Genomic DNA, 108,479 nt, shown 5'->3' with positions numbered 1-108,479 from the left:
GCCAACGTGGTGCCGGGTGGCGTCGTCCAGGGCGAGGTGCGGATCCAGGGCGGGTCCGTGGACCAGGACATCGAGGGGCTGTCGGTCGGTCTGCAGGCGCGGGTCGAGGTCGAGGGCGCGGACCAGGAGACCAAGCAGGACATCGAGTTCACGAAGCTGCGCCTCGGCGGTGCCTTCCAGCTACAGGCGAACGCCGTGCACGCGGTGCCGTTCGGGCTCGAGATCCCGTGGGAGACGCCGGTCACGACGATCGACGGACAGCCGCTGCGCGGGATGAACATCGGGGTGACGACCGAGCTGGAGATCGCGCGGGCCGTGGACTCCGGTGACCTCGACCCGGTCAACGTGCACCCGCTGCCGTCGCAGCAGGCGCTCCTGGACGCCTTCATCGGGCTCGGCTTCCGCTTCAAGAGTGCGGACATGGAGCGCGGGCACATCCGGGGGACGCGGCAGAAGCTGCCCTTCTACCAGGAGATCGAGTTCTTCCCGCCGCAGCAGTACCGCGGGCTCAACCAGGTCGAGCTGAGCTTCGTGGCGGACGACCGCGAGATGGACGTCGTCCTGGAGATGGACAAGAAGCCGGGGCTCTTCAGCGAGAGCAGTGACACGTTCCGGTCGTTCGTCGTGGGGCACAACGACTTCCAGGGGACGGACTGGTCGGCGTATCTGCACCAGTGGCTGTCCGAGGTCGGCAGCAAGCGCAACTGGTTCTGACCCCTGTGCACCGGCCGGTGGCGGCGCCGCCCGCTGCCGGCCGGGCGGGGCATAGGCTCGGCACCGAGAGTTTTCGCCGATCAGGAGGTGCCGACGTGACCGACCTCAAGAGGCCGCCGCTTCCCCATGACTTCCATCCGCAGGTGCCGTCGTTCACGGTGGTGAGCGAGGACTTCGAGCCGGGTGCAGTACTCAAGGACGCTCAGGTCTACGCGGCCGGGAACACCTCGCCGCAGCTGCGGTGGGAGGGCTTCCCGGCCGAGACGAAGAGTTTCGCCGTGACGTGCTTCGACCCGGACGCCCCGACGGGCAGTGGTTTCTGGCACTGGACCGTGTTCGACATCCCGGTTTCGGTGACCGAGCTGCCGGCCGGCGCGGGCAGCGGCAAGTTCGAGGGGCTGCCCGCCGGTGCGGTGCAGGTGCGCAACGACTACGGGACGAAGGACTTCGGGGGCGCCGCGCCGCCGCCCGGTGACCCGGCCCACCGTTACGTCTTCACCGTGTACGCGGTGGATCAGGAGAAGCTGGGTCCCGACTCGGACGCCTCGCCGGCCGTCGTCGGGTTCAACCTGCGCTTCCACACGCTGGCGCGCGCGCAGGTCCTCGCGGAGTACGCGGCTTCCGCGGATAGCTAGCGTTCATCGGCTGTTTGCCCGTCCCCGGTCATGGAAGTGATCGGGGGCGGGCATTTTTATTGCGTTGTCCATCTCGGCGCGCCCGGCCAGAGTTGATCCAAGCCCGCCACGGGGGTGGGCCGGGGACGTACGGGAGGTGGGCGAGATGCGGGACACGCTGGTACTGAACGCCAGCTTCGAGCCGTTGTCGACGGTGACGCTCAACCGGGCCGTCGTGCTGGTGCTGCAGGACAAGGCCGTCGTCGAGCAGGCCCACCCCGGACTCCGTGTGCGTGCGGCCGCCGTGGACATACCGGTGCCGCAGGTGATCAGGCTCTGCAGGTACGTACGGGTGCCCTTCCGAAGACAGGCTCCGTGGTCGAGGCGGGGTGTGCTGGTGCGTGACCAGCACCGGTGCGCGTACTGCGGGCGGCGGGCGACGACCGTGGACCACGTGGTGCCGCGGTCGCGCGGTGGTGCGGACTCCTGGCTGAATACGGTCGCCTCGTGCGCGGAGGACAACCATCGCAAGGCGGACCGGACTCCGGAGCAGGCGGGGATGCCGCTGCTGCGGGAGCCGTTCGAGCCCACGCCGGCCGACGCGATGCTGCTGACGCTCGGCCAGTCCGAGCGGGACGCTCTGCCGGCCTGGCTGGCGCGTACGGCGGCGTAGCGCGAGACGCGGCGCGCGCGGAAAAGCCCGCCTCCGGGGCGGGCTTCTTCGTGTGCGGGGCGGGTCAGACAGGTCAGTCGATCGGAGGCTGTTCGCGGCGCTCGGCGCCCGCGGGGGCCGAGCCGCCGCCCATCGGGCCGAAGTTGCCCATGGCGCCGGAGAGTCCCTTGAGTGCGTCGCCGATCTCGCTGGGCACGATCCAGAGCTTGTTGGCGTCGCCCTCGGCGATCTTCGGGAGCATCTGGAGGTACTGGTAGGCGAGGAGCTTCTGGTCGGCGTCGCCGGCGTGGATGGACTCGAAGACCGTACGGATGGCCTGGGCCTCGCCCTCTGCGCGCAGGGCGGCGGCCTTGGCCTCACCTTCGGCGCGCAGGATCGCGGACTGTTTCTCGCCCTCGGCGGTGAGGATCTGGGACTGACGGATACCTTCGGCGGTGAGGATCGCGGCGCGCTTGTCGCGGTCGGCGCGCATCTGCTTCTCCATCGAGTCCTGGATGGAGGTGGGCGGCTCGATCGCCTTGAGCTCGACGCGGTTGACGCGGATGCCCCACTTGCCGGTGGCCTCGTCGAGGACGCCGCGCAGGGCCGCGTTGATCTCCTCGCGGGAGGTCAGAGTCCGCTCCAGGTCCATGCCGCCGATGATGTTGCGCAGGGTGGTGACCGTGAGCTGCTCGATGGCCTGGATGTAGCTGGCGACCTCGTAGGTCGCGGCGCGGGCGTCGGTCACCTGGTAGTAGATGACGGTGTCGATGTTCACGACCAGGTTGTCCTGGGTGATCACCGGCTGGGGCGGGAAGGGTACGACCTGTTCACGCAGGTCGATCCGGTTGCGGATCGAGTCGATGAACGGGACGACGATGTTCAGGCCCGCGTTCAGTGTGCGGGTGTAGCGGCCGAAGCGTTCGACGATTGCCGCGCTCGCCTGCGGGATGACTTGAATGGTCTTGATCAGGGCTATGAAGACCAGCACCACCAGAATGATCAGGACGATGATGATCGCTGACATCGCGTCTCCCGTGCCCTTCGTGCCGTCGTCGTTCCGGCGGGTCCCGCCGGAAGATCTTGAGGATCTTGCTGGTCGAGTCTGTCAGAACGGGCCCTGCGGCGTAGGGAGTTCAAGCCACCTCCCCGATCACGTCACCATGATCACACGACGATCGCGGTGGCTCCTTCGATGTCGACGACGTCGACGTGACGGCCCGGCTCGTAGCTCTCGGACTCGTCGAGTGAGCGGGCGGACCAGATCTCTCCGGCCAGCTTGATACGGCCGCCACTGCCGTCGACGCGTTCGACGACGACGGCCTGTTTGCCCTTGAGGGCCTCGATTCCGGTGGCGAGCACGGGTCGTTGGGCGCTGTGGCGGGCCGCGATGGGCCGTACGACGGTGATGAGCGCGACCGAGACGGCGGCGAAGACAAGGACCTGCATCACCATCCCGCCGCCGAGGCCGGCGGTCACGGCGCCCGCGACGGCACCGGCGGAGAGCATGCCGAATTCGGGCATCGCGGTGATGACGAGAGGGATTCCGAGCGCGGCCGCCCCGATCAGCCACCACACCCATGCGTCGATGTCTGCCACATGGTCATGGTAGGACCGGGGTTCCCTCCGGCGACAGGGTGCCGTGGGAGCGGCCCGCGCCGGGTCAGCCCAGCGGGAGGCCCTGCGCGCTCCAGCGCTCGCCGCGCTGCTCGACGACGAGCGGGAGGCCGAAGCAGAGGGAGAGGTTGCGGGAGGTCAGCTCCAGCTCCAGGGGGCCCGCGGCGAGGACCTTGCCCTGGCGGATCATGAGGACGTGGGTGAAGCCGGGGGCGATCTCCTCGACATGGTGCGTGACCATGATCATCGAGGGGGCGATCGGGTCGCGGGCGAGGCGGCCGAGACGGCGTACGAGGTCCTCGCGGCCGCCGAGGTCGAGGCCGGCGGCGGGCTCGTCGAGGAGGAGGAGCTCGGGGTCGGTCATGAGGGCGCGGGCGATGAGGGTGCGCTTGCGCTCGCCCTCGGAGAGCGTGCCGAACTTGCGGTCCACGTACTCGGTCATGCCGAGGCGGTCGAGGAAGGCGCGGGCGCGCTGCTCGTCGATGTCCTCGTAGTCCTCGTGCCAGCCGGCGGTCATGCCGTACGCGGCGGTGAGGACGGTCTGCAGGACGGTCTGGCGCTTGGGGAGCTTCTCGGCGAGCGCGATGCCGGCGACGCCGATGCGCGGGCGCAGCTCGAAGACATCGGTGCCGGGCTTGCCGAGGGTCTCGCCGAGGACGGTGGCGGTGCCCTTGCTGGGGAAGAGGTAGCTGGAGGCGACGTTCAGGAGGGTCGTCTTGCCGGCGCCGTTCGGGCCGAGGATGACCCAGCGCTCACCTTCCTTGACCGACCAGGAGACCTGGTCCACCAGAGCCCGGCCCTCGCGGACCACGGATACGTCCACCAGCTCCAGTACATCGCTCATGAGCGCGTTGTCTCCCATTGCAGTCTCGGCAGTCGCGTGCGTCTTGTGGACGCATCCCCCAAGGGAAAACCTACGCCACCGGTCGACCGGTCCAATCCATCGGCCGGTCTTTAGGGTGGAGCCCATGCTTTCGGAACCACGCTCAGGTCGGCTGGCCTCATGGGGAAATGCCCTTTTGGCCGGGTTTGTTGCTCCCGATGACGCCGCGCTCGCCATAGTCGGCGAGGACGCGGTGCACCGGGTGGAGGGGCTGCCCGGCGAGTCGGCGCCGGTGGGGCTGACGCTCGCCCTGGGGCGGCTGCGCACGCTGGGGGCGACCGGGCTGCGGGTGGCGCTGCCCGCGCCGGGCCACCCGCTGGGCCTGAGCGGTCCTCCCGAGTTCAACGCGCGCGCCCTCGACGCGGAGGAGGCCGTCGTGTGCCAGGGGGCCGCGCTCGGGCTCGTGCCCGAGGTGTACGAGGCCGGGCCCGCCGGCGACGTCCATGTGGACGTCCTGTGGCACTGCCTTCCCGTGCGGGAGGCGCCCCCTGCGGACGTGCCCTCCCTCGGTGAGGCCGAGCGGGAGCTGGCGGAGGCGCTGCGGGACGCAACGGCCGTACTGTCGCGGCTCGACGTCGCCGGGTCGGGGCCTGTGGCCGAGGCGGCGGTGGACGCGTACCGCGCGCGGGCCGAGCGGGGGCGCGAGGTTCTCGCGCCGGGTTATCCGCCGCGCGCGGTAAGGGTGCTGGAGCTGGCGCAGCGCGTCGGGCTGCTGATCTCGGTGGCGTACGAGAGCGGGCACGGCGGGGCCGTGAGTGCCTCGGAGATGGTGGCGCGGTCGGAGGCGCTGCGGCCGGTGGAGCGGACGGCCCGGCGGGCGCAGGTCGCGGCGTACAACGCGTTCGTGGAGGAGCGGGAGCGCGGGGGGCGATGAGGCGGGGGCATATGGGCGTTGGGGGCGCGACTGCGCCGCGGCGCAGTCGCTCGGGAGTGGCGTAACACGTAGGAAGGGCCCCGCGGATCCGTGTCCGTGGGGCCCTTCCTGGGGGTGTGTCAGTAGTTCGCGGAGGCGTTGCCGAACGTCGGGTTCAGCAGGCCGATCACGTTGACACTGTTGCCCGTGGCGTTGACCGGAACATGGACCGGGACCTGCACCAGGTTGCCCGAGCCCACACCCGGGGAATGGGCTGCCAGGCCCTCGGCGCCCGCGTTCGCGGAAGCGGCTCCGGCGGAAGCACCCGCGGCGATACCGGCGACGGCGACGGCCAGGGCGGCCTTCTTGGCGATGTTCATGAGATGTATTCCTCCAGCTATGGCGATTCGACCCCAGTCACGGGGGCGCACGCTGTGCAACGGGTAGGCCGGGCGGATGACACGGGCGGGGGCGGCGTCGTGCCCGTTCGGATCAACTGGTCCGCGGCCGGGCCTGAAACGGGACCGGCCCCCGGGGATACCGGGGGCCGGTGGTCACTGGTGGACCTGAGGCGTACGTCAGTGGTTGACGCCGAAATTGCCGAAGGCCGGGTTGAGCACACCGATGACGTTCACGGTGTTGCCGACGACGTTGACCGGGACGTGGACCGGGGCCTGGATCACGTTGCCCGAGACGACGCCGGGCGAGTGCACGGCCTGGCCGTCCGCGTGCGCGTCGGTGGCGGAGGCCATACCGGCACCGGCGGCGACGAGCCCACCGGCGACCATCGATACGGCCGCGACCCTCTTCAGCTTCTTCACTTCTTGACCCTCCTAGGCGATCACTGCGACGAACCGCCGCAGCACGCACTGGAGAACGCCAGGGCCTCGCGCAGGATGCGCCATCTGGGGGACATACACACGACAGTATGAATCTCAGCCCGGAACGGAACCATCCGAATTGCCGTCCACATTGCCGTCCCCCTCGCCCGGCACGACGAAGCCGCATGCCGTCCCGCAGCCGCGGGACCGTTCAGCCGGCCGCCCCATGGCGTACGGCCCACAGAGCGGCCTGGGTGCGGTCCGCCAGGTCGAGCTTCATCAGGATGTTGGACACATGCGTCTTGACCGTCTTCTCGGAGAGGACGAGGGCGCGGGCGATCTCCCGGTTCGACCGGCCGTCCGCGATCAGGCCGAGCACCTCGCGCTCCCGCTCGGTCAGGGAATTGCCTCTCCCCTGCCCGCCGTTGGTCTCCTCCTGCGAGAGCAGGGCGCCGGCCACCTCCGGCTGGAGCAGCACATGGCCCGCGTGCACCGAGCGGATGGCGCCGGCCAGGGCGTCCGGGTCGACGTCCTTGTAGACGTACCCGGCGGCGCCCGCGCGCAGGGCGGGGACCACGGTGCGCTGTTCGGTGAAGCTCGTGACGATGAGCACGCGCGCGGGGTTGGCCAGCTCACGCAGCTTGCGCAGGGCCTCGACGCCGTCCATGACGGGCATCTTGACGTCCATCAGGACGACGTCCGGCCGCAGCTCCTCGGTACGGGCGACGCCCTCGGCGCCGTCCGACGCCTCCCCCACTACCTCGATGTCGTCCTGGACCTCAAGGAACGTGCGCAGCCCTCGGCGGACGACCTGGTGGTCGTCGACCAGCAGCACCCGGATCCTGTTGTCAGCCACCGGGGACCTCCATCTCGATCGTGGTGCCCTTGCCGGGCTCCGATTCCACCGTCAGACGGCCGCCGACGCCACTGGACCGGTCACGCATCGAGACCAGGCCGAGGTGGCGTCCCGCATGCCGGACGGCCTTGGGTTCGAAACCGCCGCCGTCATCGCTGACGCGCAGGACGGCTCCGGGGCCTCGCTTGTCGAGCGTCACGCCGACGTGCTCGGCGCCCGAGTGGCGCAGCGCGTTGTGCAGCGCCTCCTGGGCGACGCGGAGCATGGCCTCCTCCTGGGCGGCTGGCAGGGCGCGGATGCCGCCGCAGTCGAAGGTGACGCGGGCCGAGTGGGCGCGGTCGAGTACCTGGATCTGCGTGCGCAGCGTGGCGATCAGGCCGTCCTCGTCGAGCGCCGCGGGGCGCAACTCGACCACGGCGGCGCGCAGTTCGTCGGCGGCTTCGGCGGCCAGCTCCGCCACGTGCTGCAACTCGCCCTTGGCGCGGGACGGGTCGCGGTCGACGAGGGCCGCGGCGGCCTGGGCGGTCAGGCGCAGGGAGAAGAGCTTCTGGCTAACGGCGTCGTGCAGTTCGTGGGCGAGGCGCGAGCGCTCCTCGGCGATGGTGAGCTCGCGGCTGCGCTCGTACAGGCGGGCGTTCGTCAGGGCGATGGCCGCGTGCTGGGCGAGGATCGTCAGCAGCTCCTCGTCCTCCATCGTGAAGCCGCAACCTCCTTGCGGCTTGGGGCACTTCTTGTTGGCGAGGAAGAGGGCGCCGATGACCTCGTCCCCGTCACGGATGGGCAGGCCGAGGAAGTCGGACATCTCGGGGTGCGCGGACGGCCAGCCCTCGAAGCGCGGGTCCTTGCGCACGTCGCCGAGGCGCTCGGTCTTCGCCTCGCGCAGCATCGCGGCGAGGATGCCGTGCTGGCGCGGGAGCGGGCCGATGGCCTTCCACTGCGCGTCGCTGACGCCGTCGACGACGAACTGCGCGAAGCCTCCGTGGTCGTCCGGCACTCCGAGGGCCGCGTACTCGGCGTCGAGCAGCTCGCGGGCGGACGCGACGATCGTCTTGAGGACGTCGCGCACCTCGAGGTGTCTGCTCATGGCCAGCAGCGCGGAGCTCACCGCGGAGAGGCCTGATCGTGGGCCGTGACTCATGACCTCAAGGTACCGGCGGGGTGTGACAACGCGTATCGGGCCTGTGGCGGCCGCCTTCTGGTCCGGTGGACGTAGGGCGAAGGGCCCCGGTGAGGTGCGGCCCGCGGACGAGGCGCCCGGGGCGGGTCGGTTCCTACGTTGGAGGCAGATCGAAGCACGTACGGCACAAGGGCGGCCCGACGGGCCCGAGGGGACGGATGTCATGCCGGTGGCGATCATCACGGGGGCTTCGAAGGGGCTCGGTCGCGCGCTCGCCGTGGCTCTCGCGCGGCGCGGCTGGGATCTGGTGCTCGACGCCAGGTCCGGGGCGGTGCTGCGGGAGGCCGCGGACGAGGCGGGGAAGTACGGGACGCGGGTGGAGGCGCTGTCCGGGGATGTCACGGACGTGGCGCACCGCGCGGAGCTGGTGGCGGCGGCGCGCGGTCTCGGGGGGCTCGATCTGCTGGTGAACAACGCGAGCGCGCTGGGGGCCGAGCCGCTGGTGCGCCTTGACGCGCTGCCGATGGAGGGGCTGCGGCGGGCGCTGGAGGTCAATGTCGTGGCTGCGCTCGGGCTGGTGCAGGAGGCGCTGCCGCTGCTGCAGGAGTCGGCCGGGGGCGCGGTCGTCTCGGTGAGCTCGGACGCGTCGGCGGAGGCGTACGAGACCTGGGGCGGCTACGGCGCTTCGAAGGCCGCGCTCGACCAGCTGTCCGCGGTCCTCGCGGTGGAGGAGCCGGGGCTGCGGGTGTGGGCGGTGGATCCGGGCGACATGCGCACGGATCTCTACCGGGCGGCGGCGCCGCTCGACGACGACTCGGACCGGCCGCTGCCGGAGACGGTGGTGCCGGCGTTCCTGCGGCTGCTCGACGAGCGGCCGGACAGCGGGCGGTATGCCGCCCCCTCTCTTCTTCTGGAGGCACGGTGACGGTCGCGGTGCGGGTACCGGAGGAGTTGTCGGCCCGGGTGCCGGCGGAGCAGCGTGGGCCCGGCCTGGACAGGGACGCGGTGCGGCTGCTCGTCTCGCGCGGCACGGACGTCACGCACCGGGACTTCGCACAGCTGTCGGGAGAGCTGCGGGCCGGGGATCTGCTCGTGGTCAATACGTCGCCGACGCTGGCCGCCGCGGTCGACGGGCAGATCGGGCACGCGCGCGTGGTGGTGCATTTCTCCACGCGTGGCGATGACGGACGCTGGGCCGTCGAGTTGCGGGACCCGGACGGACGTGGCACCACGCGCCCGCGTGCGGGCGGTCCGGAGGGGACGGTGGCGGTACTCCCCGAGGGCGTGCGCCTCGTATGGGAGGAGCCGCTGGCGGGCGGTGGGGCGCGGTTGTGGTGGGTGCGGGTCACAGGGGACGTGCCCACGCTGCTGCGGCGGCACGGCAGGCCCATCCGCTACTCCTATACGGAGCGCGATCAGCCGCTCTCCGTCTATCAGACGGTGTTCGCGCTGCCGTACGCGGACGGGGCGGGCAGTGCGGAGATGCCGAGTGCGGCACGTCCGTTCACTGCGCGGCTGGTGGCGGAGCTGGTCAGCAGGGGTGTGCAGTTCGCGCCCATCATGCTGCACACGGGGGTGGCGTCAGCGGAGTCGCACGAGCCGCCGTATCCGGAGCGGTTCGAGGTGCCGGAGGCGTCGGCGCGGCTGATCAACGCGGCGAGGGCCGGCGGCGGGCGGGTGGTGGCGGTCGGTACGACGGCCGTGCGGGCCGTGGAGTCGGCCGCGGGGCGGGACGGGGTGGTGCGGGCGGCCGCGGGCTGGACGGACCTCGTGGTGACGCCCGAGCGGGGTGTGCGGGTGGTGGACGGCCTCCTCACCGGGCTGCACGAGCCGGAGGCGTCGCACCTGCTGATGCTGGAGGCCATAGCAGGAGCCGAGGCAATTACCCGTACATATGCGGAAGCATTGGGACATTTTTACCTGTGGCATGAGTTCGGGGACGTCCACCTGATACTTCCCGACGAATCCGGTCACACGGCGCGTTGCAGTGGCAACGCTTGGTGAGGTTGTTACGTGCCCGATGTGAGCCCGCACATAGGGCGCACATCACGTACGAAGGCGGCTAGGAATTAGCTGTGGGCGGTGGTACCGGGGCGGGAGGGGCGAAATGGACCACCCCGGGGGGCCTGATCCACTACCCGGCTTCGTACTTCACACCTTTGCCACGGAATTTTGCGGCCGCTAACAATGGCTCTCGTTGCTCGACAGCGTGGGCCTGTACCCACAGCGTTCATGACCGAAACATGAGCGGTCCCGCTTTGGACCGGCGAGCGACTTCCCCGATTCGAAGAGGTCCTCCATGTCCAAGCTCAGCTTCTACGGTCATAGTCCCCTGACGAAGACCCACAAGTACTCGATCGCCGGTATCGCCACGCTCGGCGCCGCTGCCCTCGCGTTCACGCTGGTGCCGGGCAACTCCACCGCGGAGGCCGAGACGATTTCGGCTGCTCCGGTCGCCTTCGAGGTGGCCGCCGGCAAGCCCCAGATCAAGGACGTGCACGCCAGCGTCACGAACCAGATGGCCACCGCCGACCAGCAGGTCAAGAACGCGGCCGCCAAGCTGAAGGCCACGCAGGTCGCCGCGACGAAGAAGGCCGCCGACGCGGCCGCGGCGAAGGCGAAGGTCGACGCAGCTGCAAAGGCCAAGGTCGAGAAGGACCGCCAGGTCAAGGAGGCCACCAGCCGCGCCGCCGCCCGCAAGCCGGTCTACGCGAACAACCTGGACGGCTGGATCCGCGAGTCCCTGGCCATCATGAAGGCCAAGGGCATTCCGGGCTCCTACGAGGGCCTGCACCGCAACATCATCCGCGAGTCGTCCGGCAACCCGCAGGCGATCAACAACTGGGACATCAACGCGATCAACGGCATCCCGTCGAAGGGTCTGCTGCAGGTCATCCCGCCGACCTTCAACGCGTACCACGTCCCCGGTACCTCGTGGAACATCTACAACCCGGTCGCCAACATCACCGCCGCCGCGAACTACGCCGCGGACAAGTACGGCTCGATGGACAACGTGAACAGCGCTTACTAAGACTCTCCCTGGACCTCAGAGTCTTCGTGAACGCCGAAGGGCGGCACCCCGTGCGGGGTGCCGCCCTTCATCCGTGCGCGGGTCACGCTACTTGCGCATGACCTCGGGCTCGTGGCGGCGCAGCAGGCGCGCGACCGCGAAGCCGCAGAGGACACCGAGGGCAATCAGGATCGCGAGGTTGATGCCCCACTGGCTCACCGAGTGCTCCCACAGCGGGTCCAGGTCGTTCGGGTGCGCCTGGTCCCACGGCGGCATGAGGTGCGCGAGGTCGAGCGTCGAACCGGCGCCGGCGATGGCCCAGCGCGACGGCATCAGCCAGGCGAACTGCTCCAGGCCCGGCGAGCCGTACACCTGGAACAGGATGCCGGTGAAGACGACCTGGACGATCGCGAACATGACCAGGAGCGGCATCGTCTTCTCGGCGGTCTTCACCAGCGAGGAGATGACCAGGCCGAACATCATCGACGTGAAGCCGAGCGCGATGATCACGATGCACAGCTCGACGGCCGGCGGCATCATCAGGCCCTCGGCCGGCAGGTCGCGCGGGACGAAGCCGATGGCGCAGATGATCACGCCCTGGATGGCCGTGACGACGCCGAGAACGATCACCTTGGACATCAGGTACGCCGAGCGGGACAGGCCGGTGGCCCGCTCCCGTTCGTAGATGACGCGTTCCTTGATCAGCTCACGTACGGAGTTGGCCGCGCCCGAGAAACACATGCCGACCGCGAGGATCAGCATGATCGTGCCGGCGTCGCCGTTGAACCGGGACGGCGGCTTGGGCGGGGCCAGGCCGAAGTCGGCCGGGATCACCGTGCTGACGACTCCGAGGACCGCCGGCAGGATCACCATCAGGCCCAGGAAGCCCTTGTCGGACGCGATCACCGACGTGTAGCGGCGGATCAGGGTCCACAGCTGCGAGCCCCAGCCCTGCGGCTTGGGCGGCTTCATCGCCTGCGGCGGCGGCATGTGTACGGACTGTGCGGCGACGGCGTCGATGTCCGCGGCGTACATCTGGTAGTGCTGCGAGCCCTTCCAGCGGCCCGCCCAGTCGTAGTCGCGGTAGTTCTCGAAGGCGGAGAAGACATCGGCCCAGGTGCTGTAGCCGAAGAAGTTCAGGGCCTCCTCGGGCGGACCGAAGTACGCCACCGAACCGCCCGGCGCCATCACCAGGAGCTTGTCGCAGATCGCCAGCTCGGCGACCGAGTGGGTGACGACGAGTACCGTGCGGCCGTCGTCGGCGAGGCCGCGCAGGAGCTGCATGACGTCGCGGTCCATGCCCGGGTCGAGGCCGGAGGTCGGCTCGTCCAGGAAGATCAGCGACGGCTTGGTGAGCAGCTCCAGGGCGACGGAGACGCGCTTGCGCTGGCCACCGGAGAGGGAGGTGACCTTCTTCTCCTTGTGGATGTCCAGCTTGAGCTCGCGCAGCACCTCGTCGATGCGCTGCTCGCGCTCCTGCTCGCTGGTGTCCGAGGGGAAGCGCAGCTTGGCCGCGTACTTGAGGGCCTTCTTGACGGTCAGTTCCTTGTGCAGGATGTCGTCCTGCGGGACCAGACCGATGCGCTGACGCAGCTCGGCGAACTGCTTGTACAGGTTCCGGTTGTCGTAGAGCACGTCGCCCTTGTTGGCGGGCCGGTAGCCGGTGAGCGCCTTGAGCAGCGTGGACTTGCCGGAGCCCGAGGGGCCGATGACCGCGATGAGCGACTTCTCCGGGACCCCGAAGGAGACGTCCTTGAGGATGTCCTTGCCGCCGTCGACCGTCACCGTCAGATGGCGGGCGGAGAAGGAGACCTCACCGGTGTCGACGAACTCCTCGAGACGGTCGCCGACGAGGCGGAACGTCGAGTGGCCGACGCCGACGATGTCGTTCGGGCCGAGCAGCGCGGAGCCGCCCTTGGCGATCGGCATACCGTTGACGTACGTGCCGTTGTGCGAACCGAGGTCACGGATCTCGTAGCGGCCGTCGGGCGTCGCGTGGAACTCGGCGTGCAGGCGCGAGACCTGGAGGTCGGAGACCACCAGCTCGTTCTCGAGCGCACGGCCGATCCGCATCACGCGGCCGAGGGCCAGCTGGTGGAACGTGGTGGGGCTGCGGTCGCCGTACACCGGCGGAGCCCCCGCGACACCGCCGGGCCCCTGCTGGTGCGGGATGTTCTGCGCCTGCTGCGGCTGCTGCCAGCCCTGCTGGACGGGTACCTGCTGCTGCGGCGGGGCGTTGTGCGCCCAGCCGGGGTCACCCCCCTGCGGCGCGGCGTGCGGCTGCTGCGCCGGCGCCTGCTGCGGGTGGGCCTGCTGCTGGGCCGCGGGCACGGCGGCGCCGGAGGCGCTGCCCGAGAGGTTGACCCGCGGACCGTCCGTCGCGTTGCCGAGGTGCAGCGTCGAGCCCGGGCCGATCTCCATCTGATGGATCCGCTGACCCTGCACGAACGTGCCGTTGGTGGAGCCGTGGTCCTCGATGACCCAACTGCGGCCGCCCCAGCTGATGGTGGCGTGACGCCAGGACACCCTGGCATCGTCGATCGCGACGTCCCCCTGCGGATCACGTCCGAGGGTGTATGGCCTGGACGGGTCGAGCGTCCAGGTCCTTCCATTCAATTCCAGTACGAGTTCCGGCACTCCATGCCCCACTGAGTTGTCCCCCGAGCTAGCCCCCATCTTGGGGAGTCTAGGGATGTCGAACATCGTGGGGAACTATTTCAGGCGGAGCCCCCTGACCGAAAGTCGGGCCTTGAGGCGGGCCTTGTGAAGACTGTCTACGCGCCTGTACGCCCGCCCCGTTGACGAGGCAGAAACAGCCCCGGAGAGTGGTAAGCGCCCACAAGTGCCTACGGATCATGCGCGAATGGGACATCCGATACATCGCCGTACGGATCGGGGGCCCTGATGGAGACCGTTGTCCGGGGGAGCGGGCGCGAGGGCGTGCGCTGGAGCGACGTACTGCTCTCCGCGGTCGCCTCCGTGAGCTGGGCGTTCATCGGGATGGCGGCGGTCGCCGCGGCCGGCCTTCATCTGCTCGGTGCGGATTCCGCGGGTTCGCTCGGCCCGATGACGGCCGCGGTAGTGGCCCTTGGGGTGGGTGGGAAAGTCACGCCGTCGGGAGACGTCTCAGCCTTCGGACTGGACGGCGCGCAGGCCCACACGGCGATCGATATCGCGCCGCTCGGTGTGGGCCTCGCGGGCGCTCTGCTGCTCAGCTGGTTCTTCCTGCGTTCCTTACGTGGGGCGGGAGTTGAGGTCACGCCGGCCGAACTCGCGGCACGCGCTGGGTCCGTGGTCGCGCTGTTTCTGGCGATGCTCGCAGGGCTTGCCTGGGCGGGTCACGACCTCATCACGATTGACGGCGGGAAGCTCGGGCTCGACCGGATATCGGACGGGGATCTGCCGGGCGGCATCAAGGACAAGCTGCCGGGTGGCCTCGACCTCGGAGGGCTCCTGCCGGATCACATCGGCGGCCTCGTGGACGCGAAGGCGACCGTCGGGTTCACCGTCGAGACCGGGTCCTCGCTGCTGGGCGGCGCCGCGTGGGTCATCGGCGTCCTGCTGATCGCACTGCTCGCCTCGCGCCGGACGCCGCTCCCGCGCGCCCTCGACGCGCTGCACCGGGTGGTCCGTCCCGCCGCTTCGTCGCTGGTCACGGTGTTACTGGTAGCGGTTGCCGCGGGGCTCGCGGCGGCGGCGTACGCGATGATCGGCGACGACCATCCGCGGCGGATCGCGGGCGCCGCGCTGCTCGGGGCGCCCAACGGGGTGTGGCTCGGCATCCCCCTCGGCCTCTTCGTCCCGTGGGACGGCAAGGCCACGGGCGCCCTCGCGCAGGCACTTCCCCACCCGCTCGACGAGCTGCAGCGGATGCACGCGAACGAGCCGGTGACGCTGGGCCGCCTTGCCGAACTGGACGGCAGAATATGGCTGTTGGCCTTCGCGACCGTTCTGATGACGGTGCTCGCGGGCGTGCTGACCGCCGTACGGACACCTGCGGTGACCGGCGGGCCGGGGTCGCGGCCGATGGGCGCCGTCGGCTTCGCCGGGAGGTGCGCGCTGCGGCTCGGGGTCGTCACGGCGCTCGGCCTGCCGCTGCTCGTGCGGCTGACGGACGTGTCGGCGGACGCCTCGCTGTCCGTACTCGGCTTCGACGCGTTCGGGGCCGGCATCGAGCTGCACGGACATCTCGGCATGGCGCTGCTGCTCGGAGCCGTTTGGGGAGCGGGGGCGGGAGCGGTGGGGGCGCTGCTCGCTCACGGGGCGGGCGCGGCGGGCCGGCGGGCGGCTCCTGCTGCGCTGGGCGGGGGCGGCGTGGAACCGGAGGAGCGATGGGAACGGGGCGAACGGGGGGACGGCGTGGTCCGGTCCGTCGGGCCCGTCCCGCCCCAGGAGGCTGGGCCGTATCGGCCGAGCACTCCGTACCGGGCGTCGCCGGACGGGACGAACCCGTATCTGAGGCCGCCGGACGAACGGGTGGGCGATCGGACGAGCGATCGGTCGAGGAATAGGTCGGGGAATGGGTCGAGCGATCGATCGCGGGATCGGTCGGGCAATCGGCAGGATGATCCGCCGGACGATTTGTACGGGGCGCCGACGATGGTGGGGCCGGTCAGGCCACCGGTGCCGTCGCGTCCGCGGGGGCGGCCTGGGTCGGGTTCCGGGTCCGGGTCCGGGTCCGGGTCCGGGTCCGGGTCCGGCAAGGGCGGATGGCCCGTGCCGCCACCGCCTCCTCCCCCACCGCCACTGCCGCACCCGCCGTCACCGTCGTCGCCGGACGAGGAGGGCCCGCCGCCACCCCGGAGGGGCCCGCGCGGTTGAGCCGAGTACGGGCGGCGGACGGCGAACCGGCCGGTCGGAGTGGGCGCCGCACCTGTCCGCCACACGGACCACCCCCGCGCGCCGCGACGTGGGCCGGATAACGTGGGACCACCATGAGTGCTTCGCAGCCCCGCCACCCCGCTGATGTCCCGGTCGCAGTTCCGGACGACGTCCCGACGCTCCTCGTCAAGATATTCGGCAAGGACCGCCCCGGCATCACCGCCGGGCTCTTCGACACCCTCGCCGCCTACTCCGTCGATGTCGTCGACATCGAGCAGGTCGTCACCCGCGGCCGCATTGTCCTGTGCGCCCTGGTGACGGAGCCGCCCCCCGGTCTCGAGGGCGACCTGCGGGCCACCGTCCACAGCTGGGCGGAGTCCATGCGGATGCAGGCCGAGATCATCTCGGGCATCGGCGACAACCGTCCGCGCGGTCACGGCCGCTCGCTCGTCACAGTGCTCGGACACCCGCTGACCGCGGAGACGACGGCCGCCATCGCCGCCAGGATCACCGGCACCGGCGGCAACATCGACCGTATCTTCCGGCTCGCGAAGTACCCCGTGACCGCAGTCGAGTTCGCCGTCTCCGGCACCGAGACCGAGCCCCTGCGCACCGCACTCGCGACGGAGTCGGCGGCGCTCGGCGTCGATGTCGCCGTCGTCGCGGCCGGGCTGCACCGGCGCGCCCAGCGCCTCGTCGTGATGGACGTCGACTCGACGCTCATTCAGGACGAGGTCATCGAGCTCTTCGCGGCGCACGCCGGCTGCGAGGACAAGGTCGCCGAGGTCACCGCGGCGGCGATGCGGGGCGAGCTGGACTTCGAGCAGTCGCTGCACGCGCGGGTCGCGCTGCTCGCCGGGCTCGACGCGTCGGTCGTCGACAAGGTCCGCGCAGAGGTGCGGCTCACGCCCGGCGCGCGGACCCTGATCCGCACGCTGAAGCGGCTCGGCTATCAAGTGGGCGTCGTCTCGGGCGGGTTCACCCAGGTCACGGACGATCTGCAGGACCGGCTCGGGCTCGACTTCGCCCAGGCCAACACCCTGGAGATCGTCGACGGAAAGCTGACCGGCCGGGTCACCGGCGAGATCGTGGACCGCGCGGGCAAGGCGCGTCTGCTGCGCCGGTTCGCCGCGGAGGCCGGGGTGCCGCTCGCGCAGACCGTGGCGATCGGCGACGGCGCCAACGATCTGGACATGCTGAACGCGGCGGGCCTCGGTGTCGCCTTCAACGCGAAGCCCGTGGTCCGCGAGGCCGCGCACACCGCGGTGAACGTGCCGTTCCTCGACACCGTCCTCTACCTCCTCGGCATCACCCGTGAAGAGGTCGAGGCCGCGGACGCCCACGACGACTGACTCCGGTCGGCGCGGACGATCACTGATGCGGCGGGCCCCGGTACCCATGCGGTACCGGGGCCCGCCGGCGTATCAGGGTCCGGCCGTCGGCCGACGGGTCACTCGGACGGTGCCCAGTAGTCGATGAGGGTGGCGGTGCCCGGCTCGAGGGACTTCCAGGGGCCGGTGAAGGACAGGACCGCGAAGGCGGAGGTCGGGAAGCCGCGCCGGGCCATCCGCTCCCCCGCGTCGCCCTCGACCTGCCCGGAGAGGATGTCGGCGAGCCCCTTGATCCCGGGGTTGTGGCCGACCAGCACCGCGCTCCGCACGTCGTCCGGGGTCTCGTTCAGCACGGCGATGAGCTCACCGGGCGAGGCCTCGTAGAGCCGCTCCTCGTACACCGTCCTGGGCCGGTGAGGCAGCTCGTGGACGGCGAGCTTCCACGTCTCGCGGGTCCTCGCGGAGGTCGAGCAGAGGGCCAGGTCGAGGTCGATACCGGAGTCGGCGAGCTTGCGGCCGGCGACGGGGGCGTCCTTTCGGCCCCTCTCGGCAAGCGGCCTCTCGTGGTCGGAGACCTGGGGCCAGTCCGCCTTCGCATGCCGGAAAAGGACAATCCTGCGGGGTTCTGCGACGCTCATGGGTCCCAGCTTCGCACGAAACCGGCCACGGGGCGCAAGGAGTTGAAGCGCTCGACCGGCACGGGTGACGCGCCTTGCGTGCCGCTCACGGGGCAGTGTGCAGCACCGCCTGCTGGATGCGGTCGAGGAGCTGGCCGACTGCCGGGTCGCCAGTGGCGGCGTGCGCGTCGGCCGGGTTGAGTATCAGGAGCAGGAGCACGGCGAAGGTGATCGCAGGCAGGGCGATCGCCCACCACGGGAGCCTGATGTCGACGCCGCCCGCTGGGGCCGGGTGGGGCCGGGTGTGCGTAGGGGCCGACATGACGCCTCCGGGGTCATCGAGATGCTCGGTGCCGTGGTCCGCGGTGCTCGCGGTCACATCTCGAATTTACGGAAGGCCGGGCCCTCAACCCATCCGGTGATCCACCCAGTTGACCCTGACACTGACCCCCTAGGGGTTGGTGGTGCTAGCCCCACCAAACCCCGGCCGCGACCGGGCCGGGGACCGCTGTCACGGTGCCGCGAGGGCGTCTATGCCATCGACGGCGTCTACGCCATCGATGGCGTAGATGGTCACGGTGAGGCGATCGAGGCGATGACCGCGATGATCACGGTGATGGCCAGCATCGAGCCGAGCACGATGAGTAGCTTCTTCTGGCCGTTCTGGGGGTTCGGGTCGAGCACAGGCGACATGCGGTCAGTCTCGCACCCTTTGCCCCGGCTCCGGGAGCCGGGGTGGGCACGGGCGGAGGTCAGGCCGCGTCGGCCGGAGCGGCCTCGTCCTCGACCGTACGGTTGCGTCCCGCGATGACGCCCACCACGATCTGCGGCACCATCAGGGCCGCCATGAGCGCGATCGGGACGCCCCAGCCGCCGCTGTGCTGGTAGAGCACGCCGACGAGCAGCGGTCCGGGGATGGAGATCAGATAACCGGTGCTCTGGGCGAAGGCGGAGAGCTTGGCGACGCCCGTGCCGGTCCGCGCCCGCATGCCGACCATCGTCAGGGCGAGCGGGAAGGCGCAGTTGGAGATGCCGAGGAGGATGGCCCACGCCCAGGCGCCACCGGACGGGGCGAGGTAGAGGCCCGCGTAACCGGCGAGTCCGCACACGCCGAGGGCGATCACGATGGGGCCCTGGCTGGGCAGGCGGGTGGCGAGGCGCGGGATGACGAAGGCGAGCGGTACGCCCATCGCCATGGTGACGGCGAGCAGCACGCCCGCGGTGCCCGCGGAGACTCCGGCGTCACGGAAGATCTGCGCCATCCAGCCCATGGTGATGTAGGCGGCAGTGGCCTGGAGGCCGAAGAAGACGGCGAGCGCCCAGGCGGTGCGGCTGCGGGTGATGCGCAGGCCGTCGTCCTGCTGCGAGGTGCCGGCGGTGGTGCCGCCCTCGGCTCCCCGTTCGCGTACGAGCGGGACCCACGGGACGACGGCGGCCACGGCGAGAGCGGCCCAGACGGCGAGTCCGGTCTTCCAGTTGCCGCCGAGCGCGTCCGTCATGGGCACGGTCACGGCCGCCGCGAGGGAGGTGCCGAGCGCGAGGGCCATCGAGTAGAGGCCGGTCATGGAGCCCACGCGGTCGGGGAACCAGCGCTTGACGATCACCGGCATGAGGACGTTGCTGACCGCGATGCCCATGAGGGCGAGGCCGCTGGCGACGAGGAAGCCGACGGTGCTGCCGGTGAACGGGCGGATCACCAGACCGGCGGCGATCGCGGCCATGCCGGCGCACACCACGGCGCCGGGGCCGAAGCGGCGGGCGAGCCGGGGCGCCATCACTCCGAAGATCGCGAAACAGAGCGGGGGTACGGAGGTGAGGAGGCCGGCGACGCTGCCGCTCATGCCGAGCCCGTCGCGCACCTCTTCGAGGAGGGCACCGAGGCTGGTGATGGCGGGGCGCAGGTTCAGGGCCGCGAGGACGATGCCCACGATCATCAGGCGCACGGCCCACGCGCGCGTGGGGGCTGTTTTCGCTTCGGGTGCGCTCTCGGTCCGTATCGGGGTCTGTGTCATCGTCGGGGTTTCCTCACTGGCCATGACCCCATCTTAGAATCATGGGATGATTGGGTGTCCAATCGGATTGCGTCACACTTGGCGTGGCCACCTTGCCCGCGCCCGTTTCTGCCCGCCCCGGTTCGCCCGGACATCGCACCAAGGACCGTCATGCCGCTGACCTCCCCCAGGCGCTCGGCTCTTTCCGAGCAGGTCATCGCCGAGCTGCGCGCCCAGATCTCGTCGGGCGAGTGGCCGGTGGGCTCCCGCATCCCGACCGAGCCCGAGCTGGTCGAGCAGCTCGGCGTCGCGCGCAACACGGTGCGCGAGGCCGTGCGCGCGCTCGCCCACAACGGCCTGCTCGACATCCGGCAGGGGTCGGGCACCTACGTCGTCGCGACCAGCGAGCTGGCGGGCGTGATGCAGCGCAGGTTCGCCGACGCCGACCCCCGGCACATTGCCGAGCTGCGCTCGACCCTGGAGTCCAGCGCCGCGAGCCTCGCCGCGCAGCGCCGTACGGAACGCGACCTCAAGCAGCTCGACGCGCTGATGGTGCGCCGCGAGGACGCCTGGGCGTCGGGCGACGCGGAGGCGTTCGTGGCGGCCGACGCGACCTTCCACCTGGCGGTCGTGGCCGCGTCGCACAACGACGTCATGACGGCGATGTACGCGGACCTCGGTGAGGTCCTGCGGGACGTCCTGCGCGTGGACGTGGGCGAGGAGCTGACGCCCGAGAACCACATGGACCACACGGGCCTGCTCGACGCGATCCGGGTCGGCGACGCGGAGGCCGCCGCGGCGGAGGCGGCGCGCTACCCGTTCCTGTGCCGGCCCGGCCCGTCCGCCACTCGATAGGCCCCGGCCCGGCGTCTGGCCGGCGGCCGGCCTTTGGCTAGCGGTCGATCTTTGGCTAGCGGTCGACCTTGGCGTGACTGATCCAGGCCGAGCGGACCTCTTTCCAGCACCGGCCGGTGAGCCGCACGGTCTCGGCGGCCTCGGCCGGGACCTGCCCGCCGTCGCTGTCTATGTCCCACCAGCGGTCGCACTCGACGTGGAGGCTGACCGCGTCGGTCGCCGGATACGGGTTGTGGCAGTACGCCGTCACGTCCGAACCGGTGACGGTCACCCGGCAGTCCGCTCCGAAGGGCTCTGTCCTGCGGTCGTCCCCGGCGTCGGCCACGCGCGCGTGGGGCGCGGTCCGGGTGGGGTGGGAAGCGGCGTCGTACGGCACCGCGAAGAGGAGTACGAGAGCTGCGAGTACCGGGGCACCGCGCTGGAACAGGCGCACAAGGGGGACCTCCTCGGCCGTACGGGTGAGGGGGAACGAACGCCTTCTCAGCCTGCGTGCTCACCCGGCGCGCCCGCCCGGCCGGTGGGCCATACGGGTGACGCCCCGCTCCCCGCGCGGTGCGGGAAACGGGGCGTCGGCCACGTACGGGTGATCAGGCGCCGATCGCGTGCAGACCGCCGTCGACGTGGATGATCTCGCCGGTGGTCTTCGGGAACCAGTCGCTCAGGAGGGCGACGATGCCCTTGCCGGCCGGCTCCGGGTCCTTGAGGTCCCACTCCAGGGGGGAGCGGTTGTCCCACACGGCGGCCAGGTCGCTGAAGCCCGGGATGGACTTGGCGGCCATCGAGGCGAGCGGGCCCGCGGAGATGAGGTTGCAGCGAATGTTCTGCTTGCCCAGGTCGCGCGCCACGTAGCGGCTGGTGGCCTCGAGGGCGGCCTTGGCCGGGCCCATCCAGTCGTACTGCGGCCAGGCGTACTGGGCGTCGAAGGTGAGGCCGACGACCGAGCCGCCGTTCTGCATCAGCGGCAGGCAGGCCATGGTCAGCGACTTCAGGGAGAAGGCGGAGACGTGCATGGCCGTGGCGACCGACTCGAACGGGGTGTTGAGGAAGTTGCCGCCGAGGGCGTCCTGCGGCGCGAAGCCGATGGAGTGCACGACGCCGTCGAGGCCGCCGAGCTCCTCGCCGACGACCTCGGCGAGGCGGCCGAGGTGCTCGTCGTTGGTGACGTCGAGCTCGATGACCTTGGTGGGCTTGGGGAGCTTCTTGGCGATGCGCTCGGTCAGCGTGGGCCGCGGGAACGCGGTGAGGATGATCTCCGCACCCTGCTCCTGGGCCAGCTTCGCGGCGTGGAAGGCGATGGAGGACTCCATCAGCACACCGGTGATCAGGACGCGCTTGCCCTCGAGAATTCCGCTCATGGTGATCAGTGACCCATGCCCAATCCGCCGTCGACGGGAATGACGGCTCCAGTGATGTACGAGGCGTCGTCCGAGGCGAGGAACCGCACCGTCGCGGCGATCTCCTCGGGCTGCGCGTAGCGGCCGAGGGGCACCTGCTTCACGATGCCCTCGCGCTGCTCGTCGGTGAGCGCCTTGGTCATGTCGGTGTCGACGAAACCGGGCGCCACGACGTTGAAAGTGAGGTTGCGCGACCCGAGCTCACGGGCGAGGGAGCGCGCAAAACCGACCAGACCCGCCTTCGACGCGGCGTAGTTCGCCTGTCCCGCGGAGCCGAGCAGGCCGACCACGGAGGAGATGAGTACGACGCGGCCCTTCTTGGCGCGCAGCATGCCGCGGTTGGCACGCTTCACGACCCGGAAGGTGCCGGTGAGGTTGGTGTCGAGGACCGACGTGAAGTCGTCCTCGGACATGCGCATGAGGAGCTGGTCCTTGGTGACGCCGGCGTTGGCCACGAGGACCTCGACGGGGCCGTGCTTCTCCTCGATCTCCTTGTAGGCCTGCTCCACCTGCTCGCTGTCGGTGATGTCGCACTTGACGGCGAGGAAGCCGGCCTTCTCCAGCTCGGCCGCGTCGCCCGAGCGGTATGTGATCGCGACCTTGTCGCCGGCGTCGGCGAACGCACGGGCGATGGCGAGGCCGATGCCCCGGTTTCCTCCGGTGACGAGAACCGAGCGGCTCAACGGATCACCCTTTCGATAGCGGTCTGGTACCTCGAAAACCTATCGGTACCGCCCTGGATACGGAGAATCGACCACCGACAGTGGCGCCGGACCGTCGCTGTCGGGTCCCTACAGAAAAGTGTGGCCGCGGGGCCCGCCGACGCGACATGATCGGGGCTGACCGGTGCCCGCACCCGGGAGCGGCCGGTGCCCGAGGCTTTTGACAGCGCTGGCGACAGCACCTCCGACAGCAGGGAGAACATCCGTGCCCCATTCGATCGATGAAGCCTTCACGGCGCTGCCGCTGCGGGCCCTCGCCGATGCCGCGCTGGCCCGTGCGCGGGCTCTCGGCGCCGACCACGCGGACTTCCGCCTGGAGCGGGTGCGCAGCGCGGAGCGGCGGCTGCGGGACGCGCGGCCCGCGGGCTCGTCGGACACCACGGACCTCGGGTACGCGGTGCGCGTCGTGCACGGGGGCACATGGGGCTTCGCATCGGGCGTGGATCTGACGATGGACGCGGCCGCGAAGGTGGCGTCGCAGGCCGTCGCGATGGCGAAGCTGTCGGCGCAGGTGATCAAGGCAGCGGGGTCGGACGAGAGGGTGGAGCTGGCCCCCGAGCCGGTGCACGAGGACCGGACGTGGGTGTCCTCGTACGAGATCGATCCGTTCTCGGTGCCGGACGAGGAGAAGGCCGGGCTGCTCGCCGACTGGAGTGGGCGGCTGCTGGGTGCGAACGGCGTCGACCATGTGGACGCCTCGCTGCTCACCGTGCACGAGAACAAGTTCTACGCCGACACGGCGGGGACGGTGACGACGCAGCAGCGGGTGCGGCTGCATCCGCAGCTGACGGCGGTCGCCGTGGACGGTTCGAGCGGCGAGTTCGATTCGATGCGGACGCTTGCGCCGCCGGTGGGCCGGGGCTGGGAGTACCTCACCGGGACCGGCTGGGACTGGGACCGCGAGCTGGCCGAGATCCCGGAGCTGCTTGCCGAGAAGATGCGGGCGCCCAGCGTCGAGGCGGGCCTGTACGACCTCGTGGTCAACCCGTCCAACCTGTGGCTGACCATCCACGAGTCGATCGGCCACGCGACGGAGCTGGACCGGGCGCTCGGCTACGAGGCGGCGTACGCGGGCACGTCCTTCGCCACGTTCGACCAGCTCGGCAAGCTCAGGTACGGCTCCGAGATCATGAACGTGACGGGTGACCGCACCGCCGAGCACGGCCTCGCGACCATCGGGTACGACGACGAGGGCGTGGCCGGGCAGTCCTGGGACCTGGTCAGGGACGGGACGCTCGTCGGCTATCAGCTGGACCGCCGCATCGCGAAGCTGACGGGCTTCGACCGGTCGAACGGCTGCGCGTACGCGGACTCTCCCAGCCATGTGCCCGTCCAGCGCATGGCGAACGTGTCGCTCCAGCCGGACCCGGGCGGCCTGTCGACCGAGGACCTGATCGGGGGCGTCGACCGCGGGATCTACGTCGTCGGCGACCGTTCCTGGTCGATCGACATGCAGCGCTACAACTTCCAGTTCACGGGGCAGCGGTTCTACCGCATCGAGAACGGCCGGCTCGCGGGGCAGCTGCGCGATGTCGCCTACCAGGCCACGACCACCGACTTCTGGGGTTCGATGGCTGCGGTCGGCGGCCCGCAGACGTACGTACTGGGCGGCGCGTTCAACTGCGGAAAGGCCCAGCCGGGCCAGGTCGCGGCGGTGTCGCACGGCTGCCCGTCCGCCCTCTTCAAGGGCGTGAACATTCTGAACACCACGCAGGAGGCCGGGCGATGAGTTCTATGAGTCCCCGTACGAACAAGCCGCACGAGATCGTCGAGCGTGCCCTCGAACTGTCCACGGCCGACGGCTGCGTGGTCATCGCCGACGAGCAGTCCACCGCCAATCTGCGCTGGGCGGGCAACGCGCTCACGACGAACGGGGTCACGCGCGGGCGCACCCTCACGGTCATCGCGACCGTCGACGGCAAGGAGGGCACGGCCTCCGGGGTCGTCTCCCGGTCGGCCGTGACCACGGACGACCTCGAACCGCTGGTGCGGGCCGCCGAGGCCGCCGCCCGGGGCGCGGCGCCCGCCGAGGACGCCGGGCCGCTGGTCTCCGGAGTGCCGCACTCCCCCGACTTCACGGACGCGCCCGCCGAGACCTCGTCGGCCGTCTTCGCGGACTTCGCCCCGGCCCTGGGCGAGTCGTTCGCCCGCGCCCACGCGGGAGGCCGCGAGCTGTACGGCTTCGCCAACCACGAGCTCGTCTCCAGCTATCTCGGTACGTCGACGGGCCTGCGCCTGCGGCACGACCAGCCGAACGGGACGCTGGAGGTGAACGCCAAGTCCCCGGACCGGACGCGCTCGGCCTGGGCGGGGCGCTCGACGCGCGACTTCAAGGACGTCGACCCGGGCGCGCTCGACGCCGAGCTGGCGCAGCGCCTCGACTGGGCGCGCCGCCGCATCGAGCTGCCCGCGGGCCGTTACGAGACGCTGCTGCCGCCGACCGCGGTCGCCGACCTGCTGATCTACCAGCTGTGGTCGTCCGCGGCCCGGGACGCCGCCGAGGGCCGGACCGTCTTCAGCAGGCCGGGCGGCGGCACGCGCGTCGGCGAGCGGCTGACCGAGCTCCCGCTGACGCTGCGCAGCGACCCGAACGAGCCGGGCCTGGAGTCGGCGCCGTTCGTCCTCGCGCACGCCTCGGGCGACAGCGCCTCCGTGTTCGACAACGGGCTGCCGCTGACGGCGACGGACTGGGTGCGCGAGGGCGAGCTGGCCCATCTGACGACAACCCGGCACAGCGCGGGCCTCACCGGTCTCCCGGTGGCGCCGGCGATCGACAACCTGATCCTGGACGGGGGCGAGGACCGTTCCCTGGACGAGATGGTCGCGGCCACCGGGCGCGGGCTGCTCCTGACCTGCCTCTGGTACATCCGCGAGGTCGATCCGGCGACGCTGCTGCTGACCGGTCTGACCCGGGACGGGGTGTACCTCGTGGAGGACGGCGAGGTCGTGGGCGAGGTGAACAACTTCCGGTTCAACGAGTCGCCCGTCGACCTGCTGGGGCGCGCGGTGGAGGCCGGGCGGACGGAAAAGACGCTGCCCAGGGAGTGGAGCGACTGGTTCACTAGGGCTGCGATGCCGGCCCTGCGGGTGCCGGACTTCAACATGAGCTCGGTCAGCCAGGGCGTATGACCCCGTAACCTGGTCGGGCAGCATCCAAGTCATCCAAGGAGATACGAGAACCGTGACGGACATCGTCGACGAACTTCAGTGGCGCGGCCTGCTGGCCCTGTCCACTGACGAGGACGCATTGCGCAAGGCGTTCGCGGACGGTCCCATCACGTTCTATTGCGGGTTCGACCCGACCGCGCCGAGTCTCCACCTCGGCAACCTGGTCCAGATCCTCACCATGCGCCGCATCCAACTCGCGGGGAACCTCCCGCTGGGCCTGGTCGGCGGGGCCACCGGCCTGATCGGCGACCCGAAGCCGAACGCCGAGCGGACGCTGAACGCCCCGGAGACGGTGGCGCTGTGGGTCGAGCGGCTGCGCGGGCAGATCGAGCGGTTCCTCGACTTCGAGGGCCCGTACGCCGCCCGCATGGTCAACAACCTGGACTGGACCTCGGGTCTGTCGGCGATCGACTTCCTGCGGGACATCGGCAAGTACTTCCGGGTCAACAAGATGATCGCCAAGGAGGCCGTCTCCCGACGGCTCAATTCCGACGCGGGCATCAGCTACACCGAGTTCAGCTACCAGATCCTCCAGGGCATGGACTTCATGCAGCTGAACCGTCGGTACGGCTGCACGCTGCAGACCGGCGGCAGCGACCAGTGGGGAAACCTCACCGCGGGCACCGACCTGATCCACCGGGTCGAGCCGGAGGCGTCGGTGCACGCGCTGGCCACCCCGTTGATCACCAAGGCGGACGGCACCAAGTTCGGCAAGACGGAGTCCGGCACGGTCTGGCTCGACGCCGAGCTGACCACCCCGTACGCCTTCTACCAGTTCTGGCTGAACGCCGACGACCGCGATGTGTCCAAGTTCCTGCGGATCTTCAGCTTCAAGTCCCGTGAGGAGATCGAGGACCTGGAGCGGCAGACCGAGGAGCGGCCGCAGGCGCGGACCGCTCAGCGGGCCCTGGCCGAGGAGCTGACGACGCTGGTGCACGGCGCCGACCAGTGCGCCGCCGTCATCGCCGCGTCCAAGGCGCTGTTCGGGCAGGGTGACCTGGGCGAGCTGGACGAGGCGACCCTCGAGGCCGCCCTGTCCGAGCTGCCGCACGCGAAGGTCGACGCGCTCGGCCCGGTCGTGGACCTGCTCGCCGAGGTCGGTCTCGTGGCGAGCAAGTCGGCCGCGCGGCGCACCGTGAAGGAGGGCGGCGCGTACGTGAACAACGTGAAGGTCGCTGCCGAGGACGCAGTGCCGGCCACGGACGAGCTGCTGCACGGGCGCTGGCTCGTGCTGCGCCGCGGCAAGAAGAACCTGGCGGCGATCGAGGTCGTCAGCGCCTGAGCGCACAGCTTCTGAACACGCTCTGAGACAGCCGGAAGGGCGGTCACGCACCTGGTGCGTGACCGCCCTTCCGGCTGTCTCGGAGCCGGCTGTCTCGGAGCCGGCTGTCTCGGAGCCGGCTGTCTCAGACGCGCTGTTTGTCGCGCCGCAGGGCCACCCAGGCCATGTCTCCCAGCCACACGATGAGCACGGCTCCGGCCAGTTGGAGCAGGTGGCGGGTCCAGTCGATGCCCTTGGTGTCGTTGACGCCGATCCAGGTGGCGACCGAGTTGCCCAGCACGCTGCCGATGATTCCGAAGATCACGGTCAGCCACAGAGGGATCTGCTGCTTGCCCGGCAGGATCGCCTTCGCGATCAGTCCGAGCACCAGACCCACGATGATCGCCCACAACCAGCTCATGTCGTCGCCTCCTCTGTGGCGCGCTGTGCGCATCTGCGCCCAGTCTCGGCTTATCCGCCATACAGCGCATGTCGGGCGCACCCGTACGCGCTACGGCGCAGCGAGTACGCACAGGCCGGGCCCGCCCCGGTCTCGAACGCGGAGGAAGCCGGGCGTACCGTGGAGACAGTCCGGACCGGGGAGAGTCCGGCATGGCAGGCAGGCGGTGGAATGCGATGCGGAAGCAGAGCAGCGGCGAGGTCTTCCGGATCACCGGGGCGAGGCAGAGTCTCGCCGACGACGTCCGCGGCAGGCAGCGCCGCTATGTCATCTCGATGTCGGTCCGCACCCTCGCCGTGATCCTCGGCGTGGCCCTGTGGGACGTCGAACGCCCGGTGGCGATCGCGGCCCTGGTGCTCGGTCTGCTGCTCCCCTACGTCGCCGTGGTGATCGCCAACGCGGGCCGGGAGAACGTCCCTTCACTGCCGTCAACCTTCGTGTCCCCGCCGGTGCGGCCGATGCTCACGCCGCCCGCGACCACCCCGGCGGAATCCGATCCGGAGGACAACGCCGGAGCGAACGACGAGGAGCGGCTTGATCACTTGGGTGACCGCAGCTGACCACCGGCGATCCGCAAAGCTCAAGAAAAGCTCAGATCAATCATGTAGTTCCGGTGCCGGGCGGCCGGTCCCCCATGACATACTTCGTACGCGCTCCGCATCCCCCGTCGGAGCGACGGACCGACGCCGGGCAGCTCCCCCCGTGGCTGCTCGGCGTCGCCTTTGTTTGGGCGCGTATGTGTTTGGGGCGGTACCTGTGAGTGACGAAAACCCGATCTGTTCCGCCAAGGGCTGCCGCGTCGACGCGGTCTGGGTGCTCGCCTGGAACAACCCGAAGCTGCACACGCCGGAGCGGCGCAAGACGTGGCTCGCGTGCGACGAACACCGCGAGCATCTCTCCCAGTTCCTCGGTGTGCGCGGCTTCCTGAAGGACGTCGTCGCGCTGAAGGACTGGGAGTCCGGGGACCACGAGGGCTGAGGCCCCGGGTCAGCCGCCGATCGCGGACATCGGGCGCTCGGGCTGGAGGAACGTCGGGTCGTCGAGGCCGGAGCCGGCCTTCTTGCCCCACATGGCGAGCTTCCAGATGCGGGCGATCTCGTCGTCCCCGCTGTCCGAGCGCAGGGCCGCGCGCAGGTCCGTCTCCTCGCTGGCGAACAGACAGGTGCGCACCTGTCCGTCGGCGGTGAGCCGGGTGCGGTCGCAGGCCGAGCAGAACGGGCGGGTGACGGAGGCGATGACGCCGACGCGCTGCGGTCCGCCGTCCACCAGCCAGCGCTCGGCGGGGGCGGAGCCCCGCTCGCCGGAGCCTTCGGCCGTGAGGGCGAAGCGCGTGCGCAGGGACGCGAGAATGTCACCGGCGGTGATCATGCCGTCGCGCTTCCAGCCGTGCTGGGCGTCCAGCGGCATCTGCTCGATGAAGCGCAGCTCGTAGTCGTGCTCGACGGCCCAGGCCAGGAGTTCGGGTGCCTCGTCGTCGTTCAGCCCCGGCATCAGCACGGAGTTCACCTTGACGGGGGTGAGGCCGGCTTCGCTTGCGGCTTCGAGGCCGGCGATGACGTCCTTGTGGCGGTCGCGCCGGGTGAGGGTCTTGAAGACGTCGGGGCGCAGGGTGTCCAGCGAGACGTTGACCCGGTCGAGGCCGGCCTGCTTGAGAGCGGCGGCGGTGCGCTTGAGTCCGATCCCGTTCGTCGTCAGGGACATCTGGGGGCGGGGCTCCAACTGGGCCACGCGCTCCACGATGCCGACGAGGCCGGGGCGCAGCAGGGGCTCGCCGCCGGTGAACCTGACCTCCGTGATGCCGAGCTGGGTGACGGCGATCCGGATGAGCCGGACGATCTCGTCGTCCGTGAGCAGATCAGGCTTGGCCAGCCACTGGAGGCCCTCTTCGGGCATGCAGTACGTACACCGGAGATTGCACCGGTCGGTCAGCGAGACGCGGAGGTCTGTAGCCACTCGGCCATAAGTGTCGATCAGCACGTGGCCCCCTCTCCGATGCGGATCTGATAGTGCGAGCCTACGTGATGGGTCTGACATGAGCAGGCTCCGGATCCCACGGGAGCGGGACGGCCGCCTCGTAGATCCATACGAGGATCTGCGAGGCGGCCGTCCGAATCCCGAGGTCAGTGGGCTCCCGTACCGGTGAGGGAGCGGACTTCGAGCTCCGCGTACTTGCCGGCGTCCGCCTTCTCCTTGGACAGGACGGTGCCGAGCCAGCCGAGCAGGAAACCGACCGGGATCGAGATGATGCCCGGGTTCTCCAGCGGGAACCAGTGGAAGTCGACGCCCTTGAACATGGACGTCTTCGGGTTGCCGGAGACGACCGGCGAGAACAGCACCAGGAAGACCGCCGCGAAGAGGCCTCCGTAGATCGACCAGAGCGCGCCCTGGGTGGTGAAGCGCTTCCAGAAGAGGCTGTAGAGGATCGTCGGCAGGTTCGCGGAGGCGGCGACCGCGAAGGCCAGCGCGACCAGGCCGGCCACGTTCAGGTCACGGGCGAGGGCGCCGAGGCCGATGGAGACGACGCCGATGAAGACGGTCGCCCAGCGGGCCGCCTTCATCTCCTGCTTCTCGGAGGCCTTGCCCTTCTTGATGACGTTCGCGTAGATGTCGTGCGCGAACGAGGAGGACGAGGCGAGGGTCAGGCCCGCGACGACCGCGAGGATCGTGGCGAAGGCGACCGCCGAGATCGTCGCGAGGAGGATCGCGCCCCACGACGAGTCGACCCCGCCGAGGTGGAGGGCGAGCAGCGGCGCCGCGGTGTTGCCCGCCGGGTTGGACGCGATGATCTCTTCCGGCTTGATGAGGGCGGCGGCGCCGAAGCCGAGCGCGATCGTCATCAGGTAGAAGGCGCCGATGATGCCGATCGCCCAGTTCACGGACTTACGGGCGGCCTTGGCGGTGGGAACCGTGTAGAAGCGGATCAGGATGTGCGGCAGTCCCGCGGTGCCGAGGACGAGCGCGATGCCGAGCGAGATGAAGTCGATCTTCGACGTCGACGTGGCGCCGTACTTGAGTCCGGGCTCCAGGAACGCGGCGCCCGTTCCGCTGTTGGACGCCGCCTTGCCGAGCAGGTCGGAGATGTTGAAGTTGAACTTCAGGAGGACCAGGAAGGTGAGCAGGAGCGTGCCCGCGATCAGGAGCACGGCCTTGACCATCTGGACCCAGGTGGTGCCCTTCATGCCGCCGATGGTGACGTACACGATCATCAGAAGGCCGACGAGGGCGACGATGCCGACCTTGCCCGCGTCGGACGTGATGCCGAGGAGCAGCGAGACGAGGACGCCCGCGCCCGCCATCTGCGCGAGCAGGTAGAAGATCGAGACGACGATCGTGGAGGTGCCGGCGGCGGTGCGGACCGGGCGCTGGCGCATCCGGTAGGCGAGGACGTCGCCCATCGTGTAGCGGCCGGAGTTGCGCAGCGGCTCGGCGACCAGGAGCAGGGCGACGAGCCAGGCGACGAGGAAGCCGATGGAGTAGAGGAAGCCGTCGTAGCCGAAGAGGGCGATGGCGCCGGCGATGCCGAGGAACGAGGCCGCGGACATGTAGTCGCCGGAGACGGCGAGTCCGTTCTGGAAGCCGGTGAACTGGCGCCCGCCCGCGTAGAAGTCGGAGGCGTTCTTCGTCTGGCGGCCCGCCCAGACGGTGATCACCAGGGTGGCGAGGACGAACACCGCGAACAGGGAGATGATCAGCGGCCGGTGCTCGCTCGCCTCACCCACGGCGAGTACCTGCGTGACTGCGGGGCTCATGCGCCGCCCTCCATCCGGGACTTGATCGCCTCGGCCTTGGGGTCGAGCTTGGTGGCGGCGTGGCGGGAGTACCACCAGGCGATGAGGAACGTGGTCAGGAACTGGGCGAGGCCGAGGACCAACGCGACGTTGATGTTGCCGAAGAGCTTGGTGCCCATGAAGTCGCCCGCGTAGTTCGAAAGCAGTACGTACAGCAGGTACCAGGCGATGAAGGCGACGGTCAGCGGGAAGGCGAACGAGCGGTGCACGTGGCGCAGTTCGGCGAACTCCGCGCTCTCCTGCTCCGCGATGAATTCCTCCGTGGAGGGCGGTGCGGGACGGGTGTCGGGTCCGCCCTTCGACGGTGGCGGGGCATCGGTGGCCACGGAGTCTCCTCGCGGTGCGGGTGCGGCGGGTGAAACGGACATGTGGTTCTCAGACCTCACAGTGATCTGGATCACCTGGGCCGGGAGGCGATGGTAGGGCTACCCGGCGTGATCCGACAGGGGGCGGGGATCGTGCGCATGCCCCCTGCTCAACGTCACGGGGGCACGCGCGCGCCGGTTCAACTGCGTTGCCCGGTCATGCGCTTTCTTTGGGATTTCATTGCTGGCCTGCGAGGACCCGGGATACGTTCACCCGAGCACCACGCGTCATGTACCTGCCCGGGCACCAACTGTGTTCGGGCTTTTCCATATACGACGGATGATGTGGAGATCCCATGGCTCATCTGCGCTCCAGACGCCGGCTGGCGCTCACCCTGCCGCTCGGCCTCGCGCTTACCGCCTCCCTCGGCTTCCTGCCCGGCGCCGCGTCGGCCGCACCCGCCGACTCCCCCGCCGCCACGGCCGGTTCGGCCACCGCCGACGCCGGGGCACTCGCGTACGTCGTGAACACCAGGACGGACGACCGCACCCTCGCGTCCGTGAAGAAGGCGATCGCCGAGGCCGGCGGGACCGTCGTCGTCTCGTACGACCGGATCGGCGTGATCGTCGTCCACGCGTCGAACCCCGACTTCGGCCGGCAGATCCGCGCCGTCAAGGGGGTGCAGTCGGCGGGCGCCACGCGTACGTCCCCGCTGGTCGCCGCCGGCACCACGGACGAGGGCGCCGCCCAGGTCCTGTCGAAGGCGCAGGCCAAGTCCCTGGCCGCGCAGGCCACTTCGGGCGCCGAGCCGCTCGAGGCCGACCAGTGGGACCTGCGGGCGATCGGCGCCGACAAGGCCGCGAAGATCAACCCGGGCAGCCGCGACGTCACTGTCGGTGTCATCGACACCGGCGTCGACGACACCCACCCCGACCTCGCCCCGAACTTCTCCGCCTCGCAGTCCGCGAACTGTGTCGGCGGCAAGGCGGACACCTCGCCCGGCGCGTGGCGCCCCTACGACCCGGCCGAGGACTACCACGGCACGCACGTCGCCGGTGAGATAGCCGCGGCCCGCAACGGCATAGGTGTCGCCGGGGTCGCTCCCGGCGTGAAGGTCGCGGGCATCAAGGTCAGTGACCCCAACGACGGCCTCTTCTACCCGGAGAACGTGGTCTGCGCCTTCGTGTTCGCCGCCGACCACGGCGTCGAGGTCACCAACAACAGCTATTACGTGGACCCTTGGCTCTACAACTGCATGGGCGACCCGGACCAGAAGGCCATCGTCGACGCGGTGAACCGGGCCCAGCTGTACGCCCAGAAGAAGGGCACCGTGAACCTGGCCTCCGCGGGCAACTCGGGTGATGACCTCGACTCCGACGCGATCGTCGACGACTCCAGCCCCGATGACGCGACGCCGGTCAGCCGCACCATCGACCCGCACGAGTGCTTCGACGTGCCGACGCAGCTGCCGGGCGTCGTCACCGTCAGCGCCACCGGGGTGACGAACGCCAAGTCGTACTACTCCAGCTACGGCAAGGGCGTCATCGACATCGCGGCCCCGGGCGGCGACAAGTACGTGAGCCCCTCGGACACCCCGTCCAGGAACGGCCGCATCCTGTCCACGATGCCGGGCGGCCAGTACGGCTTCCTCCAGGGCACGTCGATGGCGTCCCCGCACGCCGCCGGTGTGGTCGCCCTCCTGAAGTCGACGCACCCGAAGGCCACCCCGGCGCAGCTCCAGGCCCTCCTCAAGGCGCAGGCCGACAACCCGGGCTGCCCGGACAAGCCGTACGACTGGGACGGCGACGGCAAGGTCGACGCGACCTGCGCGGGCGGCAGCCGCGTCAACGGCTTCTACGGCTTCGGCATCGTCGACGCGCTCGACGCCGTCAAGAAGTGACGGTCCCGCCCCACCGCATGCGCCCCCGAACCGCAACGAACTCTGGAGACACCATGACGGCGCCTCTCGCGCGCTCCCGCACCTTCCGCCGCTCCATAGCCGTCCCCGCCGGGATGGCCATGGCCACGGCCCTCGCGTTCCTGCCGAACGTGTCCGCCTCGGCCGCCGACCGGGCCCCGCATGCGGCCCCGGCGGCCGCCACGGACGGCCCCTCGCTCAGCTATGTGGTCAACGTGCGTTCCGGACAGGGCACTTCGGCCGCCGTGCAGAAGGAGATCACCAAGGCCGGCGGCACCGTCGTCATCGCGTACGACAAGATCGGTGTCATCGTCGCGCACTCCTCGAACCCGGACTTCGCGAAGACGATCCGCAAGGCCCGCGGGGTCGACTCGGCGGGTGCCACGCGCACCGCGCCGCTGCCCGCCCAGTCCACGGCCGACCTCGGCACGCCGAAGGCGCTGACCGCCGCCCAGCTGGCGGCCACGGCCGGTCAGGCCGCCACCGGACAGGACCCGCTGGAGCCGTTGCAGTGGGACCTGCCCGCCATCAAGGCGGACAAGGCGCACGAGAAGTCGCTCGGCAGCAGGAACGTCACCGTCGCCGTGATCGACACCGGCGTCGACGACACCCACCCGGACATCGCGCCGAACTTCGACCGCGGCGCGTCCGCGAACTGTGTCTCGGGCAAGCCGGACACGACGGACGGCTCCTGGCGTCCCAGCGCCTCGGAGAGCCCGCACGGCACGCATGTCGCAGGTGAGATCGCGGGCGCCAAGAACGGCGTCGGCATCACGGGTGTCGCGCCCGGTGTGAAGGTCTCGGGCATCAAGGTGGGCAACCCGGACGGCTTCTTCTACACGGAGGCCGTGGTGTGCGGCTTCGTGTTCGCGGCCGAGCACGGCGTCGACGTCACCAACAACAGCTATTACACCGACCCCTGGTACTTCAACTGCACGGACGACCCGGACCAGAAGGCCCTGGTGAAGGCCGTCGCGCGGGCCTCGCAGTACGCGGAGAAGAAGGGTGCCGTGAACGTCGCGGCGGCGGGCAACGAGAACTACGACCTCGCCTCCGACGAGATCACCGACCCGTCGAGCCCGAACGACACGACCCCGGGCGACCGGGTCGTCGACCCGTCCAAGTGCTTCGACATCCCGACGCAGCTGCCGGGCGTCGTCACGACCGCGGCGACCGGGGCGAAGGGCCTCAAGTCGTCGTTCTCCAACTACGGTCAGGGCACCATCGACATCGCGGCCCCCGGCGGCGACTCGACGGCCTACCAGAGGCCGGCGCCGCCCGCCGTGAGCGGCCTGATCCTCGGCCCGCTGCCCGGCGGCAAGTGGGGCTACATGGCCGGTACGTCGATGGCGTCCCCGCACGTCGCCGGCGTCGCCGCGCTGATCAAGTCGACGCACCCGCACGCCTCCGCGGCGGCCGTGAAGGCGCTCCTGTACACGCAGGCCGACGCCACGCCGTGCACCGACCCGTACGACATCGACGGCGACGGCAAGGTCGACGCGGTGTGCGAGGGCGGCAAGAACAAGAACGGCTTCTACGGGCACGGCATCGCCGACGCCCTGGACGCGGTGACCAAGTAGCCGCGTAGGCATGGCAGTTCAGGTGGGCCGGGCGGCTGCGTCCGGCCCACCTGTGTCGTTCCGGAGGCCGTGCGCGATAGTGCCTGCATGACACATGCACCGGTGGGTGAGGGAACGCGGGCGGCCTGGGCGGCGCTCGGCGGCGACCCGGCCCTGACCTCGCACATCGCGTCCGTAGTAAGGGAAGGGGCGCTGCACGCGCGGCTGCCCGTGATCGACCTGGCACGCGCGTGCGTGGGCGCGTGCTCGCTGGCCGCGGCCGAGCTGGCAGCCCGGCGCACCGGACGGCCCGTACCCCGCGTCGTCCTCGACGACGGCGCCCTGGCCACCGCGTTCGTCAGCGAACGGCATCTGCTGATCGACGGGCGGGCGACGGTCAACTTCGCGCCGCTGTCCCGGTTCTGGCGCACGGCGGACGGGTGGCTGCGCACCCACGCCAACTATCCGCACCACCGGGCACGGCTCCTGGCCGCGCTCGGGCTCGCCGACGACGCGTCCGTGGAGCGGGTCGCCGCGCTGCTCGCGGAGCGGTCGGCCGCCGAGGTCGAGGAGACCGTGTACGCCGCCGGGGGCCTGGCCGTCGCCCTGCGCACCATGGAGGAATGGGCCGCGCACCCTCAGGCAGTGGCGATCGCCGGGCGGCCGCTGCTCGACCGGGAGCGGCTCGACAAGGCGGCGCCCCGGTCGCTGCCCCCGCTCACGGGCGACCCGCTGCTGCCCGCGTCCGGCCTTCGCGTCCTCGACCTGACGCGGGTCACCGGCGGTCCCGTCGCCACGCGCACCCTCGCGCTGTTCGGCGCGGACGTGCTGCGCGTCGACGCCCCGCAGCTGCCGGAGGATCCGGAGGCGCACGCGGACACGGGGTTCGGGAAGCGGTCCACGCGGCTCGATCTGACGGGCGCGGCGGACCGGCGCGCCTTCGAGGACCTCCTCGCGGGCGCGGACGTCGTCGTGACCGGTTACCGGCCCGGCGCGCTCGACCGGTTCGGCCTCGCCCCCGAGGCGCTGGCCGCCCGCAGGCCGGGGCTCGTGGTGGCGCAGCTGTCCGCGTGGGGTGCGTACGGGCCGTGGGGCGAGCGGCGCGGCTTCGACAGCGTGGTGCAGGTGGCCACGGGCATCGCGGCCGTCGAGGGGTCCGGGGAGCGGCCGGGGGCGCTGCCCGCGCAGGCCCTGGACCACGGCACGGGCTATCTCCTGGCGGCGGCCGTGCTGCGCGCCGTCACGGAGCAGCTGGACGAGGGCGGCACGCGCGCGCTGCGGCTGGCACTCGCCCGGACCGCACACTGGCTGACACGGGAGCTCCCGCACGGGCCCACCGCGTCCACGGAGACGTACGACCCCCAGGACCCGGCGCGCTGGCTCACGGAGACCGACAGTCCCGCGGGCCGGCTGCGGCACGCGCTGCCGTCGGCCGGCTTCACCGGAGGGCCCGTCAACTGGGCGCACCCGTCCGGGCTTTGGGGTGTCGACTCGCCCGAGTGGCGGCAGGACTGAAGTCGGCCGCTCAGGCGGAATGACACTGCGTCAGTTGTTTTCCTGGACTTGCCCGGATCTGTCACACCTGGTGAAGATCTCGTGGTGAGTTCCATACGACCGACCACCGAGGCGCCCGCCCCCGGCGGGGACGACCCCGCCCTTCCCGCCCGACGGCCCGCCACCATGCGGGCCGTCCTTGTGCTCGTCCTCGTGGCCGCGGCCGCGGTGATCCCCCTGCTCGGGCCCTCCGCCGCCCTTGACGGCACGGGAGAGGCAGCGGCGCCCGGGGTCACCGGTGTGGCGCTCCTTCGGACGGTCCTGTTCGCCGCCCTCTGCGTACAGGCGGGCGAGGTGTTCGCGGCGCGGCTGGCCCGGCAGGTGCCCGGGGCGCCGTCCGTGGACGGGCCGCGCAGCTGGTCGGCGTACGCGCCCTGGGCGGGCTTCCTGGCCGCGCTGGGACTGGCGTCGATCGTGGCGAACGGCAACCTCGTGCCGCACGCGCTCTCCGACCTGGACATCGCCGGGCTCTACGGGACCAGGGACGGCACCCTCGCCCTCCTTGAGGTCAACGCCTTCGTGGCGGCGGCCCTGTGCGCCCGTTCGCGCCGCCCGGCGACCGCGCTCGCGCCGCTGGCCGCCGTCGTGGTGGCCGAGGCGCTGCGCGCCCACCCGCCGGCCGAGCACACGGCGTATCTGGGCTCGGCCCTGACCGTCGTCCATCTGACGTGTGCCGCGCTGTGGGTGGGCGGTCTGCTGCACGTCCTGCGGACGCTGCGCCGCTGGCGGACGACGGCGCCCGAGGCGGGAGCCGCGCTGCTGGGGCTCTACGCGCGCGTGGCGGCCGTCCTGCTCGCCGCCATCACGGCGACCGGTGTGTGCAGCACGCTGCGCCGGATGCCCGTGAGCACCGTCCTCGACCAGCTGGTGACGACGGCCTACGGGCGCACCCTGCTGGCGAAGGTGATCCTCGTGGCCGTCGTCTCCGTGTTCGCGCTGACCGCGCGGGCGCGGCTGCGCCACGGCGACCTGAGGGCCGCGTACGTGCCCGCGCGCGCGGAGGTGGCCGCCTTGGGCGTGGTGGTCGCGGTGTCGGCCGTCCTGACCGCGCTGCCGCTCCCGATCCGCTGGTCGTGAACCCCCGCGCGCAGAGGGTCAGTTCGTGACGAGCACCTTGAGCGCGGTGCGCTGGTCCATCGCCTTGTAGCCGTCGGGGACGCCTTCGAGGCCGACGGTCAGGTCGAAGACGGGCGACGGGTCGATCGTGCCGTCGAGGATGTCGGGCAGCAGCTGCGGGATGTACGTGCGCACGGGCGCGACGCCGCCGCGCAGGGCGATGTTCCGGTCGAACATGACGCTCAGGTCGAGACCGGTGCCGCTGCCGTGCGGCACGCCGACGAAGCCGATGGCGCCGCCGTCGCGGGTGATGTTCACGGCCGTGCTCATGGACTGCTCGGTCCCGACGGCCTCGATCACGGCGTGGGCGCCCTGGCCGCGGGTCAGCTCACGGACGGCCTCGATCGCCGCGTCACCGCGCTCGGCGACGACGTCGGTGGCGCCGAAGCGGCGCGCGATGTCGGTACGGACCTGGTGGCGGCCGAGCGCGATGATCCGCTCGGCGCCGAGCCGCTTGGCCGCGAGGACCGCGCACAGGCCGACGGCGCCGTCACCCACGACGGCGACCGTGGCGCCCGCGCGCGCACCCGCGCCGAGCGCGGCGTGGTGGCCGGTGCCCATGACGTCGGAGAGCGTGAGCAGCGCGGACAGGAGGTGCTCGTCGGAGGCGGCGTCGGCGGGCAGCTGGACGAGGGTGCCGTCCGCGTACGGGACGCGGACCGCTTCTCCCTGGCCGCCGTCGTAACCGACCGCGCCCCAGAAGCCGCCGTGCTCGCAGGAGGTGGTGAGGCCCTCGGTGCAGTAGTCGCAGACCCCGTCCGACCACATGAAGGGGGCGACGACCAGGTCACCGCGCCGGACGCCGGTCACGTCGGAGCCGGTCTCCTCGACGATGCCGAGGAACTCGTGTCCGATGCGCTGGCCGGGCTGACGTGCCGCCTCACCGCGGTACGCCCACAGGTCGCTGCCGCAGATGCAGGCCCGCAGGACCCTGACGACGGCGTCGGTGGGGAGCTGGACGACGGGCTCCGGCACGTCCTCCACGCGCATGTCGAACGGGGCATGGATGGTGGTGGCGCGCATGAGTGGGGGTCCTTCGTGCTGGTCACAGGCGCCGCTGACGGATCGCGTGCGGGGCGCCTCAGGTGGTGGTCGTGCGCCTTTCACGGTACGCCGCCACCGGGACCGCCCGCGCGTCGAGGGGGTGTCCGAGCACGCCGCGCGTGAGCAGGTACTGGGCGGCGAGGTAGGTGAGCATCACCCAGAAGTCGGGCCGAGGGAGCTGTGGCCAGTCGGCGACGCCGGTCGCGATGAGGGTGTCCGACAGCAGGAAGAGTGCGCCGCCCCATCCCGCCGTGGCGCCCAGGCGCGAGGAGCCGTACGCCATGGCGGTCAGGAGCAGGCTGTAACCGGCGACGGGCCCGCGCATGTCGGCCGGCAGGTCGGGCCACAGGAGCGCCACGGTCGTCACGAGCGCGATGCCGTACGCGGCCGCGAGCAGGGCGCCACGCGCGCGTGGCGTGCCCGCGCGCTTGAAGAGCACGAGGTAGCAGACGTGTCCGGCGGCGAAGGACCCCATGCCCGCGAGGAACGCGATGTCGGCGTCGAAGAGCAGCAGCACGTCGCCGCCCCACCCGAGGAGCAGCGCGGCGGTCAGGAGCCGGGGGCCGCCTCTCACGGCGACGTACGCGGCGAGCAGCGGCATGAGGAGCGGCTTGGCGGCGGTGTGCACGCCGTCGGTCCCGGCGAGCAGGGCGATCAGGTCGACGGCGGACGCCAGGGCGAAGGCGGCGAGCAGGAGCCGTGCCGCGCGCTCACGGGCGGGGACCGGCGCCTGACCGGGCGCCGGGGCCGGAGTCGGCGTCACGCGGCGCCCTCGGCTGCCTTCTCGGTGGTCTGGCCCGCAGCGGGGGCCGGGACCGGCGTGGGCGCGTCCTTCGGCTGCCACCCCGGCCCGCCGAACACCCGGCCGCCGCGCTCGCGCCAGCTGCCGGCCGCCTTCACGTCCCTGGCGATGGCCGCGTACTCATGCGTGGCGACCCGCAGCGGGTTGTACGTGCTGATGTTCTTGGTCAGGCCGAACACCGGGCGCTCGACCTCGGGCACGAAGGACCCGAAGAGGCGGTCCCAGACGATGAGGATGCCGCCGAAGTTGCGGTCCAGGTAGCCGCCCTGGGAGGCGTGGTGGACGCGGTGGTGGGAGGGCGTGTTGAGGACGAACTCGAAGGCGCGGGGCAGCTTGTCGATGCGCTCGGTGTGGATCCAGAACTGGTAGACGAGGTTCACCGACGAGCAGAAGGCGAGCGCGGCCGGGTGCACGCCGCACGCGATGAGCGGCAGGTAGAACGGCCACACCGTCAGGCTCGTCCACGGCTGGCGCAGCGCGGTCGACAGGTTGAACTTGCGGCTGGAGTGGTGCACGACGTGGCAGGCCCACAGGATGCGGATGACGTGGTGCCCGCGGTGCGACCAGTAGTAGAAGAAGTCCTGCGCGAGGAGCATCAGCGGGATCGTCCACCACAGGATCGGCACGCGCAGCGGCGTCAGCTCGTAGACCGCCGTGTAGATCGCGACGATCGGGATCTTCCACAGGAAGTCGAAGACGAGGCTGCCGAGCCCCATGCCGATGCTCGTCGCGGCGTCCTTGGTCTCGTAGCCTGCGGCGTCGTCATCGGGATGGATGCGTACGCTCACGATCTCGACGACGGTGAGCAGCACGAAGGCCGGGATCGACCAGAGCACGACATCGGGCAGGTTCGGCGACATGCCTGCACCGTAGAGCCGCGGACGGGCCACGGCTAGACGGTGTTACCGACAAGTATTACCTGCGGTACGACGCTCGTTGTTGGTGCCTTCCCCCATTGATCTCCGCCGGTTCCCGCGCGTTCGCTCAGACACCGGCCGCCCCCAGGAGCGACCCCGCCCCGTACGTCACGGCCATCGCGAGCGCCCCGCCCGCCATGTTCCGCCACACCGCGGGCCGCACCGCCGCCGACCCCATCCGGGCGCTGCTCCAGCCGGTGAGGGCGAGCGCCCCGAGCACGGAGACCACGGTGACGGGCAGCCGCCAGGCGCTGGGCGGCAGGACGATCGCGAGCAGCGGCAGCAGCGCGCCCACGGTGAAGGCGAGGAAGCTCGCCCAGGCCGCGTGCCACGGGTTGGTGAGGTCGTCGGGGTCGATACCGAGCTCCACGCGCGCGTGCGCCCGCAGCGCGTCACGCGAGGTGAGCTGCTCTGCGGCCTCCCGCGCCACCTCGGGGCTGAGCCCTCGGTCCTCGAGCAGCCCCGTCAGCTCCACGAGTTCGGCTTCCGGGTACTCGCGCAGCTCCCGCTTCTCCTGGGCGAGCGCCGCCTTCTGCGAGTCGCGCTGCGTGGACACGGAGACGTACTCCCCCGCGGCCATCGACATGGAGCCGGCGAGCAGCCCGGCGAGGCCCGCCGTCAGGAGCGTGCTGCGGTCATCGGTGGCGCCGGCCACGCCGACGACCAGCCCGGCGGTGGACACCACGCCGTCGTTGGCGCCGAGCACGGCGGCGCGCAGCCAGTTGAGCCGCGCTCCGAGCGCGCCGCCGTGGGACTCCTCGTGCGGTGCGTCCTGCACATCGTCAGTCACCCGACGAGCATCGCACCGTCGGTCACCAGATCCGGACCGACCCTCCCCGGGCGAACACCGGACTTGTCGCGTCCTTCGGCGCCTCGTCGAGGGGTTCGTCCAGTTCCTGGACGGTCGGTCCGACGCGGGCCGCGATCGGGTCGAGCAGGCTGAGGTCGAAGCCGTAGACGCGGGCCGTGTTGCCGCCGACCATCGCGGCGACCTCGTCGCGCGGCAGCCCCGCGTACGCGATCCGCAGCCCTTCGCGCGTGTACGGGTAGGTGCCCTCGTCGTGCGGGTAGTCGCTGCCCCACATGATCTTGTCGAGGCCGATGCGGTCGCGCAGCGGCACCTCGTGCGGGCGCATGAAGCTGGCCCCCACGTAGCAGTTCTCGCGCCACACTTCGGACGGCCCCTTGCCCATCGAATCGGCCAGCCCCGCACCGAACTTGGACTCCGCCGTGTTCGCCCGCGTCGCCGCGGCCACCAGGCGCCCGTGGTAGTAGTCCAGCATGTCCAGGACCCCGGGGATCCAGCCCGAGCCCTGCTCGGTGAGGACCAGCTTCAGGCCGGGGTGACGGCGGAACGCGCCGCCGAACACCAGGTGCCACAGGGCCCGGTGCGAGAACCACGTCGTCTCCACCATGAACACGGCGCGCGCGGCCGGTTCGTCACCGAGCGGCGGGGACGCCGAGCCCGCGTGGTGGTTGACCGGCACGCCGAGCTCGGCGCAGGTCGCCCAGATCGGGTCGTACGCGGCCGAGTACAGCTCGGGCAGGCCCGAGCCGGGCGGTGTGCCGGGCAGCAGCAGCCCGCCCGTGAGCCCGGCGGCCGCGGCCCACCTGATCTCCTTGACGGCCTCGTCGACGTCGTTGAGGAGGATCTGGAAGACGCCCGCCCTGCGCCCCGGGGCGGCGGCGCAGAAGTCGGCGAGCCAGCGGTTGTGGGCGCGCAGCCCCGCCCAGCGCCGCGTGAACTCCTCGCGCGTCGGGGCCGGGGCCATCAGGGACGCGGACGGGAAGAACGGCGGGATCGTGTTCGGGAAGACGACCTCCGCGACGATCCCGTCCTGTTCGAGCTCGGCGATGCGCCGGTCCGAGTTCCAGTTCCGGTCCGCGGTGTCCGCGAGCAGGTCGGCGTACGGATTGACGTAGCTCGCCGCCCACGCGTCGAACGCGTCGTGGTGGCGGGACTCCAAGTAGGGCCGGTAGTCGAGGAGATCGGCTCCCGCGTGGCAGTCCGCGGAGATCACGGTGTAGCGCTCGCTCATGAGGTCACCCCCAGGGTGGGGAAGTCGTGATCGGTCAGCCAGTGGCGGCCCACCTCGCGCGAGCGCGCCCAGGAGGCCTCGACGGCCGACTGGTCGGCGTCCTGGCCGAGTTCGGCGGGGGTCGGGCCGATGCGGGCGGCCAGCGGGGCCAGTTTCTCCGTGTCGAATCCGAAGACCTCGGCGGCGGCGAGCCCCAGCATGCGCCGGGTCTCCGCCACCGGGATGTCGTGGAAGGTCTTCTTCAGCCACGCGCGCGTGTCGGGCCAGGTGCCCTCGGGGTGCGGGAAGTCGCTGCCCCAGAGGATGTTGTCGACGCCGATCTCGTAGCGCTGGGCGAGTTCGCGGCGCTTGGTGTTGGTGGCACAGATGAACACCTGGCGGTCCAGGTACTCGTGCGGGGAGCGTTTCAGCTCCGCGAACGGCGAGAGCTTCTTGCCGCCGTGCGCGCCCAGGTAGAGGCGGTCCATGAACCACAGCAGGTTGGGCAGCCACCAGCAGCCCGACTCCGCGACGCCGAACTTCAGGCCCGGGTGGCGCTCGAAGACACCCGACCAGAGCATGAACCACAGCGGCCGTGCGGGCCACCACGTCACTTCGGAGACATAGATCCCGAGATGGTCGCCGTACTCGTGGCGGGGCGCCGCCCCGGAGTGCGTGACCACGGGCATCGCGCACTCCGCAGCCGCGGCCCACACGGGGTCGTAACGCCGGTCGTGGTAGGGCGCCTTGTCGACCCACATGGAGGGGATCATCAGCGCGCCGAGCCCCGACTCCTTGGCCCGGTGGACCTCTGCGACGGCGCGGTCCACCTCACCTGTTATGGGCAACAGGGCGACCCCGCAGTGCCGTTCGGGGTGTTCGGACACGAAGTCGGCGAGCCAGCGGTTGTGTGCCTGGGCGCCCGCCATGCCGAGCTCCGGGTCCTGGTCACCGGAGAGCCCGAGCCCCACGCCGAAGGGCGCGGCCGTCTGGCTGTCCACGGCGTCCGCGTCGGGGAAGACGACCTCGGCGGCCACCCCGTCGCCGTCCAGCTCCTTGAGGCGCTGCGCGGTGTCCCAACCACCGCGCAGGCCTTCTGAGTTGTCGGCGAACCATTTGGCGGCGAACGCGTCGTTGCGGATGCCGAGCCGCGTCGCCTCCTCGCGGCGGGCGCCCCGCTCGCCGAGGAACTCGTCGAAGGCGCGGTGGAAACGGCTGTCCAGATAAGGCCGGTACTCCTCGGTGGGCAGCCCGGCGTGGCAGTCGGAGGAGATGATCAGGTAGGGATCCTGGTCGGTCATCACATGCCCTTCAGTCCAGAATGAAGCTCTCCAGGTACGCCGGGTTCGCGCGTTCCAGCATCGAGGCGGACCTGGCCTTGATCTGCCGGTCGCTGTGCTCGCTCTGCGGCAGCAGCCAGAAGCGGCCGGCCGCGATGCCTTCGGCGACGAAGTCCGCGACCTCCTCGACCGGCGTGAACTCCACCTCCTGGCCCGCCTCCTTCATCGCGGACTCCCACTGGCCGAGGCTGCGGTACGGGGTCCTGCGCGGCCTCTCCTTGGCGTACCGCTCGGGCCGGTTGCGGTGCGACTCCCACAGCCCGGTGCGCAGCATGTGGGGTCCGGGGAAGAGCACGGAGGCGCCCACGCGCGCGTGCTCCGCCTTCAGGTGCGCGTACAGGGACTCGGTCATCGTCACGACGGCCGCCTTGGTGACCGCGTACACGGAGGCGGTGGGCAGCGGGGCGATACCGCCGTCGCCGGAGGACGTGTTGACGACGTGGCCGGGCGCGCCGCCCTCGATCATGCGCGGCACGAAGGCCTGGATGCCGTGGAAGACGCCCCACACGTTGACCTCGAAGGCCCACTTCCAGTCGTTCGGTTCGTGCTGCCACATGCGGCCCTCGGCTCCCGAGCCGACGCCCGCGTTGTTGCACAGGACATGGACGGCGCCGAACTTCTCGTACGCAGCGTCCGCGAGGGCGAAGACCTGTCCTCGGTCGCCGACGTCGACCACGCGCGCGTGCACGGTGGCACCGTCCTCGCGCAGGCCGGCGGCGGCCTTCTCCAGGGCGGACTCCTCGACGTCCGCGAGCACGACCTTCAGGCCGTCCGCCGCGAACCGCCGTGCCATCGCGAGGCCGATGCCGCTCGCCGCGCCCGTGACGACGGCGACCTGTCCCGCCTCCAGCCGCATCAGACGCTCCCCTCGGGCGGCCCATCGAGGATCTGCTGCGGGTCGTCGTAGCGCTGGTGGATGTACGGCAGCAGGGCCTGCGCGCTGACGCGTTCGACGACCCTTCCCTTCTGGTCGGTCGTCTTCTCGCCGATGGTGAGCTCGACGACGGCGCGCACCGGAAGGTCGGCGACCGGGTCGTACATCGACTCCCGCAGGACCACGTCCCCGGTGATCCGCTCCAGCTTGCGGACCTTCTCGTTGCGCAGGCAGTGCACGAGCACCGGCTCCATGTCGAAGCCCGAACCGTCCACCGCGGGAAGGAACTTGAAGTAGAAGTCCGTCTTGAGCGCCGGCTCCGGCAGGGGCAGGGCGCCGCTCACCGCGCCGCGCACCTCCACGAAGGCGATGCCGTGCCGGGCGAGTGCCGCGCGCACCACGAGACCGTCGCGCTCGACGCTCACCTCTCCGAGCTTCTTGGGCTCGCCGAAGACCTCACGGCCGCCGATCAGGGCGCGCTCGTGCGTCATCGGCATGACGAGCGGATACCAGCCCTCGACGCCGCCGTGCTCGGCGGCGACGGCGACCGAGCCGGCGCCCAGGGGGTAGCCGGGCAGGTCGACCTTGCTGATGTTGGCCCGCACCAGCGGGCGTTCGGTGGGCTTGAGCGGGGGCGGAAGTACCGCGGCGACCGCGTCCGGGTCGCTCTCCCAGACGGCCACCACCCCCGTGGACCAGATGTCGGGGAGCTTCGAGCTCGCGGTGCGCGCGGCGGAGATCTCCGCCTCCGTGCGTGCTCCGTATCGAATGCGTGCCATGTCGTACCACCCTTCGTCGGCGCGGACTTGCGTGGACGGGCGTGCACTTGCGGATGCTCTGTAACACAGTTACAACAGCTTCCGTGAAGGGTAAAGACACGCGCACACATCTCGACAGGGAACAGGTCCTCGCCGCCGCCGCGAAGCTGGTGAAACAGCAGGGTCCGCAGTCCCTGACGATGCGCAAGCTCGCCGCCGAGCTCGGCACCGCCGTCACCTCGATCTACTGGCACGTCGGCAACCGCGAGTCGCTGCTCGAAGCCCTCGTCGAGCGCACCGTCGCCGACCTCGGGGAGATCCGCCCCCGCGGCGCCACACCGGAGCAGCGCGTCGCCTCCGTCGCCCGCGCCCTGCGCCGGCAGCTGCGCGACCATCCGCACCTCGTCGCGATGGTCCACGAACGCGGCCTGACCGAGCGGATGTTCCTGCCCGCACAACAGGTCCTCGTGCGCGAGGTGCACGCCGCGGGCCTGCGCGGGACCCGCGCCGCCGGGGTCGTACGGGCGGTGCAGTTCCATGTCGTCGGCCATGTCCTGGTGGAGCGTCAACGCGAGCGCGCGCCCGTGCAGCGGCCCGGCGAGGACGAGCTGTGGGGCGCGCGGACTGCGGAGGGCGACGCCACCCTGGCCCGCGCGCTCAGCCTTCCGGCCGACCCGGAGAAGGTGTTCGACGCCTCCGTCAGGGCTCTGGTGTCAGGCCTGTTGCGGACATAACGGACGTAGCCGCGGGGCGCGGTGAGCGGTGGCGCGCGGACCGGGCGACAGAGGTGTCAGTCGCGGCCCGTATCCTCATGGACCATGCTCGAAGACCAGACGACCGCCGCGTCCGCCGCTCCTTGGCCGGCCGCGTATCCGCAGGGATACGCGGTCGTCGACGTGGAGACCACCGGCCTCTCCCGGGACGACCGGATAATCTCCGCAGCCGTCTACCGGCTCGACGCGCGGGGCGAGGTCGAGGACCACTGGTACACGCTGGTCAACCCCGAGCGTGACCCGGGCCCCGTCTGGATCCACGGCCTGACGAACGACGTACTCGAAGGCGCACCGCTCTTCAAGGACATCGCCGAGGAGTTCGCGACCCGGCTCGACGGCCGCGTGCTCGTCGCCCACAACGCGGTCTTCGACTGGTCGATGATCGCCCGGGAGTACGCCCGGGCGGAGCGCACCGCCCCCGTCCGCCAGCGCCTGTGCACCATCGCGCTGTCCAAGGAACTCGGCCTCCCCCTGCCCAACCACAAGCTGGAGTCCCTCGCCGCGCACTTCGGCGTCGTCCAGCGCAACGCGCACCACGCGCTCGACGACGCGCGCGTGCTCGCCGAGGCGTTCCGGCCGAGCCTGCGGGCCGCCGCGAGCGGCGGGGTGCGGCTGCCCCTGCTCGAGTGCAGGCCGCTCACGGAGTGGACGGACGGCGCGGCGCGCATCGGCCGCCAGGGCTCGGCCCCGTCGTCGTCCTCGTACGGGGGCGGCGGGACGTGGCGCCCGTCGCGCAAGCGGCAGCCGTGCCCGTACCCGAACCCCGGACGGTACGAACCGGGCAAACAGCTCAAGCAGGGCATGCGGGTGGCGTTCTCCGGAGACACCTCGGTGGACCGCGAACTCCTGGAGGACCGCGCCGTCGAGGCCGGGCTGCACATCGCGACGAGCCTGTCCCGGCTCACCAGCGTCCTCGTCACGAACGACCCCGACTCGTACACGTCGAAGGCCGTCAAGGCGAAGCAGTACGGGACACCGGTCATCGACGAGGCGGCCTTCGGGCAGCTCCTGCGGGACGTGGCCCCGGCGTCAGACGGGTGATTGCGCGGCGACTCGCCCGCCCGCCGCTCGCCCCGCGCGACCGCGAAGCCCACCCTGTGGCGCATGGCACGTTGTGAGGTCTGCGGAAACGACTACGGAATGTCCTTCGAGGTGCACGCGCAGGGCGCGGTGCACGTCTTCGACTGTTTCTCCTGCGCCATCCACCGCATGGCGCCGATCTGCGAGCACTGCCGGTGCCGCATCGTCGGCCAGGGAGTAGAGGTCGACGGGCACTGGTACTGCGGGGCGCACTGCTCCCGCGCGGAGGGGAAGGTGGGGATCGTCGACAAGGTCTGAGCCCTCCGGCACACCCCCGTGATGTCGCCCCACGACCGAGTTGTACGGTCGTGGGGTGTACCGCTTCCTGTTGTCCCGGCAGTGGGTGATCCTCACCCTCATCACCCTCCTCCTCATCCCCACGATGATCGAGCTGGGCTTCTGGCAGCTGCACCGTCACGAGCACCGCGTCGCGCAGAACGATCAGATCGGTGCCGCGCTCGCCGCGAAGCCGCTGCCCGCCGAGCAGCTCACCTCCCCCGGGAAGCCCGTTCCCAAGGCCGAGATCCACCGCAGGGTCTTTGCGAAGGGGACGTTCGACACCGCGCACGAGGTCGTCGTGCGGCGCCGCACGAACACCGACGACGAGGTCGGCTTCCACGTCCTGACCCCGTTCGTCCTCGACGACGGCAAGGTGCTCCTGGTCAACCGCGGCTGGATCCCGGCCGACGGCGCGCAGACCGCGTTCCCGAAGATCCCGGCGCCCGCGCGCGGCGAGATCACCGTCACCGGCCGCCTCATGGCCGACGAGACGACCGCCGCGAGCGGCATCAAGGACATCAAGGGCCTGCCGGACCGTCAGATCATGCTGATCAGCAGCGGCCAGCAGGCCAAGGCGCTCGGCAAGCAGGTCCTCGGCGGGTTCATCGAGCAGACGTCGCCCGACCCGAAGGGCAACACCCCCCAGCTGATCCCCACGCCCAACCACAGCGACATCGGCCCGCACATGGCGTACGCGGTCCAGTGGTGGCTGTTCGCCGCGGCCGTGCCCGTCGGCTTCGTCGTGCTGGTCCGGCGCGAGCGCCGCGACCGCGCCGAGGCGGCGTCGGCCGAGGAGACCCCCGCGGGCCCCGAACCCGCCACGGTGTAGGACCCGGAGCCACCGCCGCGCGCGCATTCGCCCTCACCCGCCCGGCCCCCGGTGGGATTGGCGGCCCCGTCCGCCGGGAACCCGGCTCACGTGCACCGACCCCTTGAGGACTACGCGCTCATCGGCGACCAGCAGACGGCCGCCCTCGTCTCCCGTGCCGGCTCCGTCGACTGGCTCTGCCTCCCGCGCTTCGACTCGCCGGCGTGTTTCGCCGCGCTCGTGGGCAAGGAGGAGAACGGCCACTGGCGGCTCGCCCCGAAGGGCGCGGGCGACTGCACCCGCCGCTCCTACCGCCCCGGCACCCTGGTCCTCGACACGGAGTGGGACACCGACGAGGGCAGCGTCCGGGTCACCGACCTGATGCCGCAGCGCGACGAGGCCCCCGACCTCGTACGTATCGTCGAGGGGCTCAGGGGCCGCGTCACGATGCGCGGCACCCTGCGCCTGCGCTTCGACTACGGGTCGATCGTGCCGTGGATGCGCAGGTCCGACGGCCACCGCGTGGCTGTCGCGGGGCCCGACTCGATGTGGCTGCGCAGCGAACCCCCCGTACGCACCTGGGGCAAGGACCTCACCACCCACTCCGAGTTCACCGTCGAGGAGGGCGAGTCCGTCGCGTTCGTGCTGACCTGGCACCCGTCGCACGAGCCGCGCCCCGGCCTCATCGACCCGTTCGAGTCCCTGCGCCGCTCCCAGGAGCAGTGGGAGGAGTGGTCGGCGCAGTGCCGCTACGAGGGCCCGCACAAGGACGCGGTCCTGCGCTCCCTGCTCACCCTGAAGGCGCTCACGTTCGAACCCACCGGCGGGATCGTCGCCGCGCCCACCACGTCGCTGCCGGAGGAGCTCGGCGGCGTGCGCAACTGGGACTACCGGTACTGCTGGCTGCGCGACTCGACCCTCACCCTCGGCGCGCTCGTGTCGGCCGGCTATCTCGACGAGGCCAAGGCATGGCGGGACTGGCTGCTGCGCGCGGTCGCGGGCGACCCGGCGGACCTGCAGATCATGTACGGGCTCTCGGGCGAGCGCCGCCTGCCCGAGATCGAACTCCCGTGGCTGGCCGGATACGGCCACTCCGTCCCCGTACGCGCGGGCAACGACGCCGTGCACCAGCTCCAGCTCGACGTGTACGGAGAGGTGATCGACTCGCTCGCCCTGGCACGGGTCGCGGGTATGCCGTCCGAGCCGCACGCGTGGCGGCTCCAGCTGGCCCTCGTGGAGTTCCTGAGCACCGCGTGGCGCTGGCCCGACCAGGGGCTCTGGGAGGTCCGCGGGCCGCGCCGGCACTTCGTGCACTCGAAGGTGATGGCGTGGGTGGCCGCCGACCGCATCGTCAAGGCCCTGGAGGACGAGCCCGGTCTGCCGGGCGATCTCGTCGCCATAAGGCGGCTGCGCGACGACATCCACCGTGACGTCCTGGAGCGCGGATACGACGCGGAACGCAACACGTTCACCCAGTACTACGGCTCGGCCGAGCTCGACGCATCACTGCTGATCATCCCCCTCGTCGGCTTCCTGCCGCCGGACGACCGGCGCGTCCTCGGCACCGTCCAGGCGATCCGCGACGAGCTCTCCGACAACGGCTTCGTGCGCCGCTACAGCGCCGAGGCGACCGGTCTCGACGGACTCCCGGGCCGCGAGGGCACGTTCCTCGTCTGCTCGTTCTGGCTCGCGGACGCGCTGCATCTGACGGGGCATACGCAGGAGGCCCGCGAGCTGTTCGACCAGCTCTGCGCGCTCGGCAACGACGTGGGGCTGCTCGCCGAGGAGTACGACCCCGTGTCGGGGCGCCAGCTCGGGAACTTCCCGCAGGCCTTCAGCCATATCGGCCTGGTGGGGACCGCCTTCACACTGTTCGGGACCGGCGAGGCAGGATAGGACCCATGGATCTTGGACTGAAGGACCGTGTCTACGTCGTCACCGGCGCCACCCGCGGCCTGGGCAACGCCGCCGCGCGTGAGCTCGTCGCCGACGGCGCGAAGGTGATCATCACCGGGCGGGACGAGAAGCGGGTGGCCGAGGCCGCCGAAACGCTCGGCGAGAACGTCGTGGGCATCGCCGCCGACAACGCCGACCCCGCCGGCGCGCGGCGCCTGATCGACGCCGCGCGCGAGAACTTCGGCGGCTTCGACGGCGTACTGATCAGCGTCGGCGGGCCGGCCCCCGGCTTCCTCGCGGACAACACCGACGAGCAGTGGGAGTCGGCCTTCGAGTCGGTCTTCCTCGGCGCGGTGCGGCTCGCCCGCTCGGCCGCGGCCGAACTCGGTGAGGGCGGTGTCATCGGCTTCGTGCTCTCCGGCTCCGTCTACGAGCCGATCCCCGGCCTGACCATCTCCAACGGCCTGCGCCCCGGGCTCGCCGGGTTCGCGAAGTCCCTCGCGGACGAGCTGGGCCCGCGCGGCATCCGCGTCGTCGGGCTGCTCCCGGCGCGGATCGACACGGACCGGGTCCGTGAGCTCGACGGCCTCTCCGCCGACCCGGAGGCGACCCGCGCCGCCAACGAGGCGGGCATCCCGCTGCGCCGCTACGGCAGGCCGGAGGAGTTCGGCCGCGCCGCCGCGTTCTTCCTCTCGCCCGCCGCGTCGTACCTCACGGGCGTGATGCTCCCGGTGGACGGCGGCTCCCAGCACGGCTTCTGAGCCGGCGGGCCTGTCGGATCAACTCACGCGCTCCGCGCGGTGCTTCACCGCGCGGAGCCGCACCTCGGCCGGCAGGGCGGCGAGCCCGGCGGAGTCCCGCGCGTGCCCCAGGGCCTCCTCGCTGATCCGCTGAAGCGCAGCCCCGGGCTCCGCGTGCGGTTCGAGGAGCAGGCCCATGCGTACGTGGGGTGCGGAGCGCCGCCCGGTCAGGAGGACCCCGGCGCTCTCCACGCCGTCGAGCGACTCCGCCTCGCTGACGAGGACCCCTTCGAGCGCCCGGCCGCGCAGCAGCGCGCCCTCGCCGTCCCCGGTGTCGACGAGGACCTCGGCAAGCCGGCGCCGCCGCAGTTGGGCGACCAGCCACCACAGGGCGAGCAGCACGCAGACGGCGAGCACGGCGATGACGACCGGCCACCACCAGCCGTCGTCGCGCCACCGGTAGCGGTCCGCCCTGCTCAGCAGCACGTCGTGCCGCCCGTAGTAGATCCACCAGGTCGGCGGGGGCGCGCCGAGCCCGACGGCGAGTACGGACCCTCCGAACACGACGAGGATCAGTCCGGCAAGGCCGACGACGACCCGGTTCACGGTCCTGAGCACGGGGCTCATCCCTTCTTTCCGGGCCGCGCCACGTGTACGGACAGACCGGGCGTGGCGGTGAGCCCGAGCCCCTTGACGGTCTCGCCGATCACGGCATCCAAGTCGGCGCGTACGTCGTCGAGTTGACGGAAGTGGGAGACGGCCCGCACCTCGGCCTTGGAGCGCTTCATCCGTACGCGTACGGACTGCACGCCCGCCACCTCCATGGCCCGGTCACGCAGGACCATGGCGGCCGCGTCGCGGTGCAGTCCGGCCCGTACGTCCGGGTGGGTGCGGCGCATCGGCAGGACGGCACGGAGGCCGGGCGTCGCGGCGAGCACGATCAGCCACAGCCCGAGCGCGGCGGCCACCCCGGCGCCGACCAGCACCCACACGTTGTCCAGGGGCCGGTCGGCGAGTTCGCGGGCGAGGGCGCGCCGCCAGTGCATCGCGGAGTGGCCCGCGCGCACGGCGGCGATGTCGTAGAGCAGGATCCCGGTGCCGCCGAGGAGGACGATCGCCACCAGTGCGGCGGGGATCCGGCGCGACGACCAGAAGCGGCCGGTGCCGTGCTCGCCCTCCGGCGTGGGCAGCGCCTTGTAGGTGGCCGCAGAGCCGGACTGGCCGAACTGGTCGAGCTCGCCCTGCCCGCGTTCGACGACGGGCAGGGGCTGTGTGGGCTCGCTCATCGGATCCTCCGCTGTGCCGCGCCGCGATCGTGCTCCGAGTGCAGCCGCTCCACCTGGACGGCCACCTCGGGCACCTCCATCCCCGCCAACGCCTTTACCCGCTCGGCGACTTGGCGACGCACGGCGCCGCACTGCGTTCCGATGTCGCCGGGGTAGTCCAGTTCGAGACTGATCCGCACATGGGCGATGTCGTGGCGCACGGAGACAGTGGCGTGCGGGGCGCTGCCTTTCGCGGGAACGGCCGGGAGCGCCTCACGCGCCGCCTGTGCGGCGATCTTCGCGACGACCCGGTCGGCGATCCGGGTCGCGCCGCGACCGGCGGGCGCGACCTGCGTCGCCACCGGTCACCGCCGCCGGTCGCCGCGCGTGCGGAAGAAGTCGCCGAGTTCCAGGTCCCCCTCGAGGAACCGGCCGGCGACGAAGCCGACGGCGCCGAGCGCCGCCACCAGCAGGAAGGCACCGAAGCCGCCGAAGTATCCGGCGAATCCGAGAGCCATTCCGGCGATCATGCCGATCACGGCCAGGTTCATCGAGCGCTCCTCCTCAAGGGCAAGCTCGCGGGCAGGTGGTTACTGAAGCCGGGACTCCGGCTCCTCGTCCTCTTCGTCGGGCAGCTTCACGTCGCTCACCGCGATGTTGACCTCGACGACCTCGAGGCCGGTCATGCGCTCGACGGCCGCGACCACGTTCTCGCGCACGTCACGGGCGACGTCGGCGATCGACACCCCGTACTCCACGACGATTTCCAGGTCGAGCGCGGTCTGTACCTCGCCGACCTCTGCCTTCACCCCTCGCGACACTGATTTGGTGCCGCCGGGCACCCGGTCGCGTACGGCGCCGAAGGTGCGGGACAGGCCGCTGCCCATCGCGTGCACGCCCATGACGTCCCGCGCGGCGAGGCCGGCGATCTTCTCGACCACACCGTCGGCGATGGTGGTGCGTCCTCGCGTCCCGGCGGCTCCCCCGCCCCGCTTGGTCACAGTGGTCCTGCTTCCGGTCGCTTCCCCCGGCTTCTCTGCGGTGTCGCTCATCGCGGGTCGTCCCTTTCGAAGAGGTTCTCTCAGGTCGTTCTCTGGGAGTCACTGCTCTTTCGACCACACTAAGTGCGGTTGCCCGGTCGCGCGCCAGGGATGCGGCAGGCTGGGGCAATGAGCGCTGACCGATGGACGCAGGCAGTACGACACCAGCTCGGGCTGGGCAGGCTGGTACCGCTCGGGGGTCCGCGTGACGGGTGCTGGCTGGCCGAGTCGGCGGCGCGGTCGTCGTTGCGCCAGGCGGTCCGATCAGTGCCGGGGGTGCGGCTGGGAAGCCTGCGGATCGAGCTCGCCGACCCCGAAGGCTCCTACGAGTCCGCGGTGCCCGCGCCGCCGAGTGCCCTGCCGCCGGGGCCGCTGAGAATCGTCGCGGAGTGCGCGGCGACGCCGGACGAACCGCTGCCCACGGCCGCGTCCCGGCTGCGCGCGGCACTGAACGGCGCGGCGTCCGACGGGCTCGGGCTCACGGTGGCGGAGGTGGACCTGCGGGTGACGGCGCTGCTCGACGACAGTGCGCAGGCGCAGCCCGCCTCAGGGGACGCGGAGGCGGATATCGCGGACGGCGGGCAGGCGAAGAGTGACAGCGACGAGGAACGGGTCGGGCAGGCTGCGCTCTCCGTGCCGGGGGTGGCGCGGCTGACCGGTTCGCTGGGCGGCCTGGGGCGTGCGGTGCACATCGGGGAGCGTTCCGAGGGCACGGCCGCGCTGCCGCGCCGCCATGTGCGGATCGAACTGGCGGTGTCGGGCGGGCGGCGGGTGCTCGATGTGGCGCGGGACGTGCGGACGGCGGTCACCGGGGCCCTGGCGGATGGTCCGTCAGTGGCCGTTCTGGTGACCGCCGTGCGCTGAGGGCCGTCCGGCCCGGGTCGGCCCGGGTCATGCGTCGGCCATGTGTGGGTCGCGTCAGTCGCCGAGGCCTGCCAGGTCCCGGAGCCGGCGTCCCTGTGCGGCGCGCTCGGCGGTGCGCTGCTCCTCGTACGAGCGTCCGGAGACGCCCTGGAGCAGGGCCTTGGTCTCGATGACGGCGTCGCGGGGCGCGGCGACGAGTGCTCCGGCGAGGTCGCGCGCGGCGGCGTCGAGCTGGTCGGCGGGCACGACGAGGTTGGCCAGGCCGATGCGGCCCGCCTCGTCGGCGTGGACGTAGCGGCCGGTGACGCAGATCTCCAGGGCGCGCGCGTATCCCACGAGGGAGACGAGGGGGTGCGTGCCGGTGAGGTCGGGCACCAGACCGAGGCTGGTCTCGCGCATGGAGAACTGCACGTCCTCGGCGGCGATCCGCAGATCGCAGGCGAGGGCGAGCTGGAAGCCGGCGCCGATCGCATGTCCCTGCACCGCGGCGACCGTGATGATGTCGCTGCGCCGCCACCAGGTGAACGCCTCCTGGTACTCGGCGATGGTGTCGTCGAGCACGTCGTCGGAGCCGCGCGCCAGGTCGATGAAGGACGGCTCGCCGTCGAAACCCTCGGGCGTGAACGCCTGACGGTCGAGGCCCGCGGAGAACGAGAGGCCCTCCGCGCGCAGCACGACGACGCGCACGCTGCCCGGCAGGGACTTCCCGGCGTCGGCCAACGCCCGCCACAGAGCGGGACTTTGGGCGTTGCGCTTGTCCGGGTTGGTCAGCGTCACCGTGGCGAGGGAATCGTCGACGGTGAGGCGGACCCCGTCCTTGTCGAATACCGGTGCGAACTTGCCGGTTCCGGTGTCGAGCGAAGCCATGTGTGCCTCCGATGGTGTGCGCAGTGGGGCAAGGACGTGCCGAACGTGTCGACGCCCTCGAAACTACTGCACAGTAACCAACCGGCCGGTCGGCGGACCGACCGGGTGGTCACCATCGAAGCCTGTGCACTGCCCGAGTCAGCCGGCCGCGGTCGCCTTCTTGCCGCGTGTAGCCCCGCCGCGACCTCGCAGCGTGACTCCCGACTCACTGAGCATCCGGTGCACGAACCCATACGAGCGGCCGGTTTCCTCGGCCAGCGCTCGGATGCTCGCACCGGAGTCGTACTTCTTCTTCAGGTCTGCCGCGAGCTTGTCGCGCGCGGCGCCGGTTACCCGGCTGCCCTTCTTCAGAGTCTCGGCCACCCGTGCCTCCTCATGGGAAGTGCGCTCTGGACTTCTCATGATCACCCCTCCTGGGCTTCCTGGCCACCCATTCGGCAAGGTCCGTACGACGAGCTTGTGGGGTCGGGAAGCGGTCGACACGAGTGGAACGGAGGGTTCCGGGCGCACCCGGGCGGGGCCGGAAACGGCGTTCTCCGCGAAGGGCCAGGTCAGCGCCTTGCCAGTCGGCACAAGGGGCCCGGCGCCGGTGCGGCGACGCAATCCGTGTAGGACACACCGCGGTACGAGGAGATCTCACTCAGATGATGGATCACGGATCGGCCGAATGATCCATACCGAGTGGATCAGCCTTTCGATCAAGCCGTGCTGACGGCCGACCGTGATCGTGCGGGCCCGGACGCGGGCGCCGGAGGGTCAGGCGAGGCTGACCAGATCCGCGTAGTCCTGGCCCCAGAGGTCCTCGACGCCGTCCGGCAGCAGGATGATCCGCTCCGGCTGGAGCGCGTCCACGGCGCCCTCGTCGTGGGTGACGAGGACGACGGCGCCCTTGTAGGTGCGCAGCGCGCCGAGGATCTCCTCGCGGCTGGCCGGGTCGAGGTTGTTCGTGGGCTCGTCGAGGAGCAGGACGTTCGCGGACGACACGACGAGCGTGGCGAGCGCGAGGCGGGTCTTCTCACCGCCGGACAGGACACCGGCCGGCTTGTCGACGTCGTCCCCGGAGAACAGGAACGAGCCGAGCGTCTTGCGCACCGCGACCAGGTCCAGGTCGGGGGCGGCGGAGCGCATGTTCTCCAGGACCGTGCGCTCCGGGTCGAGGGTCTCGTGCTCCTGCGCGTAGTAGCCGAGCTTGAGGCCGTGGCCCTCGATGATCTCGCCGGTGTCGGGCTTCTCGGCTCCGCCGAGCAGCTTGAGCAGGGTGGTCTTGCCCGCGCCGTTGAGGCCGAGGATGACGACGCGCGAGCCCTTGTCGATGGCCAGGCCGACGTCGGTGAAGATCTCCAGGGAGCCGTACGACTTCGACAGGCCCTCGGCCATCAGCGGCGTCTTGCCGCACGGGGAGGGCTCGGGGAAGCGCAGCTTGGCGACCTTGTCGGAGACGCGGACCGCGTCGAGCCCGGCGAGCAGCCGGTCGGCGCGCTTGGCCATGTTCTGCGCGGCGACGGTCTTGGTCGCCTTGGCGCGCATCTTGTCGGCCTGGGAGTTGAGGGCCGCGGCCTTCTTCTCGGCGTTCTGGCGCTCGCGCTTGCGGCGCTTCTCGTCGGCCTCGCGCTGCTGCTGGTAGAGCTTCCAGCCCATGTTGTAGACGTCGATCTGGGAGCGGTTCGCGTCCAGGTAGAACACCTTGTTGACGACCGTCTCGACGAGGTCGACGTCGTGGGAGATCACGATGAAGCCGCCGCGGTACGACTTCAGGTAGTCGCGCAGCCAGACGATGGAGTCGGCGTCGAGGTGGTTCGTGGGCTCGTCGAGGAGCAGGGTGTCCGCGTCCGAGAAGAGGATGCGCGCCAGCTCGATACGGCGGCGCTGACCGCCGGAGAGCGTGTGCAGGGGCTGGCCGAGCACGCGGTCGGGCAGGTTGAGCGCGGCGGCGATGGTGGCGGCCTCGGCCTCAGCGGCGTATCCGCCCTTGGTGAGGAACTCCGTCTCCTGGCGCTCGTACTGCTTGAGCGCCTTCGCGCGCGTGGCGCCCGTGCCGTTGGCGATGCGCTGCTCGTTGTCGCGCATCTTCTGGATCAGGGTGTCGAGGCCGCGCGCGGACAGGATGCGGTCGCGGGCCAGGACGTCAAGGTCGCCGGTGCGGGGGTCCTGCGGGAGGTAGCCGACCTCTCCGGAGCGGGCGATCTGGCCCCCGGCCGGGGTGCCCTCACCGGCGAGGCACTTGGTGAGCGTCGTCTTGCCCGCGCCGTTGCGTCCGACCAGGCCGATGCGGTCGCCCTTGGCGATACGGAAGGTGGCGTTCTCGATGAGGATGCGGGCGCCGGCGCGCAGCTCGATGCCGGAAGCGGTGATCACGGACAGACTCCTGAGCAGGGATTGGACGGCGGAAGGGCTACTGAGGGCGATGAGCCGTCTAGTGCATGCGGAGAATGGCCATGGGCCAAGTCTAACGGGGCGATGCAAACAGTTTTCCGCCCTGCCGTTCCCGGGCCGAGGGGCAGACCGCCACGAACTGTTCGATAGTGGGCGTTGGGCGGCGGGCCGCCGCCCCTGACGTGCGGCAGAGGGCGGTGCGGCCATGCAGTTCGACGACGGCGCCGACCTGGACACCTCCGAGGTCCAGGACAGGCGCCGGGTCCCCGGCGGCCGGCGGACCATCGGCGGCGGCCTCGCGGGCCTGCTCGCCCTCCTGGTCGGCCTCTTCTTCGGCACGAACGAATTCGGCCTCTCCTCCGGCAGTGGCGAACCCGACACCACCGTCTCGTCCGCGGCCCAGGTCAGCCAGGACTGCCGTACGGGCCAGGACGCGAACAACAAGGAGGACTGCCGCATCGTGGCGGTCGTCAACAGCGTCCAGGACTACTGGCGTCAGGAATTCCGCGACCGCGGGGGCACCTACTCCCCCGCGCAGACCGTGTTCTTCACCGGCCAGGTCGCCACCGCGTGCGGCACCGCGACCTCGGCGGTCGGGCCCTTCTACTGCCCGGGCGACCGCAAGGTCTATCTGGACCTGGGCTTCTTCGACGAGCTGCGCACCAAGTTCGGCTCCAGCGGCGGCCCCTTCGCGCAGGCATACGTGGTGGCGCACGAGTACGGGCACCACGTGCAGAACCTGATGGGGACGCTCCAGCGCTCCCAGGACGGGCGTACGGGCCAGAACAGCAACGCGGTGCGGGTCGAGCTCCAGGCGGACTGCTACGCCGGGGTGTGGGCGCACCACGCGACGACGACGCCGGACGACAAGACGGGCAAGCCCCTGATCACGAACCTCACCGACGCGGACATCCGCGACGGCCTGGACGCGGCGGCCGCCGTCGGCGACGACCGGATCCAGGAGAAGTTCCAGGGCCGCGTGACGCCCGAGACCTGGACGCACGGCTCGGCGCAGCAGCGGCAGCAGTGGTTCTACGAGGGCTACCGCAGCGGCGACATGGCGCAGTGCAACACGTTCCGGTGAGCGGGACCGGCTCCCGGGGCGAATTGTCGGTGCCGGGCGCCAGGCTGGATCCGGCAGCACATTCCGGACCGGCGTAAGGCGTGCGTCCGCCGTCGGTAAGAAGGAGTGAGCACATTGAATCCTCCCCCAGCTAAAGCAGGGGGATTCCTGGCTCACGCTGCCTGCGGGTCAGCGACCGGACAGGTCTTCCACGATCAACACCAGCCGGGACGAAACCTGCCCGGTTTGGTACGGCAACGCTTGGAGGTGCATGTGCTGTCTTGGTTCTCGATCAGCAGGGTGGGCGGTCTTTCGCCCTGGGGGCCCGTTTCTTGCCCTGCCCCATAGGAATCGGAGGTATCAGGCTTCGGCACCTGCGCCCCCGAGGTGCCGGCCTGATCGTGGGGCGCGGTGTCACGCGCCTCCGGTGTGTACCTGGAAGGCGGCCCGGCGGACGGCCTTGGCGAGCGCCGGGTCCGGGTGCGCCGCGGCCAGCGCGACGAGGACCTGCACGGTACGCGGATGCCCGGCCGCCCGGACCTCGTCGAGCAGGGCCGGCACGGTGGGCTGCACGGCGGACTCCAGATGGCGCACGAGGAGCTGCGCCTCGCCGTGGTCCGCGACGGCCGCCGCGGTGTCCACCCACAGCCAGGTCGTCTCCTCGCGGGTCAGCACCATGTGGACGTCCTCGGGATCGGCGCCTTCGTACTCGGCGAGCCACAGCAGCGCGTAGGGGCGCAGGGGCGGCTCGTCGGCGACGGATCGGACGACGGGCTCGGCGGGGGCTCCGACGACGCGCAGGGCCTCGAAGGCCAGGCCGCGCAGCAGGGCGTCCTCGCCGCGGGCGGCGGCGATCAGCTCGGTGACGGCGCTGCCGACGGGGCGGGCGGCGAGCCAGGCGCGGTACTCGGCACGGGCCGCGTTCGGGCGCAGCCGTGCGCAGCCTCTGAGCATGTCCTCGGCGGACTGCTCGATGTTGCCCGCCGGGGACTGGGCGGCCACGCAGATCTGCTCCAGCTTGACCCAGACCGCCCAGCTGCCGAGCGGCGTGAGGGTGGCCTGGCCGTCGGCGTAGGTGAGGGCGCCGACGGCGGCGAGGCCGTGCAGGGCCCAGTCGAGGAGCGGGGGGAGGTCGGTGCCGGTGGCGCCGGTCGCGGGTCCGGTGCGCTCGGGCTGCGGGCCGTAGGGGATCTCGCAGCGTTCCGTGCGCAGTTCCTCGACGCGCTGGCCGAGCAGGTCGAGGAGTTGCGGGACGGGGACCGGGCCGGCCGAGAGCTGGAGGAGGGAGAGCACCTGGGGCATCGCCTCGACGACCTCGGCGACCGCGGCGGCCTCGAGACTCTCGTCGGCGGGGTGGGCCAGGGACCAGGCGTCGAAGAGCGCGACCCAGCCGCGCAGCACGGCGGTGTCGTCGCGGTCCCAGGCGCGCAGGCGCCAGCCGGGGCGCGCACTGTCGCCGTGCACCTCGACGAGGCCCGCGAGGCGTGCGGTGTCCCAGTCGGCGCGGACCTGCCGCGGGGTCAGCTCCAGGTCGGCCGCCGCGCGTTCGGCGGTGGGTGCGGAGAGGGCGCCCCTGCCGTCGGGGGTGCCGTGGCCGCTGCCGGGGCTGAGGACGGCGTCGGCCCAGCGGGCCACGCGGACGGCGTCGGCGAGGCCGCGGCGGGCCATGCGGGCCAGTTCCGCCGGGGGTGGGGTGCCCTCCGGCGGGCGGGGCGCCGGGCGGGGCGGGCGAGTCTGGGTCACCACTCCGTCGGCCCGCACGGGGGCGGCGGCGAGGGTGCGCGGGCGGACGAGTCGGAGCCTGGAGTCGCGCGGGATACGGGACGTCACGGGGGCAGTCTTCCGGTTGACGGTCCGAAAACCCAAACGGAATGGTTCCGGGGCTCTTTGCGGGCGTCGCGGGAGGGTCCGCGGACCGGCGCACGCCGGGGGTCTACGCGGGCCTTCCTGCGCATCTGTCCCGTGCCGCCGGCGGGCGGTTCCCGTGCGTCCGACGGAGCTGTGACGGAGCTACATGAGGGGGGTCAGGAAGCGGCGGAGCGTCTCCTCGTACGTCTGCGGGTCCGCGTTCCACATGGCTCCGTGCGGGGCGTCGGCGACGGTGTGGAGGGTGACCAAATCGGGGCGCCGGGCGGCCAGTTCGCGGGACAGGGCCCAGGGGGCGATCTCGTCGTCGGGGCCGTGCATCACGAGTGTGGGGACCTTGAGCGCGTCGGGGTGGGCGGCGGTGTCGAGGCGGTCGCCGTGCAGCCCGGTGCGCCCCTGGGCGGCGCGGACCGCGAGGGACAGCAGGGGGCCGGGGATGCCGCGGGCTCCGGCGAGGGCACGCAGCGTCACGTCCCACGCGAGGACGGGTGAGTCGAGGACGAGTCCGGAGATGCGGTCCCGCAAAGCGGAATGGGCCGCCGCATGCAGTGCCATGGCGGCGCCGGTCGACCAGCCGTGCACGATGACGCGCTGCGCGCCGTAGCGCACGGCGTAGCGGATCGCGGCGTCCAGGTCGCGCCACTCCGTCTCGCCGAGGTGGCCGAGGCCGTCCGGGGAGGAGGGGGCGCCGAGGTCGCCGCGGTAGGCGAGGTCGAGCACGGGGAAGCGGTGGCGGTGCAGGAAGTCCATGAGGACCATGGGGTGCTCGCGTGTGGTGCCCAGGCCGTGGACGGTGATGACCCAGGTGTCGCGGGCGCCGGGGACGAACCAGGCGGGGAGCGCGCCCAGTTCGCCGAGGATGTCGATGTCGGCGTGGTCGAGGCCGAGCGCCGCCTTGGGGTCGCCGATGTGGACCTGGGGCGTGAGCCAGGCCTTGGCGCCGGGTTCGAGTGAGCCGTGGGTGACGCGCTCCAGGCGGCGCACGACGGCGTCCGCGGCGTGCGGGGCGGACTCGAGGGCGGGCCCGACCACGGCGTGGAATCCGTCGCCGCTCAGGCCGTAGGTGCCCCGGCGCAGCGAGGCCAGATCGCGGGTGAGGGTGACCCGGCCCGCGGCGGTGGCGTGGACGGTCAGGCGTGGCTCGGTGGGGAGCGGTCGGCCCGCAGGCGCCTTGAGGGCGGCATCGCTGGCCAACCGGCCGACCGCGACCGCGACCGCGCCGGTACCGATGACTGCGGTGACGGCAGCGGCCGTCGCTCTGGCGGTGCGCACCGTCCCAGTGTCCGCGGCCGGACTCCGACCGGCCAGTGGGGCGCGGCCGCGGGGGCGCCGGGTGGCGGTTCAGCCCTGCTGCCCGTACCCGCGCAGCTTCTCCTCCACCTCGCGCACCTGGTCGCGGGTGAGGAGCGTCGGGGTGTGGTGCGGGTGGGCGCTCGCGGTGAGCCAGACGCGGCACAGCCATTCGAGCTGGGCCGTGCGGTCGTAGGCGGAGGCGAGGGTGTCGCCGTAGGTGAGGGTGCCGTGGTTCTGGAGCAGGCAGCCGGTCCGCCCCTTGAGAGCCTCGAGGACGTTCTCGGCCAACCGCTCGGTGCCGTACGTCGCATACGGGGCAACCCGGACGGGACCGCCGAGGGCGGCGGCCATGTAGTGGATGAGCGGGAGTTCGGGCACGAGAGTGGAGACGGCGGTGGCGTGGACCGCGTGGGTGTGGACGACGGCGCGGGCGGGCGTGGCGCGGTAGACCGCCAGATGCATCGGGAGTTCGCTGGTCGGGGTCAGGGTTCCGGCGCTCTGCCGGCCGTCGAGGCCGACGGCGACGAGGTCGCCCGGGGTGAGCTCGTCGTAGGGGACCCCGCTGGGCGTGACGAGAACGGTGTCGCCGATCCGCACCGAGACGTTTCCCGAGGTCCCGACGACGAGACCGTCGGCGACGGTGCGCCGGGCCGTCGCCACGAGCGCGCTCCATGCCTGCGCGAGCCCCTCCGCTCCCTGTCCCGCACCGCCCGGTTCCTGCGCCATGCCCGCATCCTGCCAGCCGTACGGCGGGCCCGCGCGGATCGTGGGGCCGGGGCACTTTAGTGCGGAGCCCAGAAGTCCGGAAGCGCACGAATGGGCATGAATGCCCGCCTGGAAACGATTGGCTGGAGATCGACGGGCATAGAGGGATCTTCCGGTAGCCTCGGGTGGGATTTGTCATGCACGTCGCCATTCCGGGGGGAAATATGGCTCGTGGTCACAAACCGTTCCGTCGCCGCACGCACCTCGCGACCGCCACATCGCTGGCCGCTCTGACGCTCGGGGGGACCGCTCTCGCCCAGGCTCCGGCGTCCGCGGCGGGCGGCACCAAGGGACACGACGTCTCGTCGCACCAGAAGAACGTCAACTGGCAGAAGGCCAAGAGCAAGGGCGCACGGTTCGTCTACGTCAAGGCGACCGAGTCCACCACCTACCGCAATCCCTACTTCGACCAGCAGTACGGCGGAGCGCGGAACGCGGGCATCATCCGCGGCGCGTACCACTTCGCGCTCCCGAACAAGTCGTCCGGCCGGACGCAGGCCTCGTACTTCGTGCGTAACGGTGGCGCGTGGCGGGCGGACGGCTGGACGCTGCCGCCGGCGCTCGACATCGAGTACAACCCGTACAGCTCGAAGAAGTGCTACGGCCTGAACAAGGCGAAGATGATCTCCTGGATCAGGTCGTTCAGCGACGAGGTGCGCCGCAGGACGGGCCGCCGGCCGGTGATCTACACCAATTACCACTGGTGGAAGAACTGCACGGGCAACAGCACGGTCTTCGCGGGCAACCACGCGCTCTGGCTCGCCCGCTACGACGAGTCCGCCGGGGCGCTGCCCTCGGGCTGGTCGTACTGGACGTTCTGGCAGTACGACAACAGCGGCGGACTGCCGGGTGACCAGAATCTCTTCAACGGTTCGCAGGCCCAGTTGCGGAGGTTCGCCCGCGGCTAGCGGAGGGCTTGCTTCCGCTTGATTCGGCCACCGTTCCGCTTCACGGACGCCCCCGTGCCGCCGCCCCGTTCCCAACGGAGTGGCGGCACTCCGCTTTGAGTCACCGCTCCGCCCGCCCCAGTTCATCTTCCGTTCACTCAGATTGCCTACGGTCCACGTGCCACTGACGTCCAACAGAAGCCTGGGTAAATGGAACACATCACGCTTCTCCTCGGGATCGTGATCGTCACCGCTCTCGTGTTCGATTTCACGAACGGTTTCCACGACACTGCCAACGCGATGGCCACCACCATCTCGACCGGCGCTCTCAAGCCCAAGACGGCGGTGGCCATGTCCGCCGTGCTGAACCTCGTCGGAGCCTTCCTCTCCGTGGAGGTCGCCAAGACGATCTCCGGCGGCATCATCAACGAGGACGGACTCAAGACCGAGGTCATCTTCGCGGCGCTGGTGGGCGCCATCCTCTGGAATCTCCTGACCTGGCTGGTGGGGCTCCCCTCCAGCTCCTCCCACGCTCTCTTCGGCGGCCTCATCGGCGCCGCCGTGATGTCGATGGGCTGGTCGTCGATCAACGGCGGCACCGTCGTCACCAAGATCCTTCTCCCGGCCGTCGCCGCGCCGCTCGTGGCGGGCATCGCCGCGATGCTGGCCACCCGGCTCACGTACCGGATAGGCAGCAAGACCGACCAGAAGGCGACCGCCAAGGGCTACCGCGCCGGGCAGATCGCCTCCGCGGGCCTGGTCTCGCTGGCGCACGGCACGAACGACGCGCAGAAGACGATGGGCATCATCACGCTCGCCCTCATCACGGGCGGCGTCCTGAACCCCGGCTCGAACCCTCCGATGTGGGTCATCGTCTCGGCCGGTACGGCCATCGCGCTCGGCACCTACCTCGGCGGCTGGCGCATCATCCGCACCATGGGCAAGGGCCTCACGGACCTCGCGCCGCAGCAGGGCTTCGCCGCCCAGACCAGCGCCGCGACCGCGATCCTCGCCTCCTCGCACATCGGCTTCTCGCTCTCCACGACGCAGGTCTGCTCCGGCGCCGTGATGGGCTCGGGCCTCGGCCGCAAGGGCGGCGTCGTCCGCTGGTCGACCGCGACCCGCATGTTCATCGCCTGGGGCCTGACCCTGCCGGCCGCCGGTCTGGTCGGCGCGGGCGCCGAGTTCCTCACCAAGCAGGGCTCGTGGGGCGTCGCCGTCACCGCGCTGCTCCTGATCGCCGGCGCGGGCGCCATCTGGGCGCTGTCCCGCCGCAACTCGGTCGACCACACGAACGTCACGGACGACGACGACACCGAGGTCCCGGCCGAGCCCGCCGGCGTCGTGACCACCGCGATCGCGGCCGTCACCCCGCCGCCCGCCGGCACGGTCGCCGACCTGGCCGACGTGAAGACCACCATCCCCGCCTCGCCCGCCCCGCCCTCGGCGGAGCCCGCGCGACCTGCCACGGTCTAAGGAAGCAGCAGCGCTATGCACATCGACTGGGCAGCACTCGGCTCCGTGTTCGGAGTCAGCCTCGTGATCACGGTGGCCCTCGTGGGCCTGTTCACCCTCGGCATCGTCGGCCTCACCAAGCGGGAGTCGGCGGCGGCCCAGGGCAACTCGGCGGCGCTGGCCGTCTCCGGCGCGTACGCCTGCTTCGCCCTGTGCGCGGCGGCCGTCGGGTACGGGATCTTCCTGATCGTCGCCTGACCGGAGGTAACCGGCAGGAGTGCGGGGTGCGGGACGCGAAGGCGTCCCGCACCCCGCTTCGTGTGTGCCTCAGCACACTCTCCCTTCGCAGGTCAACGGCAAGTTGACGGGCGTTCGCGGAGCGTGGTGGACTTCCGGGGCCATCTACGGCAGCAGGAGAGGAAGCCGGTGCGAATCCGGCGCGGTCCCGCCACTGTCACCGAGGTCCCACAGGACCCGGAAGCCAGGAACTCTCGCCGCCGGTCTCTTCCAACCAGGGCGTGGACACCCTGAGTGAGGACATATCGCCATGCGCGGCTGCCAGTTGCGGGTTCTCCCGCCGAGGACGAGTACAAGGGTTCCCTCTGCCGTAACGGCGGGCTGACCCCGTGCGAGCCGAGCGCGTCTTCGCGTACGGCAGCGCCGCCGGACTCCTCGGTGACCTCCTGTTCGGCGATCCGCGCCGCGGGCATCCGGTCGCCGCGTTCGGGCGGGCCGCGGGCGCCGTCGAGCGAGTGCTGTGGAGTGACCACCGCGGGTGGGGCGCGCTGCACACCGCCGTGTGCGCCGGGGGCGCCGCCGTCGCCGGTGGCCTCGCCGCGCGCGCCGTGCGCCGCTCCCCCGCCGCCTCCATCGCCCTGACCGCCGCCGCCACCTGGGCCGTCGTCGGCGGTACGTCGCTGGGGCGCGAGGCGCGCGCCATCGGGGGCGCGCTGGCCGCCGGTGACGTGGACGCGGCGCGCGAGCGGCTGCCGCATCTGTGCGGGCGCGACCCGCAGGCCCTGGACGCGGACGGGATCGCGCGGGCCGTCGTCGAGTCCGTCGCCGAGAACACCTCCGACGCCGTCGTGGGCGCGCTCGTGTGGGGCGCCGTCGCCGGGGTCCCCGGGCTCGTCGCCTTCCGCGCCGTGAACACGCTGGACGCCATGGTCGGGCACAAGTCGGCCAGGTACCGCCGTTACGGCTGGGCGTCCGCGCGGCTCGACGACGTGGCCGGCTGGCCGGGGGCGCGGCTGACCGGCGTGCTCGCCGCGGTCGCGGGCGGCCGTCCGCGCGGCGCGCTCACCGCGTGGCGTGAGGACGCGCGGCTGCACCCGAGCCCCAACGCCGGTGTCGTCGAGGCCTCGTTCGCGGGGGCGCTCGGGGTGCGGCTCGGGGGCACGTTGTCGTACGGCGGGCGGGTCGAGCACCGGCCCGTACTGAACGCGTCGGGCCGGTCCGTGGAAACCGCCGACGTCGAGCGGGCGGCGCGGCTTTCGCGGCGCGTGAGCTGGCTGGCCCTCGGCGTGTGTGTCGCCGGGCGGGCTCTGTTGCGGAGGGGGAAGTCGTGAGTGGTGGCGGACTGCTGGTGGCAGGGACCACGTCCGATGCCGGGAAGAGCGTCGTCACCGCGGGCATCTGCCGGTGGCTGGTGCGGCAGGGGGTGAAGGTCGCGCCGTTCAAGGGGCAGAACATGTCCCTCAACTCCTTCGTGACGCGCGAGGGCGCCGAGATCGGCCGTGCGCAGGCCATGCAGGCGCAGGCCGCCCGCGTCGAGCCGAGCGCCCTGATGAACCCCGTACTGCTGAAGCCGGGCAGCGACCGGAGCAGCCAGGTGGTGCTCATGGGCAAGCCGGTGGGCGAGTTGAGCGCCCGCGGCTACCACGGAGGGCGCCAGGCCGCACTCCTCGACACCGTCGTGGGATGCCTGGAGGAACTCCGGGGCAGCTATGACGCCGTGATCTGTGAAGGGGCGGGCTCTCCCGCCGAGATCAACCTGCGCCGCACCGACATCGTCAACATGGGGATCGCGCGGGCCGCGCGGCTGCCCGTGCTCGTGGTCGGCGACATCGACCGCGGCGGCGTCTTCGCGTCGTTCTTCGGCACGACGGCGCTGCTCGCGCCCGAGGACCAGGAGCTGCTGGCCGGCTATCTGGTGAACAAGTTCCGCGGCGACGTCTCCCTCCTCGAGCCCGGCCTCGACATGCTCAAGGACCTGACCGGGCGGGCCACGTACGGCGTGCTGCCCTTCCAGCACGGCCTCGGCATCGACGAGGAGGACGGGCTGCGCGTGTCGCTGCGGGGCTCCGTGCGCGAGTCACAGACCGCGGCGCCCGTCGGCGAGGACGTGCTGCGCGTCGCCGTGTGCGCCGTGCCGCTGATGTCGAACTTCACCGACGTGGACGCGCTGGCCGCGGAGCCGGGTGTCGTCGTGCGGTTTGTCGACCGGGCCGAGGAGCTCGTCGACGCGGACCTGGTCGTCGTGCCCGGAACGCGCGGCACCGTCAAGGCACTTCAGTGGCTGCGCGAGCGCGGTCTCGCCGACGCCATAGCGCGGCGCGCCGCCGAGGGACGGCCCGTCCTCGGAATCTGCGGTGGCTTCCAGGTGCTCGGCAACAGCATCGAGGACGACGTGGAGTCGCGGGCCGGGACCGTGGACGGGCTCGGACTGCTGCCCGTACGGGTGCGGTTCGAGAAGGACAAGACGCTGGCCCGGCCCGTCGGTGAGGCGCTCGGCGAACCCGTCGAGGGCTACGAGATCCATCACGGCGTCGCCGAGGTCTCCGGCGGCGAGGCGTTCATCTCTGATGACAATGGACACAGCCTCGACGGCTGCCGCGTCGGCGCCGTCTGGGGCACGCACTGGCACGGCTCGCTGGAGGCGGACGGCTTCCGCCGGGCGTTCCTGCGCGAGGTCGCGGCCGCCGCGGGCCGCCGTTTCGTGCCGGCGCCCGACACGTCGTTCGGCGCGCTGCGCGAGGAGCAGCTCGACCGGCTCGGCGATCTGATCGAAGAACACGCGGACACGGACGCGCTGTGGCGGCTCATCGAGTCCGGCGCTCCGTCAGGACTGCCTTTCATTCCACCGGGAGCGCCCGCATGAGCACAGTGTTGTTGTTGTCGACCGCAGACACCGATCTGCTGGCGGCCCGGGCCTCCGGCGCCCCCTACCGGATCGGGAACCCGACCCGCGTCGACGTGCAGAGCGAACTGCCGGAGTTGCTCGACGGCGTGGACATCGCCGTCGTACGGCTCCTCGGCGGCAAGCGTGCCTGGGAGGACGGGCTCGCGGCGCTGAAGGCGTCCGGCGTGCCGACGGTCCTGCTCGGCGGCGAGAGCGTGCCGGACGCGGAGCTGATGGCCGAGTCGACCGTGCACGCGGGCGCCGTGGCCGAGGCGCTGCGCTATCTCGTCGAGGGCGGACCGGGCAACCTCGTCGAGCTGGCCCGCTTCCTCGTCCAGGACGTGCTGCGGGGCGGGCACGGCCGGGCGGGCGGCGCTCAGGAGCGGCACAGCGCCGAGCCGCAGAAGATGCCCGAGTACGGGGTGCACGGCCGCCGCGCGCGCGTCGAGGGCCGGCCGACGGTCGGCGTGCTCTTCTACCGCGCCCACGAGCTGTCCGGGAACACCGCGTTCGTGGACACGCTGTGCGACGCGATCGAGGCGCGCGGCGTCAACTCCCTTCCGGTGTACTGCGGTTCGCTGCGCGGCGCCGACCCCGGCCTGTACGAGCTGCTCGGCGAGGCCGACACCCTGGTCGCGACCGTGCTCGCCGCGGGCGGCACACATGCCTCGCAGGCGTCCGCGGGCGGCGACGAGGAGGCCTGGGACATCGGCGCGCTCGCCGACCTCGACATCCCCGTCCTCCAGGGTCTTTGCCTCACGTCGTCGAAGGCGGCCTGGGAGGCGTCGGACGCCGCCCTGTCGCCGATGGACGCGGCGATGCAGGTCGCGATCCCCGAGTTCGACGGGCGGATCGTGACCGTGCCGTTCTCCTTCAAGGAGGAGGGCCCCGACGGCGTCCCCGTGTACGCGGCCGACCCCGAGCGGGCCGCGCGCGTCGCCGGAATCGCCGTGCGCCACGCCCGTCTCGGCCACAAGCCGAACGACGAGAAGAAGCTCGCCGTCGTCTTCACCGCCTACCCGACCAAGCACTCGCGGGTCGGCAACGCGGTGGGCCTCGACACGCCCGCCTCCGCCGTCCGTGTCCTGGACGCGCTGCGCGAGGCGGGTTACGGCGTCGAGGGCTACCCGGACAACGGGGACGAGCTGATCCACCGCCTCATCGCGGCGGGCGGTCACGACGTCGAGTGGCTCACCGAGGACCAGCTGGCGGCGGCGCCCGCGCGGGTGCCGCTCGCCGACTACCGCGCCTGGTTCGACAAGCTGGCGCCCGAGCTGCGCGACGGCATGCTGGAGGCGTGGGGCGAGCCGCCGGGCTCCCTTTACGTCGACGGTGACGACATCGTGCTCGCGTCCCTCCAGTTCGGCAACGTCGTCGTGATGATCCAGCCGCCGCGCGGTTTCGGCGAGAACCCGATCGCGATCTACCACGACCCGGACATGCCGCCGTCGCACCACTACATGGCCGCGTACCGCTGGCTGGAGAACAGTTTCGGCGCGGACGCCGTCATCCACATGGGCAAGCACGGCACGATGGAGTGGCTGCCCGGCAAGGGCCTCGGTCTGAGCGGGAGTTGTGCGCCCGACGCGGTCCTGGGCGAGCTGCCGCTGATCTACCCGTTCATCGTGAACGACCCGGGCGAGGGCACGCAGGCCAAGCGCCGCGGGCACGCCACGGTCGTCGACCATCTGGTCCCGCCGATGGCGCGCGCCGACACGTACGGAGACCTGGCGAAGCTGGAGCAGCTCCTCGACGAGTATGCGCTCGTGTCCGACCTGGACCCGACGAAGGCCCCGGCCGTGCGCGCCCAGATCTGGACGCTGGTGAAGGCCGCCGAGCTCCACCACGACCTGCATGTCGACGAGCAGCCGGACGACGGCGACTTCGACGAGTTCGTGATGCACATCGACGGCTATCTGTGCGAGATCAAGGACGTGCAGATCCGTGACGGTCTGCACATCCTGGGCGGCGGCCCGGTCGGCGAGCCGCGCGTGAACCTCGTGCTCGCCGTGCTGCGCGCCTCGCAGGTGTGGGGCGGCACCGCGAACGCGCTGCCCGGCCTGCGGGCCTGCCTGGCCGAGCACTTCGGCCTGGTCGAGAAGGAGCTGCTCGGCGAGCCCGGCGCGCCGGTGAAGGTGCCGGACGGGCTGACGGACCTCGTCGACGGTCCCGCCCGCAGCGCCGCCGACGCGATCGACCTCCTGGAGCAGCTGTGCCGGCGCGCGGCCGAGGGCATGGAGGAGCGCGGCTGGGACGCCGCAGCCGTCCCGGCGCTCGTCCGGGACGTTGTCGGGACCGAACTCCCGGACGCCGTCGCGGTGTTGGAGTTCGCGTGCCGTGAGGTCGTGCCCCGGCTCGCGCGCACCACGGACGAGATCGGGCACATTCTGCGCGCGCTCGACGGCGGATACGTGCCCGCGGGACCGTCCGGGTCGCCGACGCGCGGCCTGGTGAACGTGCTGCCGACGGGGCGCAACTTCTACTCCGTCGACCCGAAGGCGATTCCGTCGCGGCTGAGCTGGGAGGTCGGGCAGGCGCTCGCCGACTCGCTGGTGGCGCGCTACCTCGCCGACACGGGCGAGTATCCCAAGTCCGTGGGCCTGACGGTGTGGGGCACCTCGGCCATGCGTACGCAGGGCGACGACATCGCGGAGATCCTCGCGCTGCTCGGCTGCCGCCCGGTGTGGGACGACGCCTCGCGCCGTGTTACCGGCTTCGAGATCGTGCCGGCCGCCGAACTCGGGCGCCCGCGCATCGATGTGACGGTCCGTATCTCCGGCTTCTTCCGCGACGCGTTCCCGCATGTCGTCGGTCTGATCGACGACGCCGTGCAGGCCGTCGCCGCGCTCGACGAGAGCCCCGAGCAGAACTACGTACGCGCCCATGTCGAAGAGGACGCCGTCGAGCACGGCGACCGGCGGCGGGCCACGGCCCGGATCTTCGGGTCGAAGCCGGGGGCGTACGGGGCGGGGCTGCTGCCGCTGATCGACGCCCGCAACTGGCAGTCCGACGCGGACCTCGCCGAGGTGTATGCGGTGTGGGGCGGCTACGCGTACGGGCGCGGGCTCGACGGGCGGGCCGCGCGCGGTGACATGGAGACGGCGTTCCGGCGCATCAACGTGGCGGCGAAGAACGTCGACACGCGCGAGCACGACCTCGTCGACGCCGACGACTACTTCCAGTACCACGGCGGCATGGTCGCCATGGTGCGGCACCTGACGGGCGCGTCCCCCGAGGCGTACGTCGGCGACTCCGCCGTGCCCGACCAGGTGAAGACCCGCACGCTCGGCGAGGAGACGCACCGGGTGTTCCGGGCGCGTGTGGTCAACCCGCGCTGGATGGCGGCGATGCGCCGCCACGGATACAAGGGCGCCTTCGAGATGGCGGCGACCGTCGACTACCTCTTCGGGTACGACGCGACGGCCGGCGTCGTCGACGACTGGATGTACGAGAAGCTGTCGGCCGAGTACGTCTTCGACGCGGAGAACCAGGACTTCATGAAGAAGTCCAACCCGTGGGCCCTGCGGGGCATCACCGAGCGGCTGCTCGAAGCGGCCGAGCGCGGGCTGTGGGCCGAGCCGGACGCGCAGACGCTGGAGCGGCTGCGGGCCACGTATCTGGAACTTGAGGGCGACTTGGAGGGCGACGACCAGTGAGTACCCCCTATCCGTTCACCGCGCTCGTCGGGCAGGACGACCTGCGTCTGGCGCTGCTGCTGAACGCGGTCAGCCCCGCCGTCGGCGGTGTGCTCGTGCGCGGCGAGAAGGGCACGGCCAAGTCGACGGCCGTACGCGCTCTTTCGGCGCTCATGCCGGAGGTCGAGGTCGTCGCCGGGTGCCGGTTCTCGTGTGCGCCCGGCGCCCCGGACCCGGCGTGCCCGGACGGGCCGCACGAGACCGGACCCGGCACCTCACGTGCCGCCCGCATGGTCGAGCTGCCCGTCGGCGCGTCCGAGGACCGGCTCGTCGGCGCGCTCGACATCGAGCGGGCGCTCGCCGAGGGAGTCAAGGCCTTCGAGCCGGGACTCCTCGCCGACGCGCACCGCGGGATCCTGTACGTCGACGAAGTGAACCTGCTGCACGACCACTTGGTGGACCTGCTGCTCGACGCGGCCGCGATGGGCGCCTCGTACGTGGAGCGCGAGGGCGTGTCCGTGCGGCATGCCGCGCGCTTCCTGCTCGTCGGCACCATGAACCCCGAAGAGGGAGAGCTGCGGCCGCAGTTGCTCGACCGGTTCGGCCTCACCGTGGAGGTCGCCGCCTCCCGCGAGCCCGACCAGCGCGTCGAGGTCGTCAAGCGGCGCCTCGCCTACGACGACGACCCCGAGGGCTTCGCCGGGAAGTGGGAGCAGGAGGAGTCCGCCGTACGGGCGCGGATCGTCGCGGCCCGTGACCTGCTGCCTTCGGTGCGCCTCGGCGACGCCGCGCTGCGGCAGATCGCCGCGACATGCGCCGCGTTCGAGGTCGACGGGATGCGCGCGGACATCGTGATGGCGCGTACGGCGACGGCGCTCGCCGCATGGGCGGGCCGCACGGATGTGCTGGCCGAGGACGTGCGACAGGCCGCGCTCCTCGCGCTGCCGCACCGCAGGCGCCGCAACCCGTTCGACGCGCCGGGGCTCGACGAGGACAAGCTCGACGACACTCTTGAGGAGTTCGGCGGGCAGGACGGTCAGGATGCAGAACCGGATCCGGACGGTGACGGTGATGACGACGGTGGCGGGGGCGGGCAGCCGCCGCAGGACGCGCCCGAGGGCAACGGCCCCGACGCGGGCGGCGACCAGGCAGCCGACATCCCCGCGCAGGGCGAGCCCTCCGAGAGCGGCGAGCAGAAGGCCCCCGCGGGCGGCGGCGAGCAGGCCGCGGCCCGGGCCGCCGAGCCCTTCCGTACGAAGATGCTGAGCGTGCCGGGTCTGGGTGAGGGTGCCGCCGGGCGGCGCTCGCGGGCGCGCACCGAGCACGGCCGTACGACGGGTGCGCGGCGTCCCCGGGGGGCGCTCACGAAGCTGCACCTGGCGGCGACCGTGCAGGCCGCGGCCCCGCACCAGCGGGCGCGGGGGCGTTCCGGTCCCGGGCTCGTGGTGCGGCGTGACGATCTGCGGCAGGCGACCCGGGAGGGCCGCGAGGGCAACCTCGTCCTGTTCGTGGTCGACGCCTCCGGGTCGATGGCGGCGCGGCAGCGGATGAGCGCCGTCAAGGGCGCTGTCCTGTCGCTGCTCCTCGACGCGTACCAGCGGCGCGACAAGGTGGGGCTCGTGACGTTCCGCGGCTCCTCGGCCGACGTGGCGCTCCCGCCGACGTCCTCCGTGGACGCGGCAGCCGTCCGCCTTGAGTCGCTGCCCACCGGTGGACGTACGCCGCTGTCCGCGGGGCTCCTGAAGGCGCACGACGTGCTGCGCGTGGAGCGGCTGCGGGACCCGGCGCGCCGGCCGCTCGTCGTCGTGGTGACCGACGGGCGCGCGACCGGCGGACCCGAGCCCGTGGCGCTCGCGGGGCGCGCGGCGCGGCTGCTCGCCGCCGAGGGAACGGCGTCCGTGGTCGTCGACTGCGAGTCGGGGCCCGTACGACTCGGGCTCGCGGGACAGTTGGCGGGCGAGCTGGGCGGGACGGCCGTGACGCTCGACGAGTTGCGGGCCGACTCGATCGCCGGGCTCGTCAAGAACGTACAGGGTCAGCAGTCGAACAGCAGGAGGGTCGCGTAATGCCTCAGGGACAGCCGAGCGTCGTGCCGGACGACGGGCTCACGACGCGGCAGCGGCGCAACCGTCCGCTCGTCGTCGTCCACACCGGCATCGGCAAGGGCAAGTCGACGGCCGCTTTCGGGCTCGCCCTGCGCGCCTGGAACCAGGGCTGGCCGATCGGGGTGTTCCAGTTCGTCAAGTCGGCGAAGTGGAAGGTCGGCGAGGAGAACGCGCTGCGCGTCCTCGGCGCGAGCGGCGAGGGCGGGAGCGTCGACTGGCACAAGATGGGCGAGGGCTGGTCCTGGGTCCAGCGCGACGCGCAGATGGACAACGAGGAGAAGGCCCGCGAGGGCTGGGAGCAGGTCAAGCGTGACCTCGCAGCCGAGACGTACCAGCTGTACGTGCTCGACGAGTTCGCCTACCCGATGCACTGGGGCTGGATCGACACGGACGAGGTCATCTCCGTGCTGCGGGACCGGCCCGGGACCCAGCACGTCGTGATCACCGGGCGCAACGCCCCCGAGAAGCTGGTGGACTTCGCGGACCTCGTCACCGACATGTCCAAGGTCAAGCACCCCATGGACGCGGGCCAGAAGGGCCAGAGGGGCATCGAGTGGTGAGTACGTCCATGCCTCGGCTCGTCATTGCCGCGCCCTCCTCGGGCAGCGGCAAGACGACCGTCGCGACGGGTCTGATGGCGGCGTTCGCCGGGCGCGGGCTCGCCGTGTCGCCGCACAAGGTCGGGCCCGACTACATCGACCCCGGGTACCACGCGCTCGCCACGGGGCGCGCCGGGCGCAACCTCGACGCGTACCTGTGCGGGCCCGAGCTCGTGGCGCCGCTCTTCGCGCACGGGGCGCGGGGGTGTGATCTCGCCGTCGTCGAGGGCGTGATGGGGCTTTTCGACGGGGCCTCCGGTCAGGGGGAGCTGGCGTCGACCGCGCACGTCGCGAAGCTCCTTCGGGCGCCGGTCGTGCTCGTCGTCGACGCGTCGTCGCAGGCCCGGTCCGTGGCCGCGCTCGTGCACGGTTTTGCGTCGTTCGATCCCGAGGTGCGGCTCGCCGGGGTGATCCTCAACAAGGTCGGGTCCGACCGGCACGAGGCGATCCTGCGCGAGGCGCTGGACGAGTCGGGGGTGCCGGTGTTCGGCGCCTTGCGCCGGGGCGGGGAAGTGGTGACTCCCTCGCGGCACCTGGGGCTTGTGCCGGTGGCTGAGCGGGGGGCGGAGGCGGTTGCGGCTGTTGCCGCGATGGGGGAGCTGGTGCGGGGCGGGTGTGACCTGGACGCGCTGTACGCCGTGGCGCGTAGTGCTCCGTCGTTGGGGGGTGCGGCTTGGGATGCGGCTGAGGTTTTGGGGTCTCTCCCCCAGCCCGCCCCTTCCCGGCCGTATCAATATGCGGCTCCGCCGCGGGGGGGCTCTGCCCCGGACCCTGGTCCTCAAACGCCGGACGGGCTGAATGGGCAGGGCCGCCCGAGTGTGCGCGACGGGCTGGAATTGCCCGTCGTCGCTCTCGCCGGCGGCCCGGCCTTCACCTTCTCCTACGCCGAGCACAGCGAACTGCTGACCGCCGCCGGGGCCGATGTCGTGCCTTTCGACCCTCTCCATGACGAGCAACTCCCGGATGGGACCCGCGCGTTGGTCATCGGTGGTGGGTTTCCGGAGGTGTACGCCTCCGAGCTGTCCGCCAATGAACAGCTACGCAAGGCCGTCGGTGAGCTCGCGCGGTCCGGGGCGCCCGTCGTCGCCGAGTGTGCGGGGCTGCTGTATCTGGCGCGCTCCCTGGACGGGCAGCCCATGTGCGGGGTCCTGGACGCCGACGCGCGGATGTCGGAGCGGCTGACGCTCGGGTACCGGGACGCCGTGGCCGTGTCCGACAGCGTGCTGGCCGCGAACGGGACGCGGGTGCGCGGCCACGAGTTCCATCGCACCGTCGTCGAGCCCGGGGCCGGCGCCACCCCCGCGTGGGGCATCACGCGTCCCGAGCGGCGCGTCGAAGGGTTTGTGCAGGGCGGGGTGCACGCCTCGTATCTGCATGTGCACTGGGCCTCCGTGCCCCAGGCGGCGCGGCGCATCGTCGCGCAGGCAACCGAAGTCGCGCGGGCAACCGAAGGAGTCACCCCGTCATGACCGACAACACCACGCACCGGCTGACCGGCGTCGGCGTGGGTCCCGGTGACCCCGAGCTCGTGACCGTGAAGGGCGTGAACGCCCTGCGCGAGGCCGCCGTCGTCGTCGTACCGGTGATGGCCGCTGCCGACGGAACGGACGGCGGAGAGCCCGGCCGCGCCGAGGCGACCGTCCTGCACTACGTGCCCGCCGACAAGGTCGTCCGCGTCGTCTTCGCGCTCAACGAGCGCTCGGACCGGGCCCGGCGCGAGGCCGCCTGGGACGCGGCCGGTGAGCGCGTGGCGGCGCTCCTGCGGGAGCACGGCTCCGTCGCGTTCGCGACGATCGGCGACCCGAACGTGTACTCCACGTTCACGTATCTCGCCCTGACCGTCGGGGAGCTCGTGGCGGGGACCGTCGTCGAGACCGTGCCCGGCATCACCGCGATGCAGGACCTCGCCGCGCGGTCCGGCGCCGTGCTCACCGAGGGCACCGAGCCGCTGACGCTCGTGCCGGTGACCGCCGGTTCGGCCGTGCTCAAGGAGGCGCTCGCGGGGCCCGGCACCGTCGTCGCGTACAAGTTCGGGCGGCTCGCCGGCGAGGTCGCCGCGGCGCTGCACGAGACGGGGCGGACACAGGACGCCGTGTGGGGGTCCGCGCTCGGGCTGCCCGAGGAGTCCATCAGGCCCGCCGCCGAACTGGGCGCCGACGCCGCGCTGCCGTACCTGTCGACGCTGATCGCGCCCGCGCGGCGCGACGGCGGACGGGGCGGGAAACTGTGACCCGGCGGGGGGCGGGCCCGGCGCTACTCCCCCGCCGTGCCGATCACCAGCCACATCAGGGCGGCGCCCGCGATGGTGCACAGCAGCGTGGAGCGCGCCGGGTGGTGGTGGCTGGCCTCGGGCAGGATCTCCGCGGCCGCGATGTAGAGCAGAACGCCGCCGAAGAACCCGAGGTAGCAGGCGAGGGCCTGCGCCGGGATGGTGAAGAGCAGCGTCGACGCGGCGCCCACCACCGGGGCGAGTGCGTCCGCGCCGACCATCGCGAGTGCCTTGCGGCGGGCGTTCCCGTAGGCGCGCGTGATCGTGTACGTGTTGAAGCCGTCGGCGAAGTCGTGCGTGATCACGGCGAGCGCGACGGTGTAACCCATGGCGCTGCTCACCTGGAACGAGGCGCCGATCGCGACGCCGTCCGCGATGCTGTGCCCGACCATCGCGGAGGCGGCGCCGAGGCCGACCTGGGGCACCTGCTCCTCGCCCTCCTGCGCCCCGTGCGCGGCCTGGCGCATCGCGAGCAGCCGCTCGACGATGTGGGCGACGAGGAAGCCCGCGACGAACAGGAGCAGCGCGGCGGGCACTCCGCAGATCTCGTTGCCGGCGCCGTGCAGGGCTTCCGGGAGCAGGTCGAAGCCGACCACGCCGAGCATCAGGCCGCCGGCGAATCCGAGCACCAAGTGGCGCCGGTCGGTGACGTGGTGGGCGGTCCAGCCGCCGACGAGTGTCATCACGAACGAGCCAAGGGCGACGAGGACGGCCATGGTCCCTTGCTAGCGGATCGGTGCTGTCCGCGCACACCCGGGACCGGCTGAGCCGCACCTTCCGACCCGTCCGATACCGCTCCCGTACCTCCGTACGACCGAACCGCGTACGAACCCGTACGACCGATCTCCGTACGACCCAACGCTGCATCCCCGAGAGGACCCCAGTCATGCCCGAAGCAACCACCGGCAAGGTGACCTTCGTCGGTGCCGGGCCCGGCGCCGCCGATCTGCTCACGTTCCGCGCCGCGCGCGCCATCGCGGACGCCGATGTCGTCATCTGGGCGGCCAGCCTGGTGCAGGAGGAGGTCCTCGACCACGCGCGCGAGGGCGCGGAGATCCTGGACTCGGCGACGATGTCGCTGGAGGACGTCGTCGCCGTGTACGAGCGGGCGCACCGCGACGGTCTGCGGGTCGCGCGCATCCACTCCGGGGACCCGGCGCTGTGGGGCGGTACGCAGGAGCAGGTCGACCGGTGCGCGCGGCTCGGCATCGCGACGGAGGTGATCCCGGGTGTCTCGTCGTTCTCGGCGGTGGCCGCCCTCGCGCAGCGCGAGCTGACGATCCCCGAGGTCGCCCAGTCCGTGATCCTGACGCGGCTCGGCGGCGGCAAGACGCCGATGCCTCCCGGCGAGGAAGTGCGGGAGTTCGCGCGGCACGGCACGACGATGGCGCTGTTCCTTTCGGCGGCGCGCAGCGGCCAGTTGGTGCGTGAGCTTCTGGAGGGCGGCTACCCCACGTCGACGCCGGTCGTCGTCGCGTACCAAGCGACCTGGCCGGAGGAGCTGATCGTGAAGTGCACGATCAGCACGCTGGAGGAGACCGTGAAGCAGCACAAGCTGTGGAAGCACACGCTGTTCCTGGTCGGCCCGGCGCTGGACGCGGAGGGCACGCGTTCGCACCTCTACCACCCGGGCCACTTCCACGGGTTCCGCAAGGCCGACCCCGAGGCGCGGGCGGCGCTGCGGGCCGGGAAATCCGCGCAGGCCCAGTCGTGATCACGGTCTTCGGTACGGGGACGGGGGCGCCGCTGTCCCCGGACCCGGCCCTGTCGTCCGCGGGCCTGGTGGTCGGCGGGCGTCGTCATCTCGACGCGGCCGAGGCGCTGCTGGCGCCCGGGGCGGAGCGGGTCGTGCTCGGGCCGCTGGCTCCGGCGCTGGACTCGGTCGAGCGATACATCGAGAACGAGAAGGGTCAGGGCGTCGCAGTGCTGGCGTCCGGCGATCCCGGGTTCTTCGGGATCGTGCGGGCGCTCGCCGAGCGGTTCGGGCCCGCGGCGCTCGACGTGCGGCCGGGGGTGTCGTCGGTGGCGACGGCGTTCGCGCGCGTCGGCCTTCCGTGGGACGACGCGGCGGTGGTCAGCGCGCACGGCCGTGACCTTCGGACGGCGGTCAACGTGTGCCGCGCGTACCCGAAGACCGCCGTGCTCACGGGTCCCGGCGCGGGCCCTGCCGAGCTCGGCGCCGAACTCGCGCACCGCAGCACCGACCGCGTCCTCGTCGTCGCGTCCCGCCTCGGCGACCCCGAGCACGAGAGTCTTGAGCGGGTCACGCCGTCGGAGGCCGCCGCCCGTTACTGGGGCGACGCGGTGAGCGTGGTCCTCTGCCTGGACGAGAAGCGGGTGCTCGCACCGGTGCGCACCCTCGCCGGTCCCGGCCGCCCGCCGGCCCGGTGGGCGCTGGACGAGAGCGAGTTCGCACACCGCGACTCGATGATCACCAAGTTCGAGGTGCGCGCGCTCGCGCTCGCGCGGCTCGGGCCGCGCCCGGGCGACCTGGTGTGGGACATCGGGGCGGGGTCGGGCTCGGTCGCCGTGGAGTGCGCGCGGTTCGGCGCCGCGGCCGTGGCCGTCGAGAAGACCGTGGACGGCGTGTCCCGGATCCGGGACAACGCCGCCGCCCACGGTGTCGACGTACGCGTCGTGCACGGCGCGGCGCCCACCGTCCTGTCCGATCTCGCCGACCCCGACGCGGTGTTCATCGGCGGGGGCGGGCGTGAGCTGACCGCGATCGTGACGGCGTGCGCGCGACGCACGCGGCGGTCCGTGGTGGTCGCGGTGGCGGCGGTGGACCGGGTGGGCGCGGTGCGGGACGCACTGGGCGCGGCCGGGTTCGTCAGCGACGGCGTGCTGCTGCAGTCGTCCCGGCTCGCGCCGCTGCCGGGCGACGTGTCGCGGCTCGCCGCGGCCAATCCGGTGTTCCTGGTGTGGGGCGTACGGCCACATACGGAGAGCGCCACTTCCGCGACTTCCTTGACTTCCGTGACTTCCTTGAACGAAGGAGTAGTTGAGTGATCGGCCTGATTTCCGCCACGGCGGCTGGGGCGGTGGCCCGCGACCGGCTCGCGTCGGCGTGGCCGTCTCGTACGCGCGTGTACGAGGGTCCTGTGGGGGACGCCGTGCGGCGCGCGTTCACGGAGTGCGAGCAGGTGGTGTGCTTCCTGGCGACGGGGGCCGTGGTCCGGCTCGTCGCGCCGCTGCTGCGGGACAAGCACGTGGACCCCGGCGTGGTGTGCGTCGACGAGGCCGGGCGCTTCGCGGTGTCGCTGCTCGGGGGGCACGAGGGCGGGGCGAACGCGCTCGCGCGTGAGGTGGCCGCCGTCCTGGAGGCCGAGCCGGTGGTGACCACGGCGACGGACGCCGTGGACGTGCCCGGGCTCGACACGCTCGGCCTGCCCGTCGAGGGGGACGTCGCCGGGGTCACCCGGGCGGTCCTCGACGGTGAACCGGTCGCCCTGCACGCCGAGTTGGCACACCCGCTGCCCGCGCTTCCGGGGAATGTCGCACCGGACCAGGTGGCCGATCACACGATCCGCGTCAGCGACCGCGCCGTGGAGCCCGCCGACCGTGAGGTCGTCGTGCGGCCCCCGTCCCTCGTCGTGGGGGTCGGCGCCAGCAAGGGCGCGCCCGTGGACGAGGTGCTCGGGCTCGTGCGCGACACGCTGCGGGCCGCGGGGCTCTCGCCGCTGTCCGTGGCGCGGCTCGCGACCGTCGACGCCAAGGCCGGTGAGCCGGGCATCGTCGAGGCCGCCGAGCAGTTGGGCGTGCCCGTCGTGACGTACGGCGCCGAGACGCTCGCCGCCGTCACCGTGCCGAACCCGTCCGACGCGCCACTCGACGCCGTCGGTACGCCCTCCGTGGCGGAGGCCGCCGCGCTGGTCTCCGGCGGTGAACTCCTCGTACCCAAGCGGAAGTCGGTGCGTGCCGACGGGCAGCCCGCGATGGCGACGTGCGCCGTCGTGCGCACCGCGCCGCGCGGCCGGCTCGCCGTCGTCGGGCTCGGCCCCGGGGCCCGTGACCTCGTGACTCCGCGCGCCCGCGACGAGCTGCGCGCCGCGTCCGTCCTCGTCGGCCTCGACCAGTACGTCGACCAGATCCGGGACCTGCTGCGGCCCGGCACCCGGATCCTGGAGTCCGGGCTCGGCGCCGAGGAGGAGCGGGCCCGCACGGCGGTCGCCGAGGCCCGCAAGGGGCAGGCCGTCGCGCTGATCGGCAGCGGGGACGCGGGCGTGTACGCGATGGCGTCGCCCGCGCTCGCCGAGGCGTCCGACGACATCGACGTGGTGGGCGTACCGGGCGTGACGGCCGCGCTCGCGGCGGCCGCGATCCTGGGCGCGCCGCTCGGCCACGACCATGTCTCGATCAGCCTGTCCGACCTGCACACGCCGTGGGAGGTCATCGAGCGCCGGGTGCGGGCCGCCGCGGAGGCGGACATCGTGGTCACGTTCTACAACCCGCGCAGCCGTGGCCGTGACTGGCAGCTGCCGAAGGCCCTCGGCATCCTCGCCGAGCACCGCGAGCCGGGCACGCCCGTGGGCGTGGTGCGCAACGCGTCGCGCGTCGACGAGTCGAGCCGGCTGACCACGCTCGGCGAACTCGACCCGGCCTGGGTCGACATGATGACCGTCGTGACCGTCGGCAACACGGCCACGCGGCGGATCGCGGGCCGCATGGTCACCCCGCGCGGCTACCGCTGGCAGCAGCCGGCCACCGCCTCCCCCGACAACACCACCGGCACCACCGTTAAGGAGTCCTCGTGACCACCCCGCCCGCTCTGCTCATCGCCGGACACGGCACCCGCGACGAGGCCGGCGCCGAAGCCTTCCGCGACTTCGTCAGGGAGCTCGGCCGCCGCCGTCCCGACCTGCCCGTGGCGGGCGGCTTCATCGAGCTGTCGCCGCCGCCGCTGACGGAGGCGGTGGGCGAGCTCGTGGAGCGCGGGGTGCACCGGTTCGCGGCGGTGCCGCTGATGCTGGTGTCGGCGGGGCACGCCAAGGGCGATATCCCGGCGGCGCTGGCCCGCGAGAAGGAGCGGCACCCGGGGATCTCGTACACGTACGGGCGTCCGCTGGGTCCGCACCCGTCGCTGCTGAAGGTCCTGGAGCGGCGTCTCGACGAGGTGTTGGGCGGAGGGGCGCGCACGCCGGAGGACCGGGCCGATGTGACGGTCCTGCTGGTCGGCCGCGGTTCGACGGACCCGGACGCCAACGCCGAGGTGCACAAGGCGGCGCGGCTGCTGTGGGAGGGGCGCGGTTACGCGGGCGTGGAGACGGCGTTCGTGTCGCTGGCCGCGCCGGACGTGCCGTCGGGCCTCGACCGGTGCGTGAAGCTCGGCGCGCGGCGCATCGTCGTCCTGCCGTACTTCCTGTTCACGGGGATCCTGCCGGACCGCGTGCGGCAGCAGACGGAGGGCTGGGCGTCGGCCCACCCGGACGTCGAGGTGCTCTCCGCCGACGTGATCGGCCCGGAGCCGGAGCTGATCGACCTGGTCATGGAGCGGTACGAGGAGGCCGTCCGCGGCGATCTGCGGATGAACTGCGACACCTGCGTGTACCGGATCGCGCTGCCGGGGTTCGAGGACAAGGTGGGGCTTCCGCAGCAGCCGCACTTCCACCCGGACGACGACGGCGACCACCACGGTCACGGGCACGCGCACGGTCACGGGCACTCCCACTCGCATGCGCACTGACGACGGTCACGATCTGCGCCACCACGGCGACGCGGAGGTCCGCGGCACGGGTGCGGACCTCACCGATCTCGCGGTGAACGTCCGCGCGGACACTCCCCCGGTGTGGCTGCGCGAGCACATCGCGGACTCGCTCGGCGGGCTCGCCGCGTATCCGGACGGGCGGGCGGCCCGCGAGGCGGTGGCCCGCCGGCACGGGCTTCCCGTGGAGCGGGTGCTGCTCACGGCAGGTGCGGCGGAGGCGTTCGTGCTGCTCGCCCGCGCCCTGAAGGTCCGTCACCCTGTGGTCGTGCACCCGCAGTTCACGGAGCCGGAGGCGGCGCTGCGGGACGCGGGGCATGCCGTGGACCGGGTGCTGCTGCGCGAGGAGGACGGCTTCCGGCTCGATCCGGCGGCCGTGCCCGAGGACGCGGACCTGGTGGTGATCGGCAATCCGACGAACCCGACGTCGGTCCTGCACCCGTCCGCGCTCATCGCTCGACTTGCCCGTCCTGGGCGGGTGTTGGTGGTGGACGAGGCGTTCATGGACGCGGTCCCCGGCGAGCGGGAGGCCCTCGCGGGCCGGAGCGACGTGCCGGGGCTCGTGGTGCTGCGCAGCCTGACGAAGACGTGGGGTCTTGCGGGGCTGCGGATCGGCTACGTACTGGCGGAGCCGGACACCGTCGCGGAGCTGGAGCGGGCCCAGCCGCTGTGGCCGGTGTCCACGCCGGCGCTGGCCGCGGCCGAGGCGTGTGTGTCGCCGCGCGCCCTCGCGGAGGCGGCGCACGCGGCGCACCGGATCGCGGCCGACCGGTCCCATCTGGTGGCGGGGCTCGCGGAGTTCGCGGCGGAGGGCGTGTCGGTGGCGGGCCCTGCGGAGGGTCCGTTCGTACTCGTACGGGTCCCCGGCGCGGCGGCGCTGCGCGCACGGCTGCGGGAGCGGGGTTTCGCGGTGCGGCGCGGCGACACGTTCCCGGGCCTGGGCGCGGACTGGCTGCGTCTCGCGGTGCGGGACAGGGCGACGACGGGCCGGTTCCTCCAGGCCCTCGACCAGGCGCTGACGAGCGCCTGACGGACACATGCGGGTGGGCGGGAGTCCCCGGCTCCCGCCCACCCGCTCCCCTCCTCCGGTCCCCCCTTGGGCCCTCGGGTCAGGAGCGCCCGCGCCGGGCGACGGCGACGGCTCCGCCGCCGGCGACCAGCAGCACGATGGCACCGCCCGCGATGTACGGCGTCATCGAGTTCCCCCCGGTCTCCGCGAGGTCCGCCTCGGCGGCGGGCTCGGCGATCGGCTTGGTGGCGCCGCCCTGGGGCTTCACGTCGTCGGCGGGCTTGACCGGGGGCTTCTGCGCGGGCGCCGCCTTGGGCGTCTCGCAGGTCGCGCCGGCGAGGGTCACCGTGCCCTCCACCTCCGCCACGTTCAGCTTGAGCGGGTTGACGGACACCTTCAGTTCGAGCGCCGAGGCAGCGGCCGTACGGGATGTGGTGTGCGTCTTCGAGAGGTCGAGCCGGACCTCGCCGACACCCGGGACCTTCACCTCGGTGGTGCCTCCCGCCGAGAGGGTCACCTTCTTGCCGAGGACCGTGACGCCGCCCAGGACGTTCGACTCGGCGACGGGCCGCTTGCCCGTTTCGCAGACCGCTTTCGACGTGACCTGGCCGACCTCGATGAGCGAGAGCAGCGGCAGGCCCGGAATGTGGACCTTGGCGTGGGCGAGGTTGCTGTACCCCTCCGCCTTGTGGTCGTCGACGGTGGCCTTCGCCGTGGCCACGTCCGCCCGCAGGACGCTGAATGGCCGCCCGCCGTCGACGCCGTCCAGCTTGACGGTGAGGGCGGTCTTCTCGGCACTGGCGGGGGCCTGCACCTCGTTGAGCGTGGCCGTGAGCGGGACGTTCACGGTCTTGTTGAGCAGGGACACGTCCAGGCCGGTGCGCAGGACGACGGCGCCGGACTTTCCGCCGTGGCCGCCCGTCGCGTGCGCGGTGCCTGCGGTGGCGAGCAGCGCCGGGGCGACGGCCAGGGCCGTGGCGGCGGCCGACGCGGCGAGGCGGCGTCCGGGCGTGCGGAAGGTGGTGCTGGGCATGCTGATGGGACCCCCACGAGAGAAATGGAGCCGTCGGTCCCGCCCCGCCATGGGGGACATCGCTGGGGCGTGCGCCGTCGGCCTCGATGGAGGGAATCTTTACGCACTGAGAGTGAACGGGCAGCAACCTGAGGTGAGTTCACTCCAAAGTGAGGTTTCCGAGCTGGTCTTCGAATCTTTGAGCTCGGCTGTTCGCCTGTTCCTCTGTTTTCCCTCTGCTGCCCCTCTGTTGTCACCCGGCCGACCGGTACGTGTCGAACGCGCCGGCCGGCCGCGCGGGCGCGCACGAGTGGTGTGCAACGAGCGGGCGGGCCGCGGCGTCACGTTCCGTCAACCCGCGTCCGCGCGCGGCCGGTTCAGCCGACGATGCGGCCGCGCAGCACCACGCGCCGGGGCGAGGCGAGCACCCGTACGTCGGCGCGGGGGTCCGACTCGTAGACCACGAGGTCGGCCGAGGCGCCCTCCTCCAGGCCGGGGCGGCCGAGCCAGGCGCGGGCGCCCCACGCCGTCGCGGAGAGCGCGTCCACGGCCGGGAGTCCGGCCTTGAGCAGTTCGGCGACCTCCCCGGCGACCAGGCCGTGCGCGAGCGAACCGCCCGCGTCGGTGCCGACGTAGACCGGCACCCCCGCGTCGTACGCCGCTCGCACGGTGTCGTAGCGGCGCTCCCACAGGCGGTTCAGATGGGCGGACCAGCGGGGGAACTTGCTCTCGCCGGCCGCCGCGATCTGCGGGAACGTGGCGATGTTGACGAGGGTCGGGACGATCGCGACGCCGCGCTCGGCGAACAGCGGGATGGTGTCCTCGGTGAGGCCCGTCGCGTGCTCGATGCAGTCGATGCCCGCCTCGACGAGGTCGCGCAGGGAGTCCTCGGCGAAGCAGTGGGCCGTGACGCGGGCGCCGAGCCGGTGCGCCTCCGCGATGGCGGCCTCGACCTCCTCGCGCGGCCAGCACGCGGTCAGGTCGCCCGCGTCACGGTCGATCCAGTCGCCGACCAGCTTCACCCAGCCGTCGCCGCGCTTCGCCTCCCGGGCCACATAGGCGACCAGCTCGGGCGGCTCGATCTCGTGGGCGTAGTTGCGGATGTAGCGGCGGGTGCGGGCGATGTGCCGCCCGGCCCTGATGATCCTGGGCAGGTCCTCGCGGTCGTCGATCCAGCGGGTGTCCGAGGGAGAGCCCGCGTCGCGGATCAGGAGCGTGCCAGCCTCGCGGTCGGTGAGGGCCTGCTTCTCGGCGACATCGGCGGGCACCGGGCCGTGCGTGTCCAGGCCGACATGGCAGTGTGCGTCCACGAGTCCGGGCATGGCCCACCCGTCGACGGTGGTGATGTCGAGGCCGGGCCCGGCCGGCCGGTCGTACGTCACCCGCCCGCCCACGACCCACAGCTCGTCCCTGACGTCGTCGGGCCCGACGAGGACCCGCCCCTTCACGTGCAGCACCGTGCGCTCACTCATGTCAGAAGCCTATGAGGCCGGTGGGTACGCTCGGAACGGCAGCCCGCCGTACGAACTCGTGAACGAAGATCACGGGCGACGTGAGCGCAGAGAGCGAAGAGAGCACGATCGTGACCCACCCCTTTCTTGACCTGGCCCCCCTGAGCGCCGAGCACTTCGCCTCCATCGAGCGGCGCGTGGCCGGGGTGCTCGACACCTCGCAGGACGTCGTGATCATGCAGGGCGAGGCGCTGCTTCCCCTCGAGGGCGCGATCCGCGGCACCGCCCGCCCCGGCACCGTGGCCCTGAACATCATCACGGGCCCCTACGGCCAGACCTTCGGCGACTGGCTGCGGGACAGCGGGGCGACGGTGTACGACCTGGCGGTCCCCTTCCACACCGCCGTGACGGCCGAGCAGGTGCGCGACGCGCTCGCCGAGCACCCCGAGACCGACTTCGTCTCGCTCGTGCACGCGGAGGCCGCGACGGGCAACACCAACCCGGTCGCCGAGATCGGCGAGGTGGTGCGGGAGCACGGCGCGCTCTTCTACCTGGACGCGGTCGCGTCGATCGCCGCCGAGCCGGTCCTTCCCGACGCCTGGGGCGTGGACCTGTGCGTGATCGGCGCGCAGAAGGCCATGGGCGGCCCGGCGGGCGTCTCCGCGGTGTCCGTCAGCGCGCGGGCGTGGGAGCGGATGGAGTCCAACCCGCAGGCCCCGCGCCACTCCTACCTGTCACTGCTCGACTGGAAGCACCGCTGGATCGACGGCGGGCGCAAGGCGCTGCTGCACGCGCCGGCTCAGCTGGAGATGCTCGCCCTGGAGGCGTGCGTCGAGCGCATCGAGGCGGAGGGCCTCGACGCCCTGATGGCCCGTCACGCCGGAGCGGCCGCGGCCACGCGGGCGGGCGCGCTCGCGCTGGGCGGCGGCATCGAGCCGTACGTGTACGAGGCGCGGGACGCGGCGCCGGTGGCGACGACGCTGCGCGCCCCGGCGGGGATCGACGCCTCGGAGCTGGTCGCGCGGGCGCTGACGGTGGACCCGGTGCTGCCGCTGGTGGCCGGGGGCGGGGCGCTCGCCAAGGAGATGATCCGCGTCAACCACTACGGCCCGCAGGCCACCCGGGGCGTCGTACAGTCCTCGCTCGCGGCGCTCGGCGGTGCGCTCACCGAGATGCAGGGGTCCGGCGCGCCGGTGGACCTGGAGGGCGCGCGCAGGGCCGTCGCCACGGCCTGGGTGTAACCCCTGTAGTCCCGCGACTTCACAAAGTGAGGCGCCGCCCCTTCAATGGGGTGGCGCCTTCTTTTGTTTTCCGAGTCAATTCTCGCGCATTTCTCAGCGCAGCTTCCCATATTCTTCTGCCCGCTTTCCGGGGACGTAAACACTAAGATTTCAACAACGGGAAACGGCGTAATTCGGACGGGTCTCGCGCGGGTTTCGCGCTTGTGACGTACTCCACATCGAAGGTGATTTGCGCACTTCATCCCGATCAAATCGGGAGATATTACCGAGATTTCGCGTGCGCGCCCCCACCCGCGCGATAACACAGAAGGAGCGTTTACGTAACCCCCGCTCGCGATGCAATCCCAGAAATTGCTCGGTAAATTGAATTCACATGACCGCGCAATTCCTGGAAATGCCCGAGAGCCTGCGGATCGACCGGCCCGAGGTGGCCGACGGAGCCGCAATCTGGCGCATCGCCCGCGACTCGAAAGTGCTCGACCTCAACTCCTCGTACAGCTACCTGCTGTGGTGCCGGGACTTCGCCGCCACGTCCGTCGTGGCGCGGGACTCCGCCGGCTCCGTCGCCGGGTTCATCACCGGGTACATCCGGCCGGAGAACCCGCGCACCCTCGTGGTGTGGCAGGTGGCCGTCGACCATGCGCACCGGGGGCGCGGTCTGGCCGGGGCACTGCTCGACGGGCTCTGGGCGAAGGTCGCCGCCGACCGAGCGACGACCGTGCTCGAGACGACGATCTCGCCCGACAACACCGCCTCGCAGCGCCTGTTCGCCTCGTTCGCGCGCCGCAACGGCGCGGAGGTCGCACAGACGGTGCTGTTCGACGCGGGCCTCTTCCCGGACGACGGGCACGAGCCCGAGGTGCTCCACCGCATCGGGCCGATCGTCTGACCCGCGACCGGCCCCCCATCACTTCTCTGCAGCGCAAGACCGCAGAGCGCACGACCGCTTGACCTCTTCCACGCCATCCCCCACTCCCATCTCCCAGGAGATTCGCTGTGACCATCACCCAGCCGGACCTGAGCGTCTTCGAGACCCTTGAGTCGGAGGTGCGCAGCTACTGCCGCGGTTGGCCCACCGTCTTCGACCGGGCGCAGGGCAGCCGCATGTTCGACGAGGACGGCCACGAGTACCTCGACTTCTTCGCGGGCGCGGGATCGCTCAACTACGGGCACAACAACCCGGTCCTCAAACGCGCCCTGATCGACTACCTGGAGCGGGACGGCGTCACGCACGGGCTCGACATGTCGACGACGGCGAAGCGCGCCTTCCTGGAGTCGTTCCAGAACATCATCCTGCGCCCGCGTGACCTGCCGTACAAGGTCATGTTCCCGGGCCCGACGGGCACCAACGCCGTCGAGTCGGCGCTGAAGCTGGCGCGCAAGGTCAAGGGCCGCGAGTCGATCGTGTCGTTCACGAACGCCTTCCACGGCATGTCGCTCGGCTCCCTCGCGGTGACCGGAAACGCCTTCAAGCGCGCGGGCGCCGGCATCCCGCTGGTGCACGGCACCCCGATGCCGTTCGACAACTACCTGGACGGGCAGACGCCGGACTTCATCTGGTTCGAGCGCCTCCTGGAGGACCAGGGCTCCGGCCTCAACCAGCCCGCCGCCGTGATCGTCGAGACGGTGCAGGGCGAGGGCGGCATCAACGTCGCGCGCGCCGAGTGGCTGCGCAAGCTCGCCGACGTGTGCAAGCGCTGGGACATGCTGCTCATCGTCGACGACATCCAGATGGGCTGCGGGCGCACCGGCGCGTTCTTCTCCTTCGAGGAGGCGGGCATCACGCCGGACATCGTCACCGTGTCGAAGTCCATCAGCGGGTACGGGCTTCCCATGTCGCTGTGCCTGTTCAAGCCGGAGCTCGACGTATGGGAGCCCGGCGAGCACAACGGCACGTTCCGCGGGAACAACCCGGCGTTCGTCACCGCCGCCGCGGCACTGGAGACGTACTGGACCGACGGCGCCGCGATGGAGAAGCAGACGCTCGGCCGCGGCCAGCAGATCGAGGAGGTCCTGGCCGCGCTGCGCGAGGAGCACAGCGACGTGGTCAAGGAGTACCGGGGCCGCGGACTGGTGTGGGGCATCGAGTTCCACGACACCGAGCGGGCGGGCGCCGTCGCGAAGCGCGCCTTCGAGCTCGGCCTGCTCATCGAGACCTCCGGCCCGCAGGGCGAGGTCGTCAAGCTCCTGCCGGCGCTGACGATCACACCCGAAGAGCTGGAAGAGGGGCTGCGCACGCTCACGAGGGCCGTGCGCGAGACAGCCTGACACCGCAACACACTGGAACAGAAAGGCAGCAACTCACCGTGATCGTCCGATCGTTCAAGGAGATCGAGGGCACCGACCGGCATGTGAAGGCCGCGTCGGGGACCTGGGAGAGCAAGCGCATCGTGCTCGCCAAGGAGAGGGTCGGCTTCTCGCTGCACGAGACCACGCTGTACGCGGGTACGGAGACGAAGATGTGGTACGCGAACCACATCGAGGCCGTGCTGTGCGTGGAGGGTGAGGCCGAGCTCACCAATGAGGAGACCGGTGAGAAGCACTGGATCGAGCCGGGCACGATGTACCTGCTCGACGGCCACGAGCACCACACGATGCGGCCCAAGACCGACTTCCGGTGCGTCTGCGTCTTCAACCCGCCCGTGACCGGACGGGAGGACCATGACGAGAACGGTGTGTACCCGCTCCTGACCGAGCCCGAGGAGGCCTGAGTTCCATGACCGGATCGACGAACACCCAGCCGCCGGCCACCGATCTGTACCCGACCCGAGGCGCGTCCGAAGTGGCCACGCCCCGTGTCGACCCGGTTGTCTGGTCGGCGCCCGGCGCGCTGGGTCCGATCCGTCAGCCGGACCTGCAGTCGTTCGAACGGGACGGCTTCCTGGCGATCCCCGAGCTGATCGGGCCGGACGAGATCGGCGTCTACCAGGCGGAGTTGAACCGGCTGGTCGCGGATCCGGCGGTCAAGGCCGACGAGCGTTCCATCGTCGAGCCCACGTCGCAGGATGTGCGGTCCGTCTTCGAGGTCCACAGGATCAGCGAGGTGTTCGCGAACCTGGTGCACGACGAGCGGGTCGTGGGCCGGGCACGGCAGATCCTCGGCTCGGACGTGTACGTCCACCAGTCGCGGATCAACGTGAAGCCGGGCTTCGGGGCGAGTGGCTTCTACTGGCACTCGGACTTCGAGACCTGGCACGCGGAGGACGGCCTGCCGAACATGCGGACCGTGTCCGTCTCGATCGCGCTGACCGAGAACTACGACACCAACGGCGGCTTGATGATCATGCCGGGGTCGCACAAGACGTTCCTGGGCTGCGCGGGCGAGACGCCGCGGGACAACTACAAGAAGTCTCTCCAGATGCAGGACGCGGGCACGCCGTCGGACGAGGCGCTGACCAAGTTCGCCGACCGGCACGGCATCCGCCTGTTCACGGGCAGCGCGGGCTCGGCGACGTGGTTCGACTGCAACGCCATGCACGGCTCCGGGGACAACATCACCCCGTACCCGCGCTCGAACGTCTTCATCGTGTTCAACAGCGTGGAGAACGCTGCGGTGGAGCCGTTCGCGGCTCCGGTGCGGCGGCCCGAGTTCGTCGGGGCGAGGGACTTCACGCCGGTGAAGTGACCTTCGTGCAGCCATAGTTGGGGCGGCTCCCGGTCGGGGGCCGCCCCAACTCGCGTACGCGGAACGCGTCAGGCGGTCAGCGCCGGGTAGTCCGTGTAGCCCTTCGCGTCGCCGCCGAAGAACGTGGCCGGGTCCGGGGTGTTGTACGGGCCCTGCGTCTTCAGGCGGGCGGGCAGGTCGGGGTTGGCGAGGAACAGCGCCCCGAACGTGATGATGTCGGCGATGCCATCCTCGATCACGGAGAGGTCGCCGTGCCCGGTGGGCCCGTCACTGAGGACGTTGATGACGAAGGTGCCGGAGAACTGCTTGCGCAGCGCCAGCGTCAGCTCGCGGATGTCGGAGCTCTCAAGGACGTGCAGGTAGGAGATGCCGAGCGGCTCGATCTCCTTGACCAGCGCGGTGTACGTCGGGGCCGGGTCGCTCTCCTCGATGGAGTTGTACGGGTTCCCGGGCGAGATCCGCAGCCCGGTCCGCTCGGCACCGATCTCGGCGACGACGGCCTTGACGACCTCGACGGCGAAACGGATGCGGTTCTCCACGCTGCCGCCCCACTCGTCGTCACGCAGATTGGTGTTGGGCGCGAGGAACTGGTGGATGAGATAGCCGTTGGCGCCGTGCAGCTCGACGCCGTCGAAGCCGGCCTCGATCGCGTTGCGGGCGGCGATGGCGTAGTCGGCGATGGTGGCGCGGATCTCGTCGCCGGTCAGTGCCCGCGGAGTGGTGAAGTCCTTCAGGCCCTCATGCGTGAAGCCCTGGCCCGCCGGGGCGACCGGGGACGGGGCGACCGGGGTCTCCCCCTCGGGCAGCAGCACCGGGTGGCTGATCCGGCCCGCGTGCATGATCTGCGCGTAGATCGTGCCGCCCTTGGCGTGCACGGCGTCGGTGACCTTGCGCCAGGAGGCGATCTGCTCGTCGCTGTGCAGGCCCGGGGTCCACGCGTAGCCCTGCCCGACGGCGGACGGCTGGATGCCCTCCGTGATGATCAGGCCGGCCGAGGCGCGCTGCGCGTAGTACTCGACGGTCAGGTCGGTGGCGGTGCCGCCCTCGCCGGCCCGGCTGCGGGTCATCGGGGCCATGGCGATGCGGTTGGCGAGCTGGACGCCGGAGAGGTCGATCGGGTCGAAAGCGGTGGTCATGGCTACTCCATCCAAGGGCAGGCAAGGCAATGCCGACCAATATGTGGTCGGCCAAGTAATCGAGCCGTGCGCCACTGTAACCCATTCATTGGCCGACCAAGGTAATCTCTGTATGAAGAGACCGAACCCCCGTGGAGAGACCGGACTCCACGGCGAGGCCGGAACCGATCAGGAGTCGCCATGACGGACGAGCCACCTTGTAGTGAGCACCTGCCCGAGGCCGCCCGCTGCGGTCCCGTCAGCCATGCGCTCGCCCGCGTGGCGCGGCTGCACCGGATCACCGCGGGCAAGCTGCTGCGCGGGCTGGGCCTCTATCCGGGGCAGGAGTTCCTGATGATGCACCTGTGGGACAAGGGGCCCGTGCGTCAGTCGGAGCTCATCAAGGCGGTCGACCTGGACCCGTCCACGGTGACGAAGATGCTCCAGCGGCTCGAACAGGCCGGCCATGTACGCCGCTGCCCCGACCCGCGCGACCGGCGGGCCGTGCTCGTGGAGACCACGGACGCCAGCTGCGGCCTGCTAGGCGACGTGCAGCACAAGTGGGGCGACCTGGAGGACCACACGCTGCGCGGCCTCGACAAGGAGGAGCGGACCGAACTTCTGCGGCTGCTCGCCAAGGTCGAGGCGAACCTGTGCACCGATCCGGCGAGCTGCCCGGAGGCGGACCCGGTCGACGGGTGATCTCGCCACAGCGGGCGGGCCCGCCCCGGCCCCCGCTGCGGATGGGCGGCGGGGGCCGGAGCGGGCCGGTCAGTCTGAAGGGCTCAGCCCAAAGGTTCAGCTCATAAGGCTCAGCTCATAAGGTTCAGCCCGAAAGCGCCTCAAGGAGCCGGTCGACGTCGGACTCCGTGTTGTAAAGGTGGAAGGCCGCCCGCAGGTTGCCCGCGCGGTCGGAGACCTCGATGCCGGCCCGGCTCAGCTCCGGCTGCCGTACGCCGAGCCCCGGGACGGAGACCACGGGCGAACCCGGCGCGGGCACGGGCGCGCGACCGAGCGTGGCCAGGCCCGCGCGGAAGCGGTCGGCCAGGGCGAGGTCATGGGCGCGGATCGCGTCGACGCCGAGTTCCTCGACGAGCGCCAAGGAGTGCCGCGCGCCCGCGTACGAGAACAGACTGGGGCTCTCGTCGAACCGCCGTGCGGAGTGCGCGAGCTCCTCTACGGGCCCGTAGCAGCTGTCCCACGGGCGCTCGCCCGCGACCCAGCCCGCGAAGACCGCGCTGAGCGAGCCCAGGTCCTCGGGGACGACGAAGAAGGTCACGCCGCGCGGGCACAGGAGCCACTTGAAGGCGACGGCGGACGTGAAGTCCTGCGCGTCCGCGTCGACGGGCAGCCAGCCCGCCGCCTGGGAGCAGTCGATGTAGGTGCGGGCGCCGTGGGCGCGGGCCGCCTCGCGGATCGCGGGCAGGTCGGCGACGCGTCCGTCGGCGGACTGGGCCGCGCTGACGGCGACCAGCGCCGTGCCGGGGCGCACGGCGTCGGCGATCCCCTCGAGGGGCGCGGTGCGGACCTTGAGGTCGCCGCGTACGTGGAAGGGGTTCACGGTGGAGCTGAAGTCGTCCTGCGCTGTGAGGACCTCGGCGCCCGACGGGAGCGAGGCGGCGATGACTCCGGTGTAGACGGCGACCGAGGCGCCGGCCGCCACCCGGTCGGCCGGGACGCCGGCGATCCGGGCGAAGGCGGCGCGGGCGGCCTCGACGTCCGCGAACATGTCGGCGGGCCGGCCGGCCGCGACGGAGGCGACCGCGTCACTCATGGCCGCCACCGCGCGGGACGGGAGCAGCCCGGTGCTCGCGGTGTTCAGATAGGTGGTGACGGGCGCGAACTCGGCGCGCACGAGCGCGTGATCGAGAGTCTCCATGAGTCCACTGTGCCGCCTCGCCAACTATCGGTCCATTGCGAGTTGTTGAGCAGTACCCCTAAGCGTCTCTTATGAGTGCTGCTCCCGCGGTTGAGTGCCGCTCCCGCGGTGCGTGTCAGTTCTGCGGGACCGCGCATCCGTCCGGGCCACACGCCTCGGCGTCGCCGCTGTCGATGACCTGGAGCGGCGAGCGGCTGTCCCACGCCTGCTCCAGGGCCTGGGCGAAGACCTCGGCGGGCTGGGCGCCGGAGACGCCGTACTTGCGGTCGAGGACGAAGAAGGGCACGCCGTTCGCGCCGAGCTCGGCGGCCTCGCGCTCGTCGGCGCGCACGTCGTCGGCGTACCGGGCGGGGTCGGCGAGGACGGCGCGGGCCTCGTCGGCGTCGAGACCCGCCTCGGCGGCGAGGCCGATCAGGTGCTCGTCGGCGTCGGCGAAGACGGACCGCTCCTCGGCGAAGTTCGCCCGGTACAGGAGGCCGATCAGCTCGTCCTGGCGGCCCTGCTCCTTCGCGAAGTGGAGGAGGCGGTGCATGTCGAAGGTGTTGCCGTGGTCGCGGCCCTCGGTGAGGTAGGCGAGGCCCTCGGAGGCGGCGTTCTCGCCGAGGTTGCGCTCGGCGGCCTGCGCCTGGTCCTCGGTCATGCCGTACTTCTGCGCGAGCATCGGGATGACGAGCCCGCTGTCGCCCTTGGCGCGCGTCGGGTCGAGCTCGAAGGAGCGGTGGACCACCTCGACGCCGTCACGGTGCGGGAAGGCGGCCAGGGCCTTCTCGAAGCGGGCCTTGCCGACGTAGCACCAGGGGCAGGCTATGTCGGACCAGATCTCGACGCGCATGGGGGTCACTCCAGATTCGTACGGCGCAGGGGGTGCCCTGCGACCCCGTTCAACGCGCGTCTGAGGTGCCTCATTCCCCGGCCGGGCTCAGCCGCATCCGCAGATGGCTGCCGCCGTGCTCGCCGTACCCCTCGTCGGCCCAGCCCTGGCGGGCGTAGAAGGCCTGGGCGCGCTTGTTGTCGCCGTGGACGTCCAGATAAGCCCGGGTGACCCCGTCCGCGCGCCACTCCTCGACGCAGGCGGCGTGCAGCTCGGCGCCGACGCCGCGGCGCCAGAGGTCGGGGCTGACGTGGAACTGGAACAGCTTGACCACCTCCTTCGGCTCACCGTCGGGCGTGCGGAAGGAGGCGAGGCCGACGACGGCCCCGTCCCGTACGGAGACCAGGACGTGGGAGCGCGGGCGGGCAATCGCCTCTGCCCAGGCCTGCTCCCAGTCCGTGCCGTCGTCGGGGAATCCTTCGGGATAGTAGGTGGCCCGGGCGCGCAGGTGCAGTGCGGCGAGTGCGGGGGCGTCGGCGAGGACGGCTGTTCTGATCACGCCGGGAAAGACGTCCTCTCCGGCTCCCGGGTTCCCGCGCCCCCGGTTTCCGGGATGTCAGGAACCGTCGCGCAGGCCCTGCGGCCAGCTCGGGCGGAACTCGATGTCCTCGTACGTGACGACGCAGCCGTCGCCGACCGGGGCCTGCGCCATGAAGCCGACCAGGGCGGCGCCCGCGGACTCCTCGTCGCCCAGCGAGAAGATCCGGACGAAGGTCCACTTCTCGCCGTCCGGCGAGGCGTGGAAGGCGAACGCCGAACCGGTGCGGCTGATGCGCAGCCACACCGTGCTGCCGCCCACGACGAACGCGTTCGCGTCGTCGGAGCGGCCGCGCGTGACGACGGTGCAGACGGTCGGCTCGTCGGGCGAGCGCTCCAGGCACAACTTGGCCCACTCGCGCTCGCCGACGTGCAGATAGAGCACGCCCGCGTCGAAGGCGGCGGTGAAGCCGACGGTGACCCGGGCGAGCAGCTGGAAGTCGCCCTTCGGCGCCCCGAGCAGGCGGGGCGCGTCGGACGCCGGGTCCAGGGCCGTGCCGGTGGGCGGCACGAAGCGGTCCTGGCGGGGTCCGGCCCAGCCGGTGAGCGTCCCGTCCTCGTACGACCAGTGCCCGTCGGGGCCGTAGGTGCGCAGCGGGAACGGGAGTTCGGGGAGTTCGAAGTCCATCGGGTCAGTTTTCCAGGTGAGGGTCGGGCTTCCCGGTGAGGGGCGGGCGGGTCAGAGTTCCTGACGGCCTTCGTAGCGGCGCGGCAGGCCCAGCGGGTTGTCGTCGCGCAGCTCCGGCGGCAGGAGCGCCTCGGGGGTGTTCTGGTACGCGACCGGGCGCAGCCAGCGCTCGACGGCGGTGCCGCCCACGGACGTCGAGGTGGACGTCGTGGCCGGGTACGGGCCGCCGTGGTGCTGGGCGGGGGCGACGGCGACACCGGTGGGCCAGCCGTTGACCAGGACGCGGCCCGCGAGCGGGGTGAGTTCGGCGAGGATCTCGGCGCCGCGCCCCTGGCCCGCGGCCTCGCCCTCGGACAGGTGGACGGTGGCCGAGAGGTTTCCGGGCAGCCGCGAGAGCACGGAGGTGACCTCGGCGTCGTCCTCGTAGCGGGCGACGACCGTGACCGGCCCGAAGCACTCCTCCAGGAGGAGGTCGTGGTCGCCGCCGTCGGTGGCCAGGCGCTGGGCGGGGACGGTGAGGAAACCGGGGCTGACGGTGTGCTCGCTGCCCGCGCCCGGGGTCACGGGGGCGTCCACGTCGGGCAGCTCCGCGCGTTCGGCGACGCCCGCGACGAAGTTGTCGCGCATGCGGTGGTCGAGGAGCACGCCCGCGTCGGTGTCGCTGACGGCGTCGGTGAGGGACTTGACGAGGCGGTCGCCGTCGGCGCCGGTGGGCGCGAAGACGAGGCCGGGCTTCACGCAGAACTGGCCGACGCCGAGCGTCATCGAGCCCGCGAGCCCGGCGCCGATCTGCTCGGCGCGCTCGGCCGCGGCCTCGGCCGTGATGACCACGGGGTTGAGGGAGCCGAGTTCGCCGTGGAAGGGGATCGGCACGGGGCGGGCGGCCGCCGCGTCGAAGAGGGCGCGTCCGCCCCGTACGGAGCCGGTGAATCCGGCGGCCGAGACCAGCGGGTGCTTGACGAGCGCGACGCCCGCCTCGAAGCCGTGGACCAGGCCGAGGACGCCCTCCGGGATGCCGTGCTGGGCGGCGGCCCTGCGCAGCACGGAGGCGACCAGTTCGGAGGTGGCGGGGTGGTCGGGGTGGGCCTTGACGACGACGGGGCAGCCCGCGGCGAGCGCGCTCGCGGTGTCGCCGCCGGGTACGGAGAAGGCGAACGGGAAGTTCGACGCCGAGTAGACGGCGACGACGCCCAGCGGCACCTTGTAGCGGCGCAGGTCCGGGATCGGCGGGGTCGCCGAGTCGTCGGGGTGGTCGATGACGATGCCCAGGAAGGCGCCCTCGTCGACGATGTCCGCGAAGGCACGCAACTGGTAGCTGGTGCGGGCGAGTTCACCGGTGAGGCGGACGGGACCGAGCGCGGTCTCCGCGTCCGCGGCCTCCACCAGGTGGTCCTTGGAGGCGTCGAGGAGCTCGGCGGCGCTGCGCAGGAAGGCGGCGCGCACGGTGCGGTCCGCGAGGGCGCCCGTGGCGGCGCGCGCGGCGCGGACCGCCTGGTCCACCTCTTCGGCTGTGGCTTCCACCGCAACCTGCTCCCGCTGCTTCCCGGTTCGAGGGTCGACACTCCAGACTGGTGCTGCTGCCACCGCGGGTTCCTCCAGATTTGTGCCGCTCACCTGACGACGAACAGCAGCTGTTCGATATGCTGAACGCTGTCCCTGATGATGAATACGCTACGGACTCAGGACACTAATTCTGGTCGAACGAAGGGGTCAAGGGAATGTCGGCAGGTGAGACGGGCGGCGGGGCGCAGGTCAAGTCCGCGGTACGGACCGTGGAATTGCTCGAATACTTCGCGGGCCGGCCCGGAATGCACTCCCTGGCTGCCGTCCAGGAAGCGGTCGGCTACCCCAAGTCCAGCCTGTACATGCTCCTTCGCACGCTCGTCGAGCTCGGCTGGGTGGAGACGGACGCGACGGGCACGCGGTACGGCATCGGCGTACGCGCCCTGCTCGTCGGTACGTCGTACATCGACGGCGACGAGGTGGTGGCCGCCGCCCGCCCCACCCTCGACCGGCTCTCCGACGACACCACGGAGACGATCCACCTGGCGCGCCTCGACGGCACGAACGTCGTCTATCTGGCCACGCGCCAGTCGCAGCACTATCTGCGGCCCTTCACCCGCGTCGGACGCCGGCTGCCCGCGCACTCCACGTCCCTCGGCAAGGCGCTCCTCGCGACCCACACCGACGAGCAGGTCCGCAAGATGCTCCCCGAGACGCTCCCGGCGCTCACCGAGCACACCATCACCGACCGCGAGAAGCTCATCGAGGAGCTGCACGCGGTGCGCGAGCAGGGCATCGCGGTGGACCGCGAGGAGAACACGCTGGGCCTTCGCTGCTTCGGCGTCGCGATCCCGTACCGCACGCCGGCGCGCGACGCGATCAGCTGCTCGGTGCCGGTGGCGCGCCTGACCCCCGCGCACGAGCAGATGGTGAAGGACGCGCTGTTCGACGCCCGCGACCGGCTGACCCTGGCCACGCGCAGGCTCTGACGCGCAAGCCTTCCGAGGGGCGGCCCCGTCTCCCCCGTGCGGCGGAGGCGGATCGCCTGCCGGCAGGACGTGTGGCGGGGGCCGGGGCGGGAGCGTGGACGTATGACGCACGCACTCGCCTCAACTCCCCGTACCGCTCCCGGCTCCGCGCCCCGCACCGACCGGCTCCGCCGGGTGCTGCGGGCCGTCGCCGTCGTGTCCTGCCTGCCCTATCTGGCCATCAAGGCCGCCTGGATCGCGGGCAGCCACCTCGGGATCCCCGACGGCAGCTCCCTCCTCGACCACCGCGCATCGATGGCCGTGGCCAACAGCCTCACCGTGCTGCTCGACAGCGCCGTGATCGTCCTCGCGCTGCTGCTGACCCGGCCGTGGGGGCGGCGCGTCCCGGCCCTGCTCCTCGTGTTCCCGATGTGGGTGGCGACCGGCCTGCTCACCCCGATCATGACCGGGTACCCGCTCCAGCTGCTGGTCAGGGCGTTCGGCGGCTCCGTGAACCACGGCGGCTCCAAGGGCGACCCCTTCCTCGACGAGTGGGTGTTCGGGGTCGTCTACACCGGCTTCATCCTCCAAGGGCTCGCCCTCGGTGCCCTGTTCACGCTGTACGCACGCGACCGCTGGGGCCACACGTGGCGCGGCCCGGTCCGGGAGCTGCCGCGTCCCCCGGCCGACGCCGCCCGGCGGATCCTCGCGGTCGCCGCCGCGGTGCTCGCCCTGTTCCCCCTGACCCTGCACCTGATGTGGGCGTGCGGCGCGACCACGGGCCTCAACTCCGCCCGGATCGCGGACCGTTCAAGTGACTTCTACGTCCTCGAGGCGACGGACGTGGCCTTCCTGGCCGCCGCCGTGCTCGGCGCGCTGTCCCTCGCCTTCCGGTGCGGCGGCGGCCTGCCGGTGAAGCTGCCGCTGGCCCTCGCGTGGCTCGGCTCCGGGGCCGTGGCCTGCTGGGGCGGCTGGCTCGCGCTCGCCTCCCTCGCCGGCGTCGACGACATCACCCGGCGGCCGACGCCGGTCATGAACCTCACCTACGCTGTCCAGATGATCGTCGGGATCCTGGTCGTCGCCGTCGGCGTCCGCTTCCTCGCGGGCCGCGCGGAGCGACGTACGGCGTCATGAGGGGTTTCTGGAGCGCCCTGTTCGGGCGGCGGGCGCGCCGGCGGTGGATCCATCTGATCCTCGGCGGCGCACTCGCCATGCCGTACGTCCTGGTGGGTTCGGTCGTCATCGGGCCGCTCACCGGCGTGAGCGACGTCTTCACCTCGCTGACGCTCCAACTCGGCGCGTTCGCCGTGGGGTTGCCGCTCGCCGCGGTCACCGCGCTGTTCCCGCTGACCCGGCCGATCTCGGTGGCGGCGGTGCGCGCGCTGTGCGGGGTGCCGGCCGACGCGCTCGCCGACGGGCCGCCCCGGAGCCGCGCCGCGCGGGGGCGGACCGTCGCCTGGTTCACGCTGCACCTCGGGTTCGGCGGGGTACTCAGCGGGATGACGCTCGCGCTGCCCCCGTTCGCGGTGACGCTGATGGTGCTTCCCCTGTTCGCCGGGCTGCGTGACTCGGCCCTCGTACTGCCCGAAGTCCTGCACCACGCCTGGGCGTTGGCGCTCGCCCCGGTCGCGGGCGCGGCGATGCTCGTGGCGCTCGCGGGCTGCGCGGCGGTGGCCGGCGCCCTCCTGGCGCGGTGGGCGCCCGTGCTCCTCGGGCCGACCCCGGCGGACCGGCTCGCCGTGGCCGAGCGCCGCGCCGCCGACCTCGCCGTACGCAACCGGCTCGCGCGCGAGCTGCACGACTCAGTGGGCCACGCCCTGAGCGCGGTCACCCTCCAGGCGAGCGCGGCCCGCCGCGTCCTCGACCACGACCCGGAGTTCGTCCGTGAGGCCCTCGCGGCGATCGAGGACACCAGCCGGCGCACGGTGGGCGAACTCGACGCCGTACTGGGCGTGTTGCGGGAGGCGGGCGACCCCGCGTCCACGACGCCCGCGCCGACCCTCGCCGCCGACCTGGACGGGCTGCTGAGCCGCACGCGGGCCGGCGGCCTGCGCGTACAGGCGGATGTCGTGGCCCTCGACCCGGCCGCGCTGCCGCCGCTGGTGTCCCGCGAGGCTTACCGGATCGTGCAGGAGGTGCTGAGCAACGCGCTGCGGCACGCGGGCACGTCCCTCACGCTGCGTCTCGCGCGCGACGGCGACGACCTGCTGATCACCGCCGAGAACCCGCTGCCGCCACACCCGCCGCGCGCCCGCCCCGGCGGCGGCCACGGGCTGCGCGGCATCGCGGACCGGGCCCGGCTGCTGGGCGGCACGGCCGAGGCGGGCCCGGCGGACGGCGTCTGGCACGTGTCCGTACGACTGCCCCTCAACGGAAGGGAACCCTCATGACCGCGATCCGTGTCGTCCTCGCCGACGACGAGCGCATGGTGCGCACCGCCCTGCGCGCCATCCTGTCCGCCGAGGACGGCATCGAGGTCGTGGGCGAGGCCGCGACGGGCGCCGAGGCGGTGTCCGTGGTGCGCGAGCTGGCGCCCGACGTGGTCCTCATGGACGTCCGGATGCCGGAGATCGACGGCATCCGCGCCACGGAACAGATCCTCGGGTCGACGGCCGCGCCCCCGCGCATCGTCGTGGTCACCACCTTCGAGAACGACGCGTACGTGTACGAGGCGCTGCGCGCCGGGGCCGCGGGATTCCTCCTCAAGCGCGCCGAGGCGGACGCGCTCGTGCAGGCGGTGCGCCTCGTCGCACGCACCGACTCCCTGCTGTTCCCCGCGGCCGTGCGCGCCCTCGCCGCGGAGTACGGGCGCGCCGAGCCCGCGGCGGCCGCGTGGGTGGCGCGGCTCACGGGCCGCGAGAGCGAGGTGCTGCGGCACATGGCGGCGGGCCTGACCAACGCGGAGATCGCGCGGCGGATGGGGGTGGGCCCCGCCACGGTGAAGACGCATGTGGCGGCGGTCCTCGCGAAGACCGGGGCCCGGGACCGTACACAGGCCGTGATCGCGGCGTACGAGGGCGGCTTCATGAAGGCGTGAGCCTCATCGCGAGGGGCGTCTTTCGCCGGGGCGTGACGAGGATCTCTTGATGAGGATTCACTGAGAAACCGGGCCGGAACGGAACGATTCGCTCTCGTCCGCTCGTCCTCTGTGCGGGATGAACAAGACGATCAGACGCGCCTCGGTCTTCTGTCTGCTCCTCGTGCTCGCTCTGCTGGTGAGGGCGACGTGGGTGCAGTTCTACGACGGCCGGGCCCTCGCGGACAACAAGAACAACCGGCGGAACGTGATGGAGCAGTACGCGTATCCCCTGGGCGACATCATCGTGGGTGGTGAGGCGGTCACCGGCTCGAAGAGAACGAGCGGCGGCAGCGACCTCGCGTACAAGCGCACGTACAAGGACGGCGATCTCTATGCGGGTGTGACGGGCTTCAGCTCGCAGGTCTACGGCCAGACGCAGCTCGAGGGCATCTACCAGGACATCCTCGACGGGACGGACACCCGGCTCAAGAACCCCGTCGACGCGGTCACCGGCAAGCACACCGAGCCCGGTGACGTGGTCACGACCATCGACCCGGCGGTGCAGAAGGCCGCGTACCGCGCGCTCGGCGACAAGAAGGGCGCGGCCGTCGCGATCGACCCGAAGACCGGGAAGGTGCTCGGCCTCGTCTCGACGCCGTCGTTCGACCCGTCGAAGATCAGCGGCTCGGACGCGTCCACGGACGGCAAGGCGTGGACGGCACTGTCGAAGGACAAGGACCAGCCGACGCTGAACCGCGCGATCAAGCAGGCGCTGCCGCCCGGGTCCACGTTCAAACTGGTCGTCGCGGCGGCCGCGCTGGAGGACGGGCTCTACTCCTCGGTGGACGCGAAGACCGACAGCCCGAATCCGTTCCGCCTGCCGGGCACGACCACCGACCTGAAGAACGAGAGCGCGTCCGCGCCCTGCAAGGACGCCTCGATCCGTACGGCGCTGCAGTACTCCTGCAACAACGTCTTCGGGAAGATCGCCGTCGACCTGGGCCAGGACAAGGTCAGGGCGATGGCCGAGAAGTTCGGCTTCAACGACGCCGAGCAGGACATGCCGGTCCGGGCCTCGCAGAGCGTGTACCCGAAGGACATGGACAAGGCGCAGACGGGTCTGTCGGGCATCGGCCAGTTCGACGTGACGGCGACGCCGCTGCAGATGGCGATGGTCTCGGCGACGATCGCCAACGGCGGCGAGCAGGCATCCCCGCACATGGTCTCGCAGGTCACGGACGCCGACGGCAACGCGATCAAGAGCTTCGCCGACGGCGACGACACGCGCGTGGTCAGCACGTCCACGGCCTCGCAGCTCCAGTCGGCGATGGAGACGGTCGTCACGGAGGGCACGGGTACGAACGCGCAGATCGCGGGCGCGACGGTGGGCGGCAAGACGGGTACGGCCCAGCACGGCGAGAACAACAGCAAGACGCCGTACGCCTGGTTCACGTCGTACGCGAAGGACGACTCCACCGGCAAGGAGGTCGCGGTGGCGGTCGTGGTGGAGCAGTCGGACGCGGCCCGCTCGGAGGTGAGCGGCAACGGTCTGGCGGCGCCGATCGCGAAGGCGATGATGTCGGCGGCGCTCAAGGGGTAGGCGGGCTCGGTGGTGGGCCGGAACCGGTGTTCCGGCCCCTCGCATGAAGGCCCTAGCGGCGCCGGCCGCGTATCGCCCAGGCCGTCACCAGCACCCCCACCAGCAGGCCCACCGCGAGACCGACGCCGAAGCCTGTGCCGGTGCTCGCCGCCACCACGACAGCGGCGACGAGGGCCAGGGCGCCGCCCATGAGTACGTAGCCGCGCCGGCGCCCCGGGAACGTGGGGCGCCACGGGACCGGCGGCGGTTCGGGTGGCGCGAGCGCCCGGCCGGCGCCGACCGCCTTCTCACGCTTGAACCACGCGTACACGACCCAGCTGCCGCACGGCTCCCAGCCGTCGGGCGCGAGCCGTTCGTCGAGGCGTTCGCCGCCCTCGGTGATCAGCTCGCGCCGGTACTCCCAGCGCCGCGGCCGCTCCGGGTCGCGGTGGCTGACGAAGCGGCCGAGCGGGTCGACCCGCTCGACCTCCCAGCCCTCGTCGCCGAAGCGGTTCAGGAGGTGCTCGTCGACATACGTGTCGGCGAGCCAGCGCCAGGTCTCCAGGTGCTCGTCGGCTGCGGACGTCCCGGACGGGGCGAGGCGCCGGGCGAACGCGTCGACCGGACCGAACGCGTCCTGCGGGTCCGCTCCCCCGGCCTGCGCCAGATGCGCCGCGAGATCGGCGACCGTGGCGGCGACATGGTCCGGCGGAAGCCCGTGCGCCTCGCGCAGCAGCTCCGCGAGGCGGTCGAGATAGCCGGTCACGACACACGAGCCTAGATCACGGCCCTACGGCGTCACTTCACGCCGAGCAGCTGCTCCACGGGGTCGATCGCGAAGTACACGAGGAAGAGCGCGGCCGCGCCCCACAGCAGCCAGTGCACCTCACGCGCCTTGCCGAGGGACGCCTTGATGACGACGTACGAGACGAAGCCCGCGCCGATGCCGTTGGTGATGGAGTACGTGAACGGCATGACGGCGATGGTCAGGAACGCCGGGATGGCGATCTCGAACCGCTCCCAGTCGATGTGCTTGACCTGCGTCATCATCAGGAAGCCGACCGCGATGAGGGCGGGCGCCGCGGCCTGCATCGGCACGATCGTCAGGACCGGGGTGAGGAACAGGGCGAGCGCGAACAGGCCGCCGGTGACCAGGTTCGCGAAGCCGGTCCGCGCGCCCTCTCCGACACCGGCGGCCGACTCGACGTACGTGGTCGCCGAGGAGGCGGAGGCGGCGCCGCCCGCGACGGCGGCCACGCTGTCGATGAACAGCACCCGGCCGACGTTCGGCACCTGGCCGCGTTCGTCGAGCAGTCCGGCCTCGGCCGTGATGCCGACGACGGTGCCCATGGTGTCGAAGAAGTCCGACAGGATCAGGGTGAAGACGAACAGCACCACCGTGAGCGCGCCCACCTGGCCGAAGGCACCGAACAGATCGAAGTGACCGAGGAGGCCGAAGTCCGGCGAGGCGACGAGCTTGTCCGGCACCTGGGGCACGGTGAGACCCCAGGACTTGACGTCGGCGAGCTCGTTGACCGCGATGGCGACCAGCGTCATCGCCACGATGCTGATGAGGATGGCGCCCTTCACCTTGCGGGCGAGCAGCACGATCGTCAGGAGCACCCCGGCGCAGAACACCAGCATGGGCCAGCCGGTCAGGGTGCCGGTGCCGAGCTGCACCGGCACGGTGGTGTTCGCGACGTCCGGAATGCGGGTGACGAACCCGGAGTCGACGAAACCGATGAAGGCGATGAACAGGCCGATACCTACGCTGATGGCCTGCTTGAGCGGCTGCGGAATGGCGTGCATGACCGCCTCGCGCAGGCCCGTCAGGACCAGGACGCAGATCAGCAGGCCCTCGAGCACGATGAGCCCCATCGCGTCGTCCCAGGCCATCTGGGGCGCGAGCTGGAAGGCGACGACGGCGTTGAGCCCGAGGCCCGCCGCGAGGGCGAGCGGCAGATTGCCGCCGACGCCCATGATCACGGTCATCACCGCGGCCACGAGGGCCGTGGCGGTGACGAGTTGGACCGGATCGAGCTGATCTCCGAACTTGTCCTTGGTGCTGCCGAGGATGATCGGATTGAGGACGAGGATGTACGCCATCGTGAAGAACGTGGCGAATCCGCCGCGTATCTCCCTGCCGTACGTCGAACCGCGCTCCGATATACGGAAAAAGCGGTCGACGGCACTGCCCGATCCCGCGGGGGGCGCGGTGGCGGAATTCACCGGGCCGGTCGCGCTGGTCTGCATGACTTCTCCAGGCTCTACAGCGATCTGAGGATCCAGAGATCCAGGGATCCCGGCGTGCCGTACCGCACGCCAGGGACAACTCTCTCGTGGGACTCACCCATCACCGCACCGTGTGAGCCATGGATGAACGCACACGGGCGAGACCGGATCATACGCGCGCTTACGGGGATCGAATTCCCGCCCAGAGGGCACTTGTTCAGGCTATTTGCCGATAACGGAACATCACATTCAGCCCCAACAGCTCCATAAGATCCCCGAACTGCCTCCGCCTCCGACTCCGACTCCCTCTCCTGTCGGTTCCTACGAAATCTCGATTCCACTGTCCGTCTAAGTCGTGATTGCAGCGGAACAGTCGAAAACCGGCCATGGGAACACTCCTTACTCTGTGCTTGTGCATCGTCACTCGACAGCGGATCCGACACCCCCCTTCAACGCCAGAGCCGCACGCACCATGCGGGAGAACCTCGGGATGGCTCCCGGTCACGTGGCCTACGGCATGCGCGCGTCGTACGGAATGAGTCACGTCACCCCGGACCACATCACCGCGTGGGAGCGCGGCACCGCGCTGCCCAGTTCGACCGAACTCACCGCGCTGGCCGGCGCGTTGTGGTGCGCGCCCAACCAGCTCATCGGCGCCCCGCGGACCCTGCGGGAGCATCGTCTCGCCCGCGGTCTGGCCGTCGAGGACGTGGCCCGCGGCGTCGGCCTCGACGTCGGCGCGTACCAGCAGATGGAGGCGACCGGCCAGTGGGGTGGCAACAACCGCCAGTCCGCGGCGCTTGCCTCCGTACTCGCCCTGGCCCCACGGGACCTGATCTCCATCACGGGCCGCGAGGACGACTTGGCGCAGCTGCTGCGGGACGCCGTCAGTACCCGCTGGCAGGCACACGTCCGCGCGATCGCCAAGCTGCTCTCGATGGAACGCCGTGACCTCGACGGCGCGTTGCGCGAAATGCACCAGGAATACCAGACCCTGATGGCGGCGACGCTGAGCCGGGCGGGCGGTTCGATCGCCTCGGGCGAGGCGGGCCAGCGCTATCTCGACGACATCGTGGACCACTTCTGGCACAGGGTCCCCTCCGCGTAGCTGCCGCAGGCGGCGGCGCGCACCGGTAGCCGACCCGGTGCACGCCGAAGCTCGCGGCCGTGCGACTAGCTGACGTAGTACGTCGGGTTCGGGAACTTGTACGTCTTGTCGGCGTAGCCGCCCTCGAGGTCGGAGTACTGGTCGCCGAAGTTGCCGACGATGTCGTAGCCGAGGGACTCGATGTGCTTACGGGTGCCCGACTTGTACTGCACGGTGGTGCAGTTCCAGGCACTCGCGGTGGCGCAACCGCTGAGGTAGGCAGGCGGGTTGGTCTTGTCCTTGAGGAAGACATGGTCGGCGTCGAGGTTGACGTCGATGCCGACCTTCTTCAGGTTCTCGACGGCGGCGGCGCGCTGCGTCTCGCCCAGACCGGAGTTGTAGAAGACCTCGACGCCCTTGGACTGCGCGTAGTCGATGAGACCGGGCGTACCGAAGACGGCCGGTCGGTTCGCCTTGGCCACGTACTCCTTCCAACTGGCGTCGTTGTAGACGTAGTTGGTCTTCTTCTCGTAGTCGAGGCTGAGGAGAAGGGTGTCGTCGATGTCGAAGACGACGGCGGGCTGGTCACCTTTTCCGTGGTGCTGCTTGGCGGCCTTGGCGATCTGCCTCTTCGCACCCGCCTCGATGCGCGCCAGGTCCTGGGCGTACTGGCTGTCGGCCGAGGCCTGCCACACGCCGGCGCTGTCCTGCGTGGCACCGTAGTACGAGGTGATCTCCGTGGTGAGGAGGCCTATGTTGTGAGGCTCGGCGGTGGTGCTCGCCGACGCGCCGCCGGCACTCGCCGCGCCCGTACCGTAGAGGGCACCGCCCGCGAGGGCGCACGCCGCGGCGATCCCCGCGACTCTGATGGACTTCCGCATGAATGGTGTCTCCGGATCTGGCCTGCAGCGGCCGTCGGGTCGGAAGGAGACCCGGCGCGCACATCGCGTCGCGTGATCGTTCGCGCCAGGTCACCGCTTGTCTACGCGCATCACACGAGCGACGACAGGTGCTTTATCCGATCGATACGCGATCCATAGGAATCCAGCCCTGCGGTTCAGCCGCTCGTCGATGCCATGCGGGCACGAACGGTCTTGCCGATGTGCGGGCGGGGCGCCCAGGTGAGTTCGGTGACGAGGGCGCGTACGACATACAAGCCCTCGCCCGCGTTCGTCGGTCTCGTCCGGGACGGGCGGCGGTCGGTCGAACCCCGCGAAGTCCCTTACAGGGTCCGACACTTCAACGAACAGCGCCCCGTCGTGCGTCTCTGCTAGGCGCAGGCGCAGCTCGTGCCCGACGACCTTGGCGTGACTGACGGCGTTGGCGACGAGTTCGCCGACGACGAGGGCGACGTCGGCACGGTCGCCCTTCCAGTCGCGGCCGGCATTGGCCTGGCCGTCATCACCGCCGGGATCGCAAGTGGTGCCGCCGCCGCGGCCACGGAAGTCATCATCGAACTCGGCGCCACCATGGGCGTCGCGGTCTCGACCACGGTCGCCGAGATTGCCGCCGGCACGCTGATCGCGGCTGCGTTCGGCGGGGTCGAGTCGGTGACCGTCGACGCGGCCGTCGCCCAGCCGCTGAAGATGATCACGGGCCTGCAGAAGGGCTTCAGTCTCGACGAGGTCAACAAGGCAGCCACGGACGGCATGCTCTACGGCGGCGCGCTCGGCGCGGGCAGCGGTGTCCTGAAGGCGGGTATGGAGGGAGCGTTCTCCAGCACCACGCCCCTGATGCTGCGCCCGCCGTCGCTCCGCCCCGACCTGGTGGAGCTGGGCCCGGCCGCCCGCAAGGCGGAGGGCACGCCGTGCGTGGGCGAGCCCATCGATGTGGCGACCGGCGCGATGCTGATGACGCAGACGGACCTGTCCCTGCCCGCGTCCCTCCCCCTCCTCTTCCAGCGCACGCACCTGTCGTCGTACCGCGGGGGAGTCTGCTTCGGCCCGACCTGGATATCCACACTCGACGAGTGCGTGCAGATCGACGGCGAGGGCGTCGTGTTCGCCGCGGCGGACGGAACGCGGCTCGTCTATCCGGTCCCGGAGCCGGGCGTGCCGGCCCTCCCCGTCAAGGGCGCGCGCTGGCCGCTGGAGTGGGACGGCAAGCCGGACGGCGTCATGACGATCACCGACCCGGACACGGGAGTCGCCCGCTCGTTCAGTACGCCCTTCCCGTCCGGCTCGTTCGGCGTGTTCCACCTGCCGGTTGACGCGTGGAGTGACCACAAC

At 71.5% G+C, this 108,479-nt stretch carries 104 protein-coding genes, 2 pseudogenes and 1 riboswitch (2 of these 107 running past the window's edge); of the genes and pseudogenes, 55 read left to right on the top strand and 51 right to left on the bottom strand.

Features of this window, described 5'->3' with window-relative positions; translation table 11 throughout:
* The 3 genes from OHA58_RS28610 to OHA58_RS28600 form a co-directional block, all read left to right on the top strand.
* Positions 1–714: the 3' portion of a sporulation protein gene (locus OHA58_RS28610; RefSeq protein WP_405482345.1), read on the top strand. The gene continues 69 nt to the left of window position 1, outside the view; 714 of the gene's 783 nt are visible here — the last part of the coding sequence; its start codon lies off the left edge, out of view; the stop codon is at positions 712–714.
* A gap of 95 nt (positions 715–809) precedes the next feature.
* On the top strand, positions 810–1,349 hold the full coding sequence (locus tag OHA58_RS28605; RefSeq protein ID WP_405482344.1) for a YbhB/YbcL family Raf kinase inhibitor-like protein: 540 nt from the start codon (positions 810–812) through the stop codon (positions 1,347–1,349).
* Between the two features lie 145 nt (positions 1,350–1,494).
* The gene (locus OHA58_RS28600) at positions 1,495–2,001 is read left to right on the top strand and encodes an HNH endonuclease (RefSeq protein WP_100592538.1); all 507 of its coding nucleotides are present in this window, start codon (positions 1,495–1,497) and stop codon (positions 1,999–2,001) included.
* Between the two features lie 73 nt (positions 2,002–2,074).
* Here the strand turns inward: OHA58_RS28600 and OHA58_RS28595 are convergent, their stop codons facing one another.
* The 3 genes and pseudogenes from OHA58_RS28595 to OHA58_RS28585 form a co-directional block, all read right to left on the bottom strand.
* Complete coding sequence (locus OHA58_RS28595) at positions 2,075–3,007, bottom strand: SPFH domain-containing protein (protein ID WP_100592537.1); 933 nt, start codon at positions 3,005–3,007, stop codon at positions 2,075–2,077.
* Positions 3,008–3,147: 140 nt separating this feature from the next.
* Complete coding sequence (locus OHA58_RS28590) at positions 3,148–3,579, bottom strand: NfeD family protein (RefSeq protein WP_405482343.1); 432 nt, start codon at positions 3,577–3,579, stop codon at positions 3,148–3,150.
* 331 nt (positions 3,580–3,910) lie between these two features.
* Positions 3,911–4,441: pseudogene (locus tag OHA58_RS28585) on the bottom strand (ABC transporter ATP-binding protein); the annotation flags it as partial.
* Between the two features lie 124 nt (positions 4,442–4,565).
* Here OHA58_RS28585 and OHA58_RS28580 point away from each other — a divergent pair.
* Complete coding sequence (locus OHA58_RS28580; RefSeq protein WP_405482341.1) at positions 4,566–5,354, top strand: hypothetical protein; 789 nt, start codon at positions 4,566–4,568, stop codon at positions 5,352–5,354.
* Positions 5,355–5,473: 119 nt separating this feature from the next.
* On the opposite strand, the gene OHA58_RS28575 is transcribed toward OHA58_RS28580, so the two are convergent.
* From OHA58_RS28575 to OHA58_RS28560, 4 genes are all read right to left on the bottom strand, one after another.
* Positions 5,474–5,713 (bottom strand): chaplin, encoded by a 240-nt coding sequence (locus OHA58_RS28575; RefSeq protein WP_405482339.1) that lies wholly within the window; start codon positions 5,711–5,713, stop codon positions 5,474–5,476.
* 198 nt (positions 5,714–5,911) lie between these two features.
* Positions 5,912–6,154 carry a chaplin gene (locus tag OHA58_RS28570; protein ID WP_405482337.1) on the bottom strand — a complete coding sequence of 81 codons (243 nt, stop codon included), beginning with the start codon at positions 6,152–6,154 and terminating at the stop codon, positions 5,912–5,914.
* 211 nt (positions 6,155–6,365) lie between these two features.
* The gene (locus tag OHA58_RS28565; protein WP_266565853.1) at positions 6,366–7,010 is read right to left on the bottom strand and encodes a response regulator transcription factor; all 645 of its coding nucleotides are present in this window, start codon (positions 7,008–7,010) and stop codon (positions 6,366–6,368) included.
* Complete coding sequence (locus OHA58_RS28560; RefSeq protein WP_405482335.1) at positions 7,003–8,148, bottom strand: GAF domain-containing sensor histidine kinase; 1,146 nt, start codon at positions 8,146–8,148, stop codon at positions 7,003–7,005. The genes OHA58_RS28565 and OHA58_RS28560 overlap by 8 nt, the downstream gene beginning before the upstream one ends.
* Positions 8,149–8,350: 202 nt before the next feature.
* Between OHA58_RS28560 and OHA58_RS28555 the strand changes: the two genes are divergently transcribed.
* From OHA58_RS28555 to OHA58_RS28545, 3 genes are all read left to right on the top strand, one after another.
* Entirely contained in the window at positions 8,351–9,052 is a 702-nt protein-coding gene (locus OHA58_RS28555) for an SDR family NAD(P)-dependent oxidoreductase (RefSeq protein ID WP_405482333.1), read from the top strand.
* Positions 9,049–10,131: an S-adenosylmethionine:tRNA ribosyltransferase-isomerase gene (locus OHA58_RS28550; protein ID WP_405482331.1), complete on the top strand. Its 1,083-nt coding sequence runs from the start codon at positions 9,049–9,051 to the stop codon at positions 10,129–10,131. Before OHA58_RS28555 ends, OHA58_RS28550 begins: the two co-directional genes overlap by 4 nt.
* A gap of 295 nt (positions 10,132–10,426) precedes the next feature.
* A complete protein-coding gene (locus tag OHA58_RS28545) occupies positions 10,427–11,158 on the top strand; it encodes a transglycosylase SLT domain-containing protein (protein WP_405482330.1) in 732 nt (243 codons plus the stop codon).
* 87 nt (positions 11,159–11,245) lie between these two features.
* On the opposite strand, the gene OHA58_RS28540 is transcribed toward OHA58_RS28545, so the two are convergent.
* The gene (locus OHA58_RS28540) at positions 11,246–13,813 is read right to left on the bottom strand and encodes an FHA domain-containing protein (protein ID WP_405482329.1); all 2,568 of its coding nucleotides are present in this window, start codon (positions 13,811–13,813) and stop codon (positions 11,246–11,248) included.
* Positions 13,814–14,041: 228 nt separating this feature from the next.
* On the opposite strand from OHA58_RS28540, the gene OHA58_RS28535 reads away from it, so the two are divergent.
* On the top strand, positions 14,042–15,958 hold the full coding sequence (locus tag OHA58_RS28535; protein ID WP_405482328.1) for a streptophobe family protein: 1,917 nt from the start codon (positions 14,042–14,044) through the stop codon (positions 15,956–15,958).
* Between the two features lie 113 nt (positions 15,959–16,071).
* On the top strand, positions 16,072–17,310 hold the full coding sequence (gene serB / locus OHA58_RS28530) for a phosphoserine phosphatase SerB (RefSeq protein ID WP_405482326.1): 1,239 nt from the start codon (positions 16,072–16,074) through the stop codon (positions 17,308–17,310).
* 98 nt (positions 17,311–17,408) lie between these two features.
* Here the strand turns inward: serB and OHA58_RS28525 are convergent, their stop codons facing one another.
* The 4 genes from OHA58_RS28525 to OHA58_RS28510 all read right to left on the bottom strand — a co-directional run bounded on the left by OHA58_RS28525 (position 17,409) and on the right by OHA58_RS28510 (position 19,942).
* Positions 17,409–17,927, bottom strand: coding sequence for a SixA phosphatase family protein (locus tag OHA58_RS28525; RefSeq protein WP_405482325.1), 519 nt, complete (start codon positions 17,925–17,927; stop codon positions 17,409–17,411).
* Between the two features lie 85 nt (positions 17,928–18,012).
* Positions 18,013–18,228 carry a hypothetical protein gene (locus OHA58_RS28520; RefSeq protein WP_405485221.1) on the bottom strand — a complete coding sequence of 72 codons (216 nt, stop codon included), beginning with the start codon at positions 18,226–18,228 and terminating at the stop codon, positions 18,013–18,015.
* A gap of 251 nt (positions 18,229–18,479) precedes the next feature.
* On the bottom strand, positions 18,480–18,599 hold the full coding sequence (locus OHA58_RS28515; RefSeq protein ID WP_264484672.1) for an SGM_5486 family transporter-associated protein: 120 nt from the start codon (positions 18,597–18,599) through the stop codon (positions 18,480–18,482).
* Positions 18,600–18,658: 59 nt separating this feature from the next.
* Entirely contained in the window at positions 18,659–19,942 is a 1,284-nt protein-coding gene (locus OHA58_RS28510) for a CynX/NimT family MFS transporter (RefSeq protein WP_405482324.1), read from the bottom strand.
* Between the two features lie 126 nt (positions 19,943–20,068).
* On the opposite strand from OHA58_RS28510, the gene OHA58_RS28505 reads away from it, so the two are divergent.
* A complete protein-coding gene (locus OHA58_RS28505; protein WP_405482323.1) occupies positions 20,069–20,752 on the top strand; it encodes a FadR/GntR family transcriptional regulator in 684 nt (227 codons plus the stop codon).
* Positions 20,753–20,807: 55 nt separating this feature from the next.
* On the opposite strand, the gene OHA58_RS28500 is transcribed toward OHA58_RS28505, so the two are convergent.
* The 3 genes from OHA58_RS28500 to fabG all read right to left on the bottom strand — a co-directional run bounded on the left by OHA58_RS28500 (position 20,808) and on the right by fabG (position 22,829).
* Positions 20,808–21,185 carry a hypothetical protein gene (locus OHA58_RS28500; protein WP_405482321.1) on the bottom strand — a complete coding sequence of 126 codons (378 nt, stop codon included), beginning with the start codon at positions 21,183–21,185 and terminating at the stop codon, positions 20,808–20,810.
* Between the two features lie 154 nt (positions 21,186–21,339).
* On the bottom strand, positions 21,340–22,107 hold the full coding sequence (gene fabI / locus OHA58_RS28495) for an enoyl-ACP reductase FabI (protein WP_405482320.1): 768 nt from the start codon (positions 22,105–22,107) through the stop codon (positions 21,340–21,342).
* Between the two features lie 5 nt (positions 22,108–22,112).
* Positions 22,113–22,829, bottom strand: a complete 717-nt coding sequence (gene fabG / locus OHA58_RS28490) for a 3-oxoacyl-[acyl-carrier-protein] reductase (RefSeq protein ID WP_116502852.1) — start codon at positions 22,827–22,829, stop codon at positions 22,113–22,115.
* A 244-nt stretch (positions 22,830–23,073) separates the two neighbouring features.
* Here fabG and OHA58_RS28485 point away from each other — a divergent pair, with 244 nt between their 5' ends.
* The 3 genes from OHA58_RS28485 to tyrS are packed head-to-tail and all read left to right on the top strand — an operon-like array spanning position 23,074 to position 27,318.
* Positions 23,074–24,597, top strand: a complete 1,524-nt coding sequence (locus OHA58_RS28485) for a TldD/PmbA family protein (RefSeq protein WP_405482319.1) — start codon at positions 23,074–23,076, stop codon at positions 24,595–24,597.
* Between the two features lie 5 nt (positions 24,598–24,602).
* Positions 24,603–25,997: a metallopeptidase TldD-related protein gene (locus OHA58_RS28480; protein WP_405485219.1), complete on the top strand. Its 1,395-nt coding sequence runs from the start codon at positions 24,603–24,605 to the stop codon at positions 25,995–25,997.
* A 52-nt stretch (positions 25,998–26,049) separates the two neighbouring features.
* Positions 26,050–27,318 (top strand): tyrosine--tRNA ligase, encoded by a 1,269-nt coding sequence (tyrS, locus tag OHA58_RS28475; RefSeq protein ID WP_405482317.1) that lies wholly within the window; start codon positions 26,050–26,052, stop codon positions 27,316–27,318.
* A 124-nt stretch (positions 27,319–27,442) separates the two neighbouring features.
* Here tyrS and OHA58_RS28470 read toward each other — a convergent pair whose 3' ends face one another.
* A complete protein-coding gene (locus OHA58_RS28470) occupies positions 27,443–27,718 on the bottom strand; it encodes a GlsB/YeaQ/YmgE family stress response membrane protein (RefSeq protein WP_266565814.1) in 276 nt (91 codons plus the stop codon).
* A gap of 191 nt (positions 27,719–27,909) precedes the next feature.
* Between OHA58_RS28470 and OHA58_RS28465 the strand changes: the two genes are divergently transcribed.
* Together OHA58_RS28465 and OHA58_RS28460 are read left to right on the top strand one after the other, a co-directional pair.
* On the top strand, positions 27,910–28,317 hold the full coding sequence (locus OHA58_RS28465; protein ID WP_405482315.1) for a DUF3099 domain-containing protein: 408 nt from the start codon (positions 27,910–27,912) through the stop codon (positions 28,315–28,317).
* 196 nt (positions 28,318–28,513) lie between these two features.
* Positions 28,514–28,735 (top strand): hypothetical protein, encoded by a 222-nt coding sequence (locus tag OHA58_RS28460; protein ID WP_206301923.1) that lies wholly within the window; start codon positions 28,514–28,516, stop codon positions 28,733–28,735.
* Between the two features lie 9 nt (positions 28,736–28,744).
* On the opposite strand, the gene moaA is transcribed toward OHA58_RS28460, so the two are convergent.
* From moaA to OHA58_RS28445, 3 genes are all read right to left on the bottom strand, one after another.
* Positions 28,745–29,734 carry a GTP 3',8-cyclase MoaA gene (gene moaA / locus OHA58_RS28455; protein WP_405482313.1) on the bottom strand — a complete coding sequence of 330 codons (990 nt, stop codon included), beginning with the start codon at positions 29,732–29,734 and terminating at the stop codon, positions 28,745–28,747.
* A gap of 143 nt (positions 29,735–29,877) precedes the next feature.
* Positions 29,878–31,506: a cation acetate symporter gene (locus OHA58_RS28450; RefSeq protein WP_405482311.1), complete on the bottom strand. Its 1,629-nt coding sequence runs from the start codon at positions 31,504–31,506 to the stop codon at positions 29,878–29,880.
* Entirely contained in the window at positions 31,503–31,871 is a 369-nt protein-coding gene (locus OHA58_RS28445; protein WP_405482310.1) for a DUF485 domain-containing protein, read from the bottom strand. Before OHA58_RS28445 ends, OHA58_RS28450 begins: the two co-directional genes overlap by 4 nt.
* Positions 31,872–32,206: 335 nt before the next feature.
* On the opposite strand from OHA58_RS28445, the gene OHA58_RS28440 reads away from it, so the two are divergent.
* The 4 genes from OHA58_RS28440 (at position 32,207) to OHA58_RS28425 (ending at position 37,959) form a co-directional block, all read left to right on the top strand.
* On the top strand, positions 32,207–33,751 hold the full coding sequence (locus tag OHA58_RS28440; protein WP_405482308.1) for a S8 family peptidase: 1,545 nt from the start codon (positions 32,207–32,209) through the stop codon (positions 33,749–33,751).
* A gap of 53 nt (positions 33,752–33,804) precedes the next feature.
* The gene (locus OHA58_RS28435; RefSeq protein ID WP_405482307.1) at positions 33,805–35,349 is read left to right on the top strand and encodes a S8 family serine peptidase; all 1,545 of its coding nucleotides are present in this window, start codon (positions 33,805–33,807) and stop codon (positions 35,347–35,349) included.
* Positions 35,350–35,436: 87 nt separating this feature from the next.
* Positions 35,437–36,843, top strand: a complete 1,407-nt coding sequence (locus OHA58_RS28430; protein WP_405482306.1) for a CoA transferase — start codon at positions 35,437–35,439, stop codon at positions 36,841–36,843.
* 84 nt (positions 36,844–36,927) lie between these two features.
* Positions 36,928–37,959 carry a CopD family protein gene (locus OHA58_RS28425; RefSeq protein WP_405482305.1) on the top strand — a complete coding sequence of 344 codons (1,032 nt, stop codon included), beginning with the start codon at positions 36,928–36,930 and terminating at the stop codon, positions 37,957–37,959.
* Positions 37,960–37,977: 18 nt separating this feature from the next.
* Here the strand turns inward: OHA58_RS28425 and OHA58_RS28420 are convergent, their stop codons facing one another.
* The 8 genes from OHA58_RS28420 to OHA58_RS28385 form a co-directional block, all read right to left on the bottom strand.
* Positions 37,978–39,021, bottom strand: coding sequence for a zinc-dependent alcohol dehydrogenase family protein (locus OHA58_RS28420; protein WP_405482303.1), 1,044 nt, complete (start codon positions 39,019–39,021; stop codon positions 37,978–37,980).
* Between the two features lie 58 nt (positions 39,022–39,079).
* Entirely contained in the window at positions 39,080–39,805 is a 726-nt protein-coding gene (locus OHA58_RS28415; RefSeq protein WP_405482301.1) for a lysoplasmalogenase, read from the bottom strand.
* Positions 39,802–40,704 (bottom strand): sterol desaturase family protein, encoded by a 903-nt coding sequence (locus tag OHA58_RS28410; protein WP_405482300.1) that lies wholly within the window; start codon positions 40,702–40,704, stop codon positions 39,802–39,804. Before OHA58_RS28410 ends, OHA58_RS28415 begins: the two co-directional genes overlap by 4 nt.
* A gap of 124 nt (positions 40,705–40,828) precedes the next feature.
* Positions 40,829–41,551 carry a VIT family protein gene (locus OHA58_RS28405; RefSeq protein ID WP_405482298.1) on the bottom strand — a complete coding sequence of 241 codons (723 nt, stop codon included), beginning with the start codon at positions 41,549–41,551 and terminating at the stop codon, positions 40,829–40,831.
* Between the two features lie 22 nt (positions 41,552–41,573).
* Entirely contained in the window at positions 41,574–42,800 is a 1,227-nt protein-coding gene (locus OHA58_RS28400) for an amidohydrolase family protein (RefSeq protein WP_405482297.1), read from the bottom strand.
* On the bottom strand, positions 42,797–44,080 hold the full coding sequence (locus OHA58_RS28395; protein WP_405482295.1) for an amidohydrolase family protein: 1,284 nt from the start codon (positions 44,078–44,080) through the stop codon (positions 42,797–42,799). The genes OHA58_RS28400 and OHA58_RS28395 overlap by 4 nt, the downstream gene beginning before the upstream one ends.
* Before the next feature lie 10 nt (positions 44,081–44,090).
* Positions 44,091–44,975, bottom strand: a complete 885-nt coding sequence (locus OHA58_RS28390; protein WP_405482293.1) for an SDR family NAD(P)-dependent oxidoreductase — start codon at positions 44,973–44,975, stop codon at positions 44,091–44,093.
* Complete coding sequence (locus OHA58_RS28385) at positions 44,975–45,772, bottom strand: acetoacetate decarboxylase family protein (protein WP_389534583.1); 798 nt, start codon at positions 45,770–45,772, stop codon at positions 44,975–44,977. Before OHA58_RS28385 ends, OHA58_RS28390 begins: the two co-directional genes overlap by 1 nt.
* An 83-nt stretch (positions 45,773–45,855) precedes the next feature.
* Here OHA58_RS28385 and OHA58_RS28380 point away from each other — a divergent pair, with 83 nt between their 5' ends.
* The 6 genes from OHA58_RS28380 to OHA58_RS28355 all read left to right on the top strand — a co-directional run bounded on the left by OHA58_RS28380 (position 45,856) and on the right by OHA58_RS28355 (position 51,348).
* On the top strand, positions 45,856–46,485 hold the full coding sequence (locus tag OHA58_RS28380; RefSeq protein WP_405482291.1) for a TetR/AcrR family transcriptional regulator: 630 nt from the start codon (positions 45,856–45,858) through the stop codon (positions 46,483–46,485).
* An 84-nt stretch (positions 46,486–46,569) separates the two neighbouring features.
* Positions 46,570–47,565 carry a DEDDh family exonuclease gene (locus OHA58_RS28375; RefSeq protein ID WP_266565783.1) on the top strand — a complete coding sequence of 332 codons (996 nt, stop codon included), beginning with the start codon at positions 46,570–46,572 and terminating at the stop codon, positions 47,563–47,565.
* 63 nt (positions 47,566–47,628) lie between these two features.
* Entirely contained in the window at positions 47,629–47,862 is a 234-nt protein-coding gene (locus tag OHA58_RS28370) for a hypothetical protein (RefSeq protein ID WP_100592621.1), read from the top strand.
* A 55-nt stretch (positions 47,863–47,917) separates the two neighbouring features.
* Positions 47,918–48,712 carry an SURF1 family protein gene (locus OHA58_RS28365; protein WP_405482289.1) on the top strand — a complete coding sequence of 265 codons (795 nt, stop codon included), beginning with the start codon at positions 47,918–47,920 and terminating at the stop codon, positions 48,710–48,712.
* 90 nt (positions 48,713–48,802) lie between these two features.
* Positions 48,803–50,587 carry a glycoside hydrolase family 15 protein gene (locus OHA58_RS28360; protein WP_405482287.1) on the top strand — a complete coding sequence of 595 codons (1,785 nt, stop codon included), beginning with the start codon at positions 48,803–48,805 and terminating at the stop codon, positions 50,585–50,587.
* Positions 50,588–50,592: 5 nt separating this feature from the next.
* Positions 50,593–51,348 (top strand): SDR family oxidoreductase, encoded by a 756-nt coding sequence (locus OHA58_RS28355; protein WP_405482285.1) that lies wholly within the window; start codon positions 50,593–50,595, stop codon positions 51,346–51,348.
* Between the two features lie 18 nt (positions 51,349–51,366).
* On the opposite strand, the gene amaP is transcribed toward OHA58_RS28355, so the two are convergent.
* Genes amaP through OHA58_RS28330 form a run of 5 tightly spaced genes read right to left on the bottom strand, consistent with a single transcriptional unit; the run spans position 51,367 to position 53,644 of the window.
* Entirely contained in the window at positions 51,367–51,954 is a 588-nt protein-coding gene (gene amaP, locus OHA58_RS28350; RefSeq protein ID WP_405482284.1) for an alkaline shock response membrane anchor protein AmaP, read from the bottom strand.
* Positions 51,951–52,613, bottom strand: a complete 663-nt coding sequence (locus OHA58_RS28345; RefSeq protein WP_405482283.1) for a DUF6286 domain-containing protein — start codon at positions 52,611–52,613, stop codon at positions 51,951–51,953. The genes amaP and OHA58_RS28345 overlap by 4 nt, the downstream gene beginning before the upstream one ends.
* Positions 52,610–52,954, bottom strand: a complete 345-nt coding sequence (locus OHA58_RS28340; RefSeq protein WP_405482281.1) for a hypothetical protein — start codon at positions 52,952–52,954, stop codon at positions 52,610–52,612. Before OHA58_RS28340 ends, OHA58_RS28345 begins: the two co-directional genes overlap by 4 nt.
* Before the next feature lie 3 nt (positions 52,955–52,957).
* Entirely contained in the window at positions 52,958–53,143 is a 186-nt protein-coding gene (locus OHA58_RS28335; RefSeq protein WP_405482280.1) for a hypothetical protein, read from the bottom strand.
* A gap of 39 nt (positions 53,144–53,182) precedes the next feature.
* A complete protein-coding gene (locus OHA58_RS28330; RefSeq protein WP_405482279.1) occupies positions 53,183–53,644 on the bottom strand; it encodes an Asp23/Gls24 family envelope stress response protein in 462 nt (153 codons plus the stop codon).
* A 117-nt stretch (positions 53,645–53,761) separates the two neighbouring features.
* On the opposite strand from OHA58_RS28330, the gene OHA58_RS28325 reads away from it, so the two are divergent.
* Positions 53,762–54,496 (top strand): nucleopolyhedrovirus P10 family protein, encoded by a 735-nt coding sequence (locus OHA58_RS28325; RefSeq protein WP_405482278.1) that lies wholly within the window; start codon positions 53,762–53,764, stop codon positions 54,494–54,496.
* Positions 54,497–54,550: 54 nt separating this feature from the next.
* On the opposite strand, the gene OHA58_RS28320 is transcribed toward OHA58_RS28325, so the two are convergent.
* From OHA58_RS28320 to OHA58_RS28310, 3 genes are all read right to left on the bottom strand, one after another.
* Positions 54,551–55,363 carry an enoyl-CoA hydratase/isomerase family protein gene (locus tag OHA58_RS28320; protein ID WP_405482277.1) on the bottom strand — a complete coding sequence of 271 codons (813 nt, stop codon included), beginning with the start codon at positions 55,361–55,363 and terminating at the stop codon, positions 54,551–54,553.
* A gap of 138 nt (positions 55,364–55,501) precedes the next feature.
* Positions 55,502–55,726 carry a helix-turn-helix domain-containing protein gene (locus OHA58_RS28315; RefSeq protein ID WP_189492003.1) on the bottom strand — a complete coding sequence of 75 codons (225 nt, stop codon included), beginning with the start codon at positions 55,724–55,726 and terminating at the stop codon, positions 55,502–55,504.
* A 393-nt stretch (positions 55,727–56,119) separates the two neighbouring features.
* Positions 56,120–57,718, bottom strand: coding sequence for an ABC-F family ATP-binding cassette domain-containing protein (locus OHA58_RS28310; RefSeq protein WP_405482275.1), 1,599 nt, complete (start codon positions 57,716–57,718; stop codon positions 56,120–56,122).
* Positions 57,719–57,941: 223 nt separating this feature from the next.
* On the opposite strand from OHA58_RS28310, the gene OHA58_RS28305 reads away from it, so the two are divergent.
* Positions 57,942–58,820, top strand: a complete 879-nt coding sequence (locus OHA58_RS28305) for a neutral zinc metallopeptidase (RefSeq protein ID WP_405482274.1) — start codon at positions 57,942–57,944, stop codon at positions 58,818–58,820.
* Positions 58,821–59,213: 393 nt separating this feature from the next.
* Here the strand turns inward: OHA58_RS28305 and OHA58_RS28300 are convergent, their stop codons facing one another.
* The 3 genes from OHA58_RS28300 to OHA58_RS28290 all read right to left on the bottom strand — a co-directional run bounded on the left by OHA58_RS28300 (position 59,214) and on the right by OHA58_RS28290 (position 62,684).
* Positions 59,214–60,629 (bottom strand): hypothetical protein, encoded by a 1,416-nt coding sequence (locus OHA58_RS28300; RefSeq protein ID WP_405482273.1) that lies wholly within the window; start codon positions 60,627–60,629, stop codon positions 59,214–59,216.
* A 180-nt stretch (positions 60,630–60,809) separates the two neighbouring features.
* Positions 60,810–61,937 (bottom strand): alpha/beta hydrolase family protein, encoded by a 1,128-nt coding sequence (locus tag OHA58_RS28295; protein WP_405482272.1) that lies wholly within the window; start codon positions 61,935–61,937, stop codon positions 60,810–60,812.
* A gap of 69 nt (positions 61,938–62,006) precedes the next feature.
* The gene (locus OHA58_RS28290; protein ID WP_405482270.1) at positions 62,007–62,684 is read right to left on the bottom strand and encodes a class II aldolase/adducin family protein; all 678 of its coding nucleotides are present in this window, start codon (positions 62,682–62,684) and stop codon (positions 62,007–62,009) included.
* A gap of 203 nt (positions 62,685–62,887) precedes the next feature.
* Between OHA58_RS28290 and OHA58_RS28285 the strand changes: the two genes are divergently transcribed.
* The 10 genes from OHA58_RS28285 to cobI all read left to right on the top strand — a co-directional run bounded on the left by OHA58_RS28285 (position 62,888) and on the right by cobI (position 76,755).
* Complete coding sequence (locus tag OHA58_RS28285; RefSeq protein WP_405482269.1) at positions 62,888–63,631, top strand: lysozyme; 744 nt, start codon at positions 62,888–62,890, stop codon at positions 63,629–63,631.
* 189 nt (positions 63,632–63,820) lie between these two features.
* A complete protein-coding gene (locus OHA58_RS28280; RefSeq protein ID WP_405482267.1) occupies positions 63,821–65,086 on the top strand; it encodes an anion permease in 1,266 nt (421 codons plus the stop codon).
* Positions 65,087–65,101: 15 nt separating this feature from the next.
* Positions 65,102–65,323 (top strand): hypothetical protein, encoded by a 222-nt coding sequence (locus OHA58_RS28275; RefSeq protein WP_100592482.1) that lies wholly within the window; start codon positions 65,102–65,104, stop codon positions 65,321–65,323.
* A 109-nt stretch (positions 65,324–65,432) separates the two neighbouring features.
* Positions 65,433–65,577, top strand: a riboswitch (cobalamin riboswitch).
* Between the two features lie 114 nt (positions 65,578–65,691).
* Entirely contained in the window at positions 65,692–66,633 is a 942-nt protein-coding gene (locus tag OHA58_RS28270) for a cobalamin biosynthesis protein (protein WP_355686350.1), read from the top strand.
* Positions 66,630–68,165 carry a cobyric acid synthase gene (locus OHA58_RS28265; protein WP_405482265.1) on the top strand — a complete coding sequence of 512 codons (1,536 nt, stop codon included), beginning with the start codon at positions 66,630–66,632 and terminating at the stop codon, positions 68,163–68,165. The genes OHA58_RS28270 and OHA58_RS28265 overlap by 4 nt, the downstream gene beginning before the upstream one ends.
* The gene (gene cobN / locus OHA58_RS28260; protein ID WP_405482264.1) at positions 68,162–71,842 is read left to right on the top strand and encodes a cobaltochelatase subunit CobN; all 3,681 of its coding nucleotides are present in this window, start codon (positions 68,162–68,164) and stop codon (positions 71,840–71,842) included. Before OHA58_RS28265 ends, cobN begins: the two co-directional genes overlap by 4 nt.
* Positions 71,839–73,887 (top strand): putative cobaltochelatase, encoded by a 2,049-nt coding sequence (locus tag OHA58_RS28255; RefSeq protein ID WP_405482263.1) that lies wholly within the window; start codon positions 71,839–71,841, stop codon positions 73,885–73,887. The genes cobN and OHA58_RS28255 overlap by 4 nt, the downstream gene beginning before the upstream one ends.
* Positions 73,887–74,486 carry a cob(I)yrinic acid a,c-diamide adenosyltransferase gene (cobO, locus tag OHA58_RS28250; RefSeq protein ID WP_329574575.1) on the top strand — a complete coding sequence of 200 codons (600 nt, stop codon included), beginning with the start codon at positions 73,887–73,889 and terminating at the stop codon, positions 74,484–74,486. The genes OHA58_RS28255 and cobO overlap by 1 nt, the downstream gene beginning before the upstream one ends.
* Before the next feature lie 8 nt (positions 74,487–74,494).
* The gene (locus tag OHA58_RS28245) at positions 74,495–75,994 is read left to right on the top strand and encodes a cobyrinate a,c-diamide synthase (protein ID WP_405482261.1); all 1,500 of its coding nucleotides are present in this window, start codon (positions 74,495–74,497) and stop codon (positions 75,992–75,994) included.
* Entirely contained in the window at positions 75,991–76,755 is a 765-nt protein-coding gene (gene cobI, locus OHA58_RS28240) for a precorrin-2 C(20)-methyltransferase (protein WP_405482260.1), read from the top strand. Before OHA58_RS28245 ends, cobI begins: the two co-directional genes overlap by 4 nt.
* 23 nt (positions 76,756–76,778) lie before the next feature.
* Here cobI and OHA58_RS28235 read toward each other — a convergent pair whose 3' ends face one another.
* Positions 76,779–77,510, bottom strand: coding sequence for a ZIP family metal transporter (locus OHA58_RS28235; protein WP_405482259.1), 732 nt, complete (start codon positions 77,508–77,510; stop codon positions 76,779–76,781).
* 170 nt (positions 77,511–77,680) lie between these two features.
* Here OHA58_RS28235 and cobM point away from each other — a divergent pair, with 170 nt between their 5' ends.
* The 5 genes from cobM to cobC are packed head-to-tail and all read left to right on the top strand — an operon-like array spanning position 77,681 to position 83,525.
* Complete coding sequence (gene cobM / locus OHA58_RS28230) at positions 77,681–78,508, top strand: precorrin-4 C(11)-methyltransferase (RefSeq protein ID WP_266565728.1); 828 nt, start codon at positions 77,681–77,683, stop codon at positions 78,506–78,508.
* Entirely contained in the window at positions 78,505–79,803 is a 1,299-nt protein-coding gene (cbiE, locus tag OHA58_RS28225) for a precorrin-6y C5,15-methyltransferase (decarboxylating) subunit CbiE (RefSeq protein ID WP_405482258.1), read from the top strand. The genes cobM and cbiE overlap by 4 nt, the downstream gene beginning before the upstream one ends.
* Complete coding sequence (cobJ, locus tag OHA58_RS28220) at positions 79,800–81,548, top strand: precorrin-3B C(17)-methyltransferase (protein ID WP_405482256.1); 1,749 nt, start codon at positions 79,800–79,802, stop codon at positions 81,546–81,548. Before cbiE ends, cobJ begins: the two co-directional genes overlap by 4 nt.
* Positions 81,545–82,477, top strand: coding sequence for a sirohydrochlorin chelatase (locus tag OHA58_RS28215; RefSeq protein WP_405482255.1), 933 nt, complete (start codon positions 81,545–81,547; stop codon positions 82,475–82,477). The genes cobJ and OHA58_RS28215 overlap by 4 nt, the downstream gene beginning before the upstream one ends.
* Complete coding sequence (cobC, locus tag OHA58_RS28210; RefSeq protein ID WP_405482253.1) at positions 82,467–83,525, top strand: Rv2231c family pyridoxal phosphate-dependent protein CobC; 1,059 nt, start codon at positions 82,467–82,469, stop codon at positions 83,523–83,525. The genes OHA58_RS28215 and cobC overlap by 11 nt, the downstream gene beginning before the upstream one ends.
* A gap of 79 nt (positions 83,526–83,604) precedes the next feature.
* Here cobC and OHA58_RS28205 read toward each other — a convergent pair whose 3' ends face one another.
* Together OHA58_RS28205 and OHA58_RS28200 are read right to left on the bottom strand one after the other, a co-directional pair.
* Positions 83,605–84,537: an SCO1860 family LAETG-anchored protein gene (locus OHA58_RS28205; protein WP_405482251.1), complete on the bottom strand. Its 933-nt coding sequence runs from the start codon at positions 84,535–84,537 to the stop codon at positions 83,605–83,607.
* A 356-nt stretch (positions 84,538–84,893) separates the two neighbouring features.
* Complete coding sequence (locus tag OHA58_RS28200) at positions 84,894–85,988, bottom strand: amidohydrolase family protein (protein ID WP_405482250.1); 1,095 nt, start codon at positions 85,986–85,988, stop codon at positions 84,894–84,896.
* Between the two features lie 110 nt (positions 85,989–86,098).
* Here OHA58_RS28200 and OHA58_RS28195 point away from each other — a divergent pair, with 110 nt between their 5' ends.
* From OHA58_RS28195 to thpD, 5 genes are all read left to right on the top strand, one after another.
* Complete coding sequence (locus OHA58_RS28195; RefSeq protein ID WP_405485217.1) at positions 86,099–87,208, top strand: pyridoxal-phosphate-dependent aminotransferase family protein; 1,110 nt, start codon at positions 86,099–86,101, stop codon at positions 87,206–87,208.
* Positions 87,209–87,602: 394 nt separating this feature from the next.
* Positions 87,603–88,097, top strand: a complete 495-nt coding sequence (gene ectA / locus OHA58_RS28190; protein ID WP_382997343.1) for a diaminobutyrate acetyltransferase — start codon at positions 87,603–87,605, stop codon at positions 88,095–88,097.
* A gap of 107 nt (positions 88,098–88,204) precedes the next feature.
* Positions 88,205–89,476, top strand: coding sequence for a diaminobutyrate--2-oxoglutarate transaminase (ectB, locus tag OHA58_RS28185; protein WP_405482248.1), 1,272 nt, complete (start codon positions 88,205–88,207; stop codon positions 89,474–89,476).
* A gap of 38 nt (positions 89,477–89,514) precedes the next feature.
* Complete coding sequence (locus OHA58_RS28180; RefSeq protein WP_405482246.1) at positions 89,515–89,919, top strand: ectoine synthase; 405 nt, start codon at positions 89,515–89,517, stop codon at positions 89,917–89,919.
* A 5-nt stretch (positions 89,920–89,924) separates the two neighbouring features.
* Complete coding sequence (thpD, locus tag OHA58_RS28175) at positions 89,925–90,833, top strand: ectoine hydroxylase (protein WP_405482244.1); 909 nt, start codon at positions 89,925–89,927, stop codon at positions 90,831–90,833.
* Between the two features lie 68 nt (positions 90,834–90,901).
* On the opposite strand, the gene OHA58_RS28170 is transcribed toward thpD, so the two are convergent.
* Complete coding sequence (locus OHA58_RS28170) at positions 90,902–91,969, bottom strand: alkene reductase (protein WP_405482243.1); 1,068 nt, start codon at positions 91,967–91,969, stop codon at positions 90,902–90,904.
* A gap of 180 nt (positions 91,970–92,149) precedes the next feature.
* On the opposite strand from OHA58_RS28170, the gene OHA58_RS28165 reads away from it, so the two are divergent.
* Positions 92,150–92,650 (top strand): MarR family winged helix-turn-helix transcriptional regulator, encoded by a 501-nt coding sequence (locus tag OHA58_RS28165; RefSeq protein ID WP_405482242.1) that lies wholly within the window; start codon positions 92,150–92,152, stop codon positions 92,648–92,650.
* A 124-nt stretch (positions 92,651–92,774) separates the two neighbouring features.
* Here the strand turns inward: OHA58_RS28165 and OHA58_RS28160 are convergent, their stop codons facing one another.
* The 5 genes from OHA58_RS28160 to OHA58_RS28140 form a co-directional block, all read right to left on the bottom strand.
* Complete coding sequence (locus OHA58_RS28160) at positions 92,775–93,827, bottom strand: aminotransferase class V-fold PLP-dependent enzyme (protein ID WP_405482240.1); 1,053 nt, start codon at positions 93,825–93,827, stop codon at positions 92,775–92,777.
* A gap of 115 nt (positions 93,828–93,942) precedes the next feature.
* The gene (locus OHA58_RS28155) at positions 93,943–94,659 is read right to left on the bottom strand and encodes a DsbA family oxidoreductase (RefSeq protein ID WP_399688570.1); all 717 of its coding nucleotides are present in this window, start codon (positions 94,657–94,659) and stop codon (positions 93,943–93,945) included.
* Positions 94,660–94,729: 70 nt separating this feature from the next.
* On the bottom strand, positions 94,730–95,197 hold the full coding sequence (locus tag OHA58_RS28150) for a GNAT family N-acetyltransferase (protein WP_405482239.1): 468 nt from the start codon (positions 95,195–95,197) through the stop codon (positions 94,730–94,732).
* Between the two features lie 57 nt (positions 95,198–95,254).
* Positions 95,255–95,863, bottom strand: coding sequence for a DUF1349 domain-containing protein (locus OHA58_RS28145; RefSeq protein ID WP_405482237.1), 609 nt, complete (start codon positions 95,861–95,863; stop codon positions 95,255–95,257).
* A gap of 51 nt (positions 95,864–95,914) precedes the next feature.
* Complete coding sequence (locus OHA58_RS28140) at positions 95,915–97,447, bottom strand: aldehyde dehydrogenase (NADP(+)) (protein WP_405482235.1); 1,533 nt, start codon at positions 97,445–97,447, stop codon at positions 95,915–95,917.
* A 134-nt stretch (positions 97,448–97,581) separates the two neighbouring features.
* On the opposite strand from OHA58_RS28140, the gene OHA58_RS28135 reads away from it, so the two are divergent.
* The 5 genes from OHA58_RS28135 (at position 97,582) to OHA58_RS28115 (ending at position 102,953) form a co-directional block, all read left to right on the top strand.
* A complete protein-coding gene (locus OHA58_RS28135; protein ID WP_116502788.1) occupies positions 97,582–98,355 on the top strand; it encodes an IclR family transcriptional regulator in 774 nt (257 codons plus the stop codon).
* Between the two features lie 102 nt (positions 98,356–98,457).
* Positions 98,458–99,468: a hypothetical protein gene (locus tag OHA58_RS28130; RefSeq protein ID WP_405482233.1), complete on the top strand. Its 1,011-nt coding sequence runs from the start codon at positions 98,458–98,460 to the stop codon at positions 99,466–99,468.
* Positions 99,465–100,724 carry a sensor histidine kinase gene (locus OHA58_RS28125; protein WP_405482231.1) on the top strand — a complete coding sequence of 420 codons (1,260 nt, stop codon included), beginning with the start codon at positions 99,465–99,467 and terminating at the stop codon, positions 100,722–100,724. Before OHA58_RS28130 ends, OHA58_RS28125 begins: the two co-directional genes overlap by 4 nt.
* Entirely contained in the window at positions 100,721–101,371 is a 651-nt protein-coding gene (locus OHA58_RS28120; protein ID WP_405482230.1) for a response regulator, read from the top strand. Before OHA58_RS28125 ends, OHA58_RS28120 begins: the two co-directional genes overlap by 4 nt.
* Before the next feature lie 118 nt (positions 101,372–101,489).
* On the top strand, positions 101,490–102,953 hold the full coding sequence (locus OHA58_RS28115) for a peptidoglycan D,D-transpeptidase FtsI family protein (RefSeq protein WP_405482229.1): 1,464 nt from the start codon (positions 101,490–101,492) through the stop codon (positions 102,951–102,953).
* Between the two features lie 52 nt (positions 102,954–103,005).
* On the opposite strand, the gene OHA58_RS28110 is transcribed toward OHA58_RS28115, so the two are convergent.
* Positions 103,006–103,698: a hypothetical protein gene (locus OHA58_RS28110; RefSeq protein WP_405482228.1), complete on the bottom strand. Its 693-nt coding sequence runs from the start codon at positions 103,696–103,698 to the stop codon at positions 103,006–103,008.
* Between the two features lie 32 nt (positions 103,699–103,730).
* Positions 103,731–105,185, bottom strand: a complete 1,455-nt coding sequence (locus OHA58_RS28105; RefSeq protein ID WP_405482227.1) for an NCS2 family permease — start codon at positions 105,183–105,185, stop codon at positions 103,731–103,733.
* A 469-nt stretch (positions 105,186–105,654) separates the two neighbouring features.
* Here OHA58_RS28105 and OHA58_RS28100 point away from each other — a divergent pair, with 469 nt between their 5' ends.
* Positions 105,655–106,272 carry an XRE family transcriptional regulator gene (locus OHA58_RS28100; RefSeq protein ID WP_405482226.1) on the top strand — a complete coding sequence of 206 codons (618 nt, stop codon included), beginning with the start codon at positions 105,655–105,657 and terminating at the stop codon, positions 106,270–106,272.
* Positions 106,273–106,337: 65 nt separating this feature from the next.
* Here OHA58_RS28100 and OHA58_RS28095 read toward each other — a convergent pair whose 3' ends face one another.
* Together OHA58_RS28095 and OHA58_RS28090 are read right to left on the bottom strand one after the other, a co-directional pair.
* Positions 106,338–107,132, bottom strand: coding sequence for an HAD family acid phosphatase (locus OHA58_RS28095; protein WP_405482225.1), 795 nt, complete (start codon positions 107,130–107,132; stop codon positions 106,338–106,340).
* 90 nt (positions 107,133–107,222) lie between these two features.
* A pseudogene (locus OHA58_RS28090) lies at positions 107,223–107,555 on the bottom strand (hypothetical protein); the annotation flags it as partial.
* A gap of 3 nt (positions 107,556–107,558) precedes the next feature.
* Between OHA58_RS28090 and OHA58_RS28085 the strand changes: the two are divergent.
* Positions 107,559–108,479 carry the 5' portion of a DUF6531 domain-containing protein gene (locus OHA58_RS28085; RefSeq protein ID WP_405482223.1) on the top strand. The gene runs 3,087 nt beyond the window's last position, so 921 of the gene's 4,008 nt are visible here — the first part of the coding sequence; its start codon is at positions 107,559–107,561; the stop codon falls past the right edge of the window.

The sequence above is a fragment of the Streptomyces sp. NBC_00009 genome, assembly GCF_045040855.1.
Lineage (GTDB): Bacteria > Actinomycetota > Actinomycetes > Streptomycetales > Streptomycetaceae > Streptomyces > Streptomyces aureus.
This window is presented reverse-complemented; position numbering and strand designations above follow the sequence as displayed.

Excerpts from the sequence above, each read along its gene's own strand:
- OHA58_RS28600 (WP_100592538.1), top strand. The coding sequence starts at position 1,495 with ATGCGGGACACGCTGGTACTGAACGCCAGCTTCGAGCCGTTGTCGACG.
- OHA58_RS28595 (WP_100592537.1), bottom strand. The coding sequence starts at position 3,007 with ATGTCAGCGATCATCATCGTCCTGATCATTCTGGTGGTGCTGGTCTTC.
- OHA58_RS28580 (WP_405482341.1), top strand. The coding sequence starts at position 4,566 with ATGCTTTCGGAACCACGCTCAGGTCGGCTGGCCTCATGGGGAAATGCC.
- OHA58_RS28575 (WP_405482339.1), bottom strand. The coding sequence starts at position 5,713 with ATGAACATCGCCAAGAAGGCCGCCCTGGCCGTCGCCGTCGCCGGTATC.
- OHA58_RS28560 (WP_405482335.1), bottom strand. The coding sequence starts at position 8,148 with ATGAGTCACGGCCCACGATCAGGCCTCTCCGCGGTGAGCTCCGCGCTG.
- OHA58_RS28555 (WP_405482333.1), top strand. The coding sequence starts at position 8,351 with ATGCCGGTGGCGATCATCACGGGGGCTTCGAAGGGGCTCGGTCGCGCG.
- OHA58_RS28545 (WP_405482330.1), top strand. The coding sequence starts at position 10,427 with ATGTCCAAGCTCAGCTTCTACGGTCATAGTCCCCTGACGAAGACCCAC.
- OHA58_RS28540 (WP_405482329.1), bottom strand. The coding sequence starts at position 13,813 with ATGGGGGCTAGCTCGGGGGACAACTCAGTGGGGCATGGAGTGCCGGAA.
- OHA58_RS28535 (WP_405482328.1), top strand. The coding sequence starts at position 14,042 with ATGGAGACCGTTGTCCGGGGGAGCGGGCGCGAGGGCGTGCGCTGGAGC.
- serB (WP_405482326.1), top strand. The coding sequence starts at position 16,072 with ATGAGTGCTTCGCAGCCCCGCCACCCCGCTGATGTCCCGGTCGCAGTT.
- OHA58_RS28525 (WP_405482325.1), bottom strand. The coding sequence starts at position 17,927 with ATGAGCGTCGCAGAACCCCGCAGGATTGTCCTTTTCCGGCATGCGAAG.
- OHA58_RS28520 (WP_405485221.1), bottom strand. The coding sequence starts at position 18,228 with ATGTCGGCCCCTACGCACACCCGGCCCCACCCGGCCCCAGCGGGCGGC.
- OHA58_RS28515 (WP_264484672.1), bottom strand. The coding sequence starts at position 18,599 with ATGTCGCCTGTGCTCGACCCGAACCCCCAGAACGGCCAGAAGAAGCTA.
- OHA58_RS28510 (WP_405482324.1), bottom strand. The coding sequence starts at position 19,942 with ATGGCCAGTGAGGAAACCCCGACGATGACACAGACCCCGATACGGACC.
- OHA58_RS28505 (WP_405482323.1), top strand. The coding sequence starts at position 20,069 with ATGCCGCTGACCTCCCCCAGGCGCTCGGCTCTTTCCGAGCAGGTCATC.
- fabI (WP_405482320.1), bottom strand. The coding sequence starts at position 22,107 with ATGAGCGGAATTCTCGAGGGCAAGCGCGTCCTGATCACCGGTGTGCTG.
- OHA58_RS28480 (WP_405485219.1), top strand. The coding sequence starts at position 24,603 with ATGAGTCCCCGTACGAACAAGCCGCACGAGATCGTCGAGCGTGCCCTC.
- OHA58_RS28470 (WP_266565814.1), bottom strand. The coding sequence starts at position 27,718 with ATGAGCTGGTTGTGGGCGATCATCGTGGGTCTGGTGCTCGGACTGATC.
- OHA58_RS28465 (WP_405482315.1), top strand. The coding sequence starts at position 27,910 with ATGGCAGGCAGGCGGTGGAATGCGATGCGGAAGCAGAGCAGCGGCGAG.
- OHA58_RS28450 (WP_405482311.1), bottom strand. The coding sequence starts at position 31,506 with ATGAGCCCCGCAGTCACGCAGGTACTCGCCGTGGGTGAGGCGAGCGAG.
- OHA58_RS28440 (WP_405482308.1), top strand. The coding sequence starts at position 32,207 with ATGGCTCATCTGCGCTCCAGACGCCGGCTGGCGCTCACCCTGCCGCTC.
- OHA58_RS28435 (WP_405482307.1), top strand. The coding sequence starts at position 33,805 with ATGACGGCGCCTCTCGCGCGCTCCCGCACCTTCCGCCGCTCCATAGCC.
- OHA58_RS28430 (WP_405482306.1), top strand. The coding sequence starts at position 35,437 with ATGACACATGCACCGGTGGGTGAGGGAACGCGGGCGGCCTGGGCGGCG.
- OHA58_RS28420 (WP_405482303.1), bottom strand. The coding sequence starts at position 39,021 with ATGCGCGCCACCACCATCCATGCCCCGTTCGACATGCGCGTGGAGGAC.
- OHA58_RS28410 (WP_405482300.1), bottom strand. The coding sequence starts at position 40,704 with ATGTCGCCGAACCTGCCCGATGTCGTGCTCTGGTCGATCCCGGCCTTC.
- OHA58_RS28400 (WP_405482297.1), bottom strand. The coding sequence starts at position 42,800 with ATGAGCGAGCGCTACACCGTGATCTCCGCGGACTGCCACGCGGGAGCC.
- OHA58_RS28395 (WP_405482295.1), bottom strand. The coding sequence starts at position 44,080 with ATGACCGACCAGGATCCCTACCTGATCATCTCCTCCGACTGCCACGCC.
- OHA58_RS28390 (WP_405482293.1), bottom strand. The coding sequence starts at position 44,975 with ATGCGGCTGGAGGCGGGACAGGTCGCCGTCGTCACGGGCGCGGCGAGC.
- OHA58_RS28385 (WP_389534583.1), bottom strand. The coding sequence starts at position 45,772 with ATGGCACGCATTCGATACGGAGCACGCACGGAGGCGGAGATCTCCGCC.
- OHA58_RS28375 (WP_266565783.1), top strand. The coding sequence starts at position 46,570 with ATGCTCGAAGACCAGACGACCGCCGCGTCCGCCGCTCCTTGGCCGGCC.
- OHA58_RS28370 (WP_100592621.1), top strand. The coding sequence starts at position 47,629 with ATGGCACGTTGTGAGGTCTGCGGAAACGACTACGGAATGTCCTTCGAG.
- OHA58_RS28355 (WP_405482285.1), top strand. The coding sequence starts at position 50,593 with ATGGATCTTGGACTGAAGGACCGTGTCTACGTCGTCACCGGCGCCACC.
- amaP (WP_405482284.1), bottom strand. The coding sequence starts at position 51,954 with ATGAGCCCCGTGCTCAGGACCGTGAACCGGGTCGTCGTCGGCCTTGCC.
- OHA58_RS28345 (WP_405482283.1), bottom strand. The coding sequence starts at position 52,613 with ATGAGCGAGCCCACACAGCCCCTGCCCGTCGTCGAACGCGGGCAGGGC.
- OHA58_RS28335 (WP_405482280.1), bottom strand. The coding sequence starts at position 53,143 with ATGAACCTGGCCGTGATCGGCATGATCGCCGGAATGGCTCTCGGATTC.
- OHA58_RS28330 (WP_405482279.1), bottom strand. The coding sequence starts at position 53,644 with ATGAGCGACACCGCAGAGAAGCCGGGGGAAGCGACCGGAAGCAGGACC.
- OHA58_RS28325 (WP_405482278.1), top strand. The coding sequence starts at position 53,762 with ATGAGCGCTGACCGATGGACGCAGGCAGTACGACACCAGCTCGGGCTG.
- OHA58_RS28320 (WP_405482277.1), bottom strand. The coding sequence starts at position 55,363 with ATGGCTTCGCTCGACACCGGAACCGGCAAGTTCGCACCGGTATTCGAC.
- OHA58_RS28305 (WP_405482274.1), top strand. The coding sequence starts at position 57,942 with ATGCAGTTCGACGACGGCGCCGACCTGGACACCTCCGAGGTCCAGGAC.
- OHA58_RS28290 (WP_405482270.1), bottom strand. The coding sequence starts at position 62,684 with ATGGCGCAGGAACCGGGCGGTGCGGGACAGGGAGCGGAGGGGCTCGCG.
- OHA58_RS28285 (WP_405482269.1), top strand. The coding sequence starts at position 62,888 with ATGGCTCGTGGTCACAAACCGTTCCGTCGCCGCACGCACCTCGCGACC.
- OHA58_RS28280 (WP_405482267.1), top strand. The coding sequence starts at position 63,821 with ATGGAACACATCACGCTTCTCCTCGGGATCGTGATCGTCACCGCTCTC.
- OHA58_RS28275 (WP_100592482.1), top strand. The coding sequence starts at position 65,102 with ATGCACATCGACTGGGCAGCACTCGGCTCCGTGTTCGGAGTCAGCCTC.
- cobN (WP_405482264.1), top strand. The coding sequence starts at position 68,162 with ATGAGCACAGTGTTGTTGTTGTCGACCGCAGACACCGATCTGCTGGCG.
- cobO (WP_329574575.1), top strand. The coding sequence starts at position 73,887 with ATGCCTCAGGGACAGCCGAGCGTCGTGCCGGACGACGGGCTCACGACG.
- OHA58_RS28245 (WP_405482261.1), top strand. The coding sequence starts at position 74,495 with ATGCCTCGGCTCGTCATTGCCGCGCCCTCCTCGGGCAGCGGCAAGACG.
- cobI (WP_405482260.1), top strand. The coding sequence starts at position 75,991 with ATGACCGACAACACCACGCACCGGCTGACCGGCGTCGGCGTGGGTCCC.
- OHA58_RS28235 (WP_405482259.1), bottom strand. The coding sequence starts at position 77,510 with ATGGCCGTCCTCGTCGCCCTTGGCTCGTTCGTGATGACACTCGTCGGC.
- cobM (WP_266565728.1), top strand. The coding sequence starts at position 77,681 with ATGCCCGAAGCAACCACCGGCAAGGTGACCTTCGTCGGTGCCGGGCCC.
- cobC (WP_405482253.1), top strand. The coding sequence starts at position 82,467 with ATGCGCACTGACGACGGTCACGATCTGCGCCACCACGGCGACGCGGAG.
- OHA58_RS28205 (WP_405482251.1), bottom strand. The coding sequence starts at position 84,537 with ATGCCCAGCACCACCTTCCGCACGCCCGGACGCCGCCTCGCCGCGTCG.
- OHA58_RS28200 (WP_405482250.1), bottom strand. The coding sequence starts at position 85,988 with ATGAGTGAGCGCACGGTGCTGCACGTGAAGGGGCGGGTCCTCGTCGGG.
- ectA (WP_382997343.1), top strand. The coding sequence starts at position 87,603 with ATGCCCGAGAGCCTGCGGATCGACCGGCCCGAGGTGGCCGACGGAGCC.
- thpD (WP_405482244.1), top strand. The coding sequence starts at position 89,925 with ATGACCGGATCGACGAACACCCAGCCGCCGGCCACCGATCTGTACCCG.
- OHA58_RS28170 (WP_405482243.1), bottom strand. The coding sequence starts at position 91,969 with ATGACCACCGCTTTCGACCCGATCGACCTCTCCGGCGTCCAGCTCGCC.
- OHA58_RS28165 (WP_405482242.1), top strand. The coding sequence starts at position 92,150 with ATGACGGACGAGCCACCTTGTAGTGAGCACCTGCCCGAGGCCGCCCGC.
- OHA58_RS28160 (WP_405482240.1), bottom strand. The coding sequence starts at position 93,827 with ATGGAGACTCTCGATCACGCGCTCGTGCGCGCCGAGTTCGCGCCCGTC.
- OHA58_RS28155 (WP_399688570.1), bottom strand. The coding sequence starts at position 94,659 with ATGCGCGTCGAGATCTGGTCCGACATAGCCTGCCCCTGGTGCTACGTC.
- OHA58_RS28145 (WP_405482237.1), bottom strand. The coding sequence starts at position 95,863 with ATGGACTTCGAACTCCCCGAACTCCCGTTCCCGCTGCGCACCTACGGC.
- OHA58_RS28135 (WP_116502788.1), top strand. The coding sequence starts at position 97,582 with ATGTCGGCAGGTGAGACGGGCGGCGGGGCGCAGGTCAAGTCCGCGGTA.
- OHA58_RS28130 (WP_405482233.1), top strand. The coding sequence starts at position 98,458 with ATGACGCACGCACTCGCCTCAACTCCCCGTACCGCTCCCGGCTCCGCG.
- OHA58_RS28125 (WP_405482231.1), top strand. The coding sequence starts at position 99,465 with ATGAGGGGTTTCTGGAGCGCCCTGTTCGGGCGGCGGGCGCGCCGGCGG.
- OHA58_RS28120 (WP_405482230.1), top strand. The coding sequence starts at position 100,721 with ATGACCGCGATCCGTGTCGTCCTCGCCGACGACGAGCGCATGGTGCGC.
- OHA58_RS28115 (WP_405482229.1), top strand. The coding sequence starts at position 101,490 with ATGAACAAGACGATCAGACGCGCCTCGGTCTTCTGTCTGCTCCTCGTG.
- OHA58_RS28105 (WP_405482227.1), bottom strand. The coding sequence starts at position 105,185 with ATGCAGACCAGCGCGACCGGCCCGGTGAATTCCGCCACCGCGCCCCCC.
- OHA58_RS28100 (WP_405482226.1), top strand. The coding sequence starts at position 105,655 with ATGGCTCCCGGTCACGTGGCCTACGGCATGCGCGCGTCGTACGGAATG.
- OHA58_RS28095 (WP_405482225.1), bottom strand. The coding sequence starts at position 107,132 with ATGCGGAAGTCCATCAGAGTCGCGGGGATCGCCGCGGCGTGCGCCCTC.